The sequence below is a fragment of the Parasphingorhabdus sp. genome, assembly GCF_039968395.1.
In the GTDB taxonomy this organism is placed as follows: Bacteria; Pseudomonadota; Alphaproteobacteria; order Sphingomonadales; family Sphingomonadaceae; genus Parasphingorhabdus.
The window spans coordinates 172,554-285,193 of record NZ_JBDVPV010000001.1; the positions used below are offsets into that span (position 1 = coordinate 172,554).

122 protein-coding genes and 3 tRNA genes (2 of these 125 cut by a window edge) are annotated in these 112,640 nt (G+C 54.6%); 73 read left to right on the plus strand and 52 right to left on the minus strand.

Translation table 11 applies throughout. From position 1 onward, the window contains the following. The 6 genes from ABJI30_RS00795 to dapB all read right to left on the minus strand — a co-directional run. Positions 1-275: the 5' portion of a very short patch repair endonuclease gene (locus ABJI30_RS00795; RefSeq protein ID WP_348014995.1), read on the minus strand. The gene continues 145 nt to the left of window position 1, outside the view; the window shows 275 of its 420 coding nt (coding positions 1-275); it begins with the start codon at positions 273-275; the stop codon falls past the left edge of the window. Beyond that, on the minus strand, positions 276-1,853 hold the full coding sequence (locus ABJI30_RS00800; protein WP_348025378.1) for a DNA cytosine methyltransferase: 1,578 nt from the start codon (positions 1,851-1,853) through the stop codon (positions 276-278). Between the two features lie 493 nt (positions 1,854-2,346). After that, positions 2,347-2,423 (minus strand) — tRNA-Arg (locus tag ABJI30_RS00805). Between the two features lie 122 nt (positions 2,424-2,545). Further along, entirely contained in the window at positions 2,546-2,953 is a 408-nt protein-coding gene (locus ABJI30_RS00810) for a hypothetical protein (protein ID WP_348014997.1), read from the minus strand. Positions 2,954-3,067: 114 nt separating this feature from the next. After that, the gene (gene nth, locus ABJI30_RS00815; RefSeq protein ID WP_348014998.1) at positions 3,068-3,706 is read right to left on the minus strand and encodes an endonuclease III; all 639 of its coding nucleotides are present in this window, start codon (positions 3,704-3,706) and stop codon (positions 3,068-3,070) included. Between the two features lie 10 nt (positions 3,707-3,716). After that, positions 3,717-4,448, minus strand: a complete 732-nt coding sequence (gene dapB / locus ABJI30_RS00820) for a 4-hydroxy-tetrahydrodipicolinate reductase (RefSeq protein WP_348014999.1) — start codon at positions 4,446-4,448, stop codon at positions 3,717-3,719. Between the two features lie 52 nt (positions 4,449-4,500). Between dapB and ABJI30_RS00825 the strand changes: the two genes are divergently transcribed. Together ABJI30_RS00825 and ABJI30_RS00830 are read left to right on the plus strand one after the other, a co-directional pair. Continuing rightward, on the plus strand, positions 4,501-5,205 hold the full coding sequence (locus tag ABJI30_RS00825) for an NAD-dependent deacylase (protein ID WP_348015000.1): 705 nt from the start codon (positions 4,501-4,503) through the stop codon (positions 5,203-5,205). Beyond that, positions 5,202-5,549, plus strand: a complete 348-nt coding sequence (locus ABJI30_RS00830; RefSeq protein ID WP_348015001.1) for a GFA family protein — start codon at positions 5,202-5,204, stop codon at positions 5,547-5,549. The genes ABJI30_RS00825 and ABJI30_RS00830 overlap by 4 nt, the downstream gene beginning before the upstream one ends. Before the next feature lie 21 nt (positions 5,550-5,570). On the opposite strand, the gene ABJI30_RS00835 is transcribed toward ABJI30_RS00830, so the two are convergent. The 9 genes from ABJI30_RS00835 to ABJI30_RS00875 all read right to left on the minus strand — a co-directional run bounded on the left by ABJI30_RS00835 (position 5,571) and on the right by ABJI30_RS00875 (position 12,307). Then, the gene (locus ABJI30_RS00835; protein WP_348015002.1) at positions 5,571-5,975 is read right to left on the minus strand and encodes an MAPEG family protein; all 405 of its coding nucleotides are present in this window, start codon (positions 5,973-5,975) and stop codon (positions 5,571-5,573) included. 83 nt (positions 5,976-6,058) lie between these two features. Then, the gene (locus tag ABJI30_RS00840; protein ID WP_348015003.1) at positions 6,059-6,829 is read right to left on the minus strand and encodes a HesA/MoeB/ThiF family protein; all 771 of its coding nucleotides are present in this window, start codon (positions 6,827-6,829) and stop codon (positions 6,059-6,061) included. After that, the gene (locus ABJI30_RS00845) at positions 6,826-7,239 is read right to left on the minus strand and encodes a hypothetical protein (RefSeq protein ID WP_348015004.1); all 414 of its coding nucleotides are present in this window, start codon (positions 7,237-7,239) and stop codon (positions 6,826-6,828) included. Before ABJI30_RS00845 ends, ABJI30_RS00840 begins: the two co-directional genes overlap by 4 nt. Positions 7,240-7,269: 30 nt before the next feature. Then, positions 7,270-7,716, minus strand: a complete 447-nt coding sequence (gene dut, locus ABJI30_RS00850) for a dUTP diphosphatase (protein WP_348015005.1) — start codon at positions 7,714-7,716, stop codon at positions 7,270-7,272. 7 nt (positions 7,717-7,723) lie between these two features. Beyond that, positions 7,724-8,998 (minus strand): bifunctional phosphopantothenoylcysteine decarboxylase/phosphopantothenate synthase, encoded by a 1,275-nt coding sequence (locus ABJI30_RS00855; protein WP_348015006.1) that lies wholly within the window; start codon positions 8,996-8,998, stop codon positions 7,724-7,726. After that, positions 8,992-9,408, minus strand: coding sequence for a hypothetical protein (locus ABJI30_RS00860; RefSeq protein WP_348015007.1), 417 nt, complete (start codon positions 9,406-9,408; stop codon positions 8,992-8,994). Before ABJI30_RS00860 ends, ABJI30_RS00855 begins: the two co-directional genes overlap by 7 nt. 33 nt (positions 9,409-9,441) lie before the next feature. Continuing rightward, positions 9,442-9,954 carry a hypothetical protein gene (locus ABJI30_RS00865; RefSeq protein ID WP_348015008.1) on the minus strand — a complete coding sequence of 171 codons (513 nt, stop codon included), beginning with the start codon at positions 9,952-9,954 and terminating at the stop codon, positions 9,442-9,444. Between the two features lie 48 nt (positions 9,955-10,002). Further along, a complete protein-coding gene (gene ubiB, locus ABJI30_RS00870) occupies positions 10,003-11,556 on the minus strand; it encodes a 2-polyprenylphenol 6-hydroxylase (protein WP_348015009.1) in 1,554 nt (517 codons plus the stop codon). A 13-nt stretch (positions 11,557-11,569) separates the two neighbouring features. After that, on the minus strand, positions 11,570-12,307 hold the full coding sequence (locus ABJI30_RS00875) for a class I SAM-dependent methyltransferase (protein ID WP_348015010.1): 738 nt from the start codon (positions 12,305-12,307) through the stop codon (positions 11,570-11,572). Between the two features lie 129 nt (positions 12,308-12,436). Between ABJI30_RS00875 and mutM the strand changes: the two genes are divergently transcribed. From mutM to ABJI30_RS00890, 3 genes are all read left to right on the plus strand, one after another. Next, positions 12,437-13,249 (plus strand): bifunctional DNA-formamidopyrimidine glycosylase/DNA-(apurinic or apyrimidinic site) lyase, encoded by an 813-nt coding sequence (gene mutM, locus ABJI30_RS00880; RefSeq protein WP_348015011.1) that lies wholly within the window; start codon positions 12,437-12,439, stop codon positions 13,247-13,249. A gap of 127 nt (positions 13,250-13,376) precedes the next feature. After that, positions 13,377-13,640, plus strand: a complete 264-nt coding sequence (rpsT, locus tag ABJI30_RS00885) for a 30S ribosomal protein S20 (protein WP_348015012.1) — start codon at positions 13,377-13,379, stop codon at positions 13,638-13,640. 187 nt (positions 13,641-13,827) lie between these two features. Further along, positions 13,828-14,574, plus strand: a complete 747-nt coding sequence (locus ABJI30_RS00890) for a DUF4136 domain-containing protein (protein ID WP_348025379.1) — start codon at positions 13,828-13,830, stop codon at positions 14,572-14,574. Between the two features lie 36 nt (positions 14,575-14,610). On the opposite strand, the gene dnaA is transcribed toward ABJI30_RS00890, so the two are convergent. Further along, a complete protein-coding gene (gene dnaA, locus ABJI30_RS00895) occupies positions 14,611-16,053 on the minus strand; it encodes a chromosomal replication initiator protein DnaA (protein WP_348015014.1) in 1,443 nt (480 codons plus the stop codon). A gap of 536 nt (positions 16,054-16,589) precedes the next feature. Between dnaA and ABJI30_RS00900 the strand changes: the two genes are divergently transcribed. After that, positions 16,590-16,665: transfer RNA gene (locus ABJI30_RS00900), tRNA-Val, on the plus strand. Positions 16,666-16,689: 24 nt separating this feature from the next. Here the strand turns inward: ABJI30_RS00900 and ABJI30_RS00905 are convergent. Then, entirely contained in the window at positions 16,690-17,304 is a 615-nt protein-coding gene (locus ABJI30_RS00905) for a TlpA disulfide reductase family protein (protein ID WP_348015015.1), read from the minus strand. A 16-nt stretch (positions 17,305-17,320) separates the two neighbouring features. On the opposite strand from ABJI30_RS00905, the gene argH reads away from it, so the two are divergent. The 6 genes from argH (at position 17,321) to ABJI30_RS00935 (ending at position 21,821) form a co-directional block, all read left to right on the plus strand. Then, the gene (gene argH, locus ABJI30_RS00910; protein ID WP_348015016.1) at positions 17,321-18,697 is read left to right on the plus strand and encodes an argininosuccinate lyase; all 1,377 of its coding nucleotides are present in this window, start codon (positions 17,321-17,323) and stop codon (positions 18,695-18,697) included. Between the two features lies 1 nt (position 18,698). Further along, positions 18,699-18,950 (plus strand): hypothetical protein, encoded by a 252-nt coding sequence (locus ABJI30_RS00915; protein WP_348015017.1) that lies wholly within the window; start codon positions 18,699-18,701, stop codon positions 18,948-18,950. A 35-nt stretch (positions 18,951-18,985) separates the two neighbouring features. After that, the gene (lysA, locus tag ABJI30_RS00920) at positions 18,986-20,254 is read left to right on the plus strand and encodes a diaminopimelate decarboxylase (RefSeq protein WP_348015018.1); all 1,269 of its coding nucleotides are present in this window, start codon (positions 18,986-18,988) and stop codon (positions 20,252-20,254) included. A 1-nt stretch (position 20,255) separates the two neighbouring features. Continuing rightward, positions 20,256-21,032, plus strand: coding sequence for a siroheme synthase (locus ABJI30_RS00925; RefSeq protein WP_348015019.1), 777 nt, complete (start codon positions 20,256-20,258; stop codon positions 21,030-21,032). After that, the gene (locus ABJI30_RS00930; RefSeq protein WP_348015020.1) at positions 21,029-21,511 is read left to right on the plus strand and encodes a DUF2721 domain-containing protein; all 483 of its coding nucleotides are present in this window, start codon (positions 21,029-21,031) and stop codon (positions 21,509-21,511) included. The genes ABJI30_RS00925 and ABJI30_RS00930 overlap by 4 nt, the downstream gene beginning before the upstream one ends. Positions 21,512-21,653: 142 nt before the next feature. After that, positions 21,654-21,821, plus strand: a complete 168-nt coding sequence (locus ABJI30_RS00935) for a hypothetical protein (RefSeq protein ID WP_348015021.1) — start codon at positions 21,654-21,656, stop codon at positions 21,819-21,821. Between the two features lie 119 nt (positions 21,822-21,940). On the opposite strand, the gene ABJI30_RS00940 is transcribed toward ABJI30_RS00935, so the two are convergent. After that, entirely contained in the window at positions 21,941-24,880 is a 2,940-nt protein-coding gene (locus tag ABJI30_RS00940) for a TonB-dependent receptor (protein ID WP_348015022.1), read from the minus strand. Between the two features lie 648 nt (positions 24,881-25,528). Then, positions 25,529-26,131: a hypothetical protein gene (locus ABJI30_RS00945; RefSeq protein ID WP_348025380.1), complete on the minus strand. Its 603-nt coding sequence runs from the start codon at positions 26,129-26,131 to the stop codon at positions 25,529-25,531. Between the two features lie 118 nt (positions 26,132-26,249). Between ABJI30_RS00945 and ABJI30_RS00950 the strand changes: the two genes are divergently transcribed. The 5 genes from ABJI30_RS00950 (at position 26,250) to ABJI30_RS00970 (ending at position 30,585) form a co-directional block, all read left to right on the plus strand. Next, positions 26,250-26,990, plus strand: a complete 741-nt coding sequence (locus ABJI30_RS00950; RefSeq protein WP_348015217.1) for a TlyA family RNA methyltransferase — start codon at positions 26,250-26,252, stop codon at positions 26,988-26,990. Then, entirely contained in the window at positions 26,987-28,138 is a 1,152-nt protein-coding gene (locus tag ABJI30_RS00955) for a mechanosensitive ion channel family protein (protein WP_348015024.1), read from the plus strand. Before ABJI30_RS00950 ends, ABJI30_RS00955 begins: the two co-directional genes overlap by 4 nt. Before the next feature lie 135 nt (positions 28,139-28,273). After that, positions 28,274-29,452 (plus strand): acetyl-CoA C-acyltransferase, encoded by a 1,179-nt coding sequence (locus tag ABJI30_RS00960; protein ID WP_348015025.1) that lies wholly within the window; start codon positions 28,274-28,276, stop codon positions 29,450-29,452. Positions 29,453-29,526: 74 nt separating this feature from the next. Then, complete coding sequence (locus ABJI30_RS00965) at positions 29,527-29,820, plus strand: putative quinol monooxygenase (RefSeq protein ID WP_348015026.1); 294 nt, start codon at positions 29,527-29,529, stop codon at positions 29,818-29,820. Positions 29,821-29,979: 159 nt separating this feature from the next. Continuing rightward, entirely contained in the window at positions 29,980-30,585 is a 606-nt protein-coding gene (locus ABJI30_RS00970) for a PilZ domain-containing protein (RefSeq protein WP_348015027.1), read from the plus strand. 82 nt (positions 30,586-30,667) lie between these two features. On the opposite strand, the gene ABJI30_RS00975 is transcribed toward ABJI30_RS00970, so the two are convergent. Together ABJI30_RS00975 and ABJI30_RS00980 are read right to left on the minus strand one after the other, a co-directional pair. Further along, positions 30,668-32,068, minus strand: coding sequence for a putative O-glycosylation ligase, exosortase A system-associated (locus tag ABJI30_RS00975; RefSeq protein WP_348015028.1), 1,401 nt, complete (start codon positions 32,066-32,068; stop codon positions 30,668-30,670). Beyond that, positions 32,061-32,234, minus strand: coding sequence for a hypothetical protein (locus ABJI30_RS00980; protein ID WP_348015029.1), 174 nt, complete (start codon positions 32,232-32,234; stop codon positions 32,061-32,063). The genes ABJI30_RS00975 and ABJI30_RS00980 overlap by 8 nt, the downstream gene beginning before the upstream one ends. Positions 32,235-32,341: 107 nt before the next feature. Between ABJI30_RS00980 and ABJI30_RS00985 the strand changes: the two genes are divergently transcribed. Next, positions 32,342-33,574, plus strand: coding sequence for a TIGR04063 family PEP-CTERM/XrtA system glycosyltransferase (locus ABJI30_RS00985; RefSeq protein ID WP_348015030.1), 1,233 nt, complete (start codon positions 32,342-32,344; stop codon positions 33,572-33,574). 38 nt (positions 33,575-33,612) lie between these two features. Continuing rightward, the gene (locus tag ABJI30_RS00990) at positions 33,613-34,650 is read left to right on the plus strand and encodes a hypothetical protein (RefSeq protein ID WP_348015031.1); all 1,038 of its coding nucleotides are present in this window, start codon (positions 33,613-33,615) and stop codon (positions 34,648-34,650) included. Between the two features lie 7 nt (positions 34,651-34,657). Here ABJI30_RS00990 and ABJI30_RS00995 read toward each other — a convergent pair whose 3' ends face one another. Together ABJI30_RS00995 and ABJI30_RS01000 are read right to left on the minus strand one after the other, a co-directional pair. After that, positions 34,658-34,981, minus strand: a complete 324-nt coding sequence (locus ABJI30_RS00995) for a hypothetical protein (protein ID WP_348015032.1) — start codon at positions 34,979-34,981, stop codon at positions 34,658-34,660. A 4-nt stretch (positions 34,982-34,985) separates the two neighbouring features. Then, entirely contained in the window at positions 34,986-35,174 is a 189-nt protein-coding gene (locus tag ABJI30_RS01000) for a hypothetical protein (RefSeq protein WP_348015033.1), read from the minus strand. A gap of 119 nt (positions 35,175-35,293) precedes the next feature. Between ABJI30_RS01000 and ABJI30_RS01005 the strand changes: the two genes are divergently transcribed. From ABJI30_RS01005 to ABJI30_RS01015, 3 genes are read left to right on the plus strand one after another with little or no spacing between them, the layout of a single operon-like run. Beyond that, positions 35,294-35,965 (plus strand): S24 family peptidase, encoded by a 672-nt coding sequence (locus ABJI30_RS01005; protein WP_348015034.1) that lies wholly within the window; start codon positions 35,294-35,296, stop codon positions 35,963-35,965. 57 nt (positions 35,966-36,022) lie between these two features. Then, positions 36,023-36,685, plus strand: coding sequence for an MBL fold metallo-hydrolase (locus tag ABJI30_RS01010; protein ID WP_348015035.1), 663 nt, complete (start codon positions 36,023-36,025; stop codon positions 36,683-36,685). Positions 36,686-36,702: 17 nt separating this feature from the next. Next, the gene (locus ABJI30_RS01015) at positions 36,703-37,398 is read left to right on the plus strand and encodes a chromophore lyase CpcT/CpeT (RefSeq protein ID WP_348015218.1); all 696 of its coding nucleotides are present in this window, start codon (positions 36,703-36,705) and stop codon (positions 37,396-37,398) included. A 13-nt stretch (positions 37,399-37,411) separates the two neighbouring features. Here the strand turns inward: ABJI30_RS01015 and ABJI30_RS01020 are convergent, their stop codons facing one another. Next, positions 37,412-37,870: an MAPEG family protein gene (locus ABJI30_RS01020; RefSeq protein ID WP_348015036.1), complete on the minus strand. Its 459-nt coding sequence runs from the start codon at positions 37,868-37,870 to the stop codon at positions 37,412-37,414. A gap of 227 nt (positions 37,871-38,097) precedes the next feature. Here ABJI30_RS01020 and rpmF point away from each other — a divergent pair, with 227 nt between their 5' ends. The 3 genes from rpmF to ABJI30_RS01035 are packed head-to-tail and all read left to right on the plus strand — an operon-like array spanning position 38,098 to position 40,342. Then, positions 38,098-38,277 carry a 50S ribosomal protein L32 gene (rpmF, locus tag ABJI30_RS01025; protein WP_348015037.1) on the plus strand — a complete coding sequence of 60 codons (180 nt, stop codon included), beginning with the start codon at positions 38,098-38,100 and terminating at the stop codon, positions 38,275-38,277. Between the two features lie 53 nt (positions 38,278-38,330). Beyond that, entirely contained in the window at positions 38,331-39,374 is a 1,044-nt protein-coding gene (gene plsX, locus ABJI30_RS01030) for a phosphate acyltransferase PlsX (RefSeq protein ID WP_348015038.1), read from the plus strand. Beyond that, positions 39,371-40,342 carry a beta-ketoacyl-ACP synthase III gene (locus ABJI30_RS01035; protein WP_348015039.1) on the plus strand — a complete coding sequence of 324 codons (972 nt, stop codon included), beginning with the start codon at positions 39,371-39,373 and terminating at the stop codon, positions 40,340-40,342. Before plsX ends, ABJI30_RS01035 begins: the two co-directional genes overlap by 4 nt. Before the next feature lie 249 nt (positions 40,343-40,591). On the opposite strand, the gene ABJI30_RS01040 is transcribed toward ABJI30_RS01035, so the two are convergent. From ABJI30_RS01040 to ABJI30_RS01055, 4 genes are all read right to left on the minus strand, one after another. Further along, positions 40,592-40,990: a hypothetical protein gene (locus tag ABJI30_RS01040; protein ID WP_348015040.1), complete on the minus strand. Its 399-nt coding sequence runs from the start codon at positions 40,988-40,990 to the stop codon at positions 40,592-40,594. Positions 40,991-41,152: 162 nt separating this feature from the next. Continuing rightward, positions 41,153-41,470: a hypothetical protein gene (locus ABJI30_RS01045; RefSeq protein WP_348015041.1), complete on the minus strand. Its 318-nt coding sequence runs from the start codon at positions 41,468-41,470 to the stop codon at positions 41,153-41,155. Between the two features lie 64 nt (positions 41,471-41,534). Continuing rightward, positions 41,535-41,609: transfer RNA gene (locus ABJI30_RS01050), tRNA-Val, on the minus strand. A gap of 60 nt (positions 41,610-41,669) precedes the next feature. After that, positions 41,670-42,047, minus strand: a complete 378-nt coding sequence (locus ABJI30_RS01055) for a response regulator (RefSeq protein ID WP_348015042.1) — start codon at positions 42,045-42,047, stop codon at positions 41,670-41,672. A 146-nt stretch (positions 42,048-42,193) separates the two neighbouring features. Between ABJI30_RS01055 and ABJI30_RS01060 the strand changes: the two genes are divergently transcribed. Beyond that, positions 42,194-43,084 (plus strand): N-formylglutamate amidohydrolase, encoded by an 891-nt coding sequence (locus ABJI30_RS01060; protein ID WP_348015043.1) that lies wholly within the window; start codon positions 42,194-42,196, stop codon positions 43,082-43,084. Positions 43,085-43,431: 347 nt separating this feature from the next. Here ABJI30_RS01060 and ABJI30_RS01065 read toward each other — a convergent pair whose 3' ends face one another. Then, a complete protein-coding gene (locus tag ABJI30_RS01065) occupies positions 43,432-44,214 on the minus strand; it encodes a SapC family protein (RefSeq protein WP_348015044.1) in 783 nt (260 codons plus the stop codon). A 52-nt stretch (positions 44,215-44,266) separates the two neighbouring features. After that, positions 44,267-45,685 carry an FAD-binding oxidoreductase gene (locus tag ABJI30_RS01070; RefSeq protein ID WP_348015219.1) on the minus strand — a complete coding sequence of 473 codons (1,419 nt, stop codon included), beginning with the start codon at positions 45,683-45,685 and terminating at the stop codon, positions 44,267-44,269. A 208-nt stretch (positions 45,686-45,893) separates the two neighbouring features. Between ABJI30_RS01070 and ABJI30_RS01075 the strand changes: the two genes are divergently transcribed. Together ABJI30_RS01075 and ABJI30_RS01080 are read left to right on the plus strand one after the other, a co-directional pair. Beyond that, complete coding sequence (locus tag ABJI30_RS01075; RefSeq protein ID WP_348015045.1) at positions 45,894-46,388, plus strand: hypothetical protein; 495 nt, start codon at positions 45,894-45,896, stop codon at positions 46,386-46,388. Positions 46,389-46,520: 132 nt separating this feature from the next. Continuing rightward, complete coding sequence (locus ABJI30_RS01080) at positions 46,521-47,909, plus strand: DEAD/DEAH box helicase (protein ID WP_348015046.1); 1,389 nt, start codon at positions 46,521-46,523, stop codon at positions 47,907-47,909. A 44-nt stretch (positions 47,910-47,953) separates the two neighbouring features. Here the strand turns inward: ABJI30_RS01080 and ABJI30_RS01085 are convergent, their stop codons facing one another. The 3 genes from ABJI30_RS01085 to ABJI30_RS01095 all read right to left on the minus strand — a co-directional run bounded on the left by ABJI30_RS01085 (position 47,954) and on the right by ABJI30_RS01095 (position 51,116). Then, positions 47,954-48,946 (minus strand): NADP-dependent oxidoreductase, encoded by a 993-nt coding sequence (locus tag ABJI30_RS01085; protein WP_348015047.1) that lies wholly within the window; start codon positions 48,944-48,946, stop codon positions 47,954-47,956. A 49-nt stretch (positions 48,947-48,995) separates the two neighbouring features. Next, positions 48,996-49,619 (minus strand): hypothetical protein, encoded by a 624-nt coding sequence (locus tag ABJI30_RS01090; RefSeq protein WP_348015048.1) that lies wholly within the window; start codon positions 49,617-49,619, stop codon positions 48,996-48,998. Between the two features lie 69 nt (positions 49,620-49,688). Then, positions 49,689-51,116, minus strand: coding sequence for a sigma-54 dependent transcriptional regulator (locus ABJI30_RS01095; RefSeq protein ID WP_348015049.1), 1,428 nt, complete (start codon positions 51,114-51,116; stop codon positions 49,689-49,691). Positions 51,117-51,285: 169 nt separating this feature from the next. Here ABJI30_RS01095 and ABJI30_RS01100 point away from each other — a divergent pair, with 169 nt between their 5' ends. The 9 genes from ABJI30_RS01100 (at position 51,286) to argC (ending at position 60,103) form a co-directional block, all read left to right on the plus strand. Further along, a complete protein-coding gene (locus ABJI30_RS01100) occupies positions 51,286-51,411 on the plus strand; it encodes an aa3-type cytochrome c oxidase subunit IV (RefSeq protein ID WP_348015050.1) in 126 nt (41 codons plus the stop codon). Positions 51,412-51,423: 12 nt separating this feature from the next. Further along, on the plus strand, positions 51,424-52,545 hold the full coding sequence (locus tag ABJI30_RS01105; protein WP_348015051.1) for an NAD(P) transhydrogenase subunit alpha: 1,122 nt from the start codon (positions 51,424-51,426) through the stop codon (positions 52,543-52,545). 10 nt (positions 52,546-52,555) lie between these two features. Continuing rightward, the gene (locus tag ABJI30_RS01110) at positions 52,556-52,840 is read left to right on the plus strand and encodes a proton-translocating transhydrogenase family protein (RefSeq protein ID WP_348015052.1); all 285 of its coding nucleotides are present in this window, start codon (positions 52,556-52,558) and stop codon (positions 52,838-52,840) included. 62 nt (positions 52,841-52,902) lie between these two features. After that, positions 52,903-54,324, plus strand: a complete 1,422-nt coding sequence (locus ABJI30_RS01115) for an NAD(P)(+) transhydrogenase (Re/Si-specific) subunit beta (protein ID WP_348015220.1) — start codon at positions 52,903-52,905, stop codon at positions 54,322-54,324. Positions 54,325-54,388: 64 nt separating this feature from the next. Further along, a complete protein-coding gene (locus ABJI30_RS01120) occupies positions 54,389-55,084 on the plus strand; it encodes an amino acid racemase (protein ID WP_348015053.1) in 696 nt (231 codons plus the stop codon). 62 nt (positions 55,085-55,146) lie between these two features. Further along, positions 55,147-56,655 carry an NAD(P)/FAD-dependent oxidoreductase gene (locus ABJI30_RS01125; RefSeq protein ID WP_348015054.1) on the plus strand — a complete coding sequence of 503 codons (1,509 nt, stop codon included), beginning with the start codon at positions 55,147-55,149 and terminating at the stop codon, positions 56,653-56,655. 43 nt (positions 56,656-56,698) lie between these two features. Further along, complete coding sequence (locus ABJI30_RS01130; protein WP_348015055.1) at positions 56,699-58,120, plus strand: leucyl aminopeptidase family protein; 1,422 nt, start codon at positions 56,699-56,701, stop codon at positions 58,118-58,120. A 110-nt stretch (positions 58,121-58,230) separates the two neighbouring features. After that, complete coding sequence (locus ABJI30_RS01135; RefSeq protein ID WP_348015056.1) at positions 58,231-59,160, plus strand: C40 family peptidase; 930 nt, start codon at positions 58,231-58,233, stop codon at positions 59,158-59,160. A 10-nt stretch (positions 59,161-59,170) separates the two neighbouring features. Further along, on the plus strand, positions 59,171-60,103 hold the full coding sequence (argC, locus tag ABJI30_RS01140; protein WP_348015057.1) for an N-acetyl-gamma-glutamyl-phosphate reductase: 933 nt from the start codon (positions 59,171-59,173) through the stop codon (positions 60,101-60,103). Between the two features lie 11 nt (positions 60,104-60,114). Here the strand turns inward: argC and lepB are convergent, their stop codons facing one another. From lepB to pyrE, 4 genes are all read right to left on the minus strand, one after another. Beyond that, positions 60,115-61,017, minus strand: a complete 903-nt coding sequence (gene lepB, locus ABJI30_RS01145) for a signal peptidase I (RefSeq protein WP_348015058.1) — start codon at positions 61,015-61,017, stop codon at positions 60,115-60,117. Next, positions 61,014-61,460 carry a holo-ACP synthase gene (gene acpS, locus ABJI30_RS01150; RefSeq protein WP_348015059.1) on the minus strand — a complete coding sequence of 149 codons (447 nt, stop codon included), beginning with the start codon at positions 61,458-61,460 and terminating at the stop codon, positions 61,014-61,016. The genes lepB and acpS overlap by 4 nt, the downstream gene beginning before the upstream one ends. 157 nt (positions 61,461-61,617) lie before the next feature. After that, on the minus strand, positions 61,618-62,352 hold the full coding sequence (locus ABJI30_RS01155) for a pyridoxine 5'-phosphate synthase (protein ID WP_348015060.1): 735 nt from the start codon (positions 62,350-62,352) through the stop codon (positions 61,618-61,620). Continuing rightward, positions 62,349-62,942, minus strand: a complete 594-nt coding sequence (gene pyrE, locus ABJI30_RS01160; protein WP_348015061.1) for an orotate phosphoribosyltransferase — start codon at positions 62,940-62,942, stop codon at positions 62,349-62,351. Before pyrE ends, ABJI30_RS01155 begins: the two co-directional genes overlap by 4 nt. Positions 62,943-63,195: 253 nt before the next feature. On the opposite strand from pyrE, the gene coxB reads away from it, so the two are divergent. The 16 genes from coxB to ABJI30_RS01240 all read left to right on the plus strand — a co-directional run bounded on the left by coxB (position 63,196) and on the right by ABJI30_RS01240 (position 75,796). Further along, positions 63,196-64,197, plus strand: coding sequence for a cytochrome c oxidase subunit II (gene coxB, locus ABJI30_RS01165; RefSeq protein ID WP_348015062.1), 1,002 nt, complete (start codon positions 63,196-63,198; stop codon positions 64,195-64,197). Positions 64,198-64,210: 13 nt separating this feature from the next. Further along, positions 64,211-65,872, plus strand: a complete 1,662-nt coding sequence (gene ctaD / locus ABJI30_RS01170) for a cytochrome c oxidase subunit I (protein WP_348015063.1) — start codon at positions 64,211-64,213, stop codon at positions 65,870-65,872. A gap of 89 nt (positions 65,873-65,961) precedes the next feature. After that, positions 65,962-66,867, plus strand: a complete 906-nt coding sequence (locus ABJI30_RS01175; protein ID WP_348015064.1) for a heme o synthase — start codon at positions 65,962-65,964, stop codon at positions 66,865-66,867. Further along, complete coding sequence (locus ABJI30_RS01180) at positions 66,864-67,028, plus strand: hypothetical protein (RefSeq protein WP_348015229.1); 165 nt, start codon at positions 66,864-66,866, stop codon at positions 67,026-67,028. The genes ABJI30_RS01175 and ABJI30_RS01180 overlap by 4 nt, the downstream gene beginning before the upstream one ends. Further along, positions 67,025-67,615: a cytochrome c oxidase assembly protein gene (locus ABJI30_RS01185; protein ID WP_348015065.1), complete on the plus strand. Its 591-nt coding sequence runs from the start codon at positions 67,025-67,027 to the stop codon at positions 67,613-67,615. Before ABJI30_RS01180 ends, ABJI30_RS01185 begins: the two co-directional genes overlap by 4 nt. Positions 67,616-67,649: 34 nt before the next feature. After that, positions 67,650-68,516, plus strand: coding sequence for a cytochrome c oxidase subunit 3 (locus tag ABJI30_RS01190; RefSeq protein WP_348015066.1), 867 nt, complete (start codon positions 67,650-67,652; stop codon positions 68,514-68,516). Between the two features lie 9 nt (positions 68,517-68,525). Continuing rightward, the gene (locus tag ABJI30_RS01195; protein WP_348015067.1) at positions 68,526-68,921 is read left to right on the plus strand and encodes a DUF983 domain-containing protein; all 396 of its coding nucleotides are present in this window, start codon (positions 68,526-68,528) and stop codon (positions 68,919-68,921) included. Then, positions 68,918-69,550, plus strand: a complete 633-nt coding sequence (locus tag ABJI30_RS01200) for an SURF1 family protein (protein WP_348015068.1) — start codon at positions 68,918-68,920, stop codon at positions 69,548-69,550. The genes ABJI30_RS01195 and ABJI30_RS01200 overlap by 4 nt, the downstream gene beginning before the upstream one ends. Positions 69,551-69,592: 42 nt before the next feature. Beyond that, positions 69,593-70,996, plus strand: coding sequence for a threonine synthase (gene thrC, locus ABJI30_RS01205; protein ID WP_348015069.1), 1,404 nt, complete (start codon positions 69,593-69,595; stop codon positions 70,994-70,996). Further along, on the plus strand, positions 70,989-71,900 hold the full coding sequence (locus ABJI30_RS01210) for a class I SAM-dependent methyltransferase (protein ID WP_348015070.1): 912 nt from the start codon (positions 70,989-70,991) through the stop codon (positions 71,898-71,900). The genes thrC and ABJI30_RS01210 overlap by 8 nt, the downstream gene beginning before the upstream one ends. 36 nt (positions 71,901-71,936) lie before the next feature. Further along, the gene (locus ABJI30_RS01215) at positions 71,937-72,308 is read left to right on the plus strand and encodes a dihydroneopterin aldolase (RefSeq protein WP_348015071.1); all 372 of its coding nucleotides are present in this window, start codon (positions 71,937-71,939) and stop codon (positions 72,306-72,308) included. Continuing rightward, positions 72,305-73,078: an SDR family oxidoreductase gene (locus ABJI30_RS01220; RefSeq protein WP_348015072.1), complete on the plus strand. Its 774-nt coding sequence runs from the start codon at positions 72,305-72,307 to the stop codon at positions 73,076-73,078. Before ABJI30_RS01215 ends, ABJI30_RS01220 begins: the two co-directional genes overlap by 4 nt. A gap of 114 nt (positions 73,079-73,192) precedes the next feature. Continuing rightward, a complete protein-coding gene (locus ABJI30_RS01225; protein WP_348015073.1) occupies positions 73,193-73,768 on the plus strand; it encodes a fasciclin domain-containing protein in 576 nt (191 codons plus the stop codon). Between the two features lie 154 nt (positions 73,769-73,922). Further along, positions 73,923-74,495 carry a fasciclin domain-containing protein gene (locus ABJI30_RS01230; protein ID WP_348015074.1) on the plus strand — a complete coding sequence of 191 codons (573 nt, stop codon included), beginning with the start codon at positions 73,923-73,925 and terminating at the stop codon, positions 74,493-74,495. A gap of 105 nt (positions 74,496-74,600) precedes the next feature. Further along, positions 74,601-75,011: an EVE domain-containing protein gene (locus ABJI30_RS01235; protein WP_348015075.1), complete on the plus strand. Its 411-nt coding sequence runs from the start codon at positions 74,601-74,603 to the stop codon at positions 75,009-75,011. 128 nt (positions 75,012-75,139) lie between these two features. Beyond that, complete coding sequence (locus ABJI30_RS01240) at positions 75,140-75,796, plus strand: PEPxxWA-CTERM sorting domain-containing protein (protein WP_348015076.1); 657 nt, start codon at positions 75,140-75,142, stop codon at positions 75,794-75,796. A gap of 157 nt (positions 75,797-75,953) precedes the next feature. On the opposite strand, the gene ABJI30_RS01245 is transcribed toward ABJI30_RS01240, so the two are convergent. Beyond that, positions 75,954-76,616: a hypothetical protein gene (locus tag ABJI30_RS01245; protein WP_348015077.1), complete on the minus strand. Its 663-nt coding sequence runs from the start codon at positions 76,614-76,616 to the stop codon at positions 75,954-75,956. A 203-nt stretch (positions 76,617-76,819) separates the two neighbouring features. Between ABJI30_RS01245 and ABJI30_RS01250 the strand changes: the two genes are divergently transcribed. Beyond that, a complete protein-coding gene (locus tag ABJI30_RS01250) occupies positions 76,820-77,686 on the plus strand; it encodes a LysR family transcriptional regulator (protein WP_348015078.1) in 867 nt (288 codons plus the stop codon). Between the two features lie 33 nt (positions 77,687-77,719). Here the strand turns inward: ABJI30_RS01250 and ABJI30_RS01255 are convergent, their stop codons facing one another. Continuing rightward, complete coding sequence (locus tag ABJI30_RS01255; RefSeq protein ID WP_348015079.1) at positions 77,720-79,372, minus strand: thiamine pyrophosphate-binding protein; 1,653 nt, start codon at positions 79,370-79,372, stop codon at positions 77,720-77,722. 10 nt (positions 79,373-79,382) lie between these two features. Beyond that, entirely contained in the window at positions 79,383-80,819 is a 1,437-nt protein-coding gene (locus ABJI30_RS01260; RefSeq protein ID WP_348015080.1) for an NAD-dependent succinate-semialdehyde dehydrogenase, read from the minus strand. Between the two features lie 83 nt (positions 80,820-80,902). On the opposite strand from ABJI30_RS01260, the gene ABJI30_RS01265 reads away from it, so the two are divergent. The 9 genes from ABJI30_RS01265 (at position 80,903) to ABJI30_RS01305 (ending at position 90,527) form a co-directional block, all read left to right on the plus strand. Beyond that, positions 80,903-81,823 (plus strand): SMP-30/gluconolactonase/LRE family protein, encoded by a 921-nt coding sequence (locus ABJI30_RS01265; RefSeq protein ID WP_348015221.1) that lies wholly within the window; start codon positions 80,903-80,905, stop codon positions 81,821-81,823. Then, the gene (locus tag ABJI30_RS01270) at positions 81,820-82,467 is read left to right on the plus strand and encodes an HAD-IA family hydrolase (RefSeq protein WP_348015081.1); all 648 of its coding nucleotides are present in this window, start codon (positions 81,820-81,822) and stop codon (positions 82,465-82,467) included. Before ABJI30_RS01265 ends, ABJI30_RS01270 begins: the two co-directional genes overlap by 4 nt. A 158-nt stretch (positions 82,468-82,625) precedes the next feature. After that, positions 82,626-83,420, plus strand: coding sequence for a type II secretion system protein N (locus ABJI30_RS01275; protein ID WP_348015082.1), 795 nt, complete (start codon positions 82,626-82,628; stop codon positions 83,418-83,420). Beyond that, a complete protein-coding gene (gene gspD / locus ABJI30_RS01280; RefSeq protein ID WP_348015222.1) occupies positions 83,420-85,585 on the plus strand; it encodes a type II secretion system secretin GspD in 2,166 nt (721 codons plus the stop codon). Before ABJI30_RS01275 ends, gspD begins: the two co-directional genes overlap by 1 nt. Further along, positions 85,585-87,159 carry a type II secretion system ATPase GspE gene (gene gspE / locus ABJI30_RS01285; RefSeq protein WP_348015083.1) on the plus strand — a complete coding sequence of 525 codons (1,575 nt, stop codon included), beginning with the start codon at positions 85,585-85,587 and terminating at the stop codon, positions 87,157-87,159. The genes gspD and gspE overlap by 1 nt, the downstream gene beginning before the upstream one ends. After that, entirely contained in the window at positions 87,152-88,366 is a 1,215-nt protein-coding gene (gene gspF / locus ABJI30_RS01290) for a type II secretion system inner membrane protein GspF (RefSeq protein WP_348015084.1), read from the plus strand. Before gspE ends, gspF begins: the two co-directional genes overlap by 8 nt. Before the next feature lie 23 nt (positions 88,367-88,389). After that, complete coding sequence (gene gspG / locus ABJI30_RS01295; RefSeq protein WP_348033089.1) at positions 88,390-88,899, plus strand: type II secretion system major pseudopilin GspG; 510 nt, start codon at positions 88,390-88,392, stop codon at positions 88,897-88,899. A 12-nt stretch (positions 88,900-88,911) separates the two neighbouring features. Beyond that, entirely contained in the window at positions 88,912-90,036 is a 1,125-nt protein-coding gene (locus ABJI30_RS01300; protein WP_348015086.1) for a hypothetical protein, read from the plus strand. Next, positions 90,033-90,527: a type II secretion system protein M gene (locus ABJI30_RS01305; RefSeq protein ID WP_348015087.1), complete on the plus strand. Its 495-nt coding sequence runs from the start codon at positions 90,033-90,035 to the stop codon at positions 90,525-90,527. The genes ABJI30_RS01300 and ABJI30_RS01305 overlap by 4 nt, the downstream gene beginning before the upstream one ends. A gap of 20 nt (positions 90,528-90,547) precedes the next feature. Here the strand turns inward: ABJI30_RS01305 and ABJI30_RS01310 are convergent, their stop codons facing one another. Further along, on the minus strand, positions 90,548-91,639 hold the full coding sequence (locus ABJI30_RS01310; protein ID WP_348015088.1) for an acyl-CoA desaturase: 1,092 nt from the start codon (positions 91,637-91,639) through the stop codon (positions 90,548-90,550). 266 nt (positions 91,640-91,905) lie between these two features. Here ABJI30_RS01310 and ABJI30_RS01315 point away from each other — a divergent pair, with 266 nt between their 5' ends. After that, a complete protein-coding gene (locus tag ABJI30_RS01315) occupies positions 91,906-92,244 on the plus strand; it encodes a hypothetical protein (protein WP_348015089.1) in 339 nt (112 codons plus the stop codon). A gap of 103 nt (positions 92,245-92,347) precedes the next feature. Here ABJI30_RS01315 and ABJI30_RS01320 read toward each other — a convergent pair whose 3' ends face one another. Beyond that, the gene (locus ABJI30_RS01320) at positions 92,348-93,124 is read right to left on the minus strand and encodes a hypothetical protein (protein ID WP_348015090.1); all 777 of its coding nucleotides are present in this window, start codon (positions 93,122-93,124) and stop codon (positions 92,348-92,350) included. Between the two features lie 272 nt (positions 93,125-93,396). Between ABJI30_RS01320 and ABJI30_RS01325 the strand changes: the two genes are divergently transcribed. From ABJI30_RS01325 to ABJI30_RS01340, 4 genes are read left to right on the plus strand one after another with little or no spacing between them, the layout of a single operon-like run. Continuing rightward, positions 93,397-94,731, plus strand: coding sequence for a cytochrome P450 (locus tag ABJI30_RS01325; protein ID WP_348015223.1), 1,335 nt, complete (start codon positions 93,397-93,399; stop codon positions 94,729-94,731). A gap of 25 nt (positions 94,732-94,756) precedes the next feature. Continuing rightward, positions 94,757-95,845, plus strand: a complete 1,089-nt coding sequence (locus tag ABJI30_RS01330; protein WP_348015091.1) for a Gfo/Idh/MocA family oxidoreductase — start codon at positions 94,757-94,759, stop codon at positions 95,843-95,845. 3 nt (positions 95,846-95,848) lie between these two features. Then, the gene (locus ABJI30_RS01335; protein WP_348015092.1) at positions 95,849-96,799 is read left to right on the plus strand and encodes an aldo/keto reductase; all 951 of its coding nucleotides are present in this window, start codon (positions 95,849-95,851) and stop codon (positions 96,797-96,799) included. A gap of 7 nt (positions 96,800-96,806) precedes the next feature. After that, positions 96,807-97,736 carry a TauD/TfdA family dioxygenase gene (locus ABJI30_RS01340; protein WP_348015093.1) on the plus strand — a complete coding sequence of 310 codons (930 nt, stop codon included), beginning with the start codon at positions 96,807-96,809 and terminating at the stop codon, positions 97,734-97,736. Here ABJI30_RS01340 and ABJI30_RS01345 read toward each other — a convergent pair. From ABJI30_RS01345 to ABJI30_RS01375, 7 genes are all read right to left on the minus strand, one after another. After that, on the minus strand, positions 97,729-99,450 hold the full coding sequence (locus ABJI30_RS01345; protein WP_348015094.1) for a solute:sodium symporter family transporter: 1,722 nt from the start codon (positions 99,448-99,450) through the stop codon (positions 97,729-97,731). The genes ABJI30_RS01340 and ABJI30_RS01345 overlap by 8 nt on opposite strands. A 64-nt stretch (positions 99,451-99,514) precedes the next feature. Beyond that, a complete protein-coding gene (locus ABJI30_RS01350; RefSeq protein ID WP_348015095.1) occupies positions 99,515-100,117 on the minus strand; it encodes a nucleotidyltransferase family protein in 603 nt (200 codons plus the stop codon). Between the two features lie 24 nt (positions 100,118-100,141). Continuing rightward, positions 100,142-100,618, minus strand: coding sequence for a c-type cytochrome (locus ABJI30_RS01355; RefSeq protein WP_348015096.1), 477 nt, complete (start codon positions 100,616-100,618; stop codon positions 100,142-100,144). 23 nt (positions 100,619-100,641) lie between these two features. Further along, positions 100,642-102,849, minus strand: coding sequence for a molybdopterin cofactor-binding domain-containing protein (locus tag ABJI30_RS01360; protein ID WP_348015097.1), 2,208 nt, complete (start codon positions 102,847-102,849; stop codon positions 100,642-100,644). 2 nt (positions 102,850-102,851) lie between these two features. Then, complete coding sequence (locus ABJI30_RS01365; RefSeq protein ID WP_348015098.1) at positions 102,852-103,331, minus strand: (2Fe-2S)-binding protein; 480 nt, start codon at positions 103,329-103,331, stop codon at positions 102,852-102,854. 63 nt (positions 103,332-103,394) lie between these two features. Beyond that, the gene (locus ABJI30_RS01370; RefSeq protein WP_348015099.1) at positions 103,395-104,375 is read right to left on the minus strand and encodes an XdhC family protein; all 981 of its coding nucleotides are present in this window, start codon (positions 104,373-104,375) and stop codon (positions 103,395-103,397) included. Positions 104,376-104,393: 18 nt separating this feature from the next. Then, complete coding sequence (locus ABJI30_RS01375; protein WP_348015100.1) at positions 104,394-104,735, minus strand: hypothetical protein; 342 nt, start codon at positions 104,733-104,735, stop codon at positions 104,394-104,396. Here ABJI30_RS01375 and ABJI30_RS01380 point away from each other — a divergent pair. Continuing rightward, positions 104,734-105,909 carry a M20/M25/M40 family metallo-hydrolase gene (locus ABJI30_RS01380; RefSeq protein ID WP_348015101.1) on the plus strand — a complete coding sequence of 392 codons (1,176 nt, stop codon included), beginning with the start codon at positions 104,734-104,736 and terminating at the stop codon, positions 105,907-105,909. The two genes, ABJI30_RS01375 and ABJI30_RS01380, sit on opposite strands and share 2 nt — an antisense overlap. A gap of 12 nt (positions 105,910-105,921) precedes the next feature. On the opposite strand, the gene ppc is transcribed toward ABJI30_RS01380, so the two are convergent. The 3 genes from ppc to ABJI30_RS01395 all read right to left on the minus strand — a co-directional run bounded on the left by ppc (position 105,922) and on the right by ABJI30_RS01395 (position 110,102). Then, entirely contained in the window at positions 105,922-108,609 is a 2,688-nt protein-coding gene (gene ppc, locus ABJI30_RS01385) for a phosphoenolpyruvate carboxylase (protein WP_348015102.1), read from the minus strand. A gap of 167 nt (positions 108,610-108,776) precedes the next feature. Beyond that, on the minus strand, positions 108,777-109,187 hold the full coding sequence (locus ABJI30_RS01390; protein WP_348015103.1) for a hypothetical protein: 411 nt from the start codon (positions 109,185-109,187) through the stop codon (positions 108,777-108,779). A gap of 348 nt (positions 109,188-109,535) precedes the next feature. After that, positions 109,536-110,102 carry an HNH endonuclease gene (locus tag ABJI30_RS01395; protein ID WP_348015104.1) on the minus strand — a complete coding sequence of 189 codons (567 nt, stop codon included), beginning with the start codon at positions 110,100-110,102 and terminating at the stop codon, positions 109,536-109,538. An 85-nt stretch (positions 110,103-110,187) separates the two neighbouring features. On the opposite strand from ABJI30_RS01395, the gene gluQRS reads away from it, so the two are divergent. From gluQRS to egtB, 4 genes are all read left to right on the plus strand, one after another. Next, complete coding sequence (gene gluQRS, locus ABJI30_RS01400) at positions 110,188-111,084, plus strand: tRNA glutamyl-Q(34) synthetase GluQRS (protein ID WP_348015105.1); 897 nt, start codon at positions 110,188-110,190, stop codon at positions 111,082-111,084. 9 nt (positions 111,085-111,093) lie between these two features. Next, positions 111,094-111,324, plus strand: a complete 231-nt coding sequence (locus ABJI30_RS01405) for a hypothetical protein (RefSeq protein ID WP_348015106.1) — start codon at positions 111,094-111,096, stop codon at positions 111,322-111,324. A 10-nt stretch (positions 111,325-111,334) separates the two neighbouring features. Continuing rightward, positions 111,335-111,913: a cob(I)yrinic acid a,c-diamide adenosyltransferase gene (locus tag ABJI30_RS01410; RefSeq protein WP_348015107.1), complete on the plus strand. Its 579-nt coding sequence runs from the start codon at positions 111,335-111,337 to the stop codon at positions 111,911-111,913. Between the two features lie 192 nt (positions 111,914-112,105). Continuing rightward, positions 112,106-112,640 carry the 5' portion of an ergothioneine biosynthesis protein EgtB gene (gene egtB, locus ABJI30_RS01415; protein ID WP_348015224.1) on the plus strand. 629 nt of this gene lie beyond the right edge of the window, so only the first 535 of its 1,164 coding nucleotides appear in the window; its start codon is at positions 112,106-112,108; the stop codon falls past the right edge of the window.

The window sequence follows — 112,640 nt, forward strand, 5'->3', positions numbered from 1 at the left end:
TTGAACTTTTCGTTCCAGAAATCGAGCCTGGTCTTTGGGGTCGCCGCAAAACGACAACCTTTGTGTCGGTGCCAAAAACACCCGTTCACAAAAATAACCGTTCTGTACTTCGGCAAGACAATGTCAGGACGTCCAGGAAGATTTGGATGGTGGAGCCGAAAACGGAAACCTTCAGCATGTAACAAGGAACGCAACTGAAGTTCGGGTTTTGTATCCTTTCCTCGGATAAGAGCCATATTCCGGCTTCTTTGTGCTGGTGTCATCACATCTGCCACCTAAGAATCCTCCATTTGATCGAGAACGTCAGCGACTATCGCGCCAATTTGCTTTGCAAGATATGGTGGTACGGCGTTCCCAACTTGGTGATACTGCTGAGTTCGAGGCCCCTCGAAATGGTAATTGTCAGGAAAAGTCTGAAGTCGGGCTGCTTCTCGCACGGTGAGGCTCCGACATTGCCTTGGATCATAATGAATGAAATAGTGACCGTCTTTCGAGATGTGAGACGTCACTGTTGTCGAAACACGACTCGCCACCTGTACCCTGAAACGATCTGAAAACATCTTACCTGCTTTGCCTGCTTCAACGTTTCGGTGATTTGGTAAAAGCTCGTTTGGAAAGTTTGCAAGTTTTGGCGATACCTTTGTGCCTTGAGCGTGGAGAGAGGAAAAAAAGTATCTCAGAAGATCAGAACGCATATGCGAGCGCGCTTCATGGCCTGTTATAGCGTTTAGACTTTCATCAGAAAACCAGTCAGACATAGTTTGAGGTTTTGTAACTAGATCGGATGAACGGGTAGCAGGCATCATGTTCGAGCCAGCGGCCATACGAATGTCCTCTCCTCGATCATCAAACGCGTTTCGAAACCATTTTTGTTTCACGACACCAGAAATGACTTCCGACCATGCCTCAAAACTGTCGGGCTCCTTCGAAATACCACTCCTGATCATTGGCAAATCACCAATTACATCTTCCACGGTTGGTGACGCCTGCTTTTGCAGAATTGCGGGCTCAACATTTAGATCAGAACGAACGCCCAAAATGAACATGCGATGGCGAGCTTGAGGGACACCATACTCTTCCGCTCGAACAATGAATGCACCCTTCGAGGCACCTTCGGTAAGCTCACCTTGTTCTGTAAGTGAATACAGTCGGTACCTTAGGCCATTTTCGGAAGTACTTGTGGCAGCCTTAGGATTTGCAAGATCGTTTAGAATCTTGTCAATGACCGGCTCACCATTAATCTTAGCTGACAAGAGACCCTTGACATTTTCCATTACAAAAACCGGTGGCCTGTGATCTGTGATGATTTTCAAATATTCTCTGTAAAGAAAGTGCTTTTCGTCATTTTCAAAATCCGGGTCATTCGCACGCCGTGAGCGACCAACAAGAGAATAAGCTTGGCAAGGGGGGCCGCCGACAAGAGCCCATTTTTTGTTACCTTGCAACTTCTTGGTAACGAGCGACTTAACGAGGTGATGATTTTCCTCGCCTAAAGAAATTTTGAGGGCAGATTCTCCAGCTGAGTGCCACTGCATCGGAAACTTAGCACTCAACTCATCACGTTCGATCTCACCGGCAAGATATGCATAGTATTCTGCAGGAATCTTACGCCGGTCGAACTCACGTACAAAATGGCGCAAATGGAGTGTCTTATGCGCAAATTTATCACGTTCAATTGCGGCGAGCGATTTGAATGCTGGTGCTTCACTGTTTCCAACACACGCGAACCCTTCTCCAAGCCCGCCGGGGCCAGCAAAAAGATCAATGACCGGATAGCATGGTGTGTTCATTCGTAAGCGAAAAACTTTCTGGGTGCAGCAGTCAATCCATGTTTCATAAGTGGCAAGAAACAATTTATAGTGCTTACGTGCAAGGATAAGGGAACATACAGAAAATTCTAGAATAATTTCATCAATTCCCGATTATTCAATAAATTGACTTGTGCAACCTCAATGAAAAAACCGATTACTGTCGTGAGTTAAGTGTTTTTAGTTTTTTAGATGTGCCGCCAAGGGGCCTGATCTTTACGGCATGCGACCAATGTTCGAAATTGGAGCGCATTCTTGAGGGCAAAAAAATTTTCCAAAAGCATCAACTTTCGAGGATGGGGCACTCTAGAAATTCCGTAAGACCACTTGCTTGCGTGTACTCCCGATTGAGAGATAGATAAATTGATAGCGGGGGCGTTGGTCAGGCACCCCCCCCCCCTGTGTTTCGACCAGCTTCGTGATTTACTGGATAGAGCGTCTAATCCAACGACTCAAGTGTAGGGGGCCTAACAGGGGGGGGCTAGGTCAATCTTCATGATAAATATTATATATATTCCAAGGGCATAATGGATTGTAATGGCGCACCCGAGAGGATTCGAACCTCTGGCCTCTGCCTTCGGAGGGCAGCGCTCTATCCAGCTGAGCTACGGGTGCCTTTGACAATGCGTAATCATCAATTGACGCTGGTCAGGCGACAGCGCTTAGCAGCGGATATCGTGCTTTGCCAGACTATTCTTGATCTGTCGTCTGCACCCGAATCAGCAGCGTAAACCGGTTCAGCTTTCGTCAGCGGTTTTTTTGGTTTTTTCTATTTTCTGAAATGTCCCGAGGCCGCAAGCATTGCGTTCCTGGATACCGCCGCCGGTTTGATCCAGCACGCGGATGATATCAACACTGCACAACTGGTTGGTCGACGTGCGGTAGGAAAAGGCTTCCTCAAACGCCAAGCCACTGCATCTGTTTGGCAGTGTGTTGCGGTAAATATCTCCGCCACGCATCTTGAAATCGATAATGCTGTCACTGATGACATTGGTGGAGCGGATTTGTGATCGAGAGATGCACCGTTCGGGTTCGCCAACGGTCTTGATGACATATTTGTCGTCTTTGGATGACTTCTGACCGGCATAGGCGACGCCGCCAGCCGCCAAGACCGAACCGATTAACAGGGAAGCAAATATACGCATGGAAATTCTCCTTGGCCTCAACATTACGACTCCATCAGCTTGTCCGATACCAGAACCGCGCTGTCGGCAGGATGAATGAAAATAACGTCAGTTTCGGCTTGTTGATCGCGCCCATCAGGGTGCGGGTGTCTTCTTTTTGAAGCGGCACAGGTCGGCGACCGGGCAGCGCCAGCATTCCGGTTTACGCGCCTTGCAGATGTAGCGCCCATGCAGGATCAGCCAGTGATGGGCGCCCACCCGAAACGGCGAAGGGGTCTGCTTCTCCAGCTTCTTTTCTACCGCCAGCACCGTTTTCCCCGGTGCCAGTCCGGTCCGATTGCCCACCCGGAAGATATGGGTGTCCACCGCAAATGTCTCTGCGCCAAATGCGCAGTTCATCACGACATTGGCGGTTTTTCTCCCCACACCGGGTAGCTTGACCAGCTCATCCCGATCTGCCGGAACCTCTCCGCCAAAATCCGCGATCAGCATCTCCGACAGCGCAATGACATTCTTCGCCTTGGTGTTGAACAGACCGATTGTTTTGATGTGCTCTTTGAGGCCATCCAGCCCGAGATCAACCATCTGCTCCGGCTTTGTGACCTTGGCAAATAGCGCCTTGGTTGCCTTGTTGACGCCAATGTCGGTCGATTGTGCAGACAGGGCGACCGCGACCACCAGCTGATAGGTATTGCCGAAATTCAGCTCCGTTTCAGGATCCGGATTGTCCGCCGCGAGGCGCGAGTAGAATTCAAAGATATCGTCTTTTTTCATGGGGTATCGATTATTTCAGACCGAGCAGGCCATCCATCCCGTACCGCCCGGCGCTCTGCCCGGCCAACCACTCGGCTGCCTTCACCGCGCCTCTGGCAAAGATCATCCGGTTCTCCGCCCGGTGGCTGAGTTCAATGCGTTCTTCATCGGTTGCCAGAATCACGCTGTGATCGCCCGCGACCGAGCCTCCTCTCAGCGCGGCAAATCCTATCGCGCCTTTGGCCCTTGCGCCTGTGATACCATCACGTCCGCTTTCGCTGTTGGTGGCGAGATCAATGCCGCGGCCCCTTGCTGCGGCTTCGCCCAGCAGCTTTGCCGTTCCTGACGGCGCATCCACCTTGTGGCGGTGGTGCATTTCGACAATTTCGATATCCCAGTCGTCGCCCAGCTTGCTCGCAGCCTGTTCAACCAGTGCGGCGAGCATATTGACGCCAAGCGAGGTATTGCCGGTTTGCAGGATCGCGATGGATTGGGCCGCTGCGTCAATGGCGGCATGATGCGTGTCTTCCAGTCCGGTGGTCCCCACGACCAGGGGCTTGCCCGCCGCGACGCTGGCATCGAGTGTGGTTTGCAGTGCAGCGGGCGAGGAGAAATCGACCAGCACTTGGCTGGCGTTCACCAGCGCTGCAATATCATCACCCTGATCTGCTCCGCCAGCATGTGTGTGTCCGGCGCTCGCTATTGCCGTGACCAGCGCTTCGCCCATGCGACCTTTGCTGCCGATAATTCCGATAGATGTCATAATGTTGTTTCCACGACTTGCATTATTGGGCCGAAGCTGCTGGCATAGCGTTATGCGCGAAATAAACAATATTGTCATCCTGACCGGTGCAGGAATTAGCGCTGAAAGCGGAGTGGCGACTTTTCGCGGGCCGGATGGTTTGTGGGAAGGGCACCGGGTGGAAGACGTGGCGACGCCGGAAGCTTTCGCGCGCGATCCGGATCTTGTCCAGAAATTCTATGACGAACGCAGGGAGAAACTGGCAGGTGTGGCTCCCAATGCAGCGCACAGGGCGCTGGCGAAACTCGACCGGCTATGGTCCGGTGAATTGCTGCTGGTCACCCAGAATGTCGACGACCTCCATGATCGCGCGGGATCCGAGCGCCTCGTCCACATGCACGGCGAATTGCGCAGCGCATGGTGTTCGCGGTGCGGAGAACGGTCGAAGTTCGAGGGCAAGCTGGCCTTTGATCCGGCCTGCCCGCGATGTGACGAGTTTGGCGGACTGCGTCCGGACATCGTCTGGTTTGGCGAGATGCCTTATCATATGGACAAGATCGAGGCAGCACTGGCGCGCTGTGATCTGTTTGTGTCGATCGGAACGTCCGGAGCCGTCTATCCGGCGGCAGGCTTTGTCCGCACCGCAGGCCATTATGGCGCCCGGACACTGGAAATGAATCTGGACCCGTCTGAGGGAAGCATCTATTTCAATGAAAGCCAAATGGGCAAGGCCGGCGAACTGGTGCCCGCCTGGGTGGAAGGATTGTTGAAGACATGAGTGAACTGACCGGCTCTTGCCATTGCGGTGCTGTGCAGATTACCGTCCCGGGAGAGCCCTTTCAAATTCTGCAGTGCAATTGTTCGCTCTGCCGGAAAACGGGATGGATTGGCGGCTTCTGGCACCCCGATTCGGTTCAGGTTGATGCGAAACCAGAAGCTCTGAGGGACTATGTGCAGGGAGACAAGACGATAACCGTATGGCATTGTGCGAAATGTGGATCGACAACCCACTGGACACCGCTGACGGCTCCGCCCGACCGGATGGGAGTGAACATGCGGATGTTTGAACCCGATGACTGGCAGCATCTGCCGATACGAAAAGTGGACGGTGCCAGTCTTTAGACTGCCCCTGCCAGTCTCCGTTCAGATATGATTTGTGACGAACAGATAGAGGATCCAGACTGCCATTCCGGCCAGGGACATTACCGTGCCTACCACGCCGATCTGCCGAAATCGCAACGTTTTACCTTCGTAATGCTGGTACATGCCAAAGACATGAACCACGCGCGCGACGAGAAACAGACCTGCAAGAGCTGTGAGACCCCAGTGATTGGCATTGGCCAGTTCCAATATGGCGAGCATGATCAGGGCGATTGGTGCGTTTTCCGCGAGGTTTGAATGACAGCCACGCACCATTTTCATTTTGGTATCGTCGCTGCTTCCAAAGTCAGTCTCGGTGCGCAGTCTCTCGCCTACAACCTTGAACATCAGAAATATCAGCATCAATGCACAAATGGCAGCGGCTAGTCCGGTTACTGGCAATGTCATTATAAATCTCCCCCTGCTGTGGCGACATCATTGCCCAGAACTACAGGAAAGGCAATTGGGACGACAGTCGTTTGGAGCGGCGGTCAGGTCCCGCAACTGCTACAGGCCGGGTCTTTTGGCAAGTTGAGGCTGCGCATCGAAGGCTTGAGTCCATCGAACAGTTGCAGCTTCCCGGCAGTATCGTCGCCAAATCCCGCAATCACGCGTATGGCTTCCATCGCTGCGAAGCTGCCCATCAGGCCAACCATCGCACCGAGTACGCCGACCTCGGAGCAATTGTCGCAATCATCGGGATCAAGCGCATCTCCGACAAAGCATCGATAGCAGGGCTTGTCCGCTTCCCAGCCGCGGAACGTACCCAGCTGGCCCTGAAACTGGCCGATGGCCGCCGAGACCAACGGGATCTGGTGACGGACCGAAATGTCCGACACCAGCAAGCGTGTCTGATAGTTGTCCGAACCATCAATGATAACATCAACACCATCCAGAAATGCTGCGCCATGGTCAGATAAATGCTGCGCGGTAAGTCTCTGGTTTATCTTGTTAACCACAATATCCGGGTTGATTTTCCGCGCGACATTTGCAGCAACTTCGACTTTTGCCTGACCGACATCGTCACCGGTAAACAGAATCTGCCGCTGCAGGTTGGACAGGGAAATAACATCATCGTCGACAATGGTCAGCGTGCCGGTTCCCGCAGCAGAAAGATATTGTATGGCGGGGCAGCCGATGCCGCCCGCACCAATGATCAGGACATGTGCGTCGAGCAGCTTTTTCTGCCCGGCTCCGCCAATATCCCTGAGAACGATGTGACGCGCATATTTGTCGAGCTGCGCATCGGTCAGTTCTGTCATTCAGGCCATCTGAAAGTCATCGACTGACGATACCATTTGCCGCTTCCGGGCCGTAACACGACATCATTGCCGCCGGCATATTCCTGCAGGTGATTGATGACGTAATTTTCCAGTGCCCGGCAGCCCGTGTCGACCGGGATGATTTTGGTGATCCGGCCGTCCGAAGATACCTGCATCGCGAAATCTACACGCGCGTGAACCCAGCCAACTTCTGCGTACATATCACAATTGGCTTTTTTTACGGCCCGTTCGGCACTGCGCTCATGACGATTCCGGAAGGGAATGGGTTTGCGAAACTCGCCAATTTCCAGTGAATAAAAGTCTTTCGACAATTGTTCGATCACAGGATCTTTCTGTGTCTCGGTTGCAGATGCGGCAAGAGCCGCTGTCGCCAGTATCAATTCAAACATCAGACATCTCCACTTTATGTATGGACGATACTATATGCCGGTAGATCCGAATCCGCCAGCCCCTCGTTTTGTGTCGTCGAGTTCCGATACTTCGACCAGATTTCCCCGCTGGACAGGCGCAACTACAATCTGCGCAATCCGGTCGCCGCGTGCGATCACAAACTCCTCAGAGCCGAGATTCGCAAGGATCACCTTGATTTCGCCGCGATAGTCGCTGTCGATCGTACCGGGAGAATTCAGTACCGATATCCCCTTTTTCAGCGCCAGACCGGATCTGGGTCGAACCTGGACCTCAAAGCCTTCGGGAATGGCAAAGGCAAATCCGGTTCCGACCAGACCGCGGTCGCCTGCAGCGATGGTTGTCGCTTCGGCTGCGCGGACATCCATGCCCGCAGAACCGCCGGTTTCGTAGGAGGGAAGAGGCAGGTCACCGGCATGCGCCAGGCGCTTGACGGCAATGTCAATCGGTTCAAACATAGTGATTTCAAATATCCCCGTTCATTGTGTCGCTGATTTTCTCGACCAGCCGCCTGCCAACTTCAGCTTTGGGCAGGCGTTCCCATATCTCGGCACTGTTCGCCGTGATGATGTGGACACTGTTTTCTGCACCGCCCATGACATCGCCGGAGACATCATTGGCAATAATCCAGTCGCACCCTTTTCTGGCCAGCTTGGCTTGCGCGTGCTCGACAATATTTTCCGTTTCGGCCGCAAAACCCACCAATAATTCCGGTCGGTTTTCGTGTGTGCTCAGTCCCGCCAATATGTCGGGATTTTCCAGCAGTTTCAGCGGTGCGGGAGAGGCTCCCTTTTTCTTGATCTTCTGATCCGCATTTTCCGCCGCCCGCCAGTCCGCCACAGCCGCAACCATGATCCCGACATCCGCCGGCAATGCGGCGTGAACCGCGGCTTCCATCTCAAGCGCGGTCTCGACATCGACCCGCATCACACCCGCGGGTGTTGGCAGATGAACGGGGCCAGCCACCAGAGTAACCTTCGCGCCTGCTGCGGCTGCTGCGGCTGCAATGGCAAAGCCCTGCCGACCGGAGGAGCGATTGGCAATGTACCGGACCGGATCAATCGGTTCGCGAGTGGGGCCAGCTGTGACCAGGACATGCCTGCCATGCAGAGGTCGGTGCTGGTCCGGTGCAAAAGCAGGTTGTCCGTCAAGCGGATTGGGTCCGAGTTCGGACATGTCGCTGGCTGAAGCGGGCACTGCTTCACCCAATTGCCCGGATATCCCGGCCATGATCGCGGCAGGTTCGGGCAGGCGACCGGGGCCATATTCCCCGCAAGCCATATCCCCTTCGTCCGGCGCCATCACGATGATGCCATCTTCACGCAGCTGTGCAATGTTGCGCTGAGTTGCGGCATGCTCCCACATGCGTACGTTCATTGCCGGAACCGCCATGACCGGCGTATCTGTTGCCAGCAGCAGCGTGGTTGCCAGATCATCCGCAACCCCGCCCGCCATTTTCGCCAGCAGATTGGCGGTTGCGGGACAGACGACGACCAGATCGGCCTCGCGGGACAATTGGATATGTCCCATCTCGGCTTCGTCTTTCAAAGACCAGAGCGTCGTGTGCACTTCATTTTCCGACAAGGCTGCCAATGTCATCGGCGTCACAAACTGTGCGCCGGATTCGGTCAGCACACAGCGCACGGTCATGCCCGCTTTCCTGATCAACCGGATGAGCTCGCTGGCCTTATAGGCCGCAATACCGCCGCCGATGATCAGAAGGATATGTTTTTTCACCAAGATTCGCCATACCTTCGCTCGAGATTAAACCAGACCATACGGAATGTGACAGCACCGACAATACCCGAAATCATTCCGCCACCTATATATTTAATCTGATTGAGATCGAAACCGTCAACAAACGCTGAGATAGCCAGCGGCAAAATGGATCCAACCAAAGCACCTGAAACCAACCACAAAACGAATCCACGGTGTTTATCGCCATTGGAGTTCTCGGTCATCAGCCAATCCCCAAAAATTGTAAACAAGCCAGTCAGATCGACAAAGACCAGAGCGAGGAGAATTATGCCAAACAAAGAAGCCAGATCTGACCAGTCGATCAAACCCAAAAGGGAAAAGGCGGTAAGGTTTGCCGCCAAAGAACAAGAAGTTCCAGCAATCCAGTTGGTCGCATGGCGCGACAGTATCATCTTGAGCTGACTTTCTCAGGCTTTCCGTTACGCTCAGTTCGCTCGCTGGAACAAAGTGCGGTTAAATTCCCGCCAGCCGGTTTCCTGTAAAATCCAGTCGGTGACTTCAATGCCGCCATCTTTGGTGAGTTCGTACCGAGAGCGGCCCTGTTTTCCGCCTGCTTCGCCCCAGATCGTGATGAGCGCATATTCGGTATAGCGGGTGACCATTGGGTGTAAATCTCCACCTGTGTCCGCCCAGAATCCGTCGGTACCGCCTTTGCGGTAATAGCCATGGCCCAGAAAGGTTTGCGTTTTGTCATCGCGTTCCATGTCGATCCGGTATTCGACGCGATAAAATCTCCCTGCAAGGTCTTCTGTCCAGGTCATTTTTGATTTGGAGGGCAATCCAAAGGACGTTCCGGTTGCTTCCCAATTGCCCGCAAATTCTTTCATGAGATCGGATTGTTGCGCAGTCGGCGATGGTTTGTCCTGTGCGTTGGCCGGCAAACCGATGGCCGGCAATACCAACATCAGAAAAGCCGTAAGCAAGGTAAGATTGCGCATGTCTGTGCCTCCAAAACATCGAGTTTTCAGCGGCTAGACTAACACATGCTATCCCAACCACCAAACGGCGCTCGCGCCGATCGCCGCGGCGACCAGGGCGGTGAACATATAGCGCCAAAAACCTCCGCCGGAGCGCGCCTTGCGGCGATCCCAGATCAGTTCGACATCGGCCACGGGCAGGGCGGGCGGAGCTCCGCCTTTGCGGGGCAGCTGCTGGTCGAGGCGACGGACGATATCGGGGAGCATCATCAGCGTATCGACATCAGAGGTTATGCGGTCGGCAATGGCCGCTTCCGGCCCAAGCTCGCCGCGAATCCATTCTTTCACATAGGGCCCGCTGGCATCCCACATGTTGATCCCCGGGTTCAGGTCGGTGGCAATACCTTCGACCATGACCATGGTTTTTTGCAGCAGCAACAGATGTGGCTGGGTTTCCATGTCGAAGTCGCGGGTAATCGCAAACAGGCCGTCCAGCATGTCGCCGACGGACAGCTCGCTCACCGGCTTGCCGCGCATCGGCTCGCCGACAGCGCGCAAGGCGGTGGCAAAATCTTCCATGCTGTGATGATCCGGCACATATTGCGCTTCGAAATGGATTTCAGCGACCCGTTTGTAATTGCCGGTGGTCAGGCCATAGAGGATTTCCGCCAGCCAGAAACGCGCCTTTCGGTTGATTCGTCCCATGATTCCAAAATCTATGGCGACGATCGTGCCATCGGGTTTTACGAACAAATTGCCCTGATGCATGTCGGCATGAAAATAGCCGGCGGCAATGGCTTGCTGCAGAAATGTGTGCACCAGACGGTTGGCCAGATCATCGAGGTCATGGCCTGCCGCAATCAGGTCATCGCGTTTCGAAATCTTGACGCCGTCGACCCAGTCGAGCGTCAGCACACGGCCGGATGTCCGATCCCAGTCGATAGCCGGAATTTCATACTGATCGACATTTTCCATATGCTCGGCAAGTTCCGATGCGCTGGCCGCTTCTCTGCGCAGGTCCAGCTCACGCATGGTCCAGCGCCGGAAATTGGCAATCACAAGCTGTGGCCGCAGGCGTTTGGCTTCTCCGCCCATCGCCTCGAGATGCGCCGCTGCCCATTCATAGGTATCGATATCCTGGCCGAATTTCTTGATGATGCCGGGGCGCAGGACCTTGACGGCGACATCCTTGCCTTCGACAGTTGTCGCACGATGCACTTGTGCAATCGAGGCGGCACCAACGGGCTCGGGATCAATATGACTATAGAGTTCATCGATCGGCCGGCCCAGGCTTGTTTCTATCTCGTCCCGAATTTTGTCGAATGCCACAGGCGGCAGACTGTCCTGCAACTGGAGCAAATCGCGTGCGGCTTCTTCGCCAATAATATCCGGACGGGTGGCAAGGGTCTGGCCCAGTTTGATTGCCGCCGGGCCGATGGCCTGAAGTGCCGCAGAATAATTGGGTTCCTTTGGTTGAAACGTCCCCAGTCCGATGAACCAGATCAGTCGTTTGACTGCCAAAGGTGTAGCCTTGTGCTTCGCAACATCGCGCAAGGCGCCATGTTTAGCTAGTGTGCGGCCCCATCTAAAGAGACGAAAAAAATGAGTTCTTGCAGAAGTCATGTTATCGGCTCGCTCAGACTTTCCAGCCGCTGTGAATGGCGACCAGGCCGCCCATCATCGGTTCCACCCGCGTCTGAGCAAAGCCAGCATCCTCGATCATCTTTCGAAAATCTTCCATCGGCGGGAAACGATCAATTGATTCGGCCAGATAGCGATAGCTGTCTTCGTCCCCAGCCACGGCTTTTCCGATTTTCGGCAGGACACGGTGGGAATAAAAATCATAGACCTTGTCAAAACCCGGCCACAGCGTTTTCGAAAACTCCATGCAATAAAATCGGCCGCCATAGCGCAAGACGCGGTGTGCTTCGGCCAGCGCTTTGGGAATATCGGTGACGTTGCGGATGCCGAAAACAATTGTGTAGGCGTCGAAATGGACATCGGGAAAATTCAGTGTCTCGGCATTCTGTTCGCTCCAGACCAGCCCGTCGACGCCTTTTTTGATCGCTCGGTCAATGCCTTCGGACAACATGTCCGCATTGATATCGGCAACCGTGATATGCGCACCGCTGTCGATCATGCGAAAGGCGATATCGCCGGTGCCGCCGGCCATATCCAGAATGTCCTCTCCGTCTCGCGGCTTGACGCGCCGCACGAAGCGATCTTTCCAGAGCCGGTGTGTACCCGCGCTCATTGCATCGTTCATGACATCATATTTGCTGGCGACACTGGAAAAGACCTGACCGACCCGGCCGACTTTTTCGTCCGGTGCCACTTCTTCAAAGCCAAAGGAGACAGTCTTGCTTTCAATCATAGATGGTTGCTCTTGCCATGGGTTCGCCCGACTTGCGCGGGATTTCTTTCCCGCATTAGACGAGCCTTGGCAGCACTGCAATCTCCCTGTAGCTGCACTTTGGACCGTATATCTCAATCAGGGACAAGCATGCCGGAGTTACCAGAAGTCGAAACCACTGTCGCCGGGCTGCGCCCCGTCCTCGAAGGCCGGCGGTTGACGCGGGTCGAACCGCGCCGCGCGGATCTGCGCCGTCCGATCCCGGAAGATCTGCGGCAACGCATGACTGGTGCGCGGGTGACCGGGCTTTCCCGGCGGGCCAAATACGGGCTGATTGAAACAGATCGCGGGGATGTACTGGTTTTCCATCTCGGCATGTCGGGACGCTGGCGGATCGATCCGTCGGAAATTGAAAAGCATGATCATCTGGTTCTGGAAACCGAAGATGACCGGCAACTGGTCCTCAACGACCCGCGCCGCTTTGGTTCGCTCGATTTGATCCGTGCCGATGAAGTGGACGATTTCGGACCCTTTGCCTCAATGGGGCCGGAGCCATTGGGTGAGGAGTTTACGGGACAGTATCTGAAAGCCGCAACATGGGACCGCAAGGCGCCGATCAAGCAGTTGCTGCTGGATCAGCATGTGGTGGCCGGGCTTGGCAATATCTATGTTTGCGAAGCGTTACATATGGCAGGCATATCTCCGCGCCGTGCGGGTGCGGGTATTTCCCGGCCACGTTATAACAGGCTGGTGGAAGCGATCCGGCAAGTCCTCGCCTCTGCCATTGCCGCCGGAGGATCCAGCCTACGGGATTTCGTGCAACCGGACGGAGAGCTGGGATATTTTGCGAAACAATGGCTGGTCTACGGACGCGAAGGCGAGCCATGCCGGTGTGGTGCTCCGGTGATGCGGCGTGTGGATAGCGGTCGATCCACGTTTTTCTGCCGAAAATGCCAGAAATAGAGACCATCCGGATTCGGTGACTAAGCTATTGACGAGAATCACCCGCCACGCTATTGCCCGCCGACTTGAGCCAGCGTCGCGTTTGCGATTCACGGCGAACCAGCATTTCAGATTTTGAGGTATTTTCATGGCTAATACGCCGCAAGCTAAAAAACGTATCCGTCGCAACGGACGCCGCACGGTCATCAACAAGAACCGCGTGAGCCAGATCCGGACGAAGATCAAATCGGTTGAACTCGCTCTGGAAGCAGGCGACAAAGCCGCTGCGACGACGGCTCTTGCAGCAGTTCAGCCTGAATTGGCTCGCGGCGTGGCGCGCGGCGTGTTTCACAAAAACACGGCATCCCGCAAATTCAGCCGGCTCACAAAGCGACTCGCTGCTCTGTCCTGATCTGATCAGCATGTTTTAAAAGATAGCCCGCCCGTTCACGGCGGGTTTTCTTTTGCCTGCAGCAATTGATCGGTCTGTTTCAACGGCACGCCGGTTTGAGTGTGCAGTGATTCGGACCGCATTTTTCCTGATTTTACTGCTTTGAGCCGATAATCCGTGCTTTTTTGTCGTTCAAAACGGGTTCAGCATGCTATTGCTACTGACCAGAAAATGGTGGCGGGCAACTGAAGGAATGATGATGACTGGGTTTCAAAGCAAACCGCATCCGGCAAAGACCGGCATGGCCAGAAAATTGAAGATTCTGGTCCCTCTCGCTTTTTTGACATTGGGCGCTTGCGCCACTCCGTTTCGTGCTGATGTTCAGCGGTTCGAGGCTCTGCCCGAAACGCAGGGCCAAAGCTTTGCCGTTGTTGCGTCAGACCCCGACCTGGCCGGTGGCCTGGAATTTTCGCAATATGCCGGTCTTGTCGAAGAACGCATGACTGAATTGGGTTACCGCAAGAGCGCCGATCTGGCGAGCGCGGAACTGCTGGTGCAGATGGACTATGATGTCGACAAGGGTCGCGAAAAAACCGTGCGTGACTATGACCCGTTTTATTCGCGGGTCCGGTTTGGAGGCTATTACGGTCGCGGCTTCTATGGACGACACCGCTACCGCTATGGTTTTCACGACCCGTTCCTGTTCGGTGGTCACGGATTTTCGGGCTATGGCGGGGTGAGAAGCTTCACCGTGTACACGACCGAGCTGGACCTGAAAATCAATCGTCAGTCGGACGGAGAACGCTTGTTTGAAGGCAAGGCGGAAGCATTGTCGCGCTCCAAGAACCTGACCTATCTGGTGCCTAATCTGGTCGAGGCCATGTTCACTGAATTCCCCGGAAATAGCGGTGAGCGCGTTCGCATCTCGGTCGCACCGGAAAAAGACAAGAAATAGAAGGGCGCTGGTTTAGCGCTCAAGAATTGCCCTGCGTCAGCTTTCGAGCTGGCGCAGCAGCATACGGACGTCATTGTCCATTTCGGTATCTTCGCCGCGCAATTGTTCGACCAGCTTGACCGCATGAATAACCGTGCTGTGATCGCGTCCGCCAAATTTGCGGCCGATCTCAGGATAGCTGCGCGGTGTCATCACCTTGGCGAGATACATCGCAACCTGGCGAGGACGTGCAACCGCCCGTGCCCGTCGCTTGGAAGACATCTCATTGCGGTCGAGCCGGTAATATTCGCAAACCGTTCGCTGGATTTCATCAATCGTGATCCGGCGGCGGCAGGCACTTAAAATATCGGACAATTGTTCTTCAGCCAGTTCCCGACTGATCGGCCGGCCGGTCAGCTGCGCATAGGCGAGCAGCTTGTTGAGACCGCCTTCCAGTTCCCGCAGGTTGCGACTGATAGTGCGCGCCAGGAATTCGACGACATCTGCGGGTACATCCTGATGCGGCAAACCGGCGAGGCGATGCTGCAATATATCGCGTCGCAATTCCAGGCCTGCGGACTGGATATCTGCAACCAGCCCCATCGACAGACGGGACAGCAGCCGCTGGTCAACACCGTCCAGCGCCTGAGGTGGCCGGTCTGCAGCCACGACAACCCGTTTGCCCTGACTGATCAGCGAGTCGACCGTATGCAAAAATTCTTCCTGCGTGCTGTTCTTGCCAACAATGAACTGAATATCGTCGATCATCAGCAGATCGGCTTCACGCAATGCCGCTTTGAACTCCATCGCTTCGTTACGGCGCATGGCAGATACAAATTCGATCATGAACCGTTCGGCCGACATGTAGATGATCCGGGCACCGGGAAATTCATTTCGGTAGGCATGGCCAATGGCATGCATCAGGTGGGTTTTGCCCTGACCCGTTGATGATTGCAGATAGAGCGGGCTGAACAGCGGCTTCTCGGCGTCCGCCATGCGCTGGGCGGCATTCAGCGCGAGCACGTTGGAATGTCCGGCAATAAATTCATCGAACGTCATGCGGGCATCTAGGTCGAGCCGGAATTTGCCATTTTGTGCGACGGTAAAGGGCGGTACGGGTTCGGCGATCTTCTGCTCTTTAACTTGCGCAATCCGGGCAGCTCCGGCTTTTGCCGCGAAGTTGATCGACTTCACATCAGAAAACTGGATCTTCCACGCGAGTGCCAGGCGATCTGCATAGCGTTCGCGTACCCAGTTGGCGGCAAATTCCGATGGCAGGGAAAGGGACAATGATCCTTGTGCCGGATCAAAGGCCGTCAGTTTGATCGGTTTGATCCATTGTCCGTAAATCTGGGCGCCAAGGTCGCGGCGCAATCCCGAACAGATGTTCAGCCAGGCGTCATTCAGCCGGGACTGCAATTCGGGTTCATCATCCGGTTGCGCACCGGCGATGGTTACCAACCGATCATTTTCCTGTCCCGAATTTTGAACCACTGACATCCCCCGATAAATCTCAAGCGGTTTCATCTCGCTGAAACCGCCAGCCTATTCTCACACTTCCTGCATCCTGAAACCAACAGCCCAGCCAAAGGATGTTGAAGACACAGCTCGTGTATCGCTGGAGTCGCGTTCCAGCCCGGTATTTTTTTTATATTGAGACCAGGATTACCCGAATCCGTGACCACCAACCGAGGGATCATTACTAAGCCCCAGCGAACGAGTCGATCAAGGCCGATTTCATAAAAAAAATGAAATATTTCTGTTGACAGAGGCAAGCCGTGGATTTTGCTAAAAATCTTTCTAAGTATTTGAATAACAACAATATTTATCTGTGGATAAGCAGGTATAGGGCGCGAATCGCGGGAAGAGCTTGTCTTTCCGTTTTTCGCTCGTGACAGACAGTCGAACAATCTCTCCAGACGTTGGGCTTTATGTATTTCTGATCCAGACTGCGGAAAGATGCTTGCCAAAGCTGCGATGTTTTGGCAATGGCCCCGGACCAGTCGGCGGGTCTTCCCGCCTTGACCTCGATATGGGGGCGATTAGCTCAGTTGGTAGAGCGCTTCGTTTACACCGAAGATGTCGGCAGTTCGAGCCTGTCATCGCCCACCATTTTCCGGAACAGAATTTCGGGCTTCACTCCGCCGCCAGTGTTTCCGCCAGCAGCATTGCTGCGCGCGGTCCGTCCCAGTCCATTGCGCCCACGACGCGCCAGACTTCCTTGCCTTCGGCATCGTAGAGAACCGTGGTTGGCATCAGGCCTGATCCAAAGCCGAAACTCAGCCCGTTTTTAGGATCAATATAGGCTTCCAGCATTTTGAAATCGGTTCGGGCAAAAAAGGGATCCACTTTCTCTGCGCCCTGAATATCCTGTGAGACAACGAGCACGGTCATCCGGTCCTTTTCCCGCAGAGCCAGTTCGTCAAGCATTGGCATTTCGACAACACAAGGCGCGCACCAGGTTGCCCAGATATTGACCAGTACCGGCTTGCCCTTGAAATCGGAAAGCCGGACGGTGCTGCCATCGGGCGCCTGAAACGGGGTATCGACAACCGGACTGCCGCGCTGCGAGATGTCCAGTTTGCCGACCAGCCCGCTGTCGCTCTCGATCACTTCGCTGTCTTCAGCAGTGCTGTCTCCGCTTTCATTTTGCGCAGCATTGTCTTGCTCCGGTACGGCTGAGCCTCTATCGCAAGCAGATAATGCCAATGGCACAAACAAGAGCAGGAATATTCGTATCACTAATCGCACATCAGATTCCAACAGCATGTGGGGCGGCAGGTTTGCCGATGGCCCTTCATCGATCATGCGCGAGATAAACGCCTCTATCCCGTTCGACAAGAAATTATGGCAGCAGGATATCCGCGCATCGCTTGCCCATGTCGCAATGCTTGCCGAACGCAAGATTGTCGAAGCGGAAGATGCGACGCAGATCATTAACGGCCTGAACCAGATTGCCGAAGAATTTGCCGCAAATGGCGTGACCGAAGATCTCGATCTGGAAGACATTCACATGCATGTCGAGGCGCGGCTGACCGAGATTATCGGACCCGTTGCCGGCCGGTTGCATACCGCACGTTCGCGCAATGACCAGGTTGCCACGGATTTCAAGTTATGGGTGCGGGATGCAATGGATCTCGTGGATGCGGGGCTCGCCGCATTGCAGAATGTGTTGCTCGACCGCGCGGAGCAACATGCCGATTCCATTCTCCCGGGATTCACGCATTTGCAATCGGCTCAACCGGTCACTCTGGGACATCATCTGATGGCCTATTTCGAGATGATCGCACGTGACCGTTCGCGCTTTGCGGATGCTCGTCAGCGGATGAACCAGTCTCCCCTGGGCGCGGCAGCATTGGCCGGAACGGGTTTCGACATCGACCGGGAGCAGACAGCGACTATGCTGGGCTTTGAGGCACCGACAAGAAATTCGCTGGATTCTGTTTCGGATCGCGATTTTGCGCTCGACTATCTGATGGCTGCAACCCAGTGCAGTTTGCATTTGTCGCGGCTGGCGGAAGAGTTTGTAATCTGGGCCAGTCAGCCATTCGGCTTTGTCACCCTGCCGGACAGTTATTCCACCGGATCGTCGATCATGCCGCAAAAGCGCAATCCCGACGCAGCGGAACTGGTACGCGGTCACAGCGGCCGGATTGCCGGAGCCATGCAGGCGCTGGTGATGACCATGAAAGGGCTGCCGCTGGCCTATTCAAAGGACATGCAGGATGACAAGCCACCTGTGTTCGAGGCGCACGATCTGCTCGGCCTGTCGATTGCAGCCATGACCGGTATGATCGAGGACGTGACATTCAACACCGACCGGATGAGAGCGCTTGCCGAATCCGGCTTTGCGACCGCAACCGATTTTGCCGACTGGCTGGTTCGCGAGATGCAGCTGCCTTTCCGCGAAGCACATCATGTAACCGGCGCAGTGGTGGCACTGGCAGAAGAAAACAGCTGCGGTCTGGCTGATCTCAGCCTCGATCAGTTTCAGTCGGTTGACACACGCATTACCGATGCGGTCTATGCCGTACTTGGCGTCGATGCCTCGGTTGCGAGCCGATCCAGCTATGGCGGGACAGCCCCGGTTCAGGTCCGGGCGCAGATTGATGCTGCGAGACAGGCCTTGGCGCAGGAGAAGTGAGATGAACCGCAATATTTCCATGATCGTGCTTTTGCCGGTACTGGGCTTGCTCTCGGCATGCGGTAACCGCGGGGGGCTGGAACCGGCCAAAGGCCAATCGCTTCCACCCGCAGCATATGGTGAAGCAGAACCCGCCACCAGTGATCAGTTGCTGGAGCCGTCCACTCAGGCCCGGCCCGAGCGCAGTGATGAATTGTTGCGGCGGTCGGAGAAACGGCAGGATGATAAATTTGATCTGCCGCCACCGGGCTGATCACCGCTTTTTTAATTACCTGAAGGCCTGAATCCATGGACCATTTTCAATTGAAAGACGGCGTACTGCACGCAGAAGACATGCCGCTGCCGGTTATTGCCGAGCAGGTGGGCACGCCCTGCTATGTCTATTCCCGCGCAACCCTGGAACGGCATGCGCGGGTCTTTCGCGAAGGATTGCAGGATGCCGGAAATATCCATCTCGCCTTTGCGGTGAAAGCCAATCCCAATCTCGCGGTGTTACGCATATTGGCCAATCAGGGTTACGGTGCGGATGTGGTTTCTGGCGGCGAACTGGAACGGGCGCTTGCGGCAGGAATGAAGGCCGAGGATATTGTTTTCTCCGGCGTCGGCAAAAGCCGGTCCGAACTCCTTCTGGGCCTCGACAGGGGGATCGGCCAGTTCAACCTGGAATCGGAAGAAGAGGGCGTAATGCTCGCGGAAATCGCCTCTGCGCGAGGACAGCAGGCGCCGGCCACGTTGCGGGTCAATCCGGATGTCGATGCGGGAACCCATGCCAAAATATCTACCGGCAAGGCGGAGAATAAATTCGGGGTGGCCATCGATATTGCACCGGACATCTATGCACGTCTGTCCGCTCTGGATGGCTTGGACATGCGCGGTGTTGCGGTGCATATTGGCAGCCAGCTGCAGAAACTGGATCCGCTCGAAAAATGCTATGCGCGGATGGGTGAGCTGGTGGCAGAATTGCGTGACGCAGGGCATGCGATCACCCATGTCGATCTGGGCGGTGGTCTCGGTGTGCCCTATTCCGGAGAGGATAATCCCCCAAGCCCGGCTGACTATGGTGCGATGGTCGCGCATGTGACCAAGGGCTGGAATGTGACGCTGATGTTTGAACCAGGTCGCGTGATTGCAGGCAATAGCGGCGTCATGATGACGCAGGTGATCCGGATCAAACCCGGTGTGAACAGCGATTTTGTGATCGTGGATGCGGCGATGAACGATTTGATGCGTCCGGCCATCTATGACGCCTGGCATGATTTTGAAGCGGTGAAACCCAGCGGGCAGATGATGACGGCATCGATCGTCGGACCGATTTGCGAAAGCAGCGATATTTTTGCGAAAGAACGCGAAGTGGACCGCGTCGAGACTGACGACTTTGGCATATTCCGGACCGCAGGCGCATACGGGGCGACCATGGCCAATACCTATAATAGCCGCCCGCTTGTGCCAGAGGTTTTGGTCGACGGCGACAAATATGCCGTGGTTGCCGAACGCATTGAACCGGCAACGATCATGGCGGCAGAACATGTTCCTGACTGGTTGAAGCAGGGCGGTTGAATTGGATCAGCTACCCATCTTTGTGAACCTGAAAGGACGCAAGGTGATCCTGCTGGGCACCGGAGAGATGGCTGATGCCAAGAAACGGTTGTACGAGCGCGCCGGAGCGGAATTAACGGATGACGAAATGACCGTCGACGCGGCTTTGGCGGTTGTGGCCATTGAAGGAGATGCCGCTGCCTTGGCGGCGGTGGAGCGTCTGAAAGCACGAGGACTTCTCGTGAATGCCGTCGATCGTTCACAATTTTGTGACTATACGACACCCGCCATTATCGATCGGGACCCGGTTCTTGTCGTCATTGGTACCGGCGGCGCATCTGCAGGCCTTGCCAAGGCCGTGCGTCAGCGGTTGGAACAATTGTTGCCCGCAAATCTGGGCGGATTGGCCAGGGCTCTTCATGGGGCTCGGGACAGGATCAGGCAGATCTGGCCAACCGGACCTGACCGCCGCCGCGCGATTGACGCCGCGCTGGATCCGGGCGGTCCGCTGGATGTCATGACCGAACGCTCCGAGGCGGATTTAGAGACGTGGCTGGCCATGCCGCTCGCCGAACAGCTTTCGGAAGTTGTCGATCTCGAATTGTCGAGTTCGGATCCCGACGAATTGACGATCCGGCAGGCGCGTTTGCTGGGTCAGGCGGATCAGATATTCAGCAGTCCGGATGTGCCGGAAGTGATTTTGCAACGGGCCCGCGCGGATGCCGAGCGATTCGAGCTATCGTTCTGGGATGAGCAGCCGACGCAGGGACTGGCGCTCAGAATAAGGATGAAACCATGACACCGGTCCTTCCGGAAATTGCCAATGCCGATATCGTGACCGTTTTGCAAACCGCTATGGCTCCGGCATTTCTTCTTGTCGGCCTCGGCGCGATGCTCAATATTTTTACCGGACGCCTGGCCCGCATTATCGACCGTTCCCGGGTGATGCAGGAGCTGTTCAAGCAGACGGAAGGTCAGGAGCATGATCTGGTGGTCAATGAATTGCATGACCTGCAGTTGCGGATCAAGCTGGTGAACAGCGCCATTTACCTGAGCGTTGTGAGCGGGATCGTGGTCTGCATATTGATCGGATTGCTTTTTGCAATGGGCCTGACCGGCAACCAGATCCTCGCGCAGATTGTTGCCGGCGCGTTTGTTGTGGCGGTTATTCTGCTTTCGCTGGCGCTGGTCCAGTTCCTCCGCGAGGTGCGGATCGGTATTCGCGATTTCATGATCCGTGAAGAATTTCTGGAAAAAACCGATTCCAACGGCCTTTAGTGCCAATGTAGTAAGAGCAAGCGCCAACTCGGCGCAAAACCCGGCAATGGGCCGAAGTGTCGCAAAACGTTCGCTGATCGCCAGCGATACCATAGAGTGCAAATCCTTCAGAGCAGGTGGGACCAGCGAGAAGGAAGTAATCATGTATATGCGAATGGCATTGGCTAGCCTGGCGATCATCGCGCTCAGCGCATGCGTGGCAGCCCGTGAAGATATCGATCCATCATCCGGGCAATATGAACCCGAGGGATTTGATCCGGAACGTGAACTGGAACCTTCCGAACCTCATCCGTCGGAACCATCGCCATAATATTTTCGGGAAAATACAAAAAGGGGTGAGTATTTCTACCCACCCCATTGGCTCTGAACAGACACAGGAGAGAGTCGGTTCAGAGAGTTGTCCAGCCTGCCCCCGCAGACTGAAAAAAGTTAGAAACCGACTTTGGCGCCCAGTCTCCAGATCCGGCCCAGCGGATTGCCTGTGAACGGGTTGTAACCCAACTGCACCCGAGCGGATGGCGCATCAGCATTGGTGAAATTCTCGACCGAGAACTGCAATTGCGCATCAAATGCCTGGATCGGCAGGTCGTAGGCCAGATGCAAGTCATGCTGCGTGTAGCTGGCGATGTTCCGGCCAAAATTGGTATCACCAAAACTGGTGGTGGCACATGGTGCCGGCAATGCAGGGCAACGCTCGTCACGCACACCATCCACATATTTGACACCATAGCGCGCGTTGAACCCGCTGATGTTGAAGTTGACATAGGCATTGCCGCGCCAAGGTGCAATCGTACCGGGATTGCGATCGAGATTGGCCAGACCGACGGCACTGAAACCATCACGCAGCAAATTGCCGTTGAGGTTAAAGTCACCTACATTGTACGTGAGAATGTGGCTGGCATTTGCACCTAGAGTCAGCACGCCCGTTCCCACATCCATGGTGTATGTAGCTGCAAAATCAAGCCCAGTCGTCTTGGTTTTTGGACCATTGACCCACTGTGTGAAGACACGAGATATATTCAGTCCTGTCGTAGTCCCTTGAACACACGCACCGCCATCAAAGGTGATCAATCCCGCAAATGGGCTTGCACAATTGGCGAGGCCGCCTGGAACCGGAACGACACTGCTGGCAATTGCCTGACCATCGGTCGTCGTGATTTCATCTTCGAAGTCAAAACTCCAGTAATCTACCGAGAAGTTGAAGCCGCCAAAGTCGACAATCGCGCCAACATTATAGGTGAACGCAGTTTCAGGTCCCAATGTGGTCGGGTTCCCTGCAATATCAACAGCCTTGAAGTTTCCGGACGCCGCAGTAAGTCCCGCAAGCGAAGTCACAGCATTGGTGGAAACCTGAGAAGCCAAAGGTGCACGGAAGGTTGTGCCGACAGACCCGCGAAGTACCAGCCAGTCGGTAGGTTCCCAGCGTGCGGAGCCTTTTGGATTGAAAGTCGAACCAATGGATCCGCCATAAGACTCGAAGCGAGCCGCGGCCGTTATTTCAAACGTGTCGCTGATCGGGACGGCGACTTCGGCAAAAAGCGCTTTTACATCTTGCGACAGCGAAACGTTTCTTTGCCCGCCGAGGAAAATGAATGAACCGGCGCCTTCCAAGGCACCGCCTACACAGCTCTGATCTCCCAATACCGGACAAGGGTTCAAGTCCAGATTGCCGAATTCATTGAGTGGCTTGTTGTTGAACTTGGTCTTGCGATATTGCGCGCCTGCTGCCCAGCCAACCGCACCGCCGCCCAGATCCAGGCCTAGCTCGCCAGAGAATATCAGATCGGCAACGACCGTATCTTCACTCTGGTCATTGCCATTGGGAATTTGGAGCCAGCGTACAAGCTCGGGGCTGTTTTCAGCGCCTGGGACATAAAACGGGTTTGTCAGATCAAAAACTGGATTTCTCGGACCTGCGTTGGAAAACGGGTTGAACCACAAACAACCATTTGCGCCCGGCGTTGTGCCCGTACAATTGGGTCCGCCGAGACCATTCAGCGCGGACTGCAGCCTTGACCCGACAATGCCCGGTGAACCGCCTCTGCGTTCAAAGTTCATCATCGTCAGAGAGAATTGTCCGCGTACGCTGTCGGAAAAATCTTTCTCGAATGTACCAGAAAAACGGAAGGCTTCACTATTCACGAATTGCCGACCCGAACCACGTTCATCGGTTGGATTACCCAGCCAGCCAAAAGGCCGCCACAAGAACACGCCGATCGCAGCGGGTGTGCCTGTCAAACCATTTTGTGCGACAAATGGTGCAACGCCCGGATTGTTTGGCGAGACCGTGAAGCCACCACCCAATTGCGCTCCGCCAGGACCCTGTAGCGGGGGATAACCTGGTGATGTACCAATGGAGTCAAGGTCGGTCTTGGCGTAAGTAAACTCGCCGTGGAAACGGAACGTGTCTGAAAGATCTACGTCCGCCTGAACATAGGCCTGATAGCGATCAGTTTCTTCAACAAGGTTGTCAAACGGGATGAAACTGAACCGGCAAAGAACGCCGTCCGCAACACCGCCAAGTTCGTTACAACCTCTATCAGGCTGCAAGGCAACACCTGGCGCAATCGGAACAGCACCGCCAGCGCCGACCACTGTAAATGTACCCGGAGTAGCAAGCGCAGACCATGCCGACGGATTTACGTCATAAGGTTGAAAGCCGTATGACCGTTCGGTTGATGGTAACTCAGACCGATGTTGCCACCCGAAACCGGCCAATATATTGATATCGCCAAATGTGCCGCCTGCGAGAATTGATGTGGTCCAGTTTCCGTCGGAACCATTGATAAACTCATAGTCACCTTTCATCTCGACGCCTTCGAAACCTTTTTTGGTAACAAAGTTTGCCACGCCCGCGATGGCATCAGAACCATATGTGGCCGCTGCGCCGTCTTTCAGAATTTCAATCCGGTCGAGCGCAAAAAGTGGTATGGAGTTTGTATCCCCAAAGCCGCCGCCAACAGCGCCTGGAGCGGTGAGTGTCCGCCGGCCGTTAAAAAGCACCAGCGTACGTTGCGGACCAAGGCCGCGGAGGTTAATTGAACCGAGGCCCTGATTACCTTGAGCAGTTGTCGAAAACTGGTTGGTGTCGCCAAGAACACTGCCAACTTGCGGCAGATCCTTGATAAATTCAAGCGCCGAGGAAACACCTGCAGTATCCAGCTCTTCAGATGTAAAAGTATCAACAGGTTGCGCTGCATCTTCTGGGGTGCCGCGAATGAAAGAACCGGTAACAACAATGACCTGGTCGTTTTCTGCGCTATCCTGATCACCTTGCGCATCCTGTGCGTAGGCAAGATTTGGTAGCAATGTTGAAGACAAAATGGCTGCAGTAAGCGCGCTCGTACGACGCAAGAATGACTTGTTCAATTATTCTCTCCCTATGCAGGTAGATTACGAAATTTAGAATTCGGTCTAGCTGCTCTCCCGTCGGCTATTGTTATGCCTGTACTTCACGGTGTCAAGGTAATTGGACCGCATGTCCAATTATTTTATCGCCAACAGACGACTGACCAGCGAGCCTGCACGCCGCCGGTCCGGTGCGATCAGTTTGGTTTGATTCTTCAAGCGGATGAAAATCCGGGGTGCAAGAGATCGCCTGTTGCACAGTCCATGCGGACATAAAAAAACCCCTCTAGTGCACCACCAGAGAGGAACAAATGAGGGAATTGGAGAGGACTAAAAGGGGGAATGGTTTTCACATTCCCCCTACATTACTCTATTTTGCAATAGCTTAATGGCCATGGGTCAGCGGTAGGAAGTGCCGCTGCCGGGTTGTCTGATCTTTAGATCAGAACGGTTCCCCGAACGGATTTTTCCGACCCCTGTGCTGAACCATGAGACATCGGACCACCTCCTTTCGATTGTTGATAAGATACGAACTGTTGCATTGTTTGTACTCCGCTGTTCGATAACCACAGGTGTGAATCAAATTCGCGGATCTAACAAGACTTGAAATAATTTATTTTGCTGTCACTATTGCGCGCTCCGGCGGCAATTGACCTCACTGCAAACGGCCTATTTCCGGCAGTCTTCAACAACACGATGAAATTCCGGCCAGGTTGGCAAGGCCAGTGGCTGGAGGCCTGGCGTTTCTATTCCAAACCGACCGCGACTGAAAATGATGCGGTCCATCATCATGTCTGTCGTGGTCAGTGAAATCGCAGCATAGGGAAGCGCGCCACCACTATTTTGAACGGGATAGGACTGTTTCCCCGAGCTTGCCAGCAATGTCATTTTCGTGCCCGTCGCCGGCACGGCACCGGATCGCGACAGAAACAGCTGCCGTCGGGCCTGGTCGCAGCGGATAATCACCAGCGCATCGCTGCCAGGCTGTCCAAACAGAGCCAGGGAGCCGCGATTGTCACTGCGATAAACCCAATCGCCCTTTGCGAGAGGCCAATCAGTCCATTTGCCGACGACCGTTTGTACTTCAGGCGGGCTCGATGGGGTCGATGGGCTCGGTGCGGGAGCCGGGATCGGAGCCGGTGTTGCTGCTGCAACTGCATCCGTCGCAGGCGTGGCTTCGGACTGCGCGGCAGTGCAGGCAGTGAGGGCGGATGATGCTGCGAAGAATGCCAAAAGGCCATATGTGATTCTCATGGATTGGAATATGGTCAAATCCAAAGCTTTCCGCTAGCCCCCTTTTGACATGAACGAAAATGACCCCCGCCCCGGAAAAACGGCGCCACCGCTAACAGCCGAAAATGGCAAACCTTCAAAGTTGCGCATTGATCAGATGCTGGTTGATCGCGGTCTGGCCGAAAGTCGCGCGAAGGCGCAGGCCTATATCATGGCCGGTCTGGTCACGGTTGTCGGTCAGAAGGCCGACAAACCGGGGCAGAAATATCTGAGTGACGTTGCCATTGAACTGAAAGGAAAAGATCACCCTTGGGTATCCCGGGGGGGATTGAAGCTGGATCATGCACTGGATCATTTCAACATTGATGTGACCGACATGACCGCCATGGATGTGGGAAGCAGTACCGGCGGGTTCACCGACGTCATGCTCACGCGGGGAGCGGTCAGGGTCTATGCCGTCGACAGCGGGACCAACCAGCTTGCCTGGAAATTGCGGCAAGATGATCGGGTTGTCGTGCATGAACAGACCAGTGCGCGGATATTGACGGATGGTCATATTCCCGAACCGGTGGATCTGATCGTTTGCGATGCAAGTTTCATTTCGCTCACCAAAGTGTTGGAGCTGCCAATGACATTTGCCCGGCCGGGAGCACAGCTGATTGCCCTGATCAAACCGCAATTTGAGGCAGAACGGAACGACGTTGGCAAAGGCGGGGTCGTCCGTGATGCCGCAGTGCATGATCAGGTCTGTGCAAAAGTACGTGACTGGCTGGTTGATGCAGGTTGGGTTGTAACGGGCCTGACCTCAAGTCCGATCACCGGTCCCAAGGGTAATGTGGAGTTTTTGATCGCAGCAAACTTGCCAACCTCCCGGACAAGCCCTAGCAAAACCGCATGACGACAGTAGTAAAAGATGGAATCGCTTCACCGGTTAGCCTCGCTGATGATGGCGGCTTTGACATGGACCGGTTCGGACAGGAAAGCCTGGAGTGGATCACCGGTCATTATGATCATCTGATCATCGCGGTTTTTGTCGCGGTTGCCGTATTTCTGATTCTCAATGCAGTGAAGCGGCACCTCACCAAGCTGGCGGAAAAGCGAGATGACGATCAGGGAGCAACGTCAATTGTCTTGCGTGTTGTATCGCGTACCGGCGTGTTTTTCCTGCTGGCGTTATCAATGGAAATGGTGGCAGGACTGGCCGAAGCACCGGACCAGCTGGCGAGCATCATTGACCTGATATTCTTTATCTCACTGGTATTTCAGTCCGCGATCTGGCTGCGGGCGATTATACTGGGATTGCTGGATCACCGGATCAAGCTGTCGGGTCGTGGTCAGGCTGAGCTGCAAAATGCCCGCAATCTGATCAGGTTGCTGGTGACGATTGCGCTTGCGGTTATTGCTGCAGTGATCATTCTGGACAATATTGGCGTCAATGTAACGGCACTGGTCGCCGGGCTTGGGGTCGGCGGTATCGCCATTGGCCTGGCTGCTCAGGGCATTTTTTCTGACCTGTTTGCCGCCCTCTCGATTATCTTTGACAAGCCCTTTCGCAAGGGTGACTCGATCATGTTTGATGATTTTGACGGTGAAGTGGAAGCCACCGGACTGAAGACAACGCGTCTGCGGAGCATTACCGGCGAACAGGTCATTATATCGAACACCAATTTGCTGGACAAACAAGTGCGTAACATGACCGGGCTTGCCAAACGGCGGATCCGTTTTCCGATCGGCGTGATTTATCAAACAACTCCGGAACAGCTGGATGCTATTCCCGAAATATTCAAATCGATCATAGAGGAACATGGATACCGCTATGTACGATGCGGCTTTATCGGGTTTGGCGACAGTTCTCTCAACTACCGTATGGAATTTGAAATATTCAGTTCCAAATGGGATGAGATTTTTGAAGGGCGTCATGCTGTAGGTTTGGCGCTTGTAAAACGTTTCGCGGCGGAAAGCATAGAATTTGCCTATCCCACCCAGATGAATTTTACAGCCGGGCCAGATGGTGCAGCTATGGCGCCCTATACTGACGACAAATAGCGGGACGTGCCGTACGGAGACTAGCGTTCCGTAACGTCCGCCAGTCTTGTAAAGAAAGGCCTTGTTAATTGCTCGATTAAAAGAGACAATACGCGCCAAATTCGACTCTGAATTCTTACAATAAAGGACATTATCATGCGTGACGCAGTCATCGTTTCTACCGCCCGAACGCCTATTGGCCGTGCCTACAAGGGGGCCTTCAACGCTACGCCCGGGCCGACGCTGGGCCACTATTCCGCAAAAGCCGCTGTCGAGCGCGCCGGCATTGATCCTGCCATGGTCGACGATGTCGTCTGGGGCAGCGCGCTGCAACAAGGATCACAGGGCGGCAATCTGGGACGCAATGTGGCGTTGCGTTCCGGCTTCCCGATTGAAGTACCGGGCATGACGCTTGATCGTCAGTGTTCCTCCGGTCTGATGGCGATTGCAACCGCTTCCAAGCAGGTCACCATTGATCGCATGGACGTTGTTGTTGGTGGCGGACAGGATTCCATCTCAACCGTACAGACTCCTGAAATGCGCATGGCGCCGGACAAGGCGCTGCTGGCAATGCACGATGATATTTACATGCCGATGTTGCAAACCGCCGAAGTGGTTGGCGAACGTTACAACATTTCGCGTGAAGCCTGTGATGAATATGCCTTGCAATCCCAAATGCGCACTGCCGCTGCACAGGAAGCCGGAAAATTTGACGATGAAATCGTCGAAGTCACCGCAACAATGGGTGTGCAGGACAAGGAAACAAAAGAGATTTCGATGCACGAAATCACGCTGAGCAAGGATGAAGGCAACCGCCCGACGACGACATTGGAAGGCCTGCAAAGTCTTGGCCCCGTTCTCGGTCCGGACAAGATCATTACGGCGGGCAACGCATCCCAGCTTTCCGATGGTTCATCGGCCAGTGTCGTGATGGAAGCCAGTGTGGCGGAAAAAGCGGGTCTCAATCCGCTTGGCCGTTATGTCGGCATGGCGATCGCAGGTACCAAGCCGGATGAAATGGGTATTGGACCCGTCTTCGCGATTCCCAAATTGCTGGAACGGTTCAACCTGAAGATGGATGATATCGGGCTGTGGGAATTGAACGAAGCTTTCGCTGTCCAGGTTCTTTACTGTCAACAGAAGCTGGGCATTCCGGATGAGATTCTCAACGTCAATGGCGGTTCCATCTCGATTGGTCACCCTTATGGCATGACCGGCGCACGCTGTACCGGCCATGCGCTGATCGAAGGCAAGCGCCGCGGCGCCAAATATGCGGTCGTTACGATGTGCATCGGCGGCGGACAGGGCGCAGCAGGTCTGTTCGAGATTTTGTAAGACACAACTATCCGGAACGGGGCCGGCGATAATCAGCCAGCCCCGTTCTTCCATTCACGGGAAAGGTATGAAAAATGGCAGCAGTAGGAGTAGTCGCGACATTGACGGTCGCCGAAGGCAAGAATGCGGAATTTGAAGCCGCATTTAGTGAATTGATGGATGCGGTTCGCGCCAATGAACCCGGTAATGAATTTTACTCTGTATTCCAGAGTCAGGAAAATCCGCAGCAATATAAGGTTCTGGAACGCTATGTGGATCAGGCGGCTCTGGATGCGCACGGCAAATCAGACCATTTCCGGGCCAGCGGACCCAAGCTTGCGCCCTGCATGGCTGCGGCACCCGAGATTGAGCGACTGGACGGTATCTGAACCCCGGTCATTTTGGCATTGGATTCTGGCAACACCTGCGCGTTCTGTTGAATGCGCAGGTTTTTCTTTGCCAAAGTCAAAAGCACATTAACGATTTTTTACAGTTCCTGATTCTATGGTCGGGTGTGTGGGGATTTTGTTGGTCAAAAGTGGGCAGATATGCAGGACAATCAAATTCAACACGCCATCAATGAGCCGGTGGGCGAAAGCCGCGCGGCTCCGCGTCAGAAATTACTGTTAAGAACTGGCAAGCTAGTCTCTGAAGAGCGCGAGCTGATCTGCGTGGTTCGCGACGTTTCCGCCACCGGCCTTAAAGTGAAGCTGTTTCAGCCGATCCCGCAAATCACCAATTGTGAACTCGAATTTGCCAATGGCTCCAAGTTCCCGATTTGCAAGGTCTGGGAAGAAGGCGGGCATGCCGGTTTCACATTCACCGAAGATGTCGACCTCTCGGAAATTCTGAGTCTGTCGTTCGATAGTTTTCCAAAGCGATCGCTGCGCATCAATATCGGGTTTAATGCCCGTATCAGCGCCGGCAGATCTGCCGTTGGGGCGCAACTGCTCAATATTTCCCAGCACGGTATCTGTATCGCCTGTGATGAAGAGCTGCCCAAATCCGAAAAACTGTTCATCCGCTGCGGCGATCTCCCGGCGTTGAACGGTCATCTGCGCTGGTCGCGAAGCGGACTGTACGGGATCATGCTGTCCCAGCCCCTCAGCCTGGAAGATTTAGCCAAATTCTCTGCCGAAACAGGCAAGAACTGAGATTTGATCATAACCGGAAATGGGAACGGTTCCCGTTCTGGATGAGACCGCTTCTATATTCTTGAGATTGCAGGTCGTTTGATCAGACCGGCTTGGCAGGACTGCTTTCTGGCTGGGCACTGATCGACAGGTTTTTCACAATTGGCCGCCATTTCGCTTCGGCGGCTCTTCGTGTGAGATACGTATCGAGCCCGATCTGCATGGCGATTAGCATGTAGATAAACGGCTGATATGCAACCCCGACAAACAGCGCGCCAGTCAGATAAATTATTTGTCCGTTCTGCAATGCGAGAGCAAGAGGAGCAACCCACTGTTCGGTCGGCTTCCGGGACTTCAGATAGCGCCGCCGCAATATTTCCATCCGCCAGACGCCGCCGACGTGAATGAACAACCACAAGGCGAGGCCCGGAAAACCCTGTTCGCCCAGCATCTCAAAATAACTGCTGTGAAAGGCACGGCTTTCATCGACAATCTCGATCGGGCCGTCATCTTCAAGCTCATATTCCAGTTCTTCGTCGGGCTTGCTGTCATCTTCTGCCAGTTTGTAAGTCAGCTTGTTGATCCGATAGACATCAAATCCGCCGCCTGTCGGATTGTTTTTTGCATATTCCCAGGTCCACTGCCAGACGGCGATACGTGTCGATGCCGATTCATCCGCCTCGTAATTCTGGATGGTTGCCATACGATCGGTAAAGCTTTGCGGCAAAAATGGTATCGCGATCAGCCCCAGCATCACTGCCATGCCGGCATAGACGAACCGGTATTTTGCAAAGCGCAGCTGCAGAACCGCGAGCACGGCAATACAGACCAGCCCGGTGCGGGCCTGGGTCCCGATCGGGATCAGAAGCGCGGCAAAGACCAGCGCATAGCTAAATATCCTGACTCGCCAGTCGGGCGGAAAAACGGTGCCGTGATTGGCCAGCCACAATATGAGAGGAATGATGCAAATGGCGACCATCGAGATGATCGAGCCTTCATAGAGTCCGCTATTGTCGTCAATCAGCAATACCAGGACGCCGTAACCCCCTCCCGAGGCAAGCGTCTTGATACCGCCCGTGATGATAAGCGCGGCAGCGCACAGCACCATGAATAACGCCAGTGCCTCGATCCGCAGCTTGGTCTTGAGCGTCAAGGGCAGGAATATCGCGAAGATCATCGCTTTCCAGACCCAATCCCATTTTGCGAACGCAGCTTCGGGAACGGCGGCCTGAATGGTTGTGTGGCCGCAATAGAGCAGAAGCAGGACCATTGCGCCCTGCCGAACAGAAAAGCGGCTGTCATTCTTGTTGTCGGCGACCATGTATCCGAGAAACGCCATCGCGAAAACGATCAGCGAAACCGGCACCGAATTGAGCATGAAATAGCTCAGACGTTGTGGCGCGATAATATCGATATAGGCGTAGACAAGGGTAAACAGGAATGGCCGCTTGAACGCGATCAACAGCAATACGACCAGATATCCGACAAAGACGAGATCACGCATCGCGATCGTCTCCCCATTGTCCCTGTGTGTTTCCGGCAGCAAATCCCGATGGCTCCGGATCTCTCTCCGGCGGGTCTTCGACATCCAGATCCGGACGATGAATCAACCGCCAGGCCGCGATCAGCAGCAAGCCGTGCGTCAGTGCGATTGAGAAATTGTCGATCATAAGCGCGAATGGATCCCGGCTAACGCATTAAAATATATACCTGTCTACGCGCGATACAGGCTTTGGGTTGACGGGACGTTAATCCTTTTCAGGCACAGAATTGCGCCATGACACGAATTTTGCACGTCCTCGACCACAGCCTGCCGTTGCACAGTGGCTATTGCTTTCGCACACGAGCGATAATGAAATCGCAAATCGCAAGCGGCCTGACAGTTGCGGGCGTGACTGGCGTACGACAGAATCAGCATGGTTTTGTAGCCAGGGCGCCACTGGAAGAAGAGGATGGCCTGTCTTTTTTTCGCACGCTGAACGATGTGCAGGGACCTTCGCCGATCAAGGAATGGCGGGAAATCTCGGTGCTGGCCGATCGCCTCACAGAAGTTGTTGAGCAATGGCAACCCGATGTGCTTCACGCCCATTCTCCGGTTCTCACGGGTTTGGCAGCATCACGCGTGGCCCAGCGCACGGGCTTGCCGCTAGTCTATGAAATTCGTGCATTCTGGGAAGATGCTGCCGTTGGCAACGGCACGGGCCGCGAAGGCAGTCCGCGCTACTGGCTGACCCGTCAGCTCGAGAACCATGTCATTCAATCGGCTGATGCTATTGCGGTCATCTGCGAAGGACTGAAATCGGACCTGGTTTCCCGCGGCGTGGGGGATGACAAGATCACAATATCTCCAAATGGCGTTGACCTGTCCCTGTTCGGCAAATTGCCGGAACGGGATACTTTATTGGCCGATGAACTCGGTCTGGCCGGGAAAACGGTACTTGGGTTTATCGGCAGCTTTTATGACTATGAAGGCATAGATGATCTTGTCGCAGCGATGTCGACTTTGCAAAAGAGCTGCCCGGATACGCATTTGCTGCTGGTTGGTGGCGGACCGATGGACAAGCATCTCAAGGCACAGGTTGCCGGATCTGATGCATCCTCGGCGATCAGTTTTGTCGGACGGGTTCCGCATGAACAGGTCGAACGTTACTACGGATTGATGGACATCATGGTCTATCCGCGCAAATCGATGCGTCTCACGGACCTTGTGACACCGCTGAAACCTCTCGAAGCGATGGCGCAGGAACGGATCGTCGCTGCCTCTGATGTGGGTGGCCACAAGGAACTGATTGTTGATGGTCAGACCGGCCTGCTTTTTCCGGCTGGAAATCCCGAAAAAATAGCCGAAAAACTGGCCGATTTGATCAATCGACCCGGCGATTGGGCGCAAATTATTGAAAATGCGAAGAAATTTGTTGAGGCGGATCGTAACTGGTCGTCAAACATTTTGCGTTACAATCCTGTTTACCAAAGGTTGATTGCGCACAAAACACTGGAGCAGGCAGCCTGAACGACCTCAGTTGTTGAGGCTCAATTGGTGGGACTCAAATGGTGGGGCTCGCTGCGGAGATTATTGTGGAAGAGTTTGAACAAAATTACATGCGGTTCAAAGATCCTGCTCTGGCGCTTGCCGGTGGTATCGGTGCTGCGCTTGTAATTGCCACGCTTCCTCATGTGTATCTCGAGAATATTGTCGGATTCACCGGGCTGTCCGAAATCGTGCCAGCTGCTGCGCCGCCGCTTGGAAACACTGCGCGCGGTCTGATCGCTGTCATGGCGGGACTGGTATCCGCATCCGCCATCTACTTTTTTATCAATCACAAAGGGACCTCAGATATGGGTGTTGCACTTCGAGAACAGATTAATGCCGCTCAGCCGGTGGAACTGGACCAGGATGAAGAAGAGGGGAAACGTCGTTTCACGATGCCCAAACTGGCACTGAACACCAAGTCGCTGACCCGGTTCCTCAAAAAACCGAAAAAGAAAAATCCGGATGACAAGAAAGTCATGGATCTCGCCGATCTTCCGATGCTGCGGGATGGAGACCGGCATCCGGATGCTCCGGCGCGCCGTCCGATATTCGCGGAATCCGATCTGGGCACACCGCTGGCTTCTGAAATCCAGACATTTGAACAGGAAGCTCCGGTCGCGGAGCAAGTCGTTCCGGCAGAGCCGGTCGCTGCGTCTGTTGCCGCTGAACCGATTCCGGTGGTTCAGGAAGCTGCGCCTTTGGAGCTCGATCAACCCGTCGGAACCGTTCCAGCAACGACTGTGGAAGAAGAGCAAGCCGCACCGCAGGAAGACCTGTCCGAACTGTCCTTGTCACAGCTCGCCGACCGGCTGGAATTTGGTCTGCGCCGCCTGAAACAGCTTGAGCTGGCCAGTCAAACGGTCGCGTCCGTAACGGCGGATCGTGAAGTGCCTGCTGCTCCAGTTGCAGAACCGGAGCCCGTGGCAGCGACACAGCCGCCATTGAAGCCTGTGGAAACGACCCTGGAGGATATTCGCAGTAACCAGCAAGCTGATATGGATGCCGCGTTGAAAGCGGCTCTGGGCACTTTAGAGCGGATGACCGCACAGCGCTGAATCCAGTCTAGATCACTGGATCGGTGATTGTCAGGATTTCAATGCGGATATGATCAGCCTGATCTGATGCCGCTTTGACCTGCGCATCGGCCACAAAATGGCCCGTCAGATCAAACTCGTGTTCCGGCAGAAACTCTTCGAGTTTCTTCCGAACGCGTTCCCGAATGTTGCTGACGCAGTCAATCTGAAACAGGTACCGCGTACCTGAAAAGGTAATACTGGCCCACGGACGCGCGCGTTTCAGACGGATTTCGCAATTGGGCTCGGTCAGGCCCCGCAATTGCTCGGTGAGCTGATTGACCAGCTTGCGTGTGTTTGCGGAATCGGGCAACAATCTATCCGGCATGGTCATTGCGCCATTTGTTCATGAAATGTTCCACATTTTGCGACACACGTGGTCCCGGCTGTCGGCCGTTGCGCAAGTCTTCGACAAAGCGGGGATCGCGAACCGACAGGCGGCCGAATTTCGTCCAGGGCATGTCATTTTCCCGAATGAACTTTTCGATTTCTCTGAGCAGGTGCATGGTTTTACTCCTTTGGCGGTCATCGCATGGATTTGTGCGACTCGATGAAATAGGGAAATTCCTGTCTGATTTGTAATTTCCTACTTGTCTAGGAAAAATCCTACTGCTAGGAAAGGCAAATGACATCCAGGCCAGAAACTGACAATCCGCGGGACAATCTGGATCGGCTTATCCGGACCAATGGAGATGACTATGCCTCGATGTCCCGATTCCTGAAGAAAAACCCTGCCTATATCCAGCAATATATCAAACGCGGATCACCGAAAAAACTGGATGAGGTCGATCGCCGGAAACTGGCGGATTATTATGCAGTGGATGAAAAGCTGCTGGGTGCCGTGGCTGGCCGATCCGGACAGCAACAGAAAGCGGCAGAGCACGGCGGTCTGATCCCCATCCCGCAACTGCAAATTGGTGCTTCCGCTGGCCCCGGTGCGCTTGCTGAGGATGACGGGATCGCTGGCAGCATGGGATTCGGTCCGGAATGGCTGAAACAGTTAAATGCCGATCCGGCGAAATTGTCACTCATTCGGGTTGATGGCGATTCCATGGACCCCACCCTGTGCGATGGCGATGACATCATGGTCGATCATGGCGTGGCGGATTTGCCGCTCCGCGACGGGATTTATGTATTGCGTCTCGACGACGTGCTGTTGGTCAAACGACTGGCGATACGACCCGGTGGCCGGCTATCCATCCGCAGCGATAACAATCAATATCCCGATTGGGAGGACGTGGCGACAACCGAAACCAGCATTATTGGCCGTGTCATCTGGGCCGGACGGCGATTATAGGGTGGTTATCACTATCGGGTCTTGCAAGTTGCGACCTTCCCCGCCAGATAGCTGCCCATGACAGATGCTCCCATGAAAGCCGTGATTATTCCGGTGACCCCGCTTCAGCAAAACTGCACGCTCCTGTGGTGCACAAAGACCAAAAAGGGCGCGCTCAGCGATCCGGGCGGCGATCTGGGGCGGCTCAAGGCAGCGGTGGCCGAACATGGCGTCGATCTCGAAAAGATCATCATCACACATGGCCATCTTGATCATTGCGGGCAGGCGGGCATGCTGGCCGAGGAACTGGGTTTGCCAATTGAAGGGCCACATGAAGATGACCGTTTCTGGATTGATCAGCTCGACGGAGATGGCGCGCGTTATGGAATGGAAGCGAAAAGCTTTGAACCGGATCGCTGGCTGAACGACGGTGATCAGGTGACCGTTGGCGAACTTGTTTTCGACGTGGTCCACTGTCCCGGCCATACGCCGGGCCATGTCATTTTTTATCACCAGCCCTCAAAGCTGGCCGTAGTCGGCGACGTGATCTTCCAGGGATCCATCGGCCGGACAGACTTTCCACGCGGTAATCATCAGGATCTGATCGACGCGATCACGCAAAAGCTCTGGCCGCTGGGTGATGATGTGACCTTCATCCCCGGCCATGGTCCGACCAGCCAGTTTGGTTATGAGCGCAAGACCAACGCTTTTGTAGCGGATGACGTTCTGGCGGCGCGTTAGGAAAGGCAGAAAAGGTGATGCAGTTGAAAGTGCTGTCAAAGTCCTTTGGACTGCTTTCCATCTTTGCATTTTTGGCATTCGCGGTTCCCGGTGCCGCAAAAGAAAGTCCGTCATCCAATCTTGAGGCTGACCTTGACGAACTGCTAAGCTGGTTCCCGGGCGTTTATGACAACCATCAACAGGTGTATCGTCAGGCTGTGGACAAAGTCGACCCCGAGCTGCGCCAGCGCCACACCAATCACACATTTTCACCGCTGCAAATATCAGGAATTCCGGGGCGTACGCTCTATGCGCAGCAATATCAGCATTATGATCCCAGGGACCTGTATCGCCAGCGCATTTACGCGTTCGAAGTTGACAAGACCGAACAGGCGATCCGCCTTACAATCTACACGCCCATGGAACCGTCCCGTCTCACCGATGCGCATCTCGATCCTGCAAAAGTAGCGGACATGACCGCTGCCGATTTTATCCTGAAGCCGGGATGCGAGGTTTACTGGAAGCGGACCGAACAGCAATTTGAAGGCTATTTGAAGAAAAACGCCTGCAGCTATTATTCGTCCCGTTATCAAAAACGCGTGTTTCTGAATGAGACCCTGATCATGAGGCCCAATGCCCTGATTCTCCATGATCGGGCAGTGGATGCCCAAGGAGTCCTGGTTTTTGGTTCCGCGGACAAGGGGCCCACAATCAATCTGAAGATTTCAGAATAATGCGTGCGTCGGCCTAAAGCGCCGGACCCGCAGCTACGGTCTCGGGTCCGGATACATTCACTGCCTGATAGGAGAAATACGGAATCGCAATTGCGTAAATCGCCAGTCCGAGCAGTATCAACATCGACAGAATCGTTCCGATCATCCGGCCTTTGCCAAATTTTCCGTCGTCCATGCCAATACCATGTGCCACACGGCCGAGCAGGAACAGGCCGCCAACAATCCATAACCAGGTTGGCGAACCGCCGCCATTATAGACGCTGGCGAGCTCGACAACTGCAACAAGAATAAGAACCAGCGGCGTGCTTTCTCCAAAATTGGCATGGGCCCGCATTCTGCGGATGACCTTGTCATTCCCGCCGTCGCCGACACTGACTTTTTCGCTGGTACGAACCTGGCCGACGCGAATCATCAGCCATATGTTGATTAGCGCTGCAGCGCCGGTGATGGTCAGTGTAATCGGTAAAATCATGGTTTTCCCCCGGAATGCCTGTTTTATTGGAAACTAATCTGCAGTCTATACGAGCACAATGCTTGCAACACACGGGAAAATCGTTATAGCCGCCCTTTCGCGTGCAATTGGCTGACTGCTTGGGCCAAGTGATTCTCTGTTTTTGACAGAGCATAGCTTGCTCCAAAACGGCATTTGGCCTATTACACATGCATATGAAATTTGAAATCTAACGAACAGGCTTAGCAATGGCTGTCCCTAAACGAAAAACTACGCCGTCCAAGCGCGGAATGCGCCGGTCCCATGATGCTTTGAAAGTCGAAGCCTATCAGGAATGCGCAAATTGCGGCGAATTGAAGCGTCCACATCACATGTGTGGCTCCTGTGGTCATTATAATGGCCGTGAGGTACTGGCCGTCGATCTTTGATCGGCTGGCTTGATCAGTATTAAAAGCTGAAACAAGGGGAAAAACCGGTGGGGATGAGGCCGCGAATCGCAATTGACGCGATGGGCGGTGATGAAGGCGCGCGCGTAATGGTCGCTGGCGCAGCCCTGGCCCGTCATCGCCATGAAGGATTTCAATTCCTGTTTGTCGGCGATGAAACACGCATCAGGGAAGCGCTGAAAAGCCATCCCAATCTCAATGCTGCTTCAGAAATCCTGCATGCCGATGATATTGTCTCGGCAGATGCCAAACCCAGCCAGGCTCTGCGTAGTTCCAAAAAAACATCCATGGGCCTCGCGGTCAATGCGGTAAAGTCCGGCGAAGTCAGTGCCGCGGTCAGCGCAGGCAACACCGGCGCGCTGATGGCTATCGCGAAACTCGCCCTGCGCACCATGCCGGGGATTGATCGTCCTGCACTGGCGGCTTTGTTGCCGACCATGAAAGACAGCGATGTCGTCATGCTGGATCTTGGGGCCAATGCCGAATGCGACAGTCGCAATCTGGTCCAGTTTGCAGTGATGGGCGCTGCCTATAGCCGGATCATGCACGACTTTGAGAAGCCCAAGGTAAAACTGCTCAACATCGGCACCGAAGATGCCAAAGGTACCGGAACAATTCAGGCCGCCGCGCAGGCATTGCGGGAAGCAGACGGGCTTGCGATGAGTTTTCAGGGCTTTACCGAGGCGGACAAGATTTCGACCGGAGAGGTCGACGTGATCGTCACCGACGGGTTCTCCGGGAATATCGCCCTGAAGGCCCTTGAAGGCACGGCGCGGTTTGTTACGGATCTGTTGAGACGCAGCTTTCTGAGTTCGCTGCGTTCGAAAATCGGTTTCCTGATTTCGCGGCCAGCCACCGAAATGCTGAAAGAGCATCTCGATCCCAACAACCATAACGGGGCGGTTTTCCTGGGTCTGAACGGCGTCGTCGTAAAAAGCCATGGCAGTGCCGATGAAAAGGGCGTAGCTAATGCAGTCGAAGTAGCCGCACGGCTTGTGGAGGACAGTATTTTGCAACGCATCAGTCAGGACCTGACCAAGATTGAACAATTGGCACCTGCCGAGGTCGCAGCGAAATGAGCGCAACGACCGCCCGACGTGCGGTCATCAAAGGCACCGGCTCGGCATTGCCGCGCACCCGCGTTTCAAATGAACAGCTCAGCGAACGGGTCGACACCACCGATGAATGGATTGTTGAACGCACCGGGATACGGTTCCGGCACATAGCCGAGGATGACGAGACAACGTCCAGTCTGGCCACGCTGTCTGCCAAAGAGGCCCTGGCTGCCGCAGAAATGACGCCTGCCGATATCGATCTGATCGTTGTTGCAACCGCCACACCGGATCAGACATTTCCTGCCACGGCGACAATCGTTCAAAATGATCTGGGCTGCAACGGCTGCGTTGCATTTGATGTCGCGGCGGTCTGTTCCGGGTTTCTCTATGCCCTGTCGGTGGCCGAAAGTATGATCCGCGCAGGTAGCGCACAAAATGCCATTGTCATCGGGGCCGAAACCTTCAGCCGCATACTGGATTGGGAAGACCGGGCCACATGTGTGTTGTTCGGAGACGGCGCTGGCGCGGTGATCCTGTCCGGAGAAGAGACGGACAAAGGCGTCCTCGCCACCAGGCTACATGCTGATGGTGCGCATAATCAGCTGCTTTACGTAGACGGCGGGGCGGGCACCACCGGAACCGTCGGCAAACTCAGGATGAAAGGACGGGAAGTTTTCCGGCACGCCGTTGTCAATCTGTCATCGGTCCTGATCGAGGCTCTCGAAGCTGCCGGTGAAACATCTGATAATATTGACTGGGTGGTTCCACATCAGGCCAATGCCCGTATCCTTGATGCGACGGCCAAGAAGCTTGGACTTGATCCGGCCAAAGTCATCAAGACCGTCGATCAGCATGCCAATACCTCTGCGGCTTCCGTTCCACTCGCGCTTGATGCGGCGGTGCGCGATGGACGTATCAAACGCGATGATCTTCTTGTTCTGGAAGCCATGGGTGGCGGATTTACCTGGGGCGCATCGGTTATTCGTTACTAGGCAATTGCTGCCAGGCAGATGATTTTGCTGCCAAACGCGGGGTTTTAACATTTTCGTCGCGTAATTTTCATTCCTGTCGAAAGCCCGTTGAACCGCACCTTTGCGGTGGCCTAGATTGATTCAATGGGTCTAAAAAAACCAGAGCAGGATAGCGATCAAAATTTGATTTCCGCGCCCTTTTTATTTGCTGTTTATCGCAGCTGTCAGTCTCTCGGCGCGCGCAAACCGGTACTTTTGAATGCCACACAGTTAAAAGAGGTAGAACTTCGCGATCCGCGCCGGCGGTTCTCCGTAAACACTCTTGTCACTCTTTGCCGTGCAACGGCGGCGGAGCTTTCCGAACCATGTCTTGCTGCGCAAATCGGTCAGGCGATGGTCCCCCGGGGCTTTTCGGATCTGGGATATAGCGCCAGATTCCGGCGCACCTTGGCGGATGTGTTGCAGACCATCCTGCAAGCCTTTGATATTGGTTCCAATGGATCCTGTTTCCACCTCGTCAAACTGGCTGGCGGTGACCGGCTGTACTGGAAAAAGGACTTCATGGATCCACCGGAACTGGTTCGGCCCATTTTTTCCGCGATTGCGCAAATGCTGAATGTCTTCGCAGAGCCGGGTCAATCGCCGGTCAGGGCGCTCCATTTCCGTCATGCCTCTTCCGAGCGCTGCAGCTATTCGGCGGCCCTTCTCAAGGGTGCGGCCGTTTCCTGCGAGTTCAACCAGATGACAACATTTATCGAGTTTTACCCAGCAGCGCTTGAACGGGCCAATCCGCGGCAGAATCCCGTGATCGTCAAAACCGCAGCTCAGCAATTATCGAGAAGAAGGTCGCGTGATCCCCAGCGGAAAATCATTGCCAACCTGTGCTACGACTATTTGCAACCCTTGCTCGACAAATCCGGTTTGAGTCTGGCTGCCGCCGCGGCCACTTTTGGTGTTGCCGAACGCACATTGCGACGCAAACTGGTTGGCGAAGGGACATCCTTCCGGACGATATTGGAACATGTCAGAAAAGATAACTGCCTGCTCTATTTTGAAGAAGGCGAACTTTTGCTCAAGGAAGTCGCGGCGAAACTGGGATATAGCGAATTGAGCGCTTTCACACGTGCCTATTCTGGCTGGTTCGGGCATCCGCCCAGTCTCGATTGCCGCAAGGTTTCGCTGGAGCAATCCCGAGAGATATTTGAGGAAAAAATGGTGGGCGTAGAGAGAGTTGAACTCCCGACCCCTTCGATGTCAACGAAGTGCTCTACCACTGAGCTATACGCCCACGCTGCAGGCCCTCTAGCCAGCCGCTATTATTCGCGCAAGACTTAATCTTGCCCGGCGCCTAATTCAGGCCGCTCAGGCTGTCCGGCTCAAACAGCCGATCGACTTCCAGAACCAGATCCTTGAGGTGAAACGGCTTGGAAAGAATCTTTGCTTTCGGCACGGATTCGCCAGCTCGCAATGTCACGCCAGAGAATCCGGTTATGAACATAACCTGCGTGGAGGGAGAGATTTTCGCGCATTCCTGGGCAAGTTCAATCCCGTCCATTTCCGGCATGACGATGTCGGTCAGCAGAAGATCAAATTCTTCCGATTCAAGATGCGGTATGGCAGCCGTCCCCCGGTCCACAGCGACGACTTCGTAGTTGGCTTTCTCAAGCGCACGTGTAAGATGTTCGCGCATCGCCTGCTCATCTTCAGCCAGGAGAATTCGTATCATTTTTTGTGCCGTCCTGTTCATAGGGTCTAGTCGAATGACTGCATTTATGCCGAAAGTGGATCATAGGCGCAAATCTCTTAATAATTTCGGTTTAACCGCAAAAAAAGCCGAAGATTCGGAATTTGCGACCACGGAGAGCTTCACCGGTGTCTGAAGATGCACTTGTGCCAGGGGTGAATGACCCAAATCTGCCGTTTTCTGTGTTTAACGGAGATGAATATCGTTTCCCGGTTCTTGTCAGCGTTCCGCATGCAGGAAGACGATATCCTCAAGAAATTCACGATAATCTGGCAGTACCCCCGGCCAGCCTGATCCGCCTGGAAGACCGGTATGCCGATCGACTGGCCGCCGGTGCGATCGCCAGCGGTTTTACAACTCTGGTGGCACAGCAGCCGCGCGCATGGATTGATCTCAATCGCGGTCACCGGGAGATTGATTCGGATATGGTGACAGGCATCGACCGGTCACAATTGCCGGCGCCGAGCCGTAAAGTGAGAGGCGGGCTTGGGCTCGTGCCGCGACGGTTGTCGGGCACCGGAGATTTGTGGCGCAGAAAATGGAGCTATGACGACGTGCAACAGCGGGTGAGGCACAGCCATGCACCCTATCATCAATCGATATCCCACATTCTGGAGCAAATGCGCGAACAATATGGTTCCGCCATATTGCTCGATCTGCACAGCATGCCGCCGCTGAGCGATGAAAAACTGGGTGATGTAGATATTGTAATCGGTGATCGATTCGGGCGCAGTTCGGGGTCGCGATACGCAGAACTTTCACTCTCATTCTGCACCCAGTCCGGATTACGGGGACAGTTAAATCATCCCTATGCCGGGGGATATATTCTTGAACGCCACGGGGCGCCCGGTCGGGGCATTCATGCGCTGCAACTGGAAATTGATCGACGCTGCTATCTTGATGAGAATCTGCTGGAGCCAGGGAAGAACATGTCGGAAATGACAAGTCATGTGGAACGACTGGCCGGATTGCTTGCAGATCAGATTCTGGATCGATTTCAGCTCGCTGCGGCAGAATGATCTGCAGAAGCTGAGGGCAGTGTGAGGCAGATCTCAAAAAAAACCACCCCGCCATATTGGGCGAGGTGGCCAAGGTTCAGGGAGGTGGCGTTCGTCTGAACGCCTGTAACAGCCCAATCGGGGGTGATAGACCGTTACAATGCATAATGTGGTCGTTTCGGTGAAAAGTTGCAAGCCCCAAATGTGAATTTGTGACTGCTGAATGACCCATTTGGCCTCATTTTACACCCAATATGGGGTGTATCTCCACGGAGGGGCGAATTGATACGTCCCTGAAAGCAAAACGGAGGGAGGCGCGCTGTCTTGATCGCGCGCCGGCCCTCCGTTTTGTCAGTCTTTTTGGTTGGTTAAACTTGAATTGAAGGCGCTTCGGTAACCTGGGGAACCTTGCCTGCATCTACCTGTTTCGCAAATACATCCCGCATGATCTGAAGCGAGAAAAGATGCGCGTAAATGAGTGGCAGCATTCCGTTCTGGTTGATCTTGCGCAATTCATCTCCGCGCATTTCGCGCAGTTTTTCTTCATTCACCATACGGAAACCGCGATAAACAAATGGTTTTTCAACGCCTTCCTGTTGAATAGAGACTTCGCCGTCCATCATCAGATCCAGTTTGTCGAGTTCGGCAACAAATTGCGCGGTTCGCTGTCCTGAACCTTCAAAATTTTCACAGAATTCCAAAATGCCTTTGGTGGCTTCAGTAGGCTGGTCTCCGTCAAAAAGCGGTTCGCCTTCTTTGAAATCGCCAATAGCTTCTGCGGTAGGATCGAAACAGAGTGACAGTTCTTCTGCATCCGGTGATAGCCGTGCGAGCAAGAACGGATAGCGGCGGATATAGGCCGGTACATAGGCCGGATGATCGAATTGGCCTTTTTCGTTCAGAAAAGCGTTCACGCCTTCATTCAGCCCCATAAGGATCAATGGCACGCTGTTTTCGCCAGCCGAGAAAACGATGGGATAGTTTCTGCAGGCGCTTACAAACTCATCGCTTGTAATCGGTACAGCGTGTTGTTCGGCGAGAAACTTGCCGTCGTCGAGGCCCTTGATTTTCCACTTTGCATGGTCTTTCGAGTTAAGCGGTATCAGGTCCTTGTAGAACATGGGAAGGGCTTGTTGGGGCGCGCTGGCCATGATGATTGTCTCCGAATAGTAGTTGCAAAAAATTAATTTCCTGGAAGCGCCTTTAAGAGGCTGGTTCCCGGGACGCAAGGGGAACTAGCTTCCCGGGGTTCATTATCAGCTGTGGATCGAGGGCTGTCTTTATGGCGCGCAAGCTTCCGAGGCGGGCCGCACCGGACAGACGTGCCAGTTCATCAATCTTGGTTTGCCCGATGCCGTGCTCGGCTGAAATGGAACCCCCGGCTGCAATCACGAGGTCATGTACCACAGGGGTGATCGTGCGGGCGGCATCTTCAGTCCAGGACCGTGCCGAACTTCCCTCGGGTGCCTTGACGTGAAAATGAACATTTCCATCGCCCATATGGCCGAAGGCCGCAACTTCGGTTCCGGGAAATTTTCGTTCAACCTGCCCGGCTGCCTCGACGATGAAATCCGCCATCGCGCTGACCGGAACGCTGATATCATGCTGCAAGGCCGGCCCATGCGCGCGCTCGGCTTCGGCTATTGAATCCCGCAATTTCCAGAAGGCCTCTGCCTGGGCCTCGCTTGTTGCAACCGCGGCATCAAGAATGAGTTGTTGGTCGATCGCATCGGAAAGCAGTTGTTCCATCCGATCCCGCGGGTCTGGCGAACTTGGCTGATCCCTTATGATTTCAATCAGAACGTTCCAGGGCGTCGCCTTTTCCAGCGGCGCTCGTGTATCCGGGATGTGTTGCAACACGGCGCTGATACAGGAATCGGGAACGATCTCATAGCCTTCCATATATTGGTTTTCATGGGCGTTGAGATACTGGAATAACTGATGTGCGGCCTGGGGAGACGACACACCGGCCCAGGCGACACAGCGATCAAGAAGCGCGGGTACGGTTTTCAGGGTCGCGGCAGTCACAATTCCCAGCGTACCCTCGCCGCCAATCAGCAATTGTTTGATATCATAGCCACGATTGTCCTTTTTCAAGGGAGTCAGATCGGAAAATATACTGCCGTCCGGCAGGACCGCCTCGATGCCGGCGACCAGTGATCGCATTGCACCATGCCGCAATACCTGCGTTCCACCCGCATTGGTTGAGACCAGTCCGCCTATCGTTGCCGACCCTTTGCCACCCAGCGTCAGCGGAAATCTCTGCCCGTGTTCGTCGAGCGCTTCGTGCAAATTTTGCAAAATCAGACCCGCATCACAGACCACAAGCTGGTCTTCAGCAGAGATTCCCCGGATCTGGTTCATCCGCCGCAAGGACAATATGACGGACTGGCCGTTTTTGTCAGGCGTTGCTCCACCGACCATGCCGCTATTTCCGCCCTGGGGAACAAAAGCGACTCGATGGGACGCAGCAATTTTCACGAGCGCAGAAACTTCGTCGGTCGAAGCAGGAGAAATCATTGCGATCGCCGCTCCTGTATAGCGACCACGCCAGTCCGTCAGCCAGGGCGCCAATTCTTCTGGTGATCGCGCAAGACCTTTTGGACCAACAATTGCTGCCATTTGTTCAAGCCAGTCGAGATCGTCCGCCACTATTCTGCCTCCGGAAATTTGCTCTAGCCAGGGAAATCAAGCTGCGTAGCTATTTGGCTTTCCTTGGCGGTTGATCAAGCCCCTTGCCAAAATTTGGTTCAAAATGCCATGGGGGATAGTTCATCGAATGTTCAATCGGGGCTGTTATAGCATTGATGATAATGATTAAGGGATTTGGGTGAGTTTTTCGCTTTCCGTGATTTTACTGCTTGCGACACCGGCTGCGAATGACGCTGCGGGATTGGGAAAGCATACGGAGTCGGAAGGACGGTTCGTACCGGCAGAAAATCTGCAATGGGCGCAAGTCCGGATCCAGAAGAGGATCATTATTCGCGTGCCCCGGCGCAGGCCAACCCCGGCAGCCAGCATGGCCAGAGAATCCCGGCAATCGGCTCCCCTCACGTTCAAAGAAAAGAAAATCGGCAAATGCATGCCTATGAACAGTATTCTCGGTGTCCAGATGTTTGGCGGCCGGAATCTCGATTTGATCACGCGTGATCGCAAGCGGATCCGGGCCCGGCTGGAGAAAAAATGCCAGGCGCGCAGCTTCTATTCCGGCTTTTATATGGAAAAATCAGGTGATGGAAAGATCTGTGCGGATCGTGATATTCTCCATTCCCGAACCGGCTCCAAATGCGAAATAGACAGGTTTCGCGAACTCGTTCCGGAATGATCCGGTCGGTCTGGCCGGGAGACCCTTGCCGTAGATCGCTTGACAAGTGCGCTTTTTGGCACCATTTCCCGGCCCAGCTACTTCAGACGAAAGCTACAGTCTGGTTTTGCACTCTTATTTTCCGGAAACACTATGAAATTTGCCGACCTCGGCCTCTCTGATGAATTGTTAAGTGCTGTTGCGGATGCCGGCTATGACGAGCCGACACCTATTCAGGCGCAGGCGATCCCGCCCGTTCTGATGATGAAAGACATTATTGGCATCGCGCAAACCGGAACCGGAAAAACAGCCAGTTTCGTGCTACCCATGATCGACGTGCTTGCGCATGGCCGGTCGCGCGCGCGCATGCCCCGTTCGCTGATCCTCGAACCGACGCGCGAGCTTGCCGCCCAGGTTGCCGAGAATTTTGAGAAATACGGCAAGAACCATAACCTCAGCATGGCGTTGCTGATTGGCGGCGTGTCGATGGGAGATCAGGTCAAGGCACTTGAAAAGGGCGTCGACGTGTTGATTGCAACGCCGGGACGCCTGATGGATCTGTTTGAACGTGGACGCATTCTGATGTCTGGATGCGAATTGTTGGTCATTGACGAAGCTGACCGCATGCTCGACATGGGCTTCATACCGGATATTGAAGAAATCTGTTCGAAACTGCCTGCAACACGCCAGACAATGCTGTTTTCGGCAACCATGCCTCCGCCGATCAAGAAGCTGTCTGACCAGTTTCTCAGCAATCCCAAATATATCGAGGTATCACGGCCGGCGACGGCCAACACTTCAATCGATCAGTCGATCATCCACATTGCACCCAAGGCCAAGCAGAAGCTGCTCTACGGCATATTGGACAATGAAGGTGTCGATACCGCGATCATTTTCTGCAACCGCAAGACACAAGTCCGCGATTTGTGCCAGAGCCTCCGCAAAGACGGGTTTGATGCCGGTCAGATTCACGGTGATATGGATCAGTCGTCGCGCCTTGCAGAACTGGAGCGTTTTAAATCCGGTGAGATCAACATTTTGTGCGCATCCGACGTGGCAGCGCGCGGTCTCGACATCAAAGGCGTGAGCCATGTGGTCAATTTCGACATTCCCTGGCACCCGGACGATTATATTCACCGCATCGGTCGGACGGGCAGGGCAGGTGCCACGGGCGTTGCGATTACCTTTGTGACAAAAAGCGACAGCGAGCATGTTGAAAACATCGAGAAGCTGACGGGCACAAAACTGCCCGTACGGGACAGCAAATCCGTAAAACCGGAAAAGAAGCAAGGCGGTCAGAAACACTCTGCGCCCAAAAATTCCGCCCCCAAGCAAGATCGTCCAAAACCGAACAAAAAAACAGATCGACCGGATGATGTATCAAGCGCAGAAAATCAATCTTCGCGGCCAAAGAAGGAAGTGAAGACCAAAAAAACCGAGCAAAGCCGGCCCGCTTCCGACAACAAACAGGATGACGGCAAGGACGCTGATGGCTGGAACGGCCCGGTTCCCGGATTTCTCGACGCGAAGCTGGATCGCTAGACCGACTCCGGCGGAAGCTGGGTCTGAGAAATTTTAGTCAAGCTTCAGAGCCGGACGAGCATTTTCCCCATATTTTCCCCGGTGAACAGCCCCAGAAACGCTTCCGGTGCAGATTCAAGGCCGTCTTTTATCGTTTCGCGTGAGGTGACCTGCCCGGCGGCAATGAGTGCGCCCATGTCTTTCATAAACTCGGGAATATCCGACATGAAATCCGGATAGAGAAAACCTTCCACCTTGATTCTGGCGGGGATGATCCGGATCAGATTTTTCATCATGACCGGACTTTGGTCATTATAGCGATCAATCATGCCACAAATGGCAAAACGGGCCATTTCACGTGCCTGACCGAATGCCGCATCGAGATGCTCGCCGCCGACATTGTCGAAATATACATCGATGCCTTCAGGTGCGGCCTTTGCAAGTTGTGGCTCGATTGGTCCGGCCTTATAGTCAAGACACGCATCTGCGCCGAGTTCCAGGACCCATGCACATTTCTCCGGGCCGCCGGCCGAGCCAATCACAGTCATGCCCTTGGCTTTTGCAAGCTGAACAACTGCAGAACCTACCGCTCCGGCAGCTGCGGATACGAATACTGTCTCGCCTTCTTTGGCGTGAGCCACTTTCAACAAGCCCATCCAGGCTGTTCCGCCGGTCAGACCCATGTTGCTGAGCCAGAGATGGTCGGGAAGGCCGGTTTCCGGTACCTTGTTGGCCATCTGATCGGGTCCGCCGAGGACCGCCTCATCACGCCAGCCCAGGCCATGCGCGACTTTTGCGCCGACGGGAAAGTCGGGGTTTTGGCTCTCAATCACTTCACCAAATGCACCACCGATCATGGGTTCGTTCAGCGCATATGAGGCGGCGTAGCTTTTGGCTTCGCTCATCCGGCTGCGCATATAGGGGTCAACCGACAACCAGGTATTTTTGACGCGAAACTGACCATCCTGCAGCGGAGAATCCGGAAGGTCCTTCAGTGCAAAATTTTCCAATACAGGCATGCCATCTGGGCGCGACACTAAATTCCAAGCACGAGCCATATTCCGTCTCCCGGGTTGTTGCGGCCGAAGCCGGCTGGTTTCTATTTCGTTATTGCAATGTCAGGCTGTCGAGAACCTGCGAAGCCGCAGCATCCAGTTTTTCAGCCTGATCTGCAGGATAGGTAATCGCAGCGCTGATCATGGTTCCATCCGGCTTGCGCATGATCCTCTGAGCCAGTTTCTGCCCGTCAGCATTGCTGCCTGCTGCCCGATATTCGTTTTCATTCACATAGTCGCCGGCCATGCCGCTGTCATCTGCTTCCAGCGCTTCAACGGCAGCTTGAAGGTCAGCATCTTCACGGTTTTCAGTCCAGCCTACGATCAGACTGGCGCCGGTTTCCGTGTCACCATAGACATTGCCGTCATCATCGCTGGTCGCTGCGTTCAACGCCCATTTTTCGGGAACGAGGATCGAGAAACCGCGCAAGGCATTAACATAGCTGGTCATCGCGGTAGGATCTATAGCTGCGGTTCCGTCCTCGCCATTTTCCGCCGCCGCTGCTTCGTCACGAATAGCCTGGCTGGCGGCGTCAGCTTGTCGGGCCAGCTCGTCACCGGACGGAACGTCGCCAACAGCCTCCTGTTTCCCGCAGGAAGTCAGAAGCAGGGCTGCGACAATAGCGAGCGTGGTCGAGGCAGCGCGGGCTGGAACGATTGGAAAGTTGTTTTTCATATTCGACAGACTTAGTCAGTGCGGCGATAAACTTCAACCGGGATTGTGGTTGATCGCCAACCGATCTGGTCAAGCGGCGTTATCGATCCCAAGATCTGCCAGCTTGCGGTACAATGTCGAACGGCCAATCCCCAGACGGCGTGCGACTTCTGTCATGCGACCCCGATAGTGGCCGATAGCCAGACGGATGACATCAGCCTCGATTTCCTCGAGCGGACGCAAATTGCCATCTTCGGAGTATAGAGTGATGCCAATGCCTTCCGGACTGCTTTGCAAATGCGGATGGGCGTCACCGGATTTTTCGACAAAGGAAGAAATCTGGGGAAACTCATCGCAGGTCAGCGCATCGCGGTCACACATGACCGCTGCACGGAACAGCACGCTCTGCAATTGCCGGACATTGCCTGGCCAGTTGTAACTGCGCAGCAGGTTGAGTGCTTCGTCCGTAATGCCGAGGCTACGCAGGCCGGGCTGCAACGCGAGGCGGGACAGGAAGTGGCGGGACAATGCGGGAATGTCACCCGTGCGATCACGCAAGGGAGGAATCGTCAGGCGAACGACGTTCATCCGGTAGAACAAGTCTTCGCGGAATCGTTCTTTTTTGACTTCCTGTTCGAGCGATCTGTTGGTTGCTGCGATGACGCGGACATCAATCTGGAAGCTGTTGGGGCTGCCCAGCGGCTGGATTTCGGATGTCTTCAGGAAACGCAGCAGGCGAATCTGTGTCTCCGCGGGAAGCCGGTCGACTTCATCGAGGAAGATAGTTCCGCCTTCGGCCTGCTGAAAAAGCCCGATTTTGCGATCAAACGCGCCGGTAAAGGCCCCTTTTTCATGCCCGAATAGTATCGAATCGAGCAAGTTGCCGGTAATGGCGCTGCAATTGACTTTGAGCATCGGCAGTTTTGACCGGGGGCTGGCGGCGTGAACGGCATCGGCAATCACTTCCTTGCCGACTCCGCCTTCGCCTTCGATCAGCACTGGAACCCGCGCGCGGGCGGCTTTCGCAGCGATAGCCAGGGCGGCTCGAAAGGCAGGGGCCGCACCGACAATTTCTTCAAATTCAAGCGGTGCGGAGATTTTTTCGGTCAATGGCCGCAATTCGCCATCATCTTTTGCATTTTCAACCGCAGCTTCAAGGGCTTGTAGCATCTGCTCCGGAGCAACGGGCTTGATAAGATAATCGGTGGCCCCGGCGCGAACGGCATCGACCGCTTCGGTTACGGATCCCACGGCTGTCAGCATGAGGATAGGCAAAGCGGGGCGGCGGGATTTCAGCTCGGCAATTAATTCGGTTGCTTCTGATCCGGGAACCCAGTGATCAAGGATGATCGCATCGAGCAGCATTCCGTCCTGAGTGCCCAATGTTGCGATGGCGGTCTCAGCGTCCCGCGCATGAATAGTGCGAAAACCCGCACGCGAAGCCATAGCCGAGATCAAGCGGCATTGTGCCGGCTCATCATCGATCAACATCAGCAGTTTTGTGCTGTTTTGCGCCATTTTTGTCCCAATTTGAAACTTGTTGAACGGCATTGGTAACAGCAGGGGGTAAAGACCCGATTAAGGACTGCTTATTTTTTCTATCCAGAAAGGAGGGCAAGAGGGCTTGAGCGCAGCGTTATATAAGGTTACACCGCGCTCAGTTTTTAATCGAATATTTGGGGATAACATGGCTACCGACAATAATATGAAATCTGCTACGGAAACATATTCCGGTTTCCTGTCCTGGTTGAAAATTGGCACGATTATCTCGGTGCTTGTGACTGTTCTGGTTGTCATCCTTATTTCTACCTGATTGGAATCATAAGTGAAAATTGCTGTATTGAAGGAACTCGCCGAGGGTGAGAAACGTGTGAGCGCGTCACCGGAGACGGTGAAAAAATTCATAGCGCTGGGCGCTTCAATGGCGATTGAAAAGGGAGCGGGGGAAACGGCTTCTGTTGCCGACTCCGACTATGAAGCGATGGGCGCCACCATCGGAACTCGCGCTGCGGTGATCAAGGATGCAGATATTGTGCTGGGTATTCAGGGGCCTCCTCCTGAATCGCTCAAAGGTATCAAGAAGGGCGCATGGCTCGCAGCGAGCCTGAACCCGTTTGGCGAACGGGCCAGAGTGGATGAATATGCCAAGCTGGGCATCGACGCACTGGCGATGGAATTCATGCCGCGAATCACGCGGGCGCAATCTATGGACATATTGTCGTCGCAATCCAATTTGTCCGGTTACAAGGCGGTGGTTCTGGCAGGCGCCGAATATGGCCGTGCGTTTCCGATGATGATGACGGCGGCTGGCACGGTCAGCGCTGCGAAATGTTTCGTTATGGGCGTGGGCGTGGCGGGTCTGCAAGCTATCGCGACTGCGCGGCGGCTCGGTGCGCAAGTGTCTGCAACCGATGTCCGGCCCGAGACTGCAGAACAGATCGAATCACTGGGCGCAAAACCGGTTTTTGATGACGATCTGGCATCGGACGGCGGCGGCGGATATGCCGCCGAACTGACCGACGAGCAAAAAGCCAAGCAGGCGGAACTCGTCTCAAAACATATCACCAAGCAGGATATAGTCATTACCACCGCATTGATACCGGGCCGTCCGGCTCCGCGCCTGATCTCGGATGCACAAATCGCGACGATGAAAACCGGCAGCGTGATCGTCGATCTGGCTGCTGAACAGGGCGGCAATGTCGAAGGCGCCGTCGCCGGTGAAGTGGTCGTGAAGCATGGCGTAAAAATTGTCGGTGCGAACAACATGCCATCGACCATGGCCGCGGACAGCTCCGCGCTGTTCTCGCGTAATTTATATAACTTCCTCTCTGCTTACTGGGATGAAGAAACGAAGCGGCCCGTGCTGCCGGATGACGATGAAGTAACAATCGGCATACGTCTGACCAAAGACGGCAAAGTCGTGAATGAGCGCCTTCTGGCGAACTAGGAGGCATAAAATGGACTTTATATCAATTCTCTCAATCTTCGTGATGGCCTGTTTTGTCGGCTATTATGTCGTCTGGTCGGTGACCCCGGCCTTGCACACTCCGCTGATGGCGGTGACCAATGCGATTAGCTCGGTGATAATCGTCGGGGCGCTGATAGCGGCGGCTGCGGCGGGTAGTCCGATTGCGAAATGGCTTGGCCTGATCGGCGTCGTTCTGGCCAGCGTGAACATATTTGGCGGCTTTGCCGTGACCGAGCGGATGCTCGCGATGTACAAGAAAAAGGAGCGCAAATAATGCGCCAGCTTATCGGGGGCGCAGCGGCGCTATTCCTTGCAACATCTTTTGCAACACCGGCCATGGCGGCATCGGGCGAAGCGGTTAACCCCTGGGTTGCGGTTGCCTATCTGATCGCCGGTGTTCTTTTCATTCTCGCATTGCGCGGACTGTCTTCACCTGAAACCAGCCGGGCGGGTAACCGCTATGGCATGATCGGCATGCTGATCGCCGTGGTGACGACCCTGCTGACACACGACGTGGCCAGCCTGCCGGAGATCGCAGTGGCGATTGCAATCGGCGGCGCGATCGGGTTCTTCACGGCGCGCAAAATTGCGATGACCGATATGCCGCAGCTTGTGGCAGCCTTTCACTCTCTGGTCGGTATGGCCGCCGTTCTGGTGGGCGTTGCGGCCTATCTCAATCCCGAAGCCTTTGGAATTGTGGATGCGGTGGGCGAGATTCTCACGGTCAGCCGGATTGAACTCGGGCTCGGCGTCGCCATTGGTGCCATTACATTCTCCGGCTCGGTTATCGCTTTTCTGAAACTCAACGGCAATATGTCCGGTGCCCCAATCATGTTGCCCGGACGTCATGTCATCAATCTGGGTGTGCTGGCCGGAATTATTGGCCTGACCGGTTATTTCGCGATCATGCCGACCGGCGAAACTGCGATGATCTTCTGGACGATTGTTGCCCTGGCCTTCGTCATCGGCTTCCTGCTGATCATTCCGATTGGCGGCGCAGACATGCCGGTGGTTGTATCCATGCTCAACAGCTATTCCGGCTGGGCAGCGGCGGCCATGGGCTTTACGCTTGGCAATACCGCGATGATCATCACTGGCGCACTGGTAGGGTCTTCGGGTGCGATCCTGTCCTACATCATGTGCAAGGCCATGAATCGCAGTTTCATCAGCGTGATTGCTGGCGGCTTTGGCGCAGACAGCGGCCCATCCGACGGTGCTGAAAAAATCGATCGCCCATGGAAGCGTGGTTCGGCTGAAGATGCTGCCTATATGATGAAGCAGGCAGAGAATATCATCATCATTCCGGGTTACGGCATGGCTGTGGCGCAGGCTCAGCATGCGTTGCGCGAAATGGGTGACATGCTCAAGGAAGAGGGGGTTGGCGTCAAATATGCCATTCACCCGGTTGCGGGCCGGATGCCGGGGCACATGAACGTGCTGCTGGCGGAAGCCAATGTGCCCTATGACGAGGTGTTCGAGCTGGAAGATATCAACAGCGAATTTGCACAGGCGGATGTGGCGTTCATCATTGGCGCCAATGACGTGGTGAACCCGGCGGCGAAAACCGACAAGGGATCTCCGATTTACGGCATGCCGGTGTTTGATGTCGACAAGGCCAAAACCATCTTCTTCATCAAGCGTTCGATGGGCGGCGTGGGCTATGCCGGGGTCGACAATGAAGTATTTTACATGGACCAGACCATGATGTTACTTTCTGATGCAAAGAAAATGTGCGAGGATATTGTTAAGGCTTTGTAATCCGGTTGACTTGTAATCCGGTAACAAGCCCCTCTTTTGGGTCACAATATCGGGAAACTGTTTCATGCGTAAATTTGGTCTGATCGGCGGAATGTCCTGGGTTTCGACCGAGAATTATTATCGCCGGATCAATAGCGAGGTGCAGCGCAAGCTGGGCGGATTCTCAAGCGCACATCTTTTGATCGAGAGCGTCAATTTCAGCGACTATGCGCGGCTGCAATCCGATGATGACTGGGATGCGGCGGCGGGATTGATGATCCGTTCCGCCAAAAGGCTCCAGCAATCGGGCGCTACTGCAATGCTGATCTGTTCCAACGCGATGCACAAGGTCTATCCGAAAGTCGCGCCCGAGGTTGATATTCCAATCCTCCACATTGCCGAGTGCGTCGGTGATCACATGGTAGCCGACGGGATCAAGACCGCGACGCTGATCGGGACCCGCAATGTGATGACCGAAGGCTTTTACCGCAAGCGGCTCGTTGGCAAGGGCATTACGCTGACACCTCCGGATGAGGGGCGGGTCGAGGAAATCGACCGGATCATTTACGAAGAATTGATGTTCAGCAACGTGAAGCGGGACTCCGAGCGGACTCTGAAAACCTTCATCACCGATATGGCCAAGCAGCAGATCGATGCGATTGTGCTGGGATCGACGGAACTGGACATGATCGTGGATACGAAAGCCAATATCCTGCCGATCTACGACAGTACCGAGATTCATGCCGATGCCGCCGTGAACTGGATTTTGGAAGAAGAGTAAGCGGCGCGCGCAGTCTCCAACACACGCTTGCAATTAACATCAATGTCAGTAATAAGTGGCATATGACAACTGAAAAACTTGACGTGCTGATCGTCGGCGCTGGTTTGTCAGGCATTGGCGCCGCCGTGCACCTGACAAAACGTTCGCCCGGAAAAAGCTATGCGATTGTTGAAGCCAGAGAACGGCTGGGCGGGACATGGGATCTGTTCCGCTATCCCGGGATTCGTTCCGACAGCGACATGTATACGCTCGGCTATAATTTCAAACCGTGGACTTCGCGGCAAGCGATCGCAGATGGTCCGAACATCATGGAATATCTCCACGAGACCGTGGCGGAATATGATGTAGAATCCAAAATACGCTTCGAGCGCAAAGTCGTGTCCGCCAGCTGGTCAAGCGACACGGCGGAATGGCTGGTCAGCCTCGCGCATGGGGATGGCGGCAGCAGCCAGATTCGCTGCAATTTCCTTTTCATGTGCTCCGGCTATTATAGCTATGATGAGGTCCACGATCCGCATTTCGAAGGCCGTGATGATTTTGAAGGCGAGATTGTACATCCGCAATTCTGGCCAGAAAACCTCGACTATGCCGACAAAAAGGTCGTTGTCATCGGCAGCGGGGCGACGGCTGTAACGGTCGTTCCTGCAATGGCGGAAACCGCAGCACATGTGACCATGCTTCAGCGGTCTCCCAGCTATGTCGCATCCAGGCCAGGTGAGGACAAGTTTGCACTGGCGCTGCGGAAATTCCTGCCGAGCAAGGCAGCCTATCTGATCACCCGCTGGCGCAACGTGCTTTTCCAGTTGTTTACGTTTAATCTGGCGCGCAAGAAACCGAAAATGGTCCGCAAGAAGCTGCTCGATATGGTCCGCGAGGAGCTGGGTCCGGATTATGACATGACTCATTTCAAGCCGCGTTATAACCCGTGGGACGAACGGTTGTGCGCTGTTCCGGACAGTGACTTGTTCAATGTCATCAAGTCAGGGCAGGCATCGGTGGTTACGGACCATATCGACCGGTTTGTCAAAGACGGGATATTGCTGAAATCTGGCGAAACGCTGGAAGCAGACATCATCGTCACCGCAACCGGGTTGAAACTGTCTACTGGCGGCAGCGCGATATTTGATGTCGACGGCGAGACCGTCAATTTTGGCGAGACTGTCAATTACAAGGGTGTTATGTTCTCCGGCGTGCCCAATCTGGGCATGACCATGGGCTATACCAACAGCAGCTGGACCTTGAAGGCTGACCTGACCAGCGAATATCTGTGCCGTGTAATCAATGTCATGGAACGCAAGGGATACGACAGCGCGACGCCGACGTTGCCGGCAGACGGCAGTATGGAGCTGGAACCGTTGCTTGATTTTAAGTCTGGATATGTTCGGCGCGCGATTTCCGACTTGCCGAAGCAGGGGCAGAAAAAGCCCTGGCGGCTGAATCAGAACTATCCCAAAGATATCATCAATCTCCGGCATCGCACCATTGAAGACGGCACGCTCGTTTTCGCGAAGGCCAAAAACCCCGATCCCGTGTCCAATATGTCCAGTGACGCGGAAACCGTAGCCGCCTGATTCGACTCTCGCACTTGGCAACGAGTCGGTCTATAGGTCTGAAATGACTGATTTTAAGACCCTGATCGCGGCCGACAAAGGCCAGAAAGCCCGGACCATCCAGATACTGGATGTCTTCAACTTTGAAGACTGGTTGAAAGACCAGCCCGATTCGGTGCGCAGCCTTGTGACGGCTTACAAATTCGTCGCCAATCCGGAATCCTATTTGCTGCTTCCGGTTACCGGCGGAAAGGTCGACAAGGACAGCTCGGAGCAAGGCGATTTCACAGTGGTGGCCGGGGTTAGAAACCATAAGGCAATGGAGCCCTGGGATCTTGTAAAGCTGGGCGGTAAACTGCCGGAAGGGCAATATCGACTGGCGGGGGCCAGCGCCAAGGACGGTTTGTTTGGCTGGCTGATCCCGCAGCATCAGTTTGAGCGCTACAAGGAAATCGAAAATAAACAAGGTCCCAGCGTGTTGCTCGTCAAAGACGAGATTGCGCAAGTCGATGAGGCCGTGCGACAGGCAGAAGCAACGGCGCTGGTCCGCGACATGGTCAATACGCCTGCGGCGGACATGGGTCCGGACAAACTTGAAGATATCGTTGAAAAACTGTCTGAAACGCATGATGCGGATTTGAAAGTGACGCGCGGGGATACGCTGGAAAAGAATTTTCCGATGATCCACGGCGTTGGCAAAGCCGCCATGCGGGAACATGCGCCGCGCCTGATCGAGCTGAAATGGGGAAAAAGTGACCATCCCAAAATCGCGATTATCGGCAAAGGCGTGACATTTGACAGCGGCGGCTTGAGCATGAAATCGCCTGCCGGCATGCTGATCATGAAAAAGGATATGGGCGGTGCAGCTCATGCGATCGCGTTGGCCAAGCTTGTCATGGAAGCAAAACTGCCGGTGCAGCTCCATCTGCTGATTCCGGCGGTCGAAAACTCGGTTGACGGAAATGCACTGCGCCCGGGCGATGTCCTGAACAGTCGTCAGGGGCTCACTGTCGAGATCGGCAATACTGATGCCGAAGGGCGGCTGGTTCTGGGCGATGCGCTGACACTGGCGGGCGAGGACGAACCGGAGCTGATGATTGACTTTGCCACGCTGACCGGCGCGGCCCGTATCGCTCTGGGACCAGATTTGCCTGCATTGTTCTGCAATGATGACGATATGGCCGCTGGTCTGCTGGAAAGTGGAGATGAGCAGGATGATCCGCTGTGGCGGATGCCACTCTGGTCGCGCTATGAATATCGTTTGAAAAGCGCGATTGCGGACACAAACAACGTCGCGACCGGATCATTTGCGGGCTGTATTACGGCGGCGCTTTTCCTGGAAAAATTCGTACCCGGCGACGTGGCATGGGCGCATTTTGATACATACGCGTGGCGGCCAGCGAGCAAGTCCGGTCGACCCAAAGGTGGCGAGGCGCTGGGCCTCCGTGCCAGCTGGGCGTATCTGAAAAAGCGATATGCAGGGTAATTCCGGCCCGGTCTGATCTCGCAATGGCGACTTGTCTAACGCGGCGGAAAGCAATAGATGGGTTTTTTCGCGCGGCTTTAGGGTGCGCAAAACGGGGTGCATGAATAGTAATGGATATGAAAGCGGCAAATAATGCGACGCGGGCAAAGTTCTCGCTGCATGGTCCGGAAGAGGATTTTGATCGCAGGGTGACAGCCCATCGCGGTGATCTGGCCGATATCGCCCTCGCTGGAAAAATGTTTGCGCCCCATTATGCGGAAGTGATGGAAATGCGCTGCGCTGCGCCGAAAGCGATGATCCGGAAACTGGGCGGCAAAAGTTACGAGGCCGTTTCCGAATTGCTGCACGGAGAGGATTTTCATCTGCTTGATGTTTCCGGCGACTGGGCCTGGGGAAGCAGCGCGCACGACGGTTATGTCGGTTATGTTCCAGTCCATGCCTTGCAAAGCCAGCGGAAAACCAAGACGCCGACTCATCTGGTTTCTGCGCGAGCGGCATTGATTTTTGTCGAGCCCGAAATCAAGTCTGGTGTGATCAAGAGATTGCCGATGGGCGCAAAACTAGCTTGCCAGGAACCGAGCGAGTGCGGGCAGTTTCTGAAAACCGGCAAGGGATATGTCCATGTGCGTCATGTACAGGAAATCGGGGCCAAGGTGGTTTTCGACGGCACCAACAGCACAGCGGCTCTTGCCGAGCAACTGATCGGTGCACCCTATTTGTGGGGTGGACGGAGCGGTGACGGTCTCGATTGTTCGGGGTTGATCCAGATGGTCCTCGGTTTAACCGGCATTTCGGCTCCGCGCGATGCGGATCAGCAGATGGCAATGCCTGGCAGCGAAGTGGCATCTGACGCGGATCTTCGGCGCGGTGACCTGGTATTTTTCCCGGAGCATGTCGGAATGATGGCGGATAGCGAGCGGATGATTCATGCCAATGCGCACTGGATGAAAGTCGTGTCCGAACCGCTTGCCGATGTGATTGCCCTGTTCAAAAGCAACGGAACCGACGAACCGGTTCTGATGCGCAAGCGGCTGACCTGATCGGTGCGTCATGACTCACAGTATTTTCATAGATGGTGCCGCCGGAACGACCGGACTGGAAATTGCCGACCGGCTGCAATCCCGGACTGAATTTGAGCTGATTCGGCTAAGCGATGACCGGCGCAAGGATGTCGGTGCGCGGCGGGAAGCGATTAACGACAGCGATTTTGTCATTCTCTGTTTGCCGGATGAGGCAGCGCGCGAAGCTGTGTCGCTGGTAGGTAATAACAGCACCCGGATCATCGATGCTTCTTCGGCGCATCGGACTCATCCTGACTGGGTATTTGGCTTTGCCGAATTCCGGGACGGTCAGCGCGAGGCGATTGCAAAAGCCAGTCGTGTCTCCAATCCTGGATGTTATCCAACCGGTTTCCTCGCGCTTGTCGCACCCCTGATTGCGCAAGGTCTTCTTCCCGCCGACTGGCCGTATACCGTCAACGCGGTTTCCGGATATTCTGGCGGCGGCAAGGCCCTGATCGAACGGTTTGGCAACGAAGCTGACGTCGGTTTCAGAAGCTATGGACTGGATCTTGGTCATAAACACAGGCCCGAGATGAAGCGCCATGCCGGATTGATCCATGACGTGATCTTCGCGCCCGCTGTCGTTCGTGCCTATCGCGGCATGATCGTCGAAGTTCCGCTGCATCTGAAGGCCATGGGATTGTCGGCATCCGCGCCGGATCTGCTTGGGGCTTTGCAAGATCATTATGATGGCTCGCAAATTGTTACCGTCAGCGATGGGAGCCCGGTTTCCGAGTTGTTGTTGAGTGAAAATGATGCCGCTACGGACCGGCTCGAACTGTATGTTTTCTCAAATGGTGAAGCTGATCAGGTGCGTCTCGTTGCGCGCCTGGACAATCTCGGCAAGGGCGCGGCGGGAAGTACCGTTCAGGATCTCAATATCATGGCTGGCCTGGATGAAACTGCCGGTTTGCGGCTTTAGTCCGCCGCTGACTATTCCGCCGGATCAGAAGCGTTATCGGGACGAAGGCTGTCCCCGGCCCTTCCGCCCCGGAAAGAACTGATCCAGCTAACCGGATTAAGACTGGTGGTGCCGTCGAGCGAGAAGGTAATAAATTCTGCGCGGCCGCCGATATTTTCCCATGGAATTACCCCGTCCAGACCACCGAATCGGGCCGGTACACGGCTGTCGGCGGATCGGTCACGATTGTCACCCATCAGATAGAGATTACCTTCCGGAATGGTGACCGGACTGATTTCGTCGACATCATATTTCGGACCGAGATCAATAATGTCGTAACTCACGCCATTCGGCAGAGTTTCCCGCAATATTGGCAACGAGCAGACCAGTTCGCCAGACGCATTGGTTTTCTGCAATCCCGGAAATTCGTCCTCACTGCACGGCGCATTGGCATCGACGGGCAGTTCCAGATCGGGCTGTATTTCTTGCGGCACGGGAATATTGTTGATGAAAACCTGTCCGCCTCGCAGCGCGATGGTGTCGCCGGGCAGACCAATCACGCGTTTGATATAGTCGCTGCTTTGATCCTTCGGGGTCAGGATCACGATGTCACCGCGTTCGGGGAGTGAACCCATCAATCGGCCTTCCATGCGCGGCAAGATGTGAAAAGTCGGAGAGACCCAGGACCAGCCATAGGCATATTTGCTGACAATCAGGCGGTCACCGACCAGCAGACCCGGCATCATTGATACGGATGGAATATAAAAAGGTTTGGCCACCAGACTGTGGAAAGCCAGCACGGCCAGCAACAGCAAGCCGATACTCTTGATTTCGCCAATCCAGTCGGTCTTTTCCTTTTCGTCTCCGGAAGAACTCGGTGATCCGGTGTCTGCCTGTTCCAGTGCCATATTCTCTTCAGTATCTTTCTGTTTCATGGTCGCAGTGAACCTGTCCTCGCTCGCGATCCAGCCGAAGGACTGGCGGGTTCAGCTTCGATGATAACGAATGCCTGTGCCCATGGATGATCGTCAGTGAGTGTCAGATGAACGGTGGCTTCATAGCCGTCCGGGACCATGGAATCGAGCCGTTTTTTTGCGCCGCCGGTCAGGGCCAGCGTTGGTGCGCCGCTGCGGGCATTGATCACACCAATATCTTTCATGAATACACCGGCCCGAAACCCCGTACCCACAGCCTTGGAAAATGCCTCCTTGGCAGCGAAACGCTTCGCGTAAGTTCCCGCCTTCGTATAGGGGCGCCGCGCTGCCTTGGCGCGTTCGACTTTGGTGAAGACGCGATTCTCGAAGCGCTCGCCGAACCGGTCGAGAGAATTCTGGATGCGCTCGATATTGCAGAGATCTGATCCGAGGCCGATGATCACAGTCTATCCTCCCTGCAGCGAAGCTGTGAGGAGGTGGCGCCGCAGGCGTCGGAGGGGTTGTTGACGCAGTCGGCGCGTGATGCGCTTCGCCCCTCCACCACCCTTCGGGCGGTCCCCCTCTCCGTCTTCGACAGGGAGGATAGAGATGCGGCGTATCTCACCTGGCATCATCCATCAGCGCGCGCATTTCTCTGATACTGCCTTCCAGTCCGCCGAATATCGCTTCGCCGATCAGGAAATGGCCAATGTTGAGTTCCGCGAGTTGCGGGATGGCTGCAACCGGGATCACGTTGTCGAACGTCAGGCCGTGACCAGCGTGCGGCTCGATTCCGTTTTTGGTTGCCAGCGCTGCGGCATCGGCAATCCGTCGCAATTCGGCTTCGCGTTCGGCTCCGGAAACATGGGCATAGTGGCCGGTGTGAAATTCCACGACCGGCGCACCAAGATGGATCGCGGCTTCGACCTGACGCGGGTCGGGTTCAATGAACAGGCTGACGCGAATATTCGCGTTGCGCAGCTGCCCGACAAAATCGGTCAGGCGGTTGTGCTGCCCGGCAGCATCCAGGCCGCCTTCTGTGGTGCGCTCTTCCCGGTTTTCGGGGACGATACAGGCAGCATGCGGTTTGTGCCTGAGCGCGATGTCCAGCATTTCGTCGGTGGCCGCCATTTCCAGATTGAGCGGAATGTCGAGCTTGTCCATCAACACGGTCAGATCATCGTCGCGGATGTGGCGGCGGTCTTCGCGGAGATGCGCCGTAATACCATCCGCACCGGCTTGCGCTGCAATCAGAGCAGCGCGTACCGGCTCGGGATGATCCCCGCCGCGAGCGTTGCGGATCGTTGCAACATGATCGATGTTGACGCCTAAACGGAGGTGGGAATCAGCGGTCACGCTCCGGCTACTTTTGCTCGGCTTCCCGGCTTGATTGCAGGAATCGCAGCCAGTTCCGGCGGCAATTCATCCGCTGCAAAAGTGGGAACGGCAAGTGTGAGGAGCGGATAGAATGGCACATCAAACTGGGCCGCGCCATTGGAGCGGTCAACCAGTGCCCCTGCTGCAACCACATCGCCGCCCGCATCGCGAATAGCCTGAATGGCTTCCCGCGAGGACAGGCCGGTGGTGACGACATCTTCCATCATCAGAACTTTTTGTCCCGGCTCCAGTCGGAAACCCCGGCGCAATTCAAACGTGCCGTCGGGGCGCTCCAGAAACAGCGCGTCCAGACCGAGCGCCCGGCCCATTTCGTGGCCGACAATCACGCCGCCCATTGCGGGGGACACAACAATATCGATAGTCCGGCGAATATTCTGGGGAATAGTCGCGGCCAGTGCTTCTGCCATTTTTGCAGCACGAGCGGGGTTCATTAAGAGTCTCGCGCATTGCAAATAGCGTCCACTGCGCAGTCCGGAGGATAGAATGAAATGGCCTTCCAGAAGGGCATCACTTGCCCGAAATTCCTGCAATATTTCTTCTTCGGTCAATGGGTTTTTCCTGTTTTATCCTGCCAGTATTGATGAAATGGGTTCTGTGTTCAGGCAATGGAAGCCCAAAAACTGAAAAAATATGCGTAGAGTAGCTTGAGGCTTGCGGCAACCCCGCTTATAAGCCGCTCCGAACGGGTTGATCCCGGTCTGATTTATTGATGTGCTTGTGGCCGTATTTGCTCTTTCCCGCCAATGAAATATAGACCATGAACTACCCGGAAAATGGGGTTTAATTGAGGTTGGGTAATAGATGACTCATTATGTGAAGGCATGGATTCTGGCATTGGGCCTGATTCTTACACCGACAATGGCAAGTGCACAGGATGCACAGCCGGAAGCGGCCACAACAGAAACAGCTGATGCGGCAGAAGCATCTGCTTCGGGTCTTGATCCGGCGCTTTATGTTCCGATGAAACCAACGCCGGGTGTTGGCATGCCGGTTGACGGCGGGGTTGATTTTCAACCGCAGGTCAGCGCAACCGGGAAACAGGCTTTGTGGATCAACAACATCATCCTGTTGCCCATCATTACGGTCATCTCGCTGTTCGTTCTGGGGCTTTTGTTCTGGGTTATGGTTCGCTTTCGCAAGGGCGCAAATCCCGATCCATCGAAAACCACCCACAATACGTTCATCGAAATTATCTGGACGGTTATTCCGGTTTTGATCCTGCTGGTGATTGCGGTTCCGTCGATCAGCTTGCTGGCAAAGCAATTTGAACCGGCGCCCGATGATGCGCTGACAATCAAGGTGACTGGCTATCAGTGGTATTGGGGTTACAACTATCCCGACAATGGTGATTTCGAAATCATCGCGAACATGCTTCCGGAAGAAGAAGCTGATGCCCGCGGTGAGCCCTTCCAGCTGGCTGCTGATAACCGCATGGTGATCCCGGTTGGCAAGCCGGTGAAAATGCTGGTGACTGGCGCGGATGTGATCCACAGTTTTGCCGTTCCTGCCGCATGGTTCAAGATTGATGCGGTTCCTGGCCGGATCAACGAGAAAGTCATGCAGATTGATGAAGTTGGCGTATATTACGGCCAATGTTCGGAACTGTGCGGAGCACGTCATGGTTTCATGCCCATCACCGTCGAAGTTCTGCCGGAAGACAAGTTTAATGACTGGGTCCGCGCCAATGGCGGAACGGTCAAGGGCGATGAATCGGAAGAAGCTGCTGACGAGGCAGCCGAAGGGACAACAGCCGAAAATACAACAGATGGCGAGCCTGCAGATGCAGCCGCTGCTGCGAATTAAGGGATAGCAGAAAATGACCACGATCACGGCAGATGGCCATATCGAAGATCACGCACATGATGCAGATCACAAGCCCGCTTTTTTCCAGCGCTGGTTCATGTCGACGAACCACAAGGATATCGGCACGCTCTATCTGATTTTTGCCATTGTGGCAGGGATTGTCGGTGGCGCGATTTCTGGCCTGATGCGGCTGGAACTGGCTGCGCCGGGAATTCAGTATCTGCAGGCTTGGGCCGGTATGATGCAGGGCAGCGAAGCCTCGATGGATCAGGCCTATCACCTCTGGAACGTCCTGATCACGGCTCACGGTCTGATCATGGTTTTCTTCATGGTTATGCCGGCGATGATTGGCGGCTTTGGTAACTGGTTTGTACCTCTGATGATTGGTGCGCCGGACATGGCCTTCCCGCGGATGAACAATATCAGCTTCTGGCTGCTGGTTCCCGCGTTTCTGCTGCTCTTCGGATCGACATTCGTCCCCGGAGGTACAGGACTTGGGGCCGGAACAGGCTGGACGGTCTATGCACCGCTTTCAACCTCCGGTTCGGTTGGACCCGCCATGGACATGGCGATCCTGTCGCTTCACCTTGCTGGCGCCAGTTCCATTCTGGGTGCGATCAACTTTATCACGACCATCTTCAATATGCGTGCACCGGGCATGACGCTGCACAAAATGCCGCTGTTTGTCTGGTCCGTTCTGGTGACGGCATTCCTGCTGCTTCTGGCGCTGCCGGTTCTCGCTGCCGCGATTACCATGCTGCTGACCGATCGGAACTTCGGAACGACATTCTTTGATGCAGCTGGCGGCGGTGATCCGGTGCTTTATCAGCATCTCTTCTGGTTCTTTGGCCACCCCGAAGTCTATATCATGATCCTGCCCGGTTTCGGCATGATCAGCCACATCATCTCAACCTTCTCCCGCAAGCCGATTTTTGGCTATCTGGGCATGGCCTATGCCATGGTCGCCATTGGCGTCGTCGGTTTCGTGGTCTGGGCGCACCACATGTTTACTACCGGTATGTCGGTAAATGTGAAAATGTACTTCACCGCGGCCACGATGGTTATCGCGGTGCCAACGGGGATCAAGATCTTCTCGTGGATTGCGACGATGTGGGGCGGTTCGATGACGTTCAAGACCCCTATGGTCTGGGCGCTGGGCTTCATCTTCATGTTCACCGTCGGCGGGGTGACAGGTGTGGTTCTTGCCAATGGCGGTATCGATGACAACCTGCATGACACCTATTATGTGGTTGCTCACTTCCACTATGTTTTGTCGCTTGGTGCGGTCTTCTCGATCTTTGCCGGCTTCTATTACTGGTTCCCGAAAATGTCGGGTCGCCATTATAACGAGCTGCTGGGACAATTGCACTTCTGGATCTTCTTCATTGGCGTGAACATTTTGTTCTTCCCAATGCATTTCCTCGGCAATCAGAGCATGCCGCGGCGTTACCCGGATTATCCGGATGCGTTTGCGTACTGGAACGAAATTGCATCAATCGGCTATGCCGTTATGGCGGTTGGTGTGTTGATCTTCTTCGTCAATATTGCCTGGTCGCTCGTCGCTGGTCGCCGTGCAGAAGGCAATTACTGGGGTGAAGGCGCAACGACGCTGGAGTGGACATTGTCCAGCCCACCGCCGTTCCACCAGTTCGAAACCCTCCCGCAAGTCAAGTAACCGGCTCGGGACATCGCAATATGTCATGCGGCGGCCCTCAAACGGCCGCCGCATTGACGACAATATGACAATCGGAAACTGAAACGGATATGACGACAGCTTCAACATCACTCAGCAATCTGGCCAGTGCGAAAGATCTTTTCGCCCTGACCAAGCCGCGTGTCATGTCGCTGGTGATTTTCACTGCTTTGTGCGGGTTGCTCGCAGCTCCCGGAACCGTGCATCCGGTTATTGGCTTCACAGCAATCCTTGCCATCAGCCTGGGGGCAGGCGCGTCCGCCGCTCTGAATCAATGGTATGAGCATGATATTGATGCCGTGATGAAACGCACCCGGACGCGTCCCTTGCCTGCTGGCAGAATGGAACGGGAAACGGCGCTGCATTTTGGGATCGGACTATCCTTCTTTTCGGTCTTGCTGATGGGGCTTGCGGTAAACTGGCTCAGCGCCGCTATATTGGCCTTTGCCATCTTCTTTTATGCCGTGGCTTATACAATCTGGCTGAAACGCAGCACGCCGCAGAACATTGTTATTGGCGGCGCAGCAGGTGCCTTCCCGCCGATGATTGGCTGGACTGCGGTGACCGGCGATATATCGGTCATGCCGGTATTGTTGTTTGCCATAATCTTTTTCTGGACTCCGCCACATTTCTGGGCACTCGCGCTGTTCGTCAACAGCGACTATTCGAAAGCCGGTGTGCCGATGATGCCGGTTGTTGCCGGACGCCAGTCGACCCGGCGGCAGATATTCGGATATAGTCTTATCCTCGCGATATGCGCGATTGCTCCTTATGCGCTGGGCGCTACTGGCCTGGTCTATGGTGTGGCTGCGATCATTCTCAGCCTGCTTTTTTCGGCTCTGTCGTTTCAGGTTATGATCAGTTCAACTTCCGAACCTGGTGAAATGGTGGAAGAAAAACGCCTGTTCAAATTTTCAATTTTCTATCTGTTTGTATTGTTTGCAGCGCTCGTCGCAGACCGGATGGTATTCGGATGAGCGAGATTGACAATAACGATCGACCAATGACCCCGGAAGAGCAGAAAGTCTATCAGGCGCGGCAGAAACAGCGCGCTGTGATCATGGGCGGGTTGCTGTTCTTTCTCGTCATCCTGTTCTACTTCATCACCATCGTAAAGATTGACGCGTCGATCTCATGACCCAGGTCCAGGCACATAATCTATCTGGGAAAAACCGCCGCATCGCGATGCTGGCCGGTTTCATGGGACTGGCGATGCTTGGCATGGGTTATGCTGCCGTTCCGCTTTATGAGATTTTTTGCCGGGTCACCGGCTATGGCGGAACCACCCAGCGGGTTGGCGAAGCGCAAGCCGCTACCGTTCAAGCCACCACCCGGGTGATGTCGGTGCGATTTGATTCCAATGTCAATTCGGCACTGCCCTGGTCGTTCAAGCCGGAAAATCCGGTTGACCGGGTCAGCGTGGGCGCACGGGACATGGCGATATATATCGCCACAAACAATTCCGACCAACCGGTGGTTGGCACGGCGACGTTTAATGTCACGCCGGTGCAGGCCGGAAAATATTTCAACAAGGTGCAATGTTTCTGTTTTACCGAACAGTTGTTGAAGCCCGGGCAGACGATGCGGATGCCCGTATTATATTACGTAGATCCGGCGATAATGGATGATCCGGAAACGCGCGATATCGAAGAGATTACCCTTAGCTATACATTTTATCGGTCGAAGGACGGCAAGGCGCTGGACCCGGCGAAAAGTGGAAGCTAAGGAAATATAACAAACGAAGTTTGGGGATTACGACATGGCCGGAGCCAAAAATCACGATTATCATATTCTTCCGCCAGACATCTGGCCGCTGTTCGGAGCCTTTTCGGCGTTCTTGATGGCGATCGGCGGGATCCGCTGGATGCACGATGATATCTATCAGTTCGGCGCTCTGATGTTTGCTGCCGGTGTGTCGCTTGTGGCGCTGACTTTTTACGCCTGGTGGGCAAATGTCATCAAGGAAGCACATGCTGGTGATCATACACCGGTCGTACAGCTCCATCTCCGCTATGGGATGATCTTGTTCATTGCATCGGAAGTTATGTTCTTCGTCGGCTGGTTCTGGGCGTGGTTCGACTTCGCTCTCTTCCCTCAGCCACTGGAAATGGTTGATAATATCACGACCAATTTCATCGGGCAGGAAGGCGCTGCCGCATTATTGCAATGGCCACCCAAGGGCATTGAAGTTCTCAGCGCGTTTGAACTTCCCCTGCTGAACACGATGATTCTGCTGTGTTCCGGTACAACCGTTACCTGGGCACATCATTCTCTTATTCACGGCAACCGCAAAGGACTGATCACCGGTCTTTGGTTGACCATTGGTCTGGGCGCGGTGTTTACGGCGATTCAGGCTTATGAATATAGTGTGGCTCCGTTCCCGTTTGCCGGAATCAACTATAGCGCGGCCTTTTACATGGCAACGGGCTTTCACGGCTTCCACGTTCTGGTTGGCACGATCTTCCTGATCGTCTGCCTTGCGCGGGCCTACAAGGGGCATTTCACTCCGAAGCAGCATTTCGGTTTTGAAGCTGCAGCCTGGTATTGGCATTTTGTCGATGTCGTGTGGTTGTTCCTTTTCATCGTCGTCTATGTCTGGGGCGGTTGGGGCGCACCCGTCCACTAGGTCAGAGTTTTGAACGATACCAATCAATCAAAAGGGCAGTCCGATCTTTTTCCGGCTGCCCTTTTTGGACTTTGTCCCCGCTGCGGTGAACGGACGCTGTTCGCCAGTGTCACGCGCTTTGCATCCCGGTGCCGGGCTTGCAGTCTCGATTATGACCGCTTCAATGTCGGAGACGGACCTGCTGCGTTTCTGACGCTTGTGGTTGGCGGTGTGATTCTGGGTCTGGCCCTGATTGTGGAATTGAATTTCAATCCCCCGCTATGGATCCATGTCTTGCTGTGGGTCCCGATGACGGTTGCATCCGTGGTTGGCGCGCTGCGTTTTTCCAAGGCGATCCTTCTGATATTGGAGCACCGCAACCAAGCTGGAGAAGGCACCGTTCAGGATGAAAAGGACGGACAGTGAAACGCTTGCCCGTCATATCTACTCTGATCGTTCTGATTGCGGTTGGAATCATGGTTTTTCTCGGTTTCTGGCAGATCGATCGGCTCGATCAGAAAAACACTTTGCTCGCAACCTATGCCGCCAACCTCGATCGTCCTGCCATAGCCTATCCCGAGTTGGGTCCTGTAGCCAATGAAGCGATGTTTCGAAAATCGGCGGTCAATTGCCTGAGTGTGACGGACTGGCGCGGGGGTTCTGGCACAGCCGCTGATGGGACCAAAGGGTTCCGCTATATAGCGCGCTGCATAACCGGAGCAGAAGGTCCCGGGGCACTGATCAATTTTGGAGTGGGCAACCGGCCCAACATGGAAATCGACTGGCAGGGCGGCGAAGTGACCGGCTGGATCACACAGGCTCCCGGTGGTTCGGCATTGCAAAGCTCGCTGGATGGAGAAGATTCCGGCCCCGGACCGATGCTGGTGTCCGACAGATCGATGGCGGGATTGAAAGCACCTGCACGGCCGTCGCTGGATGATATTCCCAATAATCATTTCGCGTATGCAGTGCAGTGGTTTTTGTTCGCGCTGATCGCGCTGATCATCTATTTTCTGGCGGTCAGAGCCATGGGCAAGCCGGACAGCGAAGCATAAAACTTGCTCTGGCGCGATGCGGAGGCTAACCCGCTGGCCATTATGGAATATATCTCAACACGCGGCGGTGGTGCGCCACTCAATTTTGAACAGGTAACTCTTGCAGGTCTGGCCGGCGATGGCGGGCTCTATGTCCCTGCGCGATGGCCACAATTTTCCACGGATGAAATCGCCGCGATGGCGGGATTGCCTTATTCAGAAGTCGCCGTGCGGGTGATGAAACCGTTTGTCGGCGATGTGCTTAGTGAGGCTGAGCTGCGAGATTTGTGCGAACAGGCATATGGCCGGTTTGCGCATGCGGCTGTCACTCCGCTCGCGCAACTGGACGGGCAGCACTGGTTGCTGGAACTGTTTCACGGTCCGACACTGGCGTTCAAGGATGTTGCGTTGCAATTGCTGGGTTTGCTGTTCGAGACATTTCTGGCGCGTCAGGACAAGCATCTCACGGTGGTCGGGGCGACGTCCGGCGATACCGGTTCGGCGGCAATCGATGCGCTGGCCGGGCGCGACAAGGTCGATATCTTCATGCTCCATCCGGACGGCCGGATATCCGATGTGCAGCGCCGTCAGATGACAACCGTACGTGCACCCAATGTCCACAATATTGCACTGGAGGGCAGTTTTGATGATGCCCAGGCAATGGTCAAACGGATGTTCGCAGATGAAAGCGTGACCGACCGGTTCGCGATTTCGGCGGTGAACTCGATCAACTGGGCACGCCTAATGGCGCAGATTGTCTATTATTTCTATGCAGCCAGCCAGCTGGGATCACCGGCTCGCCAAGTCGCGTTTTCAGTGCCGACCGGTAATTTTGGTGATGTATTTGCCGGCTATGTTGCAGCTCAGATGGGGCTGCCGGTCGAACGCCTGATTGTGGCAACCAATGTCAATGATATCCTCCATCGTGCCTTGAGCGCGGGGGACTATTCTGCGGGTACAGTAACACCCACCGCGGCACCGTCGATGGATATTCAGATCAGCAGCAATTTCGAACGGCTATTGTTCGATCTCGAAGGACGGGATGGGGCAAAGACCGCCGGGCGGATGGCAGCCTTTGACAAATCACGCAGCATGACGTTGAGCGCCGACATGCAAGCCGATGCCGGAAAGATTTTCACCAGTCACCGCGTGGATGCAGATGACATGGCAATGGCAATGCGCTGGGCCCATGAAGAATCGGCGCAAATTATCGACCCGCATACGGCGATCGGTCTTTCTGCTGCACGGGCGATGGACATCGATCCGTCCGTTCCGGTTGTCACGCTGGCCACAGCGCACCCCGGCAAGTTTCGCGAGGCAGTGGAACGGGCAACTGGATTCCGGCCCTCTTTGCCGCGCCGCGTTGGCGATCTCTTTGATCGTGAAGAAGCTTGTGAGACGCTTCCGGGTGATTATGACGCGGTGAAAGCATTTGTAACCGGCAAAGCCACCCCGGCCAATGGCTGAAATTGCGTTCAAGCCAGGGCTGATGATCAGCGAACCGCGCAGTGACTATGCGCTGATCGATAGCGGTGATGGCCGAAAACTCGAACGCTACGGGCAATATCATTTCATTCGCCCCGAGCCGCAAGCCATGTGGGCGCCCGACCAGACCGAATGGCAGTCAGATGGCGAGTTTATTCCAGCGTCAGATGATGATGGTGGCGGGCGCTGGCATTTTACGGGTCCGGTGCCACAGGATGGCTGGCCGCTGACCTGGGAAGAAGTAAGTTTTACAGCGCAGTGCACGCCTTTCCGGCATCTTGCATATTTTCCGGATATGGATCCAGTGTGGCGCTGGATTCGTTCTGAACTGGACAAGCTGGACAGTCAAAGCACGCCCCCGCAGGCGATGAATCTGTTTGGTTATACTGGCGTGGGCACGCTGGCCCTGTCGGCAGCGGGCGCCAATCTGGTGCATGTCGATGCCTCGAAGAAATCCGTCAAGGCCGCTCGTGACAATGCCGCTTTGTCCGGTATGTCGGAACGGCCGATCCGCTGGATTATTGACGACGCCGCCAAATTTGCGGCGCGCGAAGTCCGGCGGGAAAAACGCTATGATGCGATCTTGCTCGATCCGCCCAAATATGGCCGTGGCCCGGATGGAGAAATCTGGCGTCTTGAAGAACATCTGGCACCCTTGATTGAAAGCTGCGGGCAGTTACTGGACACGAATAGCCGGTGTCTGTTTCTGACAGTTTATGCCGTGCGGATGTCTGCGCTCGCGCTGGGGTCGCTGCTCAATGAAAAACTCGCTCATCTTAAGGGACAGATTGAAGTGGGCGAACTGGCGGTCCGGGAAGAAGCCCGCGGATTATTGCTTCCAACCGCGATTTATGCACGTTGGTCAGGTGATGAACCGGCGGCGTGACTTGCGTATGTCCGTGCAACGTGGTGAAAGGTTCCCATGACAGATAATTTACTCCTGGAGGTCAATGACCTGGAGGTTGATGTCCTGACCGGCATCTATTCCGAAGAGACACATTTGCCCCAGCCACTGCGTATTTCCATCGCAGCGGAACTCAAGGTTCAGGAACGCTACGAGGCGGATACACCACTGGAAAAGTCCAAAAATTACATGGACCTGAAACATGCTGCGACCGAAGCTTTGCCGGAAGGCGTGCATTTCAAGCTGATCGAAGCCGTGGCAGACCATATTATTGAAACGCTGTTCCTGCAGGACGAGAGCGTATTGCGGGTCACGGTCAAGATTGTGAAGCTGCTCATTTCCGAACAGGGTGAAGCCATTGGCATTACGCTGTCGAGATCGCGCAAGTGAGCAAAACCAGAACGAAACTGGCTTTGGTTACTGGCGGTTGCCGGCGGCTGGGCGCACAAATTTCGGCGCAGCTCGCCTCTGCTGGATATGTTCTTGCTCTGCATGGCCACAATGATGCCGAACCGGAACCAGAACTTGCGGCGATATTCGAACAGCATGCGACGCGCTGGCATGGCTTCGTTGCAGATTTCGATATTGATGGTTCTGTCGAAGAGCTATTGGGCGACGTCACGGATCATTTCGGCAAAGCGCCGGATTTGATTGTCAACAATGCATCCTTGTTCGAATATGATGACCAGTCCTCGATCAACCAGCAGACTCTCGAGCGGCATCTGCGGATCAACCTGGTGGTTCCGGCATTGCTGACGACTTCTCTGTCTGCGCTTCAGGGTGACGGCACGAGGGCGGCAATAGTCAATATTGTTGATCAGCGTGTGCGCAACCCCAATGGTGATCAGCTAAGCTATACCCTGTCCAAGCAGGCTCTGGCTGAATCGGTTCGTACGCTGGCCAAGGCTTGCGCACCGAAATTACGCGTCAATGCGGTTGCACCGGGGCTCACTCTGCCGACAGAGGATTATACGGACAATCAGATGGAGCGGCTGGCCGAGGCCATGCCGCTTAATCAATTGTCTTCTCCCGAAGATATTGCCGAGGCCGTCCTGTTCCTCGCCGAAGCGGGTTCGATGACGGGTCAGACAGTTTTTGTCGACGGCGGTGCGCATCTTGAATGTTTTGATCGCGATTTTGTATTTTTAGGCAAGGGCTAAGGCGCCCAATACGCCCTAAAGTACAGGATTGAAACGCATGGCTTCCTTACCATTTTTTTGACAGGCCCGTTCCTCGGATGGATCGGAGCCGTTGAAACTGTTGAAAGGAATATCATGCGTTTTTCCCCCAAAATTATACTGACCTCTGCTGCGGTCGTTGCATTGGCAGCCTGTTCCACCGAAGCGCCCGAGGCCGCTGTAGATGAAACTGCGACTGAAGATGCCGCTGTTGAAGCTACCGAATCGGCAACGATCGTTGATGTCGCTGTGGGTAACGAGAATTTTTCCACGCTGGTTACCGCGGTCACTGCGGCTGGTCTTGGCGAGACATTGAACGGCGATGGACCATTTACGGTTTTCGCTCCAACCAATGACGCGTTTGCCAAGGTTGACGCGGATACTTTGGCCAGCTTGCTGACCCCGGAAAAGAAAGACGATCTGGCCGGTTTGCTGACTTATCATGTTGTTGCCGGCAAAGTGATGGCTGCTGATGTTGTCAAAGCCATTGCCGATGGCGGCGGTACAGCGACTCTGACTACGGTGCAGGGTGCGCCGCTCAAGGCTTCACTGGACGGCGAGAATGTCATTCTGGAAGATGCCGCTGGCGGCAAATCAACGATCATCATGACCGACGTGGAAGCCAGCAACGGCGTAATCCATGCAATCGATACTGTCGTGATGCCAGGATAATTTCCCCTGAACTGGAAGTTGGAAAGGTCCCGCTGGAAGGCGGGGCCTTTTTATTGCCCGCAGGTTATTGGGCCCGTTTCATTTTTGGTTCGGGCTATGCGGACTATGGATTCCAAGCTATAGATTCCGGGAATCCCCTATTGAAAGGAACATAATGCATATTCTCTCCAAGGTAATTCTCGCGTCTGCTGCGCTGGCAACCATATCTGCCTGCTCATCAGAACTGACCGAAGACGAACAGGCTATTCTGGATGCCAGGATTGCCGAAGAATCCAAGAAGCCAACCAATCTGACTGCGGTTATTCAGGGAAATCCTGATCTCTCCACCGCAAGCATGGCGGTGGGCCAGTCCGGTGTGGCTCAGGAACTGAAGGATGACGGGCCGTTTACTTCCTTCATTGCCACCAACGCGGCATTCGACAAAATGGAAGACGGCAAGCTGGAAGCGCTGGTCAGTGCTGAAGACAAGAGTGAACTGGCGGCTATCGCAAAATTCGGCCTTGTGAAGGGCACAATGACATCTGCGGATATCGCAAAAGCTATCACCGATGGCGGTGGAACGGCGAGCCTCGAGACATTGCAGGGCGGCTCGATCAAGGCTTCGATGGATGGCGACAAGATTGTTCTGGAAGACGGAGCAGGATCGAAGGCCAATATCCTGGAAGCGGATGTTGAATCGAGCAACGGCGTTATTCACATTCTGGATACGGTCTTGATGCCGGGCTGAGCAATCCGCATTGGATCAGATAACGGGGCTCGCTTTCAAAAGCGGGCCCTTTTTTATTGTCCGGTCTTTCCCTATCAATGATGGTTGAAAATACAGGAGCACAAGATGGCGAACTATTGGCTGATGAAATCCGAACCGGATGAATATGGCTGGGATGACCTGATCGCTGAAAAGGAAGGTATCTGGGATGGCGTAAAAAACGCGCAGGCCAGCAACAACATGAAAGCGATGAAAAAGGGCGATCAGGTGTTTTTCTATCACTCGCGCCAGGGGCTCGAGGTGGTTGGTATTATGGAAGTATCCGAAGAGCATAGTCCCGACATGACAACGGATCCCGAACGCTGGGTCGTGGTGAAGGTCAAGCCCGTACGCAAGCTCGACAAGGCCGTTCCGCTGAAAGAAATGAAACAGAATGCGAAGCTCGGGAATCTGGCGATTATCCGGCAGACAAGACTGTCGGTGGCACCGGTGACAGAAGCGGAATGGCGTGCGATTTTAGCGATGAGCGAGCATTAATATCCGCTGTAGGAATTGGCCCAATCCGAGACAGATTCCCTTATCATATCTCAGCGATTGCTCGATGGAGTTCAATATGTTAACAATCCGTTAGGGTTCGCAAAATTCTGACTTCAGGGCATTTTACTATGAAATTCACAAAATTACTGGCCAAAGCGGCGACGGTGTCCGCTGTCAGCCTTGCTTTCGCGTCAGCAAGCTCGGCCCAGGCCGCAAGCTTCATCTTCAGCGTTGATTATGATGGTACGACTGCATCTCTGGCAGCCGGCAGCGATGATCCACTGGCAACCACTTTGGTAGCCGGTGATACATTTACCTATTCGCTGAACGCAACGGGCGGACAAGGCTGGACCACAATAGCTGCCGGTTCGCTGTTTCCCTTCTTTGCTTTGACCGTAGCAGAAAGTGGCGACCGTATGGTCGACTATGATTTAAACCTCAATCGACTGGGTTCGTCGATCTTTTCGGATAGCGCTGCAGGTATCACGAACAGCTTCGTTCATGTGGGAACCAATAGCGTTGATATCGCTAGTGGTCTTGAATTTGACCAATATGTGCTGGATGTGACGATATTGGCAGGCAGCGATGCTGCGACAGCCAATACCTTGTTGCCATGGCCAGGTGATGCCCCCGAAGAACGCTTTCCGAACAATATTAGCTTTGGTCAGCTGGGCGCTCCAGTTCCAGAACCCGCAACCTGGGCGTTCATGATCTTCGGCTTTGGCGCGATCGGCGGAGCGATGCGCCGTCAACGTAAAGCAGCTGTGAAAGTCAGCTACGCTTAACACCGTTCAACAAATCAAAAAAAGCCCTGCCAGAGAGATCTGGCGGGGCTTTTTTGTTTGCGGGCCAATGTTTGCGTTCGGCTTAAGGCAACTTTGAGTTTCAGGTATCTACCAACCGATGCTGAAGGCTTCGCAGAATTTTTCTCGAACTGGAAATTTAGACTTTTGGTTCGAGCCAATAAAATTCAAATCGTTCGAGCCCGGTTCCGAAATATTTGGAGTGTTTCTTATACTCGTCTGATTTTTGCACCCGTTGAAATCCGTCGGGTTTGTCCCATTCGACAAACGTGATTTGCCCCGGCGCAATGGCGGCAGACGCATGTGCTTCAAATGAGGGGTTGCGCATTTTATATATGAAGCGCCCTCCAAAGCGTTCGACCGCTGGTGCAATTCCATCGAGATAGCGCTCATAGTCACCGGGATTTTCTGCATTGAACCAGGCGACCACAACCGAGTAATATTTGGTTGGATCGAAACGCAGCGTAAGGTCTTTCTGGACAGTTTCTGTGTAGATCTTGAGCTCGCTCCACGCGTCGGGGCGAGAGGCTTTTAATGAAGGCCATTTTGGATGGCCATATAACCAGCGTTCTGCTTCTTTGTTGGGCCAGGAATAAAAGATGAGTGCTGCAGGATCATATTCGCTCACAACTTTTTGCTTCACATTCATCTGTGCGAGGCGTTTATATCCCAATGTTTCGGCGATAGGAAAAACGGATTGATAATAGGCCTGCTGCGCTTTTTTTCCGTCCTCGCGCGACTCCGGAGCGACAATTTGCAGTACTTCGCCCTTCTTGATCTCGATTGTTATGGTCTTTTGCACGGTGGTTTCATCAGATTTCGCAGCAGCTACGGTCGTTGGAACTAAAGAGCTTCCGACTATGCAAGCGGAGAGAAAAGCTGATCGTATATATGTTTGCATTTAGACCTCAATAGAAAGTTATTGGTTGATAAACGAACCTTTAATTCAATTTATCTACGCTGTCTTGGCTAGACATTTCATCAACTTGGTGCAAAAACGTTCCAATGGAGAATTGGGATGACTATCGGCTAATCATTGCTTTGTCGCGCGCTGGTACTATGCGGCGGGCTGCTGAGACGCTTGGACTGACGCACACCACTGTATCCCGCCGTCTTGCCATATTGGAAAAATCCCGCGGTCAGATATTCGAAAAGAATACGCGCGGATATCGCACTACGGACCTGGGAGACGCAATGCTGAGTGTCGCAGAACGCATTGAACATCTGACGTTTGCCGGAACGCGATATCAAAATGCCAACGAGGCTTCAGTTTCTGGTCCAGTTCGGCTTTCTGTGCCTGAAGCGGTGGCCCAATATATGCTGCTGGATGATCTTTTCAGGTTCTCAAAACTTTACCCGGAAATCAATCTGACGGTTGAAACCAGCTACAGTTTTGCCAATCTCGACAAGAGCGAAGCGGATGTGGTTGTGCGCGGCGCACAAGAACCATCCGATCATCTGGTTGGCAGGCGCTTGTTTGCCAATCATGTGACATATTATGCTGATCGCAACTATTTGGACCGAACCCCTGCAAACGAGTTACGATGGATTGCACCGGCATCGGATGGGCTTTGGCCCAGCTGGATTGAGAATTCTCCATTTCCGAACGTACCAGTGGCAATGGTCATCGATGATATTACGGCGCGTCATCGGGCCTTGGTTAAGGGATATGGATTGGGGCGTGGCGCTTGCTTTATGGCAGATCCAGAATCCAATCTCGTCCGGTTGTCGACCGAGCCGCCAGTTCCTCAACAAGATTTTTGGGTGCTAACCCACCCTGATCTGCGTGACACGCCGCGTATCAAATTACTGATGGATTTTATCGTCGCGGCGATATTGCAAAAACGCCAGCTGATATACGGTCAGTTATAGGAACCATTGCCAACCGCTATCGGGACAATGCCGTCACCGGTTCCGCAATCCGCTCACCGTCGCGCCTGCTGCAGTCAAAAACTCGACATCCGTTTTCAGGTGCAGCAAACGCAGCCCTTTCTGCTCCATTGCTTGCTTCAGTGCAGGGACAAATTCGCCGGTGCTCTCCACCGTTGCACTCCAGCCGCCATAGGCTTTGGCGAGGGCAGCGAAGTCTGGATTAACCAGTGAGGTGGCGGACAAACGGGCCGGATATTCGCGTTCCTGATGCAGGCGGATCGTGCCGAAGCTGCCATTGTCGATCACCAGCACCAGCAGATCCGCATCATATTGGACCGCGGTTGCCAGTTCCTGTCCGTTCATCATAAAGTCGCCATCGCCGGCCAGCGCGACAACGGTGCGATCCTTGAAACGCAAGGCTGCTGCCACCGATGCGGGAACACCGTAACCCATCGCGCCGGATGTCGGGGCGAGTTGGCTGGGAAATTCGCCATAGGTCCAGTAGCGATGCCACCAGCCGGAAAAATTGCCTGCGCCGTTGCAGATGATTGTATCGGCCGGGAGCATCTCCTGCATGGCTGTGACACATGGGCCAAGGTCGAGCCTGGCTTTGGTTTCCGTGACGGTCGTCCATTGCTGATAGTCTGCATGGGCCGCCTTGCCAGCATCAAAGCTCAGCAGGTCATCCTCCCAGAGCGCAACCTGCTCGGCAAATTCATCCATCTCCGCGCAGATCGGCAAATCGATACGATAGACATGGTTGAGCTCGTCCGGATCGGGATGGATATGGACCAGTATCTGTTCGGGATGATCGGGCGTGATAACGGTATAGCCATCCGTCGTGGCCTCGCCCAACCGCGCGCCAACCGCGATGATCAGATCCGCGGCCCTGATCCGTTCCACCAGTTTGGGATTGGGACCATAGCCGAGATTTCCGGCATAGACCGGGCTGTTGTTGGGGAAATTGTCCTGACGCCGGAAGGCACAGGCGACCGGCAGGCCAATGCGCTCTGCATATTGTGCAAAATAGTGCCGCGCCTTGGTATCCCATCCTGCGCCGCCGACAATCGCAATCGGGTCGGTGGCATCGCGCAGCATGTCGGTCAGCGCCGTCATTGCATCCGGGCACAGCGGCTGTGCCGGGGCGACCACCCTGGGGCGATCCAGTGTCTCCACTACATCGCGCAGCATGTCTTCGGGCAGGGCGAGGACCACCGGTCCAGGCCGTCCAGAGCTGGCGGTATCAAAAGCGCGCGCGATATATTCCGGGATGCGCGCAGCATTGTCGATGCGCGCGGCCCATTTGGCGAGCGGCGTGAACATGGCGGTGAGGTCTACTTCCTGAAAGCCTTCGCGGTCGCGGTCATCGCGCGCCACATCGCCGACAAACAGGATCATCGGCGTGCTGTCCTGCATCGCGGTATGCACACCGATACTGGCGTTGGTCGCTCCCGGACCGCGCGTGACAAAGGCGATGCCGGGTGCGCCGGTCATTTTTCCGTCTGCTTCAGCCATAAAGGCCGCACTGCCATCCTGCCGTGTTGCTATCGTCTCGATGGATCCGCAATCGTGGAGCGCATCAAGGACGGAGAGAAAACTTTCTCCCGGAACCGTGAAAATGCGGTCGGTGCCCTGGATCACCAGTTGATCCACCAAAACCTGCGCGCCGGTGCGTTTCTCTGTCATGCTGAAAACCTCAACTCTGGTGAATGGCTTTGGTGACCATATAGGCCTTCAGCCCGTCAGGGCCATCTTCTGATCCGTGTCCGCTTTCTTTCACACCGCCAAAGGGTGCATCGCCGGGGCTGACAGTGAGATTGTTGATCGCCACCATGCCAGCCTCAATCGCGTCGCCAACGATGTTCGCTGTCCGCAGGTTTTCGGTGAAGGCATAGGCGGCGAGTCCCAATGGCAGCCGGTTGGCCTGCTCGATTGCTTCGTCCAGTGTATCAAAGGGGCGCATCACCGCGACCGGGCCGAACGGTTCATCGTTCATGATGTCAGCCTGCAACGGTACATCGGCCAGCACGGTGGGATTATAGAAAAACCCATTTCCGTCTTGTCGTTCGCCGCCGAGGCGTACCTGCGCGCCTTTGGCTTTTGCGTCCTCGACCATCGCTCCTACCGCGCTGGGGCGGCGGGGATTGGCGAGCGGTCCCATTTCAGTCCCGTCGGCGAAGCCGTCTCCCACGGCCACCTTCGCAGCGCGTTTCGAAAATTCATCGACAAAGCGGTCATAGATACCGGACTGCACATAAAAGCGCGTGGGCGATACGCAGACCTGACCGGCATTGCGGAATTTTTGCGCTGCCGTGAGATCGAGTGTCTTCTCCAGATCGCAATCGTCGAAAACCAGTACCGGCGCATGGCCGCCCAACTCCATCGTCGTGCGTTTCATGCCCTCTGCAGCCAGTTTCATAAGATGCTTGCCAACCGGAACAGAGCCGGTGAAGCTGATCTTGCGGATGACATCGGAAGCAATCAGGTGGCTGGAAACTTGGGCCGGATCACCGAATATTACCTGAGCTACTCCGGATGGCAGTCCGGCATCGATCAGACAGCGGATCATTTCAATCGGACTGGCAGGCGTTTCCTCTGCGGGTTTCAAGATGATCGAACAGCCCGCGGCCAGAGCAGGAGCGAGTTTGCGAATGGGGGTGAAGACCGGAAAATTCCACGGGCTGAATGCAGCGACAGGCCCAACGGGCTGATATTTGACGAAACTGTTCATGCCCTTCGGACGAACCAGAACCCGCCCGTAACAGCGTTTCGCTTCCTCGGCCATGATATCGAAATGGGTTGCGGATGCGGTGACTTCACCGATTGCCTGAGCCAGCGGTTTGCCTTGCTCGGCTGTCATCAACCGCCCGATTTCCGGGGCACGTTCACGCAACAGATCGGCGGCTTTGTGGAGGATCGCCGCGCGCTCTCCGACCGGTGTATCGCGCCACAGCGGAAAGGCACGACCCGCTGCATCCAGCGCACGATCTAGGTCTGCGTTGTTGGCTTTGGGCAAATCGCTAATCGCCTGACCGGTCGCGGGATTGATGACCTGATGGACATCACGGTCGCCGACATCGATCCACTCGCCGTCAATATGAAGTTGCAGGGAAGAAGGATAAGCGTTTGACATAGTTGCTCCTGTAACCAGGCAAACAGCACTAGACTTGTCGATTGTTTCCCGCAATGACTGTGAACCCTCGGGAGAAGAAAAATATGGAAGTTGTTGCCGAAGGTCTGCGTTTTCCGGAAGGGCCGATCGCGATGCCTGACGGCAGTGTCATCCTGGTCGAGATTGCAGCAGGTCAGCTGACCCGCGTCATGCCGGATGGTACAAAACACGTCGTCGCAAAGCCGGGCGGCGGACCCAACGGGGCAGCACTGGGGCCGGATGGCAAGATCTATGTCTGCAACAATGGCGGCTTTGAATATCAGGATCAGGGTGGGTTTTTGACTCCGGCCGGAATTGCCAAAGACTATGACTGTGGTCGAATCGAGCGGATTGATCCGGAAACCGGTGAAGTTGAAGTGCTTTATACCAGTGGCGATTTTGGCTGTATCTTGCGCGGCCCCAATGACATTGTCTTCGACGAATATGGCGGCTTCTGGTTCACGGATCATGGCAAGACCGACTATGAAAAACGCATTCATGACATTGTCGGCATTTTCTACGCCAAAGCCGATGGCAGTCATTTGGAAGAGGTTGTTTTTCCATCACAAAACCCGAATGGCGTGGGACTGTCTCCTGATGGCAAAACGCTCTACGCGGCCGAGACTTTCACTTGCCGTCTGATGAAATTCAATATCACCGAACCCGGCAAAGTGGCACCCGACGCGGGTCCTGGCGGCCCCGGAATCCCGGTCTATCGTCCTGCCGGCTACAAGTTTTTTGACAGCCTCGCGGTGGAAGATAGCGGCAATATCTGTGTCGCGACTATTGGGGAATGCGGGATCAGCGTAATCTCTCCAACCGGCGAACTGGTGGAATTTGTTGCAACCCCCGATATTTTCACCACCAATATCTGTTTTGGCGGCGAGGATATGATGGATGCTTGGATTTGTCTTTCAGCTTCCGGAAAACTCGCCAAAACCCGCTGGAAACGTCCCGGCCTGAAACTGGAATATCTGAACAAATGACATATGATACCGTAATCTGGGACTTTGGTGGCGTGATCACCAGTTCTCCGTTTGATGCCTTTAACCGGCTGGAGGCGGATCGGGGGGTTCCGCAGGACAGCGTTCGCCGGATCAACAGCGCCAATCCACATGACAATGCCTGGGCGAAATTCGAGCGTTCGGAAATTGATACGGCTGGTTTTGATGCCCTGTTTGCCGAAGAAGCGATTGCCATTGGCGTCGATCTGCGCGGCCGGGATGTGCTGGCCTGTCTGGCGGGTGATATCCGCCCGAATATGGTCGCCACACTGGACCGGCTGAAAACAGACGGTTTCACCATTGGTTGTATCACCAATAACGTGCCGTCCGGGAAGGGCGCCGGCATGGCGATGGATAGTGAAAAAGCCGATGCCGTTGCTGGGATCATGGAGCGTTTTGATCATATAATTGAAAGCAGCAAGGCCGGCATCAGAAAGCCCGATCTCCGAATCTATCAGATGATGTGCGAGGCACTGGACGTAAATCCGGCACAGTGTATCTATCTCGATGATCTCGGCATAAACTGCAAACCGGCAGCAGCTTTAGGTATGGCAGCGATCAAGGTGTCCGCAGAGAAGCAGGCTTTGACGGAGCTTGGCGCGTTGCTCGAAACCACATTTCCATGATATATTAACCATTACAGTCCAGTAGTATCGCGGCATATATAGTGTTTGCCGGGTTGCGCGTGGCGTGTAATCAATCTGACATGTTTTAGTCGTTGATTGGTCATGGAACAGTTATGGCGACTTGTGGGTTATAGTTGCGGAGATTTGTGGTTACTCAAATGTCGGATCGTTTTAGCAGTTTATCCCCGGTTTTCCGGGCAAAAGGGATATATCCTTTTGTCTTCGCGCTGCTTGCGATCCTGCTGTTGATCCAGCTGATCCGGCTGGTCTGGCTGGCAGTTACCCCGATAGGTCCGGTCGGCGGCTGGAAAACCGCGGAAGTCCGGATCATCCCTCCGCAGTCCCGCCTTGCATTATTTCGCAGTTTTGATCCGTTTTTCCGTTCGGGTGCAACAACTTCAGCCAATGTTGTCACTTCGCTGCAACTCACGCTTTATGGTGTTCGCATGAACGAAGGGTCCGGGTTGGGTTCTGCTATTCTGGCGGGATCGGATGGCGTACAGGATAGCTTCGCCGTGGGTGATGAAATCATGTCAGGAGTATCGCTGGCAGCGGTTAAATTTGATCATGTAATTATCGACCGCGATGGTGTCCGGGAAAGTCTGTATCTTGACCAGTCTGTTCCGGCGCGAACAATCAGCGACGAAGATATCAACACCGATGCGATGGCAACAGCAAATCTTTCTGCCGCAGATGCGATGGCCTTTAATCCGCGCATGGCAGACGGAAAAGTCACAGGGATTGTTGTTACACCCAAAGGCGATAGCGCGCTGTTCGACGCAGCTGGTCTGCGTGTCGGTGATATCATTGTTTCAATCAGCGGCCGGCCGATCACATCGACGGCCGATATCGCATCTCTTCAGAGCCAGATCACGCCTGGTACAAACCTATCAATCGAAGTCGAGCGCGGGACGGAAATTGTCCCGATCGTCGTAAATTTGGGATCACCATGATGCAGCGTTTACTCACCCGGCTGGTTTCAGCCCTCTTTCTGATTGGCGCCATGGTTTCGCAGCCCGTGGTGGCGCAGCACAGCCTCAACGTGCGTGACGCCGATATTCGTGCATTTGTGCAGGATGCCGCCAGAGTCACAGGCCGGACGTTCATCGTCGACAGCCGCGTGCAGGGCAAGGTGTCTGTGGTGACCGATCGTCCTTTGTCCCGTTCGGAATATTTCGAGATTTTTCTGTCGACATTGCGTGCCAATAATCTTGTCGCGATCCCGACAACCCGCGGTGCGTATCGCATACAACCTGCCGATGGAGCTGCATCACAGCCGACACGAATTGGAACACAGTCTTCACCGGCCAACCAATATGTCACCGAAGTGGTTCGTCTGAAGTCCATTGAAGCCTCGGCAGCGATTGAGACGTTGCGCCCGCTGATCAGCAAACAGGGAGCGATTACCGCCAACCGCAATGCCAATAGCTTGGTCATTGTTGACTATGCCGATAACATCCGACGCATCCGCGCGCTGGTTCGGGAAATCGACCGCGACAATGCCGCGAGTACGATTGTGAATCTGAGAAATGCAGGAGCTCGCGAAATTGCAACGTCCTTGCAAGCGCTCGTTCAGGGCGGCGAAGGCGCAAGGACACCCGTCAATATTGTTGCGATAGACAGCAGTAACTCGCTGGCCTTTCGCGGTGATCCCGGAGCGGTTGCCCGTTTTGCGGAAATGGCCAGAGAACTCGACGAGCGGGCAGAACTGGGGACGGAAATTCGCGTTCATCGCCTGGATTATGCCAATGCAGAACAATTACTGCCGGTGATTGAGCGGTTGATGGGGCAGGCGGGCGCAACAGGCGGTGCAGTCACTGTCAGCCAGCCCGGTGGCGCCTCCGGAGCTGATGTCGGTGCCGCACCAACCCCGGTTGCGACATCCGGAAATGGCAACAGCATTGCCCGCAGCGGACCCGCGATTGTCACACGGCTGGAAGGTACGAACGCGATTATCGTCGCGGCCAATCCCGACGTCCAGCGGATGATCGGCGAATTGATCCGTCAGCTCGATACCCGACAGGAACAGGTGGTTGTCGAAGCAATCATTGTGGAAATCTCGGAAAGCCTTGCAAAAGAACTTGGTGTGCAATGGCTGGTCGGCGGCGAGGATGTGCCTTTTGCAGTCACCAATTTCTCCAACGCCTCGCCCAATATTGTGGATATCGCTGGCGGCTTGCTGGCAGATCAGTTCGATACGACAACGACCACCACCACCAGTACCTCGACAACCACCACGACCAACAGCGCGGTGGGCGATGGCTTGCTTCAAAATGCTGCTGATGCAGTACTCGGCGCACGTGGCGGCTTTGGCGGTTTCGCAACTTCGCTTGGCGGCAACGCGGTTCTGGGTGCAATTATCAATGCCGTGCAATCGGATACTGACAGCAATGTCTTGTCCACGCCATCGCTGACGGTGAACAACAATCTCAACGGCAGCATCCTGTTTGGCCAGGAAATCCCGGTTTCGACGGGCGAAGCCTTGTCCAACAATTTTGACAATGCCTTCCGTACCATCCAGCGCCAGAATGTCGGGATCGAACTGGAGGTCACTCCGCAGATCAACGCTGGCAGGGAAGTCCGGATGGAATTGCGGCAGCAGGTCAGTTCGATCGCGGGGCCGGTTTCGGATGATTTCAACGAGTTGATTATCAACAAGCGGGAAATCAATACGACTGTGACGGTAGCAGACGGCGAAATCATTGCGCTGGGCGGTCTGCTCGACGACAATGAACGCCGCACCATTCAAAAGGTTCCGCTGCTTGGCGATATTCCTTTGATCGGAGAATTGTTCAAATCGCGCGGTAAATCGCGGGTGAAGACAAATTTGATGGTGTTTATCCGTCCCACGATCCTCAAGGATCCGAACGATGCGCGCCGTTTTTCGAGCAGCCGCTATAACTATATCCGTGAGCGGCAAAAGCTCCAGAACCCCGATCAGGAACCTTCGCTGGATACGCTGGTACGTGACTATCTTGGAACCGTACCTCCCGGAGCGGGTCCGCGACCGGATGACGAAATAATTTACGCCCCCGGTGCCGCGCCTGCAGAACCGGAAAGTACCGTCGCACCGACAGAAGTCCCGGCCAGTTCCGTACCGTCGGATCAGAACGACTGATGTCCGGTAGCGGACAGGCACATTCAAAAGCCACCTTGGGTGGTGATGATCCGCAGATTGAAAGCGGAGCCGCAATCGTGGCTTCAGTGCCGGAAATTGCTGCAATCCCTTATGGATATGCGCGCGATCACGGCGTTCTGATGTCGGACCCCGACGCCAGTCCGCCGCAACTTGCATTGCGATCGGGAAGTGATCCGCTGGCATTGCTCGAAGTTCGGCGCCATCTGGCAGTGCCATTTGATATTGTTGAAGTGGATTCAGAGGCGTTTGAGCGACTTTTGTCGGAACGCTATGCGATGGATGGCAGCGCGGCCTCGCTGGCGAGCAATCTCGATACCGACGCGCTGGACGATATTGCCGGTGATATCCCAAGCGCCGAAGATTTGCTGGATACGGCAGATGATGCTCCGACGATCCGGTTGATCAATGGCATTATCGCAGAAGCGGCCCGTCAGGGGGCCTCCGACATACATATCGAACCCTATGAAACCGGACTTGTCGTGCGGATGCGGGTTGATGGTGTGCTGCACGAGAAACTGAAAATGCCGCCACATGTCGCATCCGTGATCGTCAACCGGATCAAGGTGATGGCACGACTGGACATTGCCGAGCGCCGCATACCGCAGGATGGCCGTATCAGCCTGACGCTGGGCGGAAAAATGCTCGATGTCCGGGTTTCGACACTGCCCAATCGGGCCAATGAACGCGTGGTGATGCGGATATTGGACAAGGATAATGCGGGCATGTCTCTCGAGACGCTTGGCATGACCGATGCAACGCTGGAGATCATCTCTCAGGCGCTGGCGGAACCCAATGGCATATTGCTGGTCACCGGACCGACCGGCTCCGGTAAATCGACAACGCTATATGCCGGTCTCAAGCAGCTCAATGATGGTAGCCGCAACATATTGACCGTGGAAGATCCTGTTGAATATGCAGTGGAAGGCATTGGCCAGACGCAGGTAAATACCAAGGTAGGACTGAGCTTTGCGGCCGGATTGCGCGCGATTTTGCGCCAGGATCCGGATGTCGTGATGGTCGGCGAGATCCGCGACCGGGAAACTGCCGAGATCGCGGTTCAGGCTTCGCTCACCGGCCACTTGGTGCTGTCAACCGTTCACACCAATGATGCGGTTGGTGCGATTACCAGGATGCGTGACATGAAAGTGGAATCCTTTCTGCTCGCTTCCACGCTGCGCGCGATTGTGGCCCAGCGGCTGGTTCGGAAATTATGCCCGGATTGCCGCAAGCCCGTACAGGCCGAAAACAGCCTGGCGTCGTTGCTGGGAATTGCACCGGGTTCCAAAGTTTATCGCGAAGGGGGCTGTGACACTTGCAACCATACCGGTTTTCAGGGTCGAATTGGCGTCTATGAAGCGGTGGCAATTGATGAAACCATCCGCAAATATATCAACGAAGGCGCAGATGAGGCACTGATCTCCGAATACGCCTTCCGCAATGCCCCGACATTGGGTGATGCCGTGCGCGACCTTGTCCAGCGGGGCGTCACGACGGCTGAAGAAGCCATTCGGATCTCGCGGCGGGAATCCATAAAAGAAGATGGCGATGCCTGACTTCTCTTATACCGCCATTGACCCAAACGGGCGTCAGAAAACCGGTCGCATGGCCGGGGACAGCAATGATGCCGTTCGTTCCAAATTGCGCAAGCGCGATCTTTATGTGGTCGATGTTCAGGTGGCGCAAGGGGTTGATGATCAAACGAAACCCAGCCTGTTTGGGCGCAAGAAACTGAATGTCAAAGAACTGACGCTGTTCACACGGCAACTGTCATCTCTCGTGCAGGTCACGCCGCTTGAAGAAGCATTGCGGACGATTGGCAGCCAGAATGAGAAAGCGCATGTTCGCGACCGGATTGGATCCGTCCATAACGGCGTTCTTGAAGGACAAAGGCTGGCGGAAGCGATGCGGCGAGAGCCGAATAGTTTCCCGCCGCTCTATCGGGCGATGATTTCTGCCGGTGAGAGTTCCGGGACTCTGCCTGATATTGCCGAGCGGCTGGCTTCCTTGCTGGAACGACAGGCCGAAATGCGCGGAAAACTGATCAGCGCATTGGCCTATCCCATTATCCTCGCACTGGTTTCGCTTCTCGTTGTTGCGCTTTTGATGATCGCGGTTGTTCCGAAAGTCGTTGAGCAATTTGACGACGTGAACCAGCAGCTTCCGCTTGTGACCCGCGTCGTCATCGGAATTTCCGATTTTCTCGCCAATTGGTATTGGGCGCTGGCGGCCGGACTGGTTATTCTCGCACTGATTGGATGGCGGGCGCTGAAGGAACCAGAAATCAAATACCGTTTTGACGGATTTTTGCTCCGTTTGCCGTTTTTCGGGCGCTTGCTGAGAGATTTGCACGCGGCAAGACTGGCGCGGACATTATCGACCATGGTGGCGAGCCGCTTGCCGATACTGGAAGGATTGCGACTAACCGCCGGCACGATAGGCAATTCGGTGTTACGCAAGGCGTCTGATGATATGATCGAGGCCATCAGAGGCGGGGGCAGCTTGTCCAAAGCGCTAAAAAACGTGGGCGTATTCCCTCCGATGCTGGTTTATCTGACGGCCAGCGGCGAAGCATCGGGTCAGCTTGATGACATGCTGGCGCGTGCTGCTGACTATCTGGAGCGGGAATTTGACAATTTCAGTTCAACGGCATTGTCTCTGCTTGAACCGCTGATTATCGTGGCGATGGGCGGTGTTGTTGCGGTTGTAATTCTGGCTATATTGCTGCCCATATTGCAGCTTCAGAATCTGGCCGGATTGTGAGGATGAAAATGACAGGAACACACATGCTCGATACCGACGACGCCATGATCGAAAATCAGGTTCATCCCGTGGATGGTGATGGCGCTGAAAGTGCGAAAGTCGCTGAAGACAAAAAGCGCAAACCAAATGGATTCACGCTGGTGGAACTGATGGTGGTGATTTTCATTCTCGGATTGCTGACGACGATTGTTGTCATCAACGTTCTGCCCAGTCAGGATCGCGCGATGACCGAAAAGGCGCGGGCCGATATCTCGATTCTGGGTCAGGCTCTCGAAATGTACCGGCTCGACAATCTCACATATCCGACATCTGCGGATGGTTTGCAGGCGCTGTCGACACCGCCGGCGTCGTTGCCCGGTTCCTCACGATACCGCAAAGGCGGCTATATCAAGAAACTGCCGAATGATCCCTGGGGACGGCCTTATCAATATGACAATCCCGGGCGTCGCGGACCCGGTTTCGATCTCTATTCCCTCGGCGCGGACGGCGCGCCGGGTGGTGAAGATGAAAATGCGGACGTCTATGCTGAATAGGCGGCCCCTCTGATGAGACCGCATCTCCTTGTCACTGTCTTTCCGGAAACGGATGGGCAGGCACTGCATTGGTGGTATTTTGAGGACAGCGCGCTCGTCCAGAGCGGCTGTGACTCCGACCCCTTGCTCGCTGCCGGCTTGAAAATGCCGGTCAACGCGATGGACGAGATTTACTTTGCTGTGGTCTTGCCAGCGGCACTGACGACGGTGCGCTGGCACGCGGCGATAGAGGAAGCGACCGAAAAACAGGGTCTGACGGCGGCGGTGATCGCGGCCCGTGATCAGAGTATCACGGGATCGGATGTCCATGTTGCAGGCATGTCTTCCCCATCCGAAACATTTGCAACGGCTGCAATCGACAATCAGCTGATGCAGTCGGGGATAGGCCGGTGCCAGCAGCTTGGGTTCGACCCCGATGCAATTATCCCGGCGGGCTGGTTGATCCAGCCATCAGAGGGTCAGTTGGTCGAAGCGGACTTTGGCTTTGACAAGATATTGCGCGGGGAGGAAATGATCCTGCCTGACGATCCGTCTTTGCGTCAGCATCTCACCAATGGAATGCCTGTAAAGGCTCTTGCGGCGAAGGAAATCGAGTCAGTTCTCATGCGCGCCGGAGACGAAGGCTTGCTGGATCTGAGATCCGGGACCTATACCAAAAAGACCCGCAAAGCGCTGGATGGACCGCAACGCAGATTGCTGGGTGGGCTGGTTGCCGCGCTTGTGCTGGTTTCGCTGGCAATCCCGTTGATGCAGCTGGCCAAATATTACTGGGCAGCGGACACAGCTGATGCAGCCGCAGTGACAGCGGCTGAAACGGTCGTCGGTCCGGTGGACGACATTGAACTGGCCGAGCGGCAGCTGGATGAACGTCTGATCATTGAAAACAAAGGAAATATCGTTTTTTCCGTCCCTGCCGCAACATTGTTTGAAGCGGTACAAAAAGCCCCCGGTGTGACGATAGACCGTTTGACTTACGAGCAAAGCGGTATTGTTGCTGCGACTCTTTCGGCGGTGCGTAACGAAGATATCAACCCCGTGCTCCTCAATATTCAGGATGCCGGATTCCTGATCACCGCGACGCCGCGGACCGATGCAACGGGCGCAGCAAAAGCGGATGTTACGGTGAGGGCACCATGATGACAGCATTGCGGGAATGGTTTGGTGCGCTGAGCCAGCGCGAAAAGATCATGGTCAGCGTTCTGGGCGTGCTGGTTGCGTTGACCATTGCCTGGTATGGAATTTATCAACCCCTGTCATCCGCTTCCACTGATGCCGCTTTGCGCTATCAGCAAGCGGTTGAACGACAGGCCAGAATTGAATCGAAAGTCGCGGCGCTGCAACTGCCAGCCGCAGCTCAATCCGATGTTCCTGCCGGACCGATTGACGCCTTTGTCAGCCGCAGGGCCGGGGAAGCCGGTTTCGCAGTCGGGCGTATCGATCCGCAATCTGGCGGCAGTGTCGATATTGTCATCGATTCCGCCAAACCCGTGGCACTATTTGGCTGGTTGTCAGAACTGGAAGGCCAGGGATTGGCTGTACAGAAACTATCGGTCAACCCGTCGGGTGGCGGGACCGTGACTGCAAATATCTCTCTGCAATCCCGGAACAGTGCCGGGGACGGAAACTGACCTGATCCCGTGGGCTATGACTAGCTGACGGGTTCTTTTGTTGTTGTGTTTTCCGTTTTTTCGGGAAACAGGATTCCGCTTTCAGACCGGGACATGGCTTCCGGGCTGGCCATTTCGGATGACGTGGCTGATTTTCTTTCCTGTATCCATTCACCTTGTTCCGTGCGGACATATTTGGGCGCATGCTGTACGTTCCAGACTAGGCCCATTTTTTCCCAAAGTGAAATGATATAGCCATTCACATCTATTTCCCACCACATCATGCCGGCATAGGCGCTACGCGGATGGCGGTGATGATTGTTGTGCCAGCCATCACCAAATGTGAGAAGTGCCAGCCACCAGTTATTACGGCCTCTGTCACCTGTCTTGAATCGCTGCGTCCCGAACATATGGCCGATGCTGTTGACACCCATCACTAGGTTCAGGAAGAAAAATGTGCGGAAAAAACCGCCAATCAATACTGTTCCAATGATATTCTCTACCGTACCGAAGCTCAGTGCCCAGATGACGGGGATACCAATCATCGAAACCAGTACCCAAAGCCAGCGGGTGCGGTGCGCAAACATGACCGCATCATCGTCTATCAGCCCTTTGCCATAAACGTTCATATCGGATGTTGTGTCGTCGAACAGCCACCCGAAATGGGCGATCGCAAAACCTTTAAAACCCTTCATCGGCTTGCCAAAGCCATCCACATGCGGGCTGTGAAGGTCGCCAACCTTGTCCGCAAAAGCATGGTGACGGCGATGATCCGCTGCCCACTTTAACACAGATGCCTGACAGGCAAGTTGCGCCATGATCGCTATGGCATAGCGCATGGGTTTTGATGTTTCGAACGCACGGTGGGTGTAGAATCGGTGATAGCCGATGCCAACGCCCATATTGATAATCACATATCCGGACAGAAAGGCCGACCATTCAACCCATCCCGTTGCCTGGGTCAGCGTCCAGTACAAGGCACCGAGCGATCCGAGAACCATGGAGGCGAGCAAAATGCCATATTCCATTTTTTTGGCGCGTGCAGCCGGTCCGCCGATAATCACCCCGTGTTGAGGATGATCGACTGCTGGCTCGAAATTGTCTGGCTGAATATCGTTAAATGCTGTTGCCATCTGTACGCCCCATTCGTGCTTTGCGAACCCGCAAGCTAACGGTTCTGTGGTATGATTACAAATATCTTAACCTTTCTGGCGGGAAGATGCCCCCATTATGACCGAAACAGTCCATCCCTGAAGCGGGGAGTAAGTCAGCGATTCTGCCACAAAATAGCGTTAACCGTATCTGGAGTGCAGATTACCGTGCATTTTTGCATGTTCATGAAGCAGCAAGCGCCTATCCGTTCATCTGGCCCTGTCGGACAAGAGACAGGAGAATAATAATGACGATTCGCACCATGATTTTGCCGGTAAGCGCGCTTGTGATGATCGCGATTCCTTTGACGGCAGCCGCGGCTCATCAATCCAGACATGGTTCTCACGAGCCAATCTTGAGCCAGCCGATTGGAGGTATCGAGAACAACTTCTGGTTCGATTATCTTTCCGATATTCGCGAAGCCGAACACGAACTGAAAAAAGATCTCAAACGCGCGACCGATGACGAAGATCGGCGCGATGCGCGGGAAGAATATCGCAATGAGATTGCGGATGCGAACAAGGATTACACCAAGGAAATGCGTGAACGCGGTTACCGGGTCGGTCGCGTGACAGTGGGCGGATAGTCCTCAGACTAGATGCTTGCCGGCGGGAATCGAATCCAAATTCGGTTCCCGTTCGTATTTTTAGGCCGTTATCCCGGACTGGGATCAATGACTGGTCCGACGCTTATTCGTCGTTGACATCCCGTCGTTCTACCCGCGGTGACCGGGGAGAAGTGCGAACCGTGCGGCGTTCCTGGCGGACGGGTGCACGCCGGACTGCCTGAGGTGGTGTTGCGGAATTTTGTCTGCGTTGGTCTTGTCCTGCCGCAGGACGTGGAGCGCGAACCGCCTGACGGTTAGTTCTGGCCGGTTGGCCTGTCGCGGCAGGCCGATTGCCCCTTACGGCACGGCGATCCTGGCGTCTTTGAACATTTCCCGAATTTTGCCCTCTGGCTCGCTGACCACGATTGACACCGCGATTGCGGTTTGCATTACGGGTTACCGCACCTGATCCGCGTCGTGCCTGGCGGTCTTCGCGACGTTCTGCCCTGCGCTCCCTTCGTTCGGCGCGCTGTTCAGGTGTTGCATTTCGGCGGCGATCAGCATGACGGCGATCGCGGTGACGATGACGTGTTCCATAGGCGGCGCGTTGCCGGGCCCAGTGGCGGCGATGGTGCCGTTTCATGGCGTAGCGGGATCCACGACGATCAAATATGTAAGTGCCGTATCCGGGATAATAATAGCTGTCATACCAGCCGCCGCCAAAACCGATATTGGCATAGCCATATCCGTCGTCACAGGCGTAATAGTCGTCAAACGGTGCATAGGGATCGCAGCCATAGCCGCCATTTACATAATTATCGCCATAATAGCCTTCGCCGAGCGTACATGCGCTCAGACCCAGAATAATACCGCCTGCAGCGAGGAGTTTCGTCAGTCTTTCCGATCCGATTCTGGTCATGCAAAGGCCCCTTTTCTGGAATCGGTTCCATAATAAGCAGCCCCTCAGCTCCGAGTCCCGATTCTTTCTGATGTGTCGCAATATGTAACGCTTTGGCGTTGAATTGGGAATGAACACGCCGTTCATGCAGAAGCCTTGCTGACATTGGTGAAAGTAGCTACGGTCCCGTTGTAACTGTCAACTCAGGAGAGTTTAGCTTGGCTACCGCTGCATCCCCCATCGAAACACAGCCCCATGGCTATCCTTACACGGAAACGGCCAATCCTCATTGGGTGCAACCGCCGAGCAAGGAAGAATTGGCGCATATCCCGGGTGAGGATGGACTTCCCGTCGTCGGGACGACACTGAAGACGCTCAAGGATCCGATTGGCTTTGGCCGCTATATGTTCGAAAAATATGGCTCGGTCTTCCGGACTTTCAGTTTCGGAAAAGACAATGTCACAATGCTGGGCGCTGATGCCAATGAACTGGTGATGTTCAACCGCGACAAGATATTTTCCAGCGAACAGGGCTGGGGACCGGTCCTCAATAATCTCTTTCCTCGCGGACTGATGCTGATGGATTTTGAACGCCATCGTGCGGATCGCAAGGCTTTGTCCGTGGCGTTCAAGCCCGGACCGATGAAACATCATTGTGAAGTCCTCAATGAAGGTATTGCTGCTGGTGTGGCCGGATGGAGTGGGCAAAGCTTTGCATTTTATCCCGCGATCAAGTCGCTGTCCCTCGATACCGCTGCTTCATCGATCCTGGGCATTCCCTGGGGACCGGAAGCTGACAAGATCAACAAGGCGTTTGTTGATGAAGTGCAGGCTTCGGTTGGTATTGCACGTTCTCCCATTCCGTTCACAAAAATGGGACGCGGTGTGAAAGCACGCGAATATCTCCTGTCCTATTTCAAGCCGGAAGTGAAAAAGCGGCGAGAACGGGGCGGTGAAGATATATTTACCCAGATTTGCCTGGCAACCCATGAGGATGGCAGCTTGCTGACCGAAGACGAAGTCGTCGATCACATGAATTTTCTGATGATGGCGGCCCACGATACCATCACCTCTTCGGCGACTTCTCTGATCTATCTCCTCGCGAAACATCCTGAATGGCAGGAAAAGCTGCGCGAAGAATGCCTGTCAATCGCTCCGGCGGGCGCAGGACTGGCCTTCGAGGATCTCGGGAAAATGGAATTGACGGAGATGGCATTCAAGGAAGCGCTACGGCTCATTCCGCCTGTTCCGTCCATGCCGCGTCGGGCGATCAAGGAATTCACGTTCCGCAACTATGTTATTCCCGCCGGTACAAATGTCGGAATCAGCCCTTCTTTCGTCCACAAAATGGAGAAGCACTGGCCCAATCCCGAAAAATTCGATCCGATGCGGTTTACGCCGGAAAACTCGGCGGGACGGCATAAATATGCATGGGTGCCTTTTGGCGGTGGCGCACACATGTGTCTGGGGCTTCATTTCGCCTATATGCAGATCAAGATTCTGGTCCATGCCATGCTGACCCAGAATCGAGTCACACTCACCGGCGGGCCCGACTATGAACCTGAATGGCAGGTCTTTCCAATTCCACAGCCCAAAGACGGTCTGCCCGTTCATCTCGAGAAACTATAAGTGATGTGGGCGTTTGGCGGGTCTTGTGACTGAAACCCGAAAATATGCCATTGTCGGTTGCGGCATGATGGGCCGTGAACATATGCGTAATTTGGCGTTGGTTGAAGGCGCACAGCTAGTTGCGGTTGCTGATCCTCACGAACCCTCGCGTGATGCCGCGTTTTTGCTTGCCGGAGAACTGAAGCAAACAATCACTTGCTTTGACAATATCGCCGAGTTGATGGAATCAACACGGCCGGATGCCGTCATCGTCGCCGCTCCCAATCACACCCATTTTGAAATTGCACAGCAGCTTATGCAGTGCGAGGTAGCGATCCTGCTCGAGAAGCCGATGTGTACCACCGTGCAGGACGCGAAAAATCTGGCTCGCCTGCAATCGAAATATGAGCCCCTGTTTTGGGTCGGTCTGGAATATCGCTACATGCCGCCGGTCACCCGATTTGTTGAACGGGTGCAATCAGGCGAAGCGGGCAAAGTCAAAATGCTGTCCATCCGCGAACATCGTTTCCCGTTTCTGGTCAAGGTCGGGGACTGGAACAGATTCAGCCGAAACACGGGTGGAACACTGGTCGAGAAATGCTGCCATTTCTTCGACCTGATGCGGCATATCTTGCAGGATGAGCCGGTGCGGGTTTACGCCAGCGGCGGGCAGGATGCCAATCATCTTGATGAAACATATGATGGCGAGCGGTCTGATATACTCGACAATGCCTATGTGATTGTCGATTTTGCAGGTGGGGCAAGAGCGACGCTGGATCTTTGCATGTTTGCCGAAGGGTCGGAGCAGCAGGAAGAAATCTACGCATTGGGCGATGTCGGCAAGCTCGAAGTGAAAATTCCCGCGGCAGAAATTACATGGTCACCGCGAGACAAGAGCGGCACGGTGATAGAGGCTGTAGATACTCCGGCAGATGCGCTGGCAGCGGGGGATCATCACGGCGCGACCTGGTTTCAGTTGAAGCACTTTCACCAAGCCCTGGTGACGGGCGACAAACCGTTTGTGGGTTCGCTGGACGGTTTGCGCTCGGTGCAGATGGGCGCTGCAGCACATGAATCTATCGAGAGCGGACTACCCGTTTGTCTTGATTTTACGAACCAAACAGGGAAGACCTAAGCAATGGAAATGCCTTCGATCGGTTTCGGGCTTTGGAAAGTAGCCGCTGAAGATTGCCGCGCGACTATCGCGGAGGCCGTGCGTGCCGGGTATCGCCATTTTGACTGCGCGGCTGACTATGGCAACGAAGCCGCCGTGGGAGAAGGAATCGCTGCGGCCATTGCGGAAGGCTTGTGTAGGCGCGAAGATCTGTGGATCACTTCCAAATTGTGGAATACGTTTCATGCGCCCGAGCATGTCGAGGCGGCCTGCCGGAAGTCACTGGATGATCTCGGGCTGGACTATCTCGACCTGTATCTGATTCATTTTCCGATCGCACTCGCGTTTGTCCCCATTGAAGAGCGCTATCCACCGGAATGGATCCATGATCCTGCTGCAGACAATCCGGTCATGCAGCGGGCGTCCGTGCCGCTCCATCAGACGTGGGCGGCGATGGAAGCGCTCGCGGACAAAGAACTCGTCCGCAATATAGGCGTCTCCAACTATAACAGCGCTCTGATCCATGATCTGATGACCTACGCGCGGATCAGGCCAATGACATTGCAGATCGAGGCGCACCCCTATCTGACCCAGGACAAGCTGGTTCGTCTGGCGAAGGATTACGGACTGCAAGTCACGGCTTTTTCACCTCTCGGCGCCTTGTCTTATGTCGAACTGGACATGGCCGGTGCAGGAGACACCGTACTGAACGAGCCCTGTGTCACCTCCGCAGCGGCAGCACACGACAAGACCCCTGCACAGGTCGTGCTGCGCTGGGCCCTGCAGCGCGGAACCTCGATCATTCCCAAAAGCACCAATCCGGAGCGGATGCGGGAGAATCTTGCGATTGATGACTTTTCTCTTTCAGAAGATGAAATGGCCGCGATATCCGCTCTGAACAGCAATCGCCGTTTCAACGATCCCGGCGTGTTTTGCGAACTCGCGTTCGACAGTTTTCATCCGATTTACGATTGAGGCAAGCATGAAGATACAGCAATGGAACGGAGCCGACTTTCCCCATGTCATTGCTGGCTCGGACAGCCTTCCGGAATATGTCGCCGCGAACCAGCATCCGATCAATCAGGCGCTTGCAGCATGCGGAGCGATCCTGTTTCGGGGTTTTGACGTACCCACTGCCGAGGACTTTGATGCCGTCGTGCAGGCCTATGGAGAGCCCGGTTTCACTTATTCCGAATCGCTATCCAATGCCGTGCGAGTGAACGTGACCGATCGGGTGTTCACCGCCAATGAGGCCCCGCCGGATACCAGTATCTATCTGCATCATGAAATGGCGCAAACACCGCTTTATCCATCCAAACTGTTTTTCTATTGCCAGATTGCAGCTGAAAAGGGCGGTGCTACACCCCTGTGCCGGTCTGATATATTGATCGATCAATTGCGGGAGGCGGATCCTGATCTGGTCGCGCGCCTCGAATCCAGAGGCGTGCGCTACACCAATGTCATGCCGGCCAGTGACGACAGCGGTTCCGGACAGGGCAGAAGCTGGCGCAGCACCTTGAATGCCGAAACCACCGAAGACGCTGAGAGCCGTCTGCTTGATCTGGGCTATGGCTGGGAATGGATGGACAATGGCAGCTTGCGCGTGACAACTCCGGTTCTGGATGCTGTTCGCCAGTTGCCCGATGGACGAACAGTGTTCTTTAACCAGCTGATTGCCGCGTTCCGAGGATGGTCCGACCAGCGCAACGATGCATCTCGGGCGCTCAGTTTTGGCGACGGTGAACCAATCACCGCCGACGACATGCGCGAAGCAATTGTGCTGTCCGACGAACTGAGTTTTGATACCGAGTGGGAAGCCGGAGACGTGATGCTGATTGACAATTTCCTCGTCATGCACGGGCGCCGTCCGTTTGAGGGCACACGCCGGGTGCTGGCGTCCCTGATCAGTTAGATCGCGGGGATGGTTCTCGCGATGCGCGGGATTGCCAGAGCCAGAACAGCAGATTGGCTGCAACCAGCGCGATCATCATCACAGCAAAGGGCGTTTGCAGCCCCGCACCCGATGCCAGACCAATGTCGGAAAACAATAGATAGAGCGCGACCACACAGGAAAACAGGCTAAAGGCCAGGGGCTTTGCAAAGACCCAAGGTGTCATGTCCACCTTGCTGCTGCTGGTAAACTCCCAGGCACGGTGACGTGGCCGCCACATGCCCACCGCCAGCATGATGCCTACCTCCAGTATGAACAGGATCGCATATTGATGCAGGAAGTGGATGGTCACGATGTCATCAAAAACAAATCGCAGAAGTCCGTAGGTTGTGACGTGAAATAATATCACCAGCTTTGCTCCCAGCGCGGGAACGCGCCGGGTGAACAAGCCGACGATCACGATCACGACCGTGGGGATATTGTAGAAGCCGGTAAAGACCCGGATCACCTGCCACAGGCCTTGCTCGGCAAAGTAAAGCAGAGGCGCGATACAAAAGGAAAAAAGCGCGATGACAACGCTGGCGATTTTGGCCACGCGGACCAGCTGCTTTCCGTCGGGCTTGCTTTTGGACCATGGTGCGTAGACATCCAGCGCGAACAGAGTGGCGGCACTGTTGAGAAGCGAATTGAACGAGCTGAACACCGCGCCCAACAGCACTGCCAGAAAAAAGCCTGACATGTAAACGGGCAGAACATCACGGATCAGCCTCGGATAGGCCTGATCAATCGAGCCCAGACCGGGTCCGTAAAGATGGAATGCAATAACGCCGGGGATCATCATCATGAAGGGCACCAGCACTTTGAAAAACCCGGAAAACAGCACCCCCTTCTGACCTTCGGCCAGCGATGCGGCGCCCAATGTTCTCTGGATGACATATTGATTGGTGCACCAGTAAAAGAGATTGGCGAACAGCATGCCGGTAAAAATGGTTCCAAACGGCGTCGGGTCTTGCGGTCCGCCGATGGCATTCAGCTTCTCCGGATGTTCGCTGACCAGACGTGTCAATCCATCGGAGAAATCTCCCTGACCCAGCGCGATCAACCCAAGAACCGGAACCAATATGCCGATAATCAGCAAGCCAATGCCGTTAATCGTGTCGGATACGGCTACGGCTTTCAGGCCGCCGAATATAGCATAGACCGAACCAATGGCTCCGATCGCAACCACCGTAGCAACGAGGGAGGGAAAATAGCCCAAACCGGTCAGCTGGGGAATATCGAATAGCTGCATTACTGCGATTGATCCCGAGTAGAGCACCGAGGGTATCGTCACCAGACCATAGCCGAGCATGAACAGGATGACGGACATCCGGCGGACGTCATCGTCAAAGCGGTCGTTGAGAAATTCTGGCAGGGTGGTGAACGCACCGGCAAGATAGCGGGGAAGAAAGATCAGTGCCATGGCGATGGTCGCGACCGCAGCGGTGACTTCCCATGCCATGCTCGACAGATTATATCCGTAAGCGGAACCGTTCAGGCCGATCAGCTGCTCTGCCGAAAGATTGGTGAGCAACAGGGACCCAGCGATAAAAACGCTGCTCAGTCCGCGACCGGCCAGAAAATAGCCATCGCGATCGTCCACGCTCCCGCGTGTCTTGCGCCAGCTGATCCACGCGACCAGCCCCATGAAAAAGACACAGCTGATCAGCGTAAAAAACAGACTGCTGCTATCCAATGTCTGGCTCTCCCCTAAACGTCACTGAACCATAGAGCATATTCCGCACGCATTGGAAAACAGATCAAGGGTGATTTCGATGATCATTCCATCGGTCGAGCTCGGTAACATGATCTATATCGGCGATCTCACGTGATGTTGCGGGGATGGCTGTGGCGGTGGACAGCAATTGGCGGGCACCTTGCGCCCCGGACAAAAGGGCAAGCTCGGGAAATTTTTCCGCACCGAAAATCGCGGGAGGAAGGCTGACGTCTTCGTTTGACGCAGCAAAAGCTCCCTTGCGGCGGTTTTCTTCGAAGGCGCCGGTCAATCGATCCAGAAGTGGCGCGGAAATGAAAGGCATGTCAGCGAGGCAGACAAGCAAGCCGTCAGCATTGCATTTCGACGCAAATTGCGCAGCATGGGCTACCGAACTTCCCATCCCCTGAGCGGCTTCATTATTGACGATGATATCGAATCCCAACGCGGACCAGGAAGCAATGCACGGACTTTGTGCAGGTGAAACGACAACCGCAACTTTGGACAGACCGAGAGATGCGACAGTTTCTGCCGCATGCAGCCCAAGCATTTTTCCGTTCAATTTTGCCGCAAGCTTGTCCTGATCGCCAAATCGTTTTGACTGACCAGCTGCCAGTATCGCTGCACAAATTCCGGTTGTTTCAGTCAAGCAACCCCAACTCCCCGGCTCACTTTATTCGGATCCGGAAACAGCCAGATAGGCGATGACTGCCTTGCGCTGGGATGCATCGGCCATGGCACCGGCGACCATGGTGGTGCCCGGAACCTTTCCGGTCGGGTTCTCCAGATACCCATCCAGTTCGGAGTCTGTCCATGTGATACCGGATGATGCGAGGGCTTCGGAGAAAGCGAAACCTTCTGCTTTCCCAGCCTCTCGACCCACTACGCCATGAAGATTGGGGCCCGATTGGGCGGGCGCGCCTTCTTCAACCGCGTGGCAGCCCGAGCAAACAGCGAAGGCAGCCTGGCCACTGGCGATCAGATCTTCCGGACTGGTTGTACCCTCGGCTTCGTCAGCGGCCGGTAAAGGCGCAGCTTCGCCCGGTTCGCGGACCACGATCTGCTCGACCGGTTCGGGAGCGGGTTCGCTACCGCAGCCTGCCAGCAGCCCGGCCAGACCAAAAGCAACAATTTGAGAGGAATATTTCATGCAGGCTACTCCGGTTGTCATGATCAGGCGAAACTGTGTTTTGACAGAGGCAGTTCGCGTATCCGTTTGCCGGACGCTGCAAATACCGCGTTGACCACAGCGGGAGCGAGCGGCGGCAATCCGGGTTCACCGGCACCGCCAAGACGCTTGGCATCGCCATTGATGATTTTCACCGCAATTTCCGGTGACTCATCAATACGGAGCATTTTATAGTCATGGAAGTTGCTCTGTTGCACGGCGCCGTTTTTGACTGAAATTTCTCCATAGAGCGCGGCGGTCAATCCATAGATAATGCTGCTTTCCATCTGTGCGGCAAAGCCGTCGGGGTTCATCGCATAGCCCGGATCAGCGCAGCAAAAGACTTTGGTTACTCTGGGTTTCGCTCCGCTCAGGTCGACTTCGACTACTTCGGCCACGATGGTGCCGAACGACGGAACAAAGGCAATCCCACGGCCATGTTTTTCCGGCAACGCACTGCCCCAGTCCGCCATTTTGGCGACCCCGTCGAGGACGGCCAGATGGCGCGGCGATCCCGCCAGTAACTCACGGCGATACTCATAGGGATCCTTGTCAGCAGCCCCGGCCAGTTCATCGACAAATGCCTCGATGAAATAACTCTGCTGACTGTGATCCACGGAGCGCCAGGGCCCAAATCGCAGATGCATGGGCACGTCGATTTTGCGGATCTTGTGGTTGGGGATATTATAATATGGCACGGTTGGCGCATCGGCAGGATCAAACAGATGAGTATGGATATTATCCCAGCTCACTGCCTTGCCATTTTCGTCAAGCCCGGCTTTGAAACGGCTCATTGCAGAAGGTCTGTAGAAATCCTGCTGTGTATCCTCTTCACGTGACCAGATCAGCTTGACCGGATAGCCCGCAGCTTTGGCCAATCGGGTGGCCATGACAATCGCATCTTCCTCCGAACGCCGTCCAAATCCGCCGCCCAGAAACGCATTGTGCAATGTGACATTCTCGACATCGATGCCCGCTTTTTCCGCGACAGCATTGCGTGCGCCAAGTGGCGACTGCGTTCCAGTCCAGATGTCGCATTTTCCATCACGAAGCCAGGCCGTACAATTCATCGGTTCCATGGTGGCATGGGCGAGGAAGGGCGCACGATATTCGGCTTCCACTTTGGTCGCGGCCGAAGCAAAGGCGTCATTTGGATCGCCTTTCTCTGTCTCGACATCGCCGCCATCGGCTCCTGCATCATCCAGCGCAGCAAAATAACGATCAAAAATTCCAGCCTGATCGAGTTTGTCACCCTCGGTTGCGGTATATTTGGTCTGGATTGTGTTGACGGCTTGCTGGGCCTGCCAATAACCCTCGGCAATAACTGCGACAAAATCACCCATGTTAAGTATCTGCAACACGCCCGGCATCGCCCTGGCTTTGTCCGCATTCATGGAATCTACCGTAGCGCCAACCACGGGAGAGGATTTTACGGCTGCATATTTCATGCCGGGCAGGTCAGCATCGACACCGAAAATTGCCGAACCATCAACCTTGGACGGGATGTCCTTGCGTGCGATGGGCTTACCCATCAAGTTGAAATCCTTGGGGTTTTTCAGCTTTGGTTTCGCAGGCATGCTCTGTTCCGCGGCTGCGGCAGCAAAGCTGGCATAGGGCTCGCTTTTGCCGGATCGCGCATGAATGAGCATGCTTTTCTCGGTCCGAATCTCTTTGGTGGGAACATCCCACTCGTCAGCAGCGGCTGCAATCAGCATCTCACGTGCGGCGGCTCCTGCGGTTCGCAATCCGCGCTGACCGGTACCGCGCACCGAAAAGCTGCCGCCGGTAATCTGCAGGCTCATGGCTTGAGCCAGTTTGAGGAACGTGCCTTGTACCGTCGGTTCGAGAATTGCGGGTACCTCCAGCGTCGGTGCCAGAAACTCGCGACCGATATCCGCCGATACAAAGGCGCCGATACCGGGGGCTTCCATGATTTCAAGCTTGTCCCAGTCCGCATCCAGTTCATCGGCCAGCATTTGACCGAGGGCAGTATGGATGCCCTGACCCATTTCGGCATGAGGGACGATGGCCGTAATCACATTGTCCGTCCCGATTTTGACCCAGCTGTTGATCAGCTCTTCGCCTTCGCCCTTGGCCAGAACACCTTTCAGTTCTCCAACCGGATTGCCGGGACGAACAGCCACGCCAATGACCAAAGCACCGCCGGTCAATATGCCAGCACCAATAAACGCGCGTCTTGTCCATTTATCCATGATCAAGCCTCCTCGCTACTGCTTGCCGAAACACCGGCAGCGACCTTGATTGCCTTGCGGATCCGGGGATAGGTTCCGCAGCGGCAGATATTGCCTTTCATCGCAGCATCAATCTGATCATCGCTGGGATTGGGGTGGTCTTTCAGCAAAGCGGTGGCGGACATGATCTGACCAGACTGGCAATAGCCACATTGGGGAACCTGCTCCGCGACCCAGGCTTGCTGCACCTTGCTCAACGTTCCGTCTTCAGCGGCGAGGCCTTCGATCGTGGTAATCGATTTGCCGTCGGCGGCAGAAATCGGGGTGGAGCAACTGCGGACGGGTTTGCCATCGAGATGCACGGTACATGCGCCGCATTGCGCGATGCCACATCCAAATTTTGTACCGGTCATTTTGAGATTTTCCCGTACGACCCAGAGAATGGGCGTGTTGGGATCAACGTCAACCTCGGTGGTCGAACCGTTTACATTTAGCTTGATCATGAAATTGTCGCTCTTTTGTTTGCATGGCAATATGCAACTTATAGATGGAACGCAGGCAAAAGGCTAGGTTTGATCTGCATTTCCGCTGCTATCAGTTCTGCTACTCTCCAGCAGCCTGATGTCATGAAATTTGGCCGTTACTTCTGCAAGAATGGACATGGCCAGGGTTTCCGGATCGCGTGAAGAATGAAATAGTCCGATGGGCGCGTGGATGCGTTCAATCTGGTCATTCGGAACAGCCAGAGACGCTAATGTTTCAATGCGGGTGGCATGGGCTTGTCTTCCGCCCATCGCACCGAAATAGAAATGCGGCAGCTTTAGCATGTGAGCCATCAAGTGGCCCTCCCAGTCATGATCGTGAAACATGAAGATGATTGCGGTCCAGGGATCGCTCGTAAGCTGATCAGTATCGCGGGTCGTTCGCAGGAGATCGCCTGCCAAACCCAGTGCGTGCATTTCATCCACGAGATTCTGATCCGACGAATGAAAGGCAACATCCATCTTCATCAATGTGCCCAGTTCAGCAACTTTCGTGCTGGCGGCACCGTGCCCGATGATCAGCAGCCTTGGAACCGGCTGGTGACCGATTTCAACGATCTGGTCTTTCCTCAAAAACCGGGTTTCCAGTCCGTCCGCGACAAAAGCAGCTTCGCCGCCCAAAACCGGCAATCGCAGTCCAAATGGTTTTCTTTCACGGATGGCGTCCAGACAGCGGTCTGCCAGATCCGATTTGGTCATGGGCAGGAAGTGAATATCGAGCCCGCCGCCGCATGGCAGACGGATATCGAGATAGGCAGAGCCTTCCCCGAATCTGGTGATACGCGGTTCGTTTTCCCTGATGACGTCCAGAGCTTCCGCAACGACCGCCGCTTCTATGCAGCCCCCGGACAGCGAGCCGGTAAATTTGCCATCCTCTGAAATGGCCATATGGGCACCGGGATCGCGCATCGACGATCCGGATACGCTGGCAACGCTGACCAGAACGCACCGCTGATTGCGGGCAACGGCTTTTGACAGGAAACTGAATATTTGTCTGTTGTCCAAATCGGAATCCTGTTTGCACTAAATACCGGGTGATCGGCGACCTTCAGTTGCGTAACTTTTGTGTCGTTCGTCAAGTCTGTTGCGCATCGGCAGCCTGGCATGCTGCTTTTCGTGATGCAATTCCGACAATTGGTTATTCCGGAAACAGGTTTGCAATATGCCCGGTTTTGTCGGAATGACGTCCGATTGAATTTTTGGGGAAGAAGAACTCATGATCCACGTTAACATGCGATTGCTTCTGGCTTGCGCGTGCCTTGCCGGATTGGCAAACGGCGTTTCCGGCCCGGTAGATGCAAGGACGGCTTCGACTTCCGGCCCATTCACCGCCGTTAATCCGAGCCAGGTCATCGACAGGCTCATGGAGGACCCCCGTGTCCAGGCCGCCTTTGCTGAGATCGAGGCGATGGAGCAGACCAATATCGACCGACTGATCGCCTATACGGAAACTCCCGCTCCGCCATTTGAGGAATCCGTTCGCGCGCAGTTGCTTGCCAAAGACTTGAAATCCGGCGGTCTGTCAGATGTCCGCATTGATGAAGTCGGCAATGTTCTGGCGCGCCGACCGGGACGCACTGGTGTCAGAACCGTAGCTGTTGTGGCACATATCGATACCGTGTTTCCCGCTGAAACCGATGTGACGGTGCGCAAAGAAGGCAATGTCTATCACGCGCCCGGCATTGGCGACAATACGCGCGGACTGATCGCCATGCTCAGTCTCGCCGAGGTGATGGAATCACAGGGACTGACAACAGAAGACGATATATTATTTGTTGGTTCCGTTGGAGAAGAAGGCCTGGGCGACCTGCGCGGTGTCCGGCATCTGTTTCGCGAGGGCGGACCCCGGATCGATAGCTTTATTGCGATTGACGGTGGTTCGGTCAACCGACTGATCACCGCAGGAGTGGGATCAAACAGGTACCGCGTCACGTTCAACGGTCCGGGCGGTCACTCCTACGGAGCGTTTGGAAGCGCCCATCCTCATCAGGCATTGGCTGATGCCATTACCCGCTTCACGGCAGCTGGCCGCGAGATTACTCAAACGGGTCTCAAGTCGACTTTCTCGGTTGGCCGGATCGGCGGCGGTACGTCGATCAATTCCATTCCGTTCAGCAGCTGGATGGAAGTCGACATGCGCTCCGCAGACACTGTCAAACTCGATCGTTTGGACGCCGCCTTGCGGAAAGCATTGCAGGAAGCTCTGGATGCCGAAAACGCGCAGCGATCAACAAACGATGCGCTGACGCTCGAAATTACATCTGTAGGAAAGCGGCCTGCCGGACGGAACAGTGAGAATTCGAGCCTTTTCGGTTTTGTCAGCGCAGCGATGCGCGAACAGGGACTGGTACCAAATGTGATGGCGTCATCAACCGATGCCAACATCCCGCTTTCACTTGGAATCCCCGCAATTACGATGAGCCGGGGCGGTATATCCCGAAATGCGCATGCGCCCAATGAATCCTGGGAAAACACGGATGCCCATATTGCGGTTCAGACATTGTTGCTGACGTTACTCGCCGAAGCAAACCGTGAATAAAGATCTTATCTGTTAACCGCTATTGCGCAGCGCAGTCGCGATCGCATTGATCGAAAGCTGAATTCCTTCGCCAATCCGCGGATCATCTTCGCCGGCCCGCAGCCTTTTGGTGAGTTCGATCTGAAGGTGATTGAGCGGTTCGATGTACGGGAGGCGCAGTTCAATACTGTTGAACAAAGCCGGGTTTTTCGCGAGCAAATGTGGTTGATCGGTAATCTCCAGCAGCACATCGCGGGTCTGCTCCCACCCAGATCGAATGCGACCAAAAATTGCCTGACCCATTTCCTGATCCTCGACCAGCTCGGCATAGCGCGCGGCTATGCCCATGTCAGATTTGGCGAGGACCATTTCCATGTTTGAAAGGCTGGCCTGAAAAAACGGCCAGGACTGAGCCATATCTTTTAGCTTCGACAGATCATCATATTCCGCAAGGGCTTGTCCCACACCGTACCAGCCAGGCAGCATCACGCGGGCTTGTGCCCAGCTGAATACCCAGGGGATGGCGCGCAAATCTTCAATCCGGTCACTTTTCGTACGGCTGGTCGGTCGGGATCCAATCTTGAGTTTGGCAATTTCGGAAATGGGCGTCATCTGCCGGAAAAACGTCCGGAATCCATCCGTGCCATAAACAAGATCGCGATAAGATGTAAAAGCGGTCTTCGAGATATCATCCATCGCATCCGCAAAACCGGCTTCAACTTCGGGGTCGGTCTGAACGGGTTCAAGCGTGTTGATCAGCACCGCCGATGTCATGGCCTCAAGATTGGCCTCGGCCACTCCCATGGTACCATATTTGGCGGCGATGACTTCTCCTTGCTCGGTAATCCTGATCCGGCCTGCAACTGTCCCTTTGGGCTGTGCCTTGATCGCGCCGAAAGCAGATCCGCCGCCGCGACCAACCGCACCGCCGCGACCGTGGAACAATTGCATTTTTACGCCGGCCTTTTCAAAGACTGGCGTCAACGCCCGGCTGGCTTTGAACAGACTCCAGGTCGAAGTGATATAACCGCCATCCTTGTTGCTGTCGGAATAGCCAATCATGACTTCCTGAAATCCCCGGGACTGCGTCAAGGCTGCCATTTCCGGCAGAGCGAAAAAATCTGTCATGACATCTGGCGCATTTTCCAGATCGGCAACTGTTTCAAAAAGCGGGACTGCCATGATCGGACTGGCTGGCGCGCTGTTGGCGTCGTCGGGTGCGCTGTACAAACCGGCTTCCATTAACAGGACATAGACTTCGAGAATATCGGAAACAGTCTCGCCGTTGCTGATATTGTAGTTGACGATCACCTCCGGCCCGTAAAGCTGATGGGCTTCTGCAGCCGCATTGATGATCGAAAGTTCCTTGGCAGTTTCTTCGCTATAGTCGACCCAGCGACTGAAGAGCGGTCGATTATTGGCGAGCTCCTGACGCAGGATCCTGATGCGATCCGGTTCCTCCAGTTCAAGATAATTTGCCTCGACTCCAGCAACGGCGAGCAGTTCCGCAACCACACGTTCGTGAATGCGGCTATTCTGACGCATGTCCAGCGTCGCCAGATGAAAGCCAAATAGCTCGACTGTGCGGATCAACCTGCCGAGCGCACCGGATGTGGCGAAAACACCCTTGCCGTTTGCACGCAAACCATGGGCGAGAATGATCAGATCTTCCCGTAACTCCTGTGGGTTGGCATATGGATCGGCCAAGATTGAGGACGGTCGGCCCGGGACATGTCCGCACAACTTCAAATGGGTGGCGGACAGGCGCGCATAGATTCCTGACAAAGCACGGCGATAGGGTTCATCCTGCCGGCTTTTCGCATCATCTCCGCTTCGTTCCGCCAGTGCAATGACGGCATCCGGGACTTCTGCCAATTCCGTCGAGATGCTCAGTTCCGCTCCCATGGCGTGAATGCGCATCAGATAATAACCGATGACTGTCTCGGCAGCACGGGACAATGCTTCGCGCATGGCATCTGCATCGACAAAAGGATTGCCGTCGCGGTCGCCGCCAATCCAGCTGCCGAGTTTCAGAAAATTGGGCAGACGGCTACCGAGAATTTTTTCCCACTTCCCATAAAGACGGGGCAGCACCGGCAAGAAGACGTCGCGCATATAACTCTGCGAAATCTGGACTTCATCGGTGACGAACAGCCGCTCGCGGCGGAGCGGGCGGGTTTGCCAGAGCAATGCGATCTGACGCATGATGGCGTCATCCAGAACATCGCCTTCGGGCGTGTCGCTGGCGCCAGCATCCTTCATCAGCAACAGCTCGGCGATCCGGGACTTGTGGTCGATCATGCTCTTGCGGCGAACTTCGGTGGGATGGGCGGTCAATACCGGAGCGATCAGTGCCTCGTCCAAAAGGCTCAATATGGCTTCCTGATCAACGCCTTCGCTGGCCAGTTTTTTAACTGCTTCCTCTACACTCGCCCCTTCTTCAGCAGCGACGCCCTGACGATCTTCCGCGAGATTTGCAAGCAGGGAAAACAGCATGAAGCCGCGGACGAAGGCCGTTGTTTCGTCGAGCGACAGCGCATCGAGCCCGGGATCAATTGCGTCTGCTTCTGCAATCCCGCGATGACGATCGACACTGGTTGATCGGATATATTCCGTACGCCGGTACAATTCTTCACCGCCATAGGAGCGAATTACATCGCCTAGCAATTTGCCGAGATATTTGATGTCCGGATTCTGGCGGACCGTAAGGGGTTTTGTCATAGGATATTGCTGCACTGCAACAGAGAACGGGTCAAGTGATTCTTGGGGTTGTTATCGACTTCCCCCGCTATCGTCCGGAAATGTCATATGCGAGGTCGAATGAAACGGTAGGCAGCAGATGTGTCGCGATTGTTGGGGTGACTGGCGAACAACCCAATTCAGACTGTTTATTGAACCTGCCTGTTCACCGATCTCAGCACATCATGAATCCAGTTCTTCAACGCTATTTTTGCAGTCGGAGTGAGGATCAGGTCCTGGTCGGCAATATCGCCGACTGCAGGTGAATGTGCGATCAGATTTCGGTCAATCATCAGTTCCACATATCGTCGGGTCGTCGATTCGGGAATATTGTTTCGATGTGCGACAGCCTTCAGCCCTGTTTCGTCGCCATCTACCTCGCTAACAAACAGATCAAGCAGAATATACCAGCTGGGTTCGCCCCATTCCATCTGCGGCAGGAACCTGTGGCGCTTCCTGTTTTGATTCAGGATTAGTTTTGCGAGATCCGCGATCGGCCGGTTCTCTGCCTTCGGCTGATCCGGTTGGGGGTTTGAAATATTGCGATTTATATCTGTCATAATGCTCCCCGCGGCCTGTGCTGGCGTAATAATCCCTACCAATCGAGAGAACCAGCAATCAATGGAAAAAAGGTTGCCTGGGAAGAATTCAAACCTGTTTCCGGAATCAAGTTTAATCCCGATTGCACTATATCACTCAGCCGGTCTCTCAAAATATAGTTTTAGATACGATCTTATATGTGCAATATAGTACTGTAATTTTCTATTAACATGCAACAAAAAATCGCATTTTTGAAAATAGGTTCAACCAGTGTTTTTGAGATAGTTGCGAAAACAAAGATCTTTGATCAAATGTGATCGGCAATTTGGTTTGATCTCGCGATAGATATCCCTGTTACGACAAATGATCTAGCTTTCCAGTTCGATGTCCCAATATAACCAGTCATGCCAGGTCTCGTGCAGAAAATTTGGCGGGAACGCACGGCCATGTTCCTGTAGTTGCCAATTGGTGGGCTTGATGGGTTGCCGCGAAAGGTTCATGTGCGCCTCGCGCGGGGTTCTGCCCCCTTTTTTCAGATTGCACGGCAAGCAGGCCGTTGCCACATTTTCCCAGGTTGTTCGGCCCTTTTGGCGACGTGGGATCACGTGATCAAAGGTCAGATTGTCTTCTGACCCGCAATATTGACAGGTAAACCGATCACGCAGAAACAGGTTAAAACGCGTAAACGCAGGATATTCGGAAGGTTTGACGTAATTTTTCAGCGCAATGACAGAAGGGATCTTCATATCAACGCTGGGGCTGTGCACTTCCCGTTCGTAGCTCGACACAATATCAACCCGGTCGAGAAACACGGCCTTGATCGCTGTTTGCCATGGCCAAAGGCTCAACGGATAGTAAGACAAGGGCGTATAGTCCGCGTTCAGAACCAGCGACGGGCAGTTTTCCGGGTGGCGAACGAGGTCCGGGTGATACATAAATTGCCTGCTCCCTTTGACTGTCAGGTCCATATCCGCAAGAACATGACATGGTCATTACAACTTTTCGCAAGACAACATTAACATGGCTCTGACGTCAAGAGGGTATGTGCAGCAAGATGTAGTGGTCCGTTTTGCCCCTAGCCCCAATGGATTGTTGCATATGGGCCACGCTTATGCCGCCATTGTCGCCCATGACTTTGCCCGGAACAAGGGCGGACGTGTTCTGTTGCGTATGGAAGATATCGATATCCAGCGCAGCCGACCTGAATATACCGATGCCATTTTGGAGGATATGCGCTGGTTGGGGCTGATTTTTGACGAAGAAGTTATCTACCAATCCAGGCGCTTCAAGGATTATGATGCGGCTCTGCAACGTTTGATTCGCATGGGAGTGACATATCCCTGTTTCTGTACCCGATCCGAATTGCGGACCGTGCACGAAAAAGGCAAAGCAGAAATCGGTCCGGACGGCCCGATCTATCCTGGAACCTGTCGCGGTTTGTCGGCGGATGAAGCGGCAAATCGCATGCAGTCAGAGGCTTTTTGTCTGCGGCTCGATGCGGAGAAAGTCGCGCAGCAATGTGGCCGATTGGTCTGGAATGACGAGTATCGAGGCGAACAATTTGCGGATCATGCGGTGCTGGGTGATGTGATTATCCAGCCCAAGGATACGCCGGTCAGCTATCATGTTGCGGTTTCTCTGGACGATGCCAGAGACGGAATCTCACATGTTGTCCGGGGCAAGGATTTGCTGGCATCAACGCATGTCCATCGATTCCTTCAGGCCTTGCTGGAATTGCCAACGCCGGACTATGTGCATCATCCCGTTTTGCTGGATGAAACCGGCTACAAACTTGGCAAAAGTCGAAATTCTGCCTCTTTGGCCATATTGCGGCAAGGGGGCATAGACGGGCAAAAACTGGCCGATCAATTGCGGGAAAATATTTTCCCTGTTGGAATCACACTGTCAAAGGACTAGGTAACACGCATGGAAATCCTATTTATTGCCCTGATCGTACTGGCCGCAGGCGCCGTTGTTTTCGCTCTCGTCCGGGGGCTGATCGCATTTGCGAACATGGAACCCGATGATGTCGATTCCGAAGGTGTCACGGCATCGCACAAAAAACAGAATCAAATGATGTTTGCGAGAGTCAAATATCAGGCGATTGCGGTGGTGCTTGTCGCATTGCTTCTGCTGATGGCTGGCGGTCAAAGCTGACTGCCTTTCGATGGTCAAGCTCAATAAAATCTACACGAAAACTGGCGATGACGGTACGACCGGACTGGTTGATGGGTCACGGATTGCAAAAAACGATCCACGTATGGCGGCGATAGGCGATGTCGACGAATTGAACAGTGCGATCGGTGTCGCCATTTGCGCGATTGAAGGTGACGCAGCGGTCAGGGCATTGCGGACCATACAAAATGACCTGTTTGATCTCGGAGCTGATCTGGCCACGCCCGCGGGCGAGAATGATGATTTTTCTCCATCGGAAATGGTGCTGCGGGTTACGGCGACGCAAGTTGAACGGCTGGAACGGGACATTGATCAGGTCAATGATAGCCTGAATCCGCTGACCAGCTTCATTCTTCCCGGAGGCAGTGATGCAGCGGCTACAGTACATCTGGCGCGCGCTATCGCTCGTCGCGCCGAACGCACGGCTGTTGCAGCAGCTGGTGAGTTAGCGATCAATCCTCTCGCACTGGCTTATGTCAATCGCCTCTCCGACTATCTGTTCGTGCTCGGTCGGGCGATGAACAATGGCGGGAAAGATGACATTTTATGGGTGCCTGGCGCGTCTCGCTAAGCGTCTGTGAGGCGCAAAAAGCGCGGTGTCAGACGAATATGCAACGGGGTGGCGCAAATTTAACATGTTGACCCAAAGGCTGTTCGCGCTATGTTCTGCGGCCACCGACTAACCGGAGTAGGATTGATCGCAAGCCAGGCCGAAAAATCGTTTTCATCCTCGGAAGGCGATCACAATCCGGATGCTTGCGATATTCTGAAATCGCGGTTCCATTCGGTCAGGTTGCACAGTTGTGATCTGGTGAAACATCTTAGCGATGCGGATGCAACGGCCCAGTCGATGGAGGACGCATCGCCGGCGAAATGGCATCTCGCGCATACCACTTGGTTTTTCGAAACCTTTTTACTGCGTGAAAATATTGCGGATTATCAGGTATTTGATGAACGATATGCTTATCTCTTTAACAGTTATTATGAATCCGAGGGTGATCGACACGCCCGGCCGGAACGTGGATTGCTGACTCGTCCATCGCTGGATGAAATATTGGCATATCGGGCACATGTCGATGCCGCGATGAAGGCAGCCATGCCCGACTTTTCGGAAGAGTTGAATGCACTGGTTGAGCTTGGGATCAATCACGAACAGCAGCATCAGGAATTATTGCTCACGGATATTTTGCATCTGTTCTCTCGCAATCCTATGAAACCTGCCTGCTTGCCAGATCTTGCGCAAAGCGCGCGTTCCGGCACGATGCAGCCTTTAGGCTGGATGGCCGGTGCGGCAGGGA

Coding starts and splice junctions, on each gene's coding strand:
- ABJI30_RS00970 (WP_348015027.1), top strand. CDS start 29,980: ATGCAGGACAATCAAATTCAACACGCCATCAATGAGCCGGTGGGCGAA.
- ABJI30_RS01410 (WP_348015107.1), top strand. CDS start 111,335: ATGGTCAAGCTCAATAAAATCTACACGAAAACTGGCGATGACGGTACG.
- ABJI30_RS01100 (WP_348015050.1), top strand. CDS start 51,286: ATGGCTACCGACAATAATATGAAATCTGCTACGGAAACATATTCCGGT.
- ABJI30_RS01080 (WP_348015046.1), top strand. CDS start 46,521: ATGAAATTTGCCGACCTCGGCCTCTCTGATGAATTGTTAAGTGCTGTT.
- ABJI30_RS00965 (WP_348015026.1), top strand. CDS start 29,527: ATGGCAGCAGTAGGAGTAGTCGCGACATTGACGGTCGCCGAAGGCAAG.
- ABJI30_RS01090 (WP_348015048.1), bottom strand. CDS start 49,619: ATGAAAAACAACTTTCCAATCGTTCCAGCCCGCGCTGCCTCGACCACG.
- ABJI30_RS01240 (WP_348015076.1), top strand. CDS start 75,140: ATGAAATTCACAAAATTACTGGCCAAAGCGGCGACGGTGTCCGCTGTC.
- ABJI30_RS01210 (WP_348015070.1), top strand. CDS start 70,989: ATGGCTGAAATTGCGTTCAAGCCAGGGCTGATGATCAGCGAACCGCGC.
- ABJI30_RS01180 (WP_348015229.1), top strand. CDS start 66,864: ATGAGCGAGATTGACAATAACGATCGACCAATGACCCCGGAAGAGCAG.
- ABJI30_RS01265 (WP_348015221.1), top strand. CDS start 80,903: ATGGAAGTTGTTGCCGAAGGTCTGCGTTTTCCGGAAGGGCCGATCGCG.
- dut (WP_348015005.1), bottom strand. CDS start 7,716: ATGTTTGAACCGATTGACATTGCCGTCAAGCGCCTGGCGCATGCCGGT.
- ABJI30_RS01365 (WP_348015098.1), bottom strand. CDS start 103,331: ATGATCAAGCTAAATGTAAACGGTTCGACCACCGAGGTTGACGTTGAT.
- ABJI30_RS01110 (WP_348015052.1), top strand. CDS start 52,556: ATGGACTTTATATCAATTCTCTCAATCTTCGTGATGGCCTGTTTTGTC.
- ABJI30_RS01045 (WP_348015041.1), bottom strand. CDS start 41,470: ATGCCCGAACCAGCCAGAATAGGCACGTGTGAAAGCGCTCAATTCGCT.
- ABJI30_RS01405 (WP_348015106.1), top strand. CDS start 111,094: ATGGAAATCCTATTTATTGCCCTGATCGTACTGGCCGCAGGCGCCGTT.
- ABJI30_RS00890 (WP_348025379.1), top strand. CDS start 13,828: ATGCTATTGCTACTGACCAGAAAATGGTGGCGGGCAACTGAAGGAATG.
- ABJI30_RS01340 (WP_348015093.1), top strand. CDS start 96,807: ATGAAGATACAGCAATGGAACGGAGCCGACTTTCCCCATGTCATTGCT.
- argH (WP_348015016.1), top strand. CDS start 17,321: ATGTGGGGCGGCAGGTTTGCCGATGGCCCTTCATCGATCATGCGCGAG.
- ABJI30_RS01320 (WP_348015090.1), bottom strand. CDS start 93,124: ATGACCAGAATCGGATCGGAAAGACTGACGAAACTCCTCGCTGCAGGC.
- ABJI30_RS01270 (WP_348015081.1), top strand. CDS start 81,820: ATGACATATGATACCGTAATCTGGGACTTTGGTGGCGTGATCACCAGT.
- ABJI30_RS01055 (WP_348015042.1), bottom strand. CDS start 42,047: ATGATACGAATTCTCCTGGCTGAAGATGAGCAGGCGATGCGCGAACAT.
- ABJI30_RS01130 (WP_348015055.1), top strand. CDS start 56,699: ATGACTGATTTTAAGACCCTGATCGCGGCCGACAAAGGCCAGAAAGCC.
- rpsT (WP_348015012.1), top strand. CDS start 13,377: ATGGCTAATACGCCGCAAGCTAAAAAACGTATCCGTCGCAACGGACGC.
- ABJI30_RS01085 (WP_348015047.1), bottom strand. CDS start 48,946: ATGGCTCGTGCTTGGAATTTAGTGTCGCGCCCAGATGGCATGCCTGTA.
- ABJI30_RS01010 (WP_348015035.1), top strand. CDS start 36,023: ATGACAGATGCTCCCATGAAAGCCGTGATTATTCCGGTGACCCCGCTT.
- ABJI30_RS00875 (WP_348015010.1), bottom strand. CDS start 12,307: ATGATTGAAAGCAAGACTGTCTCCTTTGGCTTTGAAGAAGTGGCACCG.
- ABJI30_RS01125 (WP_348015054.1), top strand. CDS start 55,147: ATGACAACTGAAAAACTTGACGTGCTGATCGTCGGCGCTGGTTTGTCA.
- ABJI30_RS01225 (WP_348015073.1), top strand. CDS start 73,193: ATGCGTTTTTCCCCCAAAATTATACTGACCTCTGCTGCGGTCGTTGCA.
- ABJI30_RS00845 (WP_348015004.1), bottom strand. CDS start 7,239: ATGTTTGAATTGATACTGGCGACAGCGGCTCTTGCCGCATCTGCAACC.
- gspE (WP_348015083.1), top strand. CDS start 85,585: ATGTCCGGTAGCGGACAGGCACATTCAAAAGCCACCTTGGGTGGTGAT.
- ABJI30_RS01355 (WP_348015096.1), bottom strand. CDS start 100,618: ATGAAATATTCCTCTCAAATTGTTGCTTTTGGTCTGGCCGGGCTGCTG.
- ABJI30_RS00935 (WP_348015021.1), top strand. CDS start 21,654: ATGTATATGCGAATGGCATTGGCTAGCCTGGCGATCATCGCGCTCAGC.
- dapB (WP_348014999.1), bottom strand. CDS start 4,448: ATGACATCTATCGGAATTATCGGCAGCAAAGGTCGCATGGGCGAAGCG.
- ubiB (WP_348015009.1), bottom strand. CDS start 11,556: ATGACTTCTGCAAGAACTCATTTTTTTCGTCTCTTTAGATGGGGCCGC.
- nth (WP_348014998.1), bottom strand. CDS start 3,706: ATGAAAAAAGACGATATCTTTGAATTCTACTCGCGCCTCGCGGCGGAC.
- ABJI30_RS01230 (WP_348015074.1), top strand. CDS start 73,923: ATGCATATTCTCTCCAAGGTAATTCTCGCGTCTGCTGCGCTGGCAACC.
- ABJI30_RS01000 (WP_348015033.1), bottom strand. CDS start 35,174: ATGCACCTGCTCAGAGAAATCGAAAAGTTCATTCGGGAAAATGACATG.
- ABJI30_RS01250 (WP_348015078.1), top strand. CDS start 76,820: ATGGAGAATTGGGATGACTATCGGCTAATCATTGCTTTGTCGCGCGCT.
- thrC (WP_348015069.1), top strand. CDS start 69,593: ATGGAATATATCTCAACACGCGGCGGTGGTGCGCCACTCAATTTTGAA.
- ABJI30_RS01175 (WP_348015064.1), top strand. CDS start 65,962: ATGACGACAGCTTCAACATCACTCAGCAATCTGGCCAGTGCGAAAGAT.
- ABJI30_RS01065 (WP_348015044.1), bottom strand. CDS start 44,214: ATGGCCAGCGCGCCCCAACAAGCCCTTCCCATGTTCTACAAGGACCTG.
- ABJI30_RS01235 (WP_348015075.1), top strand. CDS start 74,601: ATGGCGAACTATTGGCTGATGAAATCCGAACCGGATGAATATGGCTGG.
- ABJI30_RS01070 (WP_348015219.1), bottom strand. CDS start 45,685: ATGGCAGCAATTGTTGGTCCAAAAGGTCTTGCGCGATCACCAGAAGAA.
- ABJI30_RS01215 (WP_348015071.1), top strand. CDS start 71,937: ATGACAGATAATTTACTCCTGGAGGTCAATGACCTGGAGGTTGATGTC.
- ABJI30_RS01190 (WP_348015066.1), top strand. CDS start 67,650: ATGGCCGGAGCCAAAAATCACGATTATCATATTCTTCCGCCAGACATC.
- ABJI30_RS00825 (WP_348015000.1), top strand. CDS start 4,501: ATGCGCGAAATAAACAATATTGTCATCCTGACCGGTGCAGGAATTAGC.
- ABJI30_RS01315 (WP_348015089.1), top strand. CDS start 91,906: ATGACGATTCGCACCATGATTTTGCCGGTAAGCGCGCTTGTGATGATC.
- ABJI30_RS00975 (WP_348015028.1), bottom strand. CDS start 32,068: ATGCGTGATCTCGTCTTTGTCGGATATCTGGTCGTATTGCTGTTGATC.
- ABJI30_RS01395 (WP_348015104.1), bottom strand. CDS start 110,102: ATGTATCACCCGGACCTCGTTCGCCACCCGGAAAACTGCCCGTCGCTG.
- ABJI30_RS01305 (WP_348015087.1), top strand. CDS start 90,033: ATGATGACAGCATTGCGGGAATGGTTTGGTGCGCTGAGCCAGCGCGAA.
- ABJI30_RS00955 (WP_348015024.1), top strand. CDS start 26,987: ATGACGACAGTAGTAAAAGATGGAATCGCTTCACCGGTTAGCCTCGCT.
- coxB (WP_348015062.1), top strand. CDS start 63,196: ATGACTCATTATGTGAAGGCATGGATTCTGGCATTGGGCCTGATTCTT.
- ctaD (WP_348015063.1), top strand. CDS start 64,211: ATGACCACGATCACGGCAGATGGCCATATCGAAGATCACGCACATGAT.
- ABJI30_RS01310 (WP_348015088.1), bottom strand. CDS start 91,639: ATGGCAACAGCATTTAACGATATTCAGCCAGACAATTTCGAGCCAGCA.
- ABJI30_RS00830 (WP_348015001.1), top strand. CDS start 5,202: ATGAGTGAACTGACCGGCTCTTGCCATTGCGGTGCTGTGCAGATTACC.
- ABJI30_RS00980 (WP_348015029.1), bottom strand. CDS start 32,234: ATGATCGACAATTTCTCAATCGCACTGACGCACGGCTTGCTGCTGATC.
- ABJI30_RS00865 (WP_348015008.1), bottom strand. CDS start 9,954: ATGCGCAATCTTACCTTGCTTACGGCTTTTCTGATGTTGGTATTGCCG.
- ABJI30_RS01095 (WP_348015049.1), bottom strand. CDS start 51,116: ATGGCGCAAAACAGCACAAAACTGCTGATGTTGATCGATGATGAGCCG.
- ABJI30_RS01115 (WP_348015220.1), top strand. CDS start 52,903: ATGGCGGCATCGGGCGAAGCGGTTAACCCCTGGGTTGCGGTTGCCTAT.
- ABJI30_RS01275 (WP_348015082.1), top strand. CDS start 82,626: ATGTCGGATCGTTTTAGCAGTTTATCCCCGGTTTTCCGGGCAAAAGGG.
- ABJI30_RS00985 (WP_348015030.1), top strand. CDS start 32,342: ATGACACGAATTTTGCACGTCCTCGACCACAGCCTGCCGTTGCACAGT.
- ABJI30_RS01390 (WP_348015103.1), bottom strand. CDS start 109,187: ATGACAGATATAAATCGCAATATTTCAAACCCCCAACCGGATCAGCCG.
- ABJI30_RS01015 (WP_348015218.1), top strand. CDS start 36,703: ATGCAGTTGAAAGTGCTGTCAAAGTCCTTTGGACTGCTTTCCATCTTT.
- argC (WP_348015057.1), top strand. CDS start 59,171: ATGACTCACAGTATTTTCATAGATGGTGCCGCCGGAACGACCGGACTG.
- ABJI30_RS00840 (WP_348015003.1), bottom strand. CDS start 6,829: ATGACAGAACTGACCGATGCGCAGCTCGACAAATATGCGCGTCACATC.
- lysA (WP_348015018.1), top strand. CDS start 18,986: ATGGACCATTTTCAATTGAAAGACGGCGTACTGCACGCAGAAGACATG.
- lepB (WP_348015058.1), bottom strand. CDS start 61,017: ATGAAACAGAAAGATACTGAAGAGAATATGGCACTGGAACAGGCAGAC.
- ABJI30_RS01255 (WP_348015079.1), bottom strand. CDS start 79,372: ATGACAGAGAAACGCACCGGCGCGCAGGTTTTGGTGGATCAACTGGTG.
- ppc (WP_348015102.1), bottom strand. CDS start 108,609: ATGACAAAACCCCTTACGGTCCGCCAGAATCCGGACATCAAATATCTC.
- ABJI30_RS01185 (WP_348015065.1), top strand. CDS start 67,025: ATGACCCAGGTCCAGGCACATAATCTATCTGGGAAAAACCGCCGCATC.
- ABJI30_RS01020 (WP_348015036.1), bottom strand. CDS start 37,870: ATGATTTTACCGATTACACTGACCATCACCGGCGCTGCAGCGCTAATC.
- dnaA (WP_348015014.1), bottom strand. CDS start 16,053: ATGTCAGTGGTTCAAAATTCGGGACAGGAAAATGATCGGTTGGTAACC.
- ABJI30_RS00950 (WP_348015217.1), top strand. CDS start 26,250: ATGCTGGTTGATCGCGGTCTGGCCGAAAGTCGCGCGAAGGCGCAGGCC.
- ABJI30_RS00930 (WP_348015020.1), top strand. CDS start 21,029: ATGACACCGGTCCTTCCGGAAATTGCCAATGCCGATATCGTGACCGTT.
- ABJI30_RS00915 (WP_348015017.1), top strand. CDS start 18,699: ATGAACCGCAATATTTCCATGATCGTGCTTTTGCCGGTACTGGGCTTG.
- ABJI30_RS01380 (WP_348015101.1), top strand. CDS start 104,734: ATGGAGGACCCCCGTGTCCAGGCCGCCTTTGCTGAGATCGAGGCGATG.
- ABJI30_RS00860 (WP_348015007.1), bottom strand. CDS start 9,408: ATGATACTGTCGCGCCATGCGACCAACTGGATTGCTGGAACTTCTTGT.
- gspG (WP_348033089.1), top strand. CDS start 88,390: ATGCTCGATACCGACGACGCCATGATCGAAAATCAGGTTCATCCCGTG.
- ABJI30_RS01300 (WP_348015086.1), top strand. CDS start 88,912: ATGAGACCGCATCTCCTTGTCACTGTCTTTCCGGAAACGGATGGGCAG.
- ABJI30_RS01360 (WP_348015097.1), bottom strand. CDS start 102,849: ATGGATAAATGGACAAGACGCGCGTTTATTGGTGCTGGCATATTGACC.
- ABJI30_RS01035 (WP_348015039.1), top strand. CDS start 39,371: ATGAGCGCAACGACCGCCCGACGTGCGGTCATCAAAGGCACCGGCTCG.
- ABJI30_RS01375 (WP_348015100.1), bottom strand. CDS start 104,735: ATGAGCCTGTCGATGACCTGGCTCGGATTAACGGCGGTGAATGGGCCG.
- mutM (WP_348015011.1), top strand. CDS start 12,437: ATGCCGGAGTTACCAGAAGTCGAAACCACTGTCGCCGGGCTGCGCCCC.
- ABJI30_RS01135 (WP_348015056.1), top strand. CDS start 58,231: ATGGATATGAAAGCGGCAAATAATGCGACGCGGGCAAAGTTCTCGCTG.
- ABJI30_RS00835 (WP_348015002.1), bottom strand. CDS start 5,975: ATGACATTGCCAGTAACCGGACTAGCCGCTGCCATTTGTGCATTGATG.
- ABJI30_RS01005 (WP_348015034.1), top strand. CDS start 35,294: ATGACATCCAGGCCAGAAACTGACAATCCGCGGGACAATCTGGATCGG.
- ABJI30_RS00810 (WP_348014997.1), bottom strand. CDS start 2,953: ATGCGTATATTTGCTTCCCTGTTAATCGGTTCGGTCTTGGCGGCTGGC.
- ABJI30_RS01260 (WP_348015080.1), bottom strand. CDS start 80,819: ATGTCAAACGCTTATCCTTCTTCCCTGCAACTTCATATTGACGGCGAG.
- ABJI30_RS01120 (WP_348015053.1), top strand. CDS start 54,389: ATGCGTAAATTTGGTCTGATCGGCGGAATGTCCTGGGTTTCGACCGAG.
- gspD (WP_348015222.1), top strand. CDS start 83,420: ATGCAGCGTTTACTCACCCGGCTGGTTTCAGCCCTCTTTCTGATTGGC.
- rpmF (WP_348015037.1), top strand. CDS start 38,098: ATGGCTGTCCCTAAACGAAAAACTACGCCGTCCAAGCGCGGAATGCGC.
- ABJI30_RS01040 (WP_348015040.1), bottom strand. CDS start 40,990: ATGACGGAAATGGAGCGCCCTGACCGGCGATTGACCCGGCTCTGCGAA.
- ABJI30_RS00960 (WP_348015025.1), top strand. CDS start 28,274: ATGCGTGACGCAGTCATCGTTTCTACCGCCCGAACGCCTATTGGCCGT.
- gspF (WP_348015084.1), top strand. CDS start 87,152: ATGCCTGACTTCTCTTATACCGCCATTGACCCAAACGGGCGTCAGAAA.
- ABJI30_RS00990 (WP_348015031.1), top strand. CDS start 33,613: ATGGTGGGGCTCGCTGCGGAGATTATTGTGGAAGAGTTTGAACAAAAT.
- ABJI30_RS01335 (WP_348015092.1), top strand. CDS start 95,849: ATGGAAATGCCTTCGATCGGTTTCGGGCTTTGGAAAGTAGCCGCTGAA.
- plsX (WP_348015038.1), top strand. CDS start 38,331: ATGAGGCCGCGAATCGCAATTGACGCGATGGGCGGTGATGAAGGCGCG.
- gluQRS (WP_348015105.1), top strand. CDS start 110,188: ATGGCTCTGACGTCAAGAGGGTATGTGCAGCAAGATGTAGTGGTCCGT.